74 protein-coding genes and 2 tRNA genes are annotated in these 85,091 nt (G+C 33.9%); 48 read left to right on the forward strand and 28 right to left on the reverse strand.

The window, feature by feature from the left end:
• The 19 genes from NU08_RS19260 to NU08_RS19350 all read left to right on the forward strand — a co-directional run.
• Positions 1–2,534: gliding motility-associated C-terminal domain-containing protein (locus tag NU08_RS19260; protein WP_129748707.1), on the forward strand; the 2,534-nt coding region annotated here is incomplete at its 5' end.
• A 47-nt stretch (positions 2,535–2,581) separates the two neighbouring features.
• The gene (locus NU08_RS19265; protein ID WP_129748708.1) at positions 2,582–3,493 is read left to right on the forward strand and encodes a type IX secretion system membrane protein PorP/SprF; all 912 of its coding nucleotides are present in this window, start codon (positions 2,582–2,584) and stop codon (positions 3,491–3,493) included.
• An 8-nt stretch (positions 3,494–3,501) separates the two neighbouring features.
• On the forward strand, positions 3,502–5,514 hold the full coding sequence (locus NU08_RS19270) for an OmpA family protein (protein WP_129748709.1): 2,013 nt from the start codon (positions 3,502–3,504) through the stop codon (positions 5,512–5,514).
• Positions 5,515–5,996: 482 nt separating this feature from the next.
• The gene (locus NU08_RS19275; protein WP_111364849.1) at positions 5,997–6,422 is read left to right on the forward strand and encodes a CBS domain-containing protein; all 426 of its coding nucleotides are present in this window, start codon (positions 5,997–5,999) and stop codon (positions 6,420–6,422) included.
• Between the two features lie 154 nt (positions 6,423–6,576).
• The gene (locus NU08_RS19280) at positions 6,577–8,868 is read left to right on the forward strand and encodes an NADP-dependent malic enzyme (protein WP_129748710.1); all 2,292 of its coding nucleotides are present in this window, start codon (positions 6,577–6,579) and stop codon (positions 8,866–8,868) included.
• A gap of 79 nt (positions 8,869–8,947) precedes the next feature.
• Entirely contained in the window at positions 8,948–9,529 is a 582-nt protein-coding gene (ruvA, locus tag NU08_RS19285; protein ID WP_111364852.1) for a Holliday junction branch migration protein RuvA, read from the forward strand.
• Between the two features lie 25 nt (positions 9,530–9,554).
• On the forward strand, positions 9,555–16,805 hold the full coding sequence (gene sprA / locus NU08_RS19290) for a cell surface protein SprA (protein ID WP_129748711.1): 7,251 nt from the start codon (positions 9,555–9,557) through the stop codon (positions 16,803–16,805).
• Between the two features lie 86 nt (positions 16,806–16,891).
• Entirely contained in the window at positions 16,892–17,272 is a 381-nt protein-coding gene (gene gcvH, locus NU08_RS19295; RefSeq protein WP_129748712.1) for a glycine cleavage system protein GcvH, read from the forward strand.
• Positions 17,265–17,648: a VanZ family protein gene (locus NU08_RS19300; protein ID WP_129748713.1), complete on the forward strand. Its 384-nt coding sequence runs from the start codon at positions 17,265–17,267 to the stop codon at positions 17,646–17,648. Before gcvH ends, NU08_RS19300 begins: the two co-directional genes overlap by 8 nt.
• A gap of 114 nt (positions 17,649–17,762) precedes the next feature.
• Positions 17,763–18,506, forward strand: a complete 744-nt coding sequence (deoC, locus tag NU08_RS19305; RefSeq protein ID WP_129748714.1) for a deoxyribose-phosphate aldolase — start codon at positions 17,763–17,765, stop codon at positions 18,504–18,506.
• Between the two features lie 19 nt (positions 18,507–18,525).
• Positions 18,526–20,649, forward strand: coding sequence for a gliding motility protein RemB (locus NU08_RS19310; protein ID WP_129748715.1), 2,124 nt, complete (start codon positions 18,526–18,528; stop codon positions 20,647–20,649).
• Between the two features lie 159 nt (positions 20,650–20,808).
• Positions 20,809–21,711, forward strand: coding sequence for a heme o synthase (gene cyoE / locus NU08_RS19315; protein ID WP_129748716.1), 903 nt, complete (start codon positions 20,809–20,811; stop codon positions 21,709–21,711).
• A 2-nt stretch (positions 21,712–21,713) separates the two neighbouring features.
• Entirely contained in the window at positions 21,714–22,301 is a 588-nt protein-coding gene (locus tag NU08_RS19320; protein WP_129748717.1) for a heme-copper oxidase subunit III, read from the forward strand.
• A 42-nt stretch (positions 22,302–22,343) separates the two neighbouring features.
• Positions 22,344–23,327 (forward strand): cytochrome c oxidase subunit 3, encoded by a 984-nt coding sequence (locus NU08_RS19325; RefSeq protein WP_066032786.1) that lies wholly within the window; start codon positions 22,344–22,346, stop codon positions 23,325–23,327.
• An 18-nt stretch (positions 23,328–23,345) separates the two neighbouring features.
• The gene (locus NU08_RS19330; protein ID WP_008467363.1) at positions 23,346–23,696 is read left to right on the forward strand and encodes a cytochrome C oxidase subunit IV family protein; all 351 of its coding nucleotides are present in this window, start codon (positions 23,346–23,348) and stop codon (positions 23,694–23,696) included.
• A 79-nt stretch (positions 23,697–23,775) separates the two neighbouring features.
• Positions 23,776–24,417, forward strand: a complete 642-nt coding sequence (locus NU08_RS19335; RefSeq protein WP_129748718.1) for a hypothetical protein — start codon at positions 23,776–23,778, stop codon at positions 24,415–24,417.
• 11 nt (positions 24,418–24,428) lie between these two features.
• Positions 24,429–25,115, forward strand: a complete 687-nt coding sequence (locus tag NU08_RS19340) for an SCO family protein (RefSeq protein ID WP_129748719.1) — start codon at positions 24,429–24,431, stop codon at positions 25,113–25,115.
• A gap of 2 nt (positions 25,116–25,117) precedes the next feature.
• Positions 25,118–25,660 carry a DUF420 domain-containing protein gene (locus NU08_RS19345; protein WP_008467360.1) on the forward strand — a complete coding sequence of 181 codons (543 nt, stop codon included), beginning with the start codon at positions 25,118–25,120 and terminating at the stop codon, positions 25,658–25,660.
• On the forward strand, positions 25,650–25,910 hold the full coding sequence (locus NU08_RS19350) for a hypothetical protein (RefSeq protein WP_129748720.1): 261 nt from the start codon (positions 25,650–25,652) through the stop codon (positions 25,908–25,910). The genes NU08_RS19345 and NU08_RS19350 overlap by 11 nt, the downstream gene beginning before the upstream one ends.
• Positions 25,911–25,927: 17 nt before the next feature.
• On the opposite strand, the gene NU08_RS19355 is transcribed toward NU08_RS19350, so the two are convergent.
• On the reverse strand, positions 25,928–27,334 hold the full coding sequence (locus NU08_RS19355; RefSeq protein WP_129748721.1) for a DUF4403 family protein: 1,407 nt from the start codon (positions 27,332–27,334) through the stop codon (positions 25,928–25,930).
• A gap of 177 nt (positions 27,335–27,511) precedes the next feature.
• Between NU08_RS19355 and NU08_RS19360 the strand changes: the two genes are divergently transcribed.
• From NU08_RS19360 to tsaB, 7 genes are all read left to right on the forward strand, one after another.
• Positions 27,512–28,213, forward strand: coding sequence for an ABC transporter ATP-binding protein (locus tag NU08_RS19360; protein WP_129748722.1), 702 nt, complete (start codon positions 27,512–27,514; stop codon positions 28,211–28,213).
• Positions 28,206–29,450 carry an ABC transporter permease gene (locus NU08_RS19365; RefSeq protein WP_129748723.1) on the forward strand — a complete coding sequence of 415 codons (1,245 nt, stop codon included), beginning with the start codon at positions 28,206–28,208 and terminating at the stop codon, positions 29,448–29,450. The genes NU08_RS19360 and NU08_RS19365 overlap by 8 nt, the downstream gene beginning before the upstream one ends.
• Positions 29,451–29,452: 2 nt before the next feature.
• A complete protein-coding gene (locus NU08_RS19370) occupies positions 29,453–30,718 on the forward strand; it encodes an ABC transporter permease (RefSeq protein WP_129748724.1) in 1,266 nt (421 codons plus the stop codon).
• Between the two features lie 37 nt (positions 30,719–30,755).
• Positions 30,756–31,877, forward strand: a complete 1,122-nt coding sequence (locus NU08_RS19375; protein WP_129748725.1) for an efflux RND transporter periplasmic adaptor subunit — start codon at positions 30,756–30,758, stop codon at positions 31,875–31,877.
• An 85-nt stretch (positions 31,878–31,962) separates the two neighbouring features.
• Positions 31,963–33,414: a TolC family protein gene (locus NU08_RS19380; RefSeq protein ID WP_129748726.1), complete on the forward strand. Its 1,452-nt coding sequence runs from the start codon at positions 31,963–31,965 to the stop codon at positions 33,412–33,414.
• A gap of 6 nt (positions 33,415–33,420) precedes the next feature.
• Complete coding sequence (locus NU08_RS19385) at positions 33,421–34,713, forward strand: efflux RND transporter periplasmic adaptor subunit (RefSeq protein ID WP_129748727.1); 1,293 nt, start codon at positions 33,421–33,423, stop codon at positions 34,711–34,713.
• 32 nt (positions 34,714–34,745) lie between these two features.
• The gene (gene tsaB / locus NU08_RS19390) at positions 34,746–35,420 is read left to right on the forward strand and encodes a tRNA (adenosine(37)-N6)-threonylcarbamoyltransferase complex dimerization subunit type 1 TsaB (RefSeq protein WP_129748728.1); all 675 of its coding nucleotides are present in this window, start codon (positions 34,746–34,748) and stop codon (positions 35,418–35,420) included.
• Between the two features lie 6 nt (positions 35,421–35,426).
• Here tsaB and NU08_RS19395 read toward each other — a convergent pair whose 3' ends face one another.
• The 3 genes from NU08_RS19395 to NU08_RS19405 all read right to left on the reverse strand — a co-directional run bounded on the left by NU08_RS19395 (position 35,427) and on the right by NU08_RS19405 (position 37,778).
• The gene (locus tag NU08_RS19395) at positions 35,427–36,239 is read right to left on the reverse strand and encodes a mechanosensitive ion channel family protein (RefSeq protein WP_091136593.1); all 813 of its coding nucleotides are present in this window, start codon (positions 36,237–36,239) and stop codon (positions 35,427–35,429) included.
• Between the two features lie 85 nt (positions 36,240–36,324).
• On the reverse strand, positions 36,325–36,732 hold the full coding sequence (locus tag NU08_RS19400) for a YtxH domain-containing protein (protein ID WP_129748729.1): 408 nt from the start codon (positions 36,730–36,732) through the stop codon (positions 36,325–36,327).
• Positions 36,733–36,878: 146 nt separating this feature from the next.
• Positions 36,879–37,778 (reverse strand): NifU family protein, encoded by a 900-nt coding sequence (locus NU08_RS19405; protein WP_129748730.1) that lies wholly within the window; start codon positions 37,776–37,778, stop codon positions 36,879–36,881.
• A gap of 143 nt (positions 37,779–37,921) precedes the next feature.
• On the opposite strand from NU08_RS19405, the gene NU08_RS19410 reads away from it, so the two are divergent.
• Together NU08_RS19410 and NU08_RS19415 are read left to right on the forward strand one after the other, a co-directional pair.
• On the forward strand, positions 37,922–38,911 hold the full coding sequence (locus NU08_RS19410) for a type IX secretion system membrane protein PorP/SprF (RefSeq protein ID WP_129748731.1): 990 nt from the start codon (positions 37,922–37,924) through the stop codon (positions 38,909–38,911).
• Between the two features lie 10 nt (positions 38,912–38,921).
• Positions 38,922–39,440 carry a gamma carbonic anhydrase family protein gene (locus NU08_RS19415; protein ID WP_129748732.1) on the forward strand — a complete coding sequence of 173 codons (519 nt, stop codon included), beginning with the start codon at positions 38,922–38,924 and terminating at the stop codon, positions 39,438–39,440.
• A gap of 69 nt (positions 39,441–39,509) precedes the next feature.
• Here the strand turns inward: NU08_RS19415 and NU08_RS19420 are convergent, their stop codons facing one another.
• The 6 genes from NU08_RS19420 to NU08_RS19445 all read right to left on the reverse strand — a co-directional run bounded on the left by NU08_RS19420 (position 39,510) and on the right by NU08_RS19445 (position 44,318).
• Positions 39,510–40,259, reverse strand: coding sequence for a LytR/AlgR family response regulator transcription factor (locus NU08_RS19420; RefSeq protein ID WP_242502603.1), 750 nt, complete (start codon positions 40,257–40,259; stop codon positions 39,510–39,512).
• Positions 40,260–40,330: 71 nt separating this feature from the next.
• The gene (locus NU08_RS19425) at positions 40,331–41,041 is read right to left on the reverse strand and encodes an intradiol ring-cleavage dioxygenase (RefSeq protein ID WP_129748733.1); all 711 of its coding nucleotides are present in this window, start codon (positions 41,039–41,041) and stop codon (positions 40,331–40,333) included.
• Positions 41,042–41,053: 12 nt separating this feature from the next.
• Positions 41,054–42,169, reverse strand: a complete 1,116-nt coding sequence (locus NU08_RS19430) for a sensor histidine kinase (protein ID WP_129748734.1) — start codon at positions 42,167–42,169, stop codon at positions 41,054–41,056.
• Complete coding sequence (locus NU08_RS19435; RefSeq protein WP_129748735.1) at positions 42,170–42,502, reverse strand: DUF4907 domain-containing protein; 333 nt, start codon at positions 42,500–42,502, stop codon at positions 42,170–42,172.
• Positions 42,489–43,496, reverse strand: coding sequence for a Kelch repeat-containing protein (locus NU08_RS19440; RefSeq protein WP_129748736.1), 1,008 nt, complete (start codon positions 43,494–43,496; stop codon positions 42,489–42,491). Before NU08_RS19440 ends, NU08_RS19435 begins: the two co-directional genes overlap by 14 nt.
• A gap of 12 nt (positions 43,497–43,508) precedes the next feature.
• The gene (locus tag NU08_RS19445; RefSeq protein WP_242502604.1) at positions 43,509–44,318 is read right to left on the reverse strand and encodes a DUF6268 family outer membrane beta-barrel protein; all 810 of its coding nucleotides are present in this window, start codon (positions 44,316–44,318) and stop codon (positions 43,509–43,511) included.
• A gap of 265 nt (positions 44,319–44,583) precedes the next feature.
• Between NU08_RS19445 and NU08_RS19450 the strand changes: the two genes are divergently transcribed.
• Positions 44,584–45,909, forward strand: a complete 1,326-nt coding sequence (locus NU08_RS19450) for a DUF4270 family protein (RefSeq protein WP_129748737.1) — start codon at positions 44,584–44,586, stop codon at positions 45,907–45,909.
• Positions 45,910–47,145, forward strand: coding sequence for an aromatic hydrocarbon degradation protein (locus NU08_RS19455; RefSeq protein ID WP_129748738.1), 1,236 nt, complete (start codon positions 45,910–45,912; stop codon positions 47,143–47,145). It abuts the gene before it with no gap.
• 4 nt (positions 47,146–47,149) lie between these two features.
• Here the strand turns inward: NU08_RS19455 and murI are convergent, their stop codons facing one another.
• The 8 genes from murI to NU08_RS19495 form a co-directional block, all read right to left on the reverse strand.
• Complete coding sequence (gene murI, locus NU08_RS19460) at positions 47,150–47,926, reverse strand: glutamate racemase (protein ID WP_129748739.1); 777 nt, start codon at positions 47,924–47,926, stop codon at positions 47,150–47,152.
• 149 nt (positions 47,927–48,075) lie between these two features.
• Positions 48,076–48,579 carry an OmpH family outer membrane protein gene (locus NU08_RS19465; RefSeq protein WP_170830271.1) on the reverse strand — a complete coding sequence of 168 codons (504 nt, stop codon included), beginning with the start codon at positions 48,577–48,579 and terminating at the stop codon, positions 48,076–48,078.
• A 14-nt stretch (positions 48,580–48,593) separates the two neighbouring features.
• Complete coding sequence (locus NU08_RS19470) at positions 48,594–49,616, reverse strand: OmpH family outer membrane protein (protein ID WP_129748740.1); 1,023 nt, start codon at positions 49,614–49,616, stop codon at positions 48,594–48,596.
• Positions 49,617–49,658: 42 nt separating this feature from the next.
• Entirely contained in the window at positions 49,659–52,397 is a 2,739-nt protein-coding gene (gene bamA / locus NU08_RS19475) for an outer membrane protein assembly factor BamA (RefSeq protein ID WP_129748741.1), read from the reverse strand.
• Complete coding sequence (locus NU08_RS19480; protein ID WP_129748742.1) at positions 52,330–53,070, reverse strand: isoprenyl transferase; 741 nt, start codon at positions 53,068–53,070, stop codon at positions 52,330–52,332. The genes bamA and NU08_RS19480 overlap by 68 nt, the downstream gene beginning before the upstream one ends.
• A 2-nt stretch (positions 53,071–53,072) precedes the next feature.
• Positions 53,073–53,765: a DUF6089 family protein gene (locus tag NU08_RS19485; protein ID WP_129748743.1), complete on the reverse strand. Its 693-nt coding sequence runs from the start codon at positions 53,763–53,765 to the stop codon at positions 53,073–53,075.
• Positions 53,766–53,938: 173 nt separating this feature from the next.
• Positions 53,939–54,823, reverse strand: coding sequence for an NAD kinase (locus NU08_RS19490; protein WP_008467317.1), 885 nt, complete (start codon positions 54,821–54,823; stop codon positions 53,939–53,941).
• Between the two features lie 99 nt (positions 54,824–54,922).
• On the reverse strand, positions 54,923–55,582 hold the full coding sequence (locus NU08_RS19495; protein ID WP_129748744.1) for a CBS domain-containing protein: 660 nt from the start codon (positions 55,580–55,582) through the stop codon (positions 54,923–54,925).
• A gap of 115 nt (positions 55,583–55,697) precedes the next feature.
• On the opposite strand from NU08_RS19495, the gene NU08_RS19500 reads away from it, so the two are divergent.
• The 6 genes from NU08_RS19500 (at position 55,698) to clpX (ending at position 61,474) form a co-directional block, all read left to right on the forward strand.
• Positions 55,698–56,411 (forward strand): pyridoxine 5'-phosphate synthase, encoded by a 714-nt coding sequence (locus NU08_RS19500; protein WP_129748745.1) that lies wholly within the window; start codon positions 55,698–55,700, stop codon positions 56,409–56,411.
• Between the two features lie 26 nt (positions 56,412–56,437).
• The gene (locus tag NU08_RS19505; protein ID WP_129748746.1) at positions 56,438–57,202 is read left to right on the forward strand and encodes an alpha/beta fold hydrolase; all 765 of its coding nucleotides are present in this window, start codon (positions 56,438–56,440) and stop codon (positions 57,200–57,202) included.
• A 53-nt stretch (positions 57,203–57,255) separates the two neighbouring features.
• Positions 57,256–57,600, forward strand: a complete 345-nt coding sequence (locus tag NU08_RS19510) for a phage holin family protein (RefSeq protein ID WP_008467309.1) — start codon at positions 57,256–57,258, stop codon at positions 57,598–57,600.
• Positions 57,601–57,715: 115 nt separating this feature from the next.
• Complete coding sequence (locus NU08_RS19515) at positions 57,716–59,038, forward strand: trigger factor (RefSeq protein WP_129748747.1); 1,323 nt, start codon at positions 57,716–57,718, stop codon at positions 59,036–59,038.
• Positions 59,039–59,369: 331 nt separating this feature from the next.
• Positions 59,370–60,044, forward strand: coding sequence for an ATP-dependent Clp endopeptidase proteolytic subunit ClpP (gene clpP / locus NU08_RS19520; protein WP_129748748.1), 675 nt, complete (start codon positions 59,370–59,372; stop codon positions 60,042–60,044).
• A 197-nt stretch (positions 60,045–60,241) separates the two neighbouring features.
• A complete protein-coding gene (gene clpX, locus NU08_RS19525) occupies positions 60,242–61,474 on the forward strand; it encodes an ATP-dependent Clp protease ATP-binding subunit ClpX (protein WP_129748749.1) in 1,233 nt (410 codons plus the stop codon).
• Positions 61,475–61,540: 66 nt separating this feature from the next.
• On the opposite strand, the gene NU08_RS19530 is transcribed toward clpX, so the two are convergent.
• Entirely contained in the window at positions 61,541–62,506 is a 966-nt protein-coding gene (locus NU08_RS19530; protein ID WP_129748750.1) for a GlxA family transcriptional regulator, read from the reverse strand.
• Between the two features lie 140 nt (positions 62,507–62,646).
• On the opposite strand from NU08_RS19530, the gene NU08_RS19535 reads away from it, so the two are divergent.
• The 6 genes from NU08_RS19535 to serB all read left to right on the forward strand — a co-directional run bounded on the left by NU08_RS19535 (position 62,647) and on the right by serB (position 66,405).
• Positions 62,647–63,057 carry a VOC family protein gene (locus NU08_RS19535; protein ID WP_129748751.1) on the forward strand — a complete coding sequence of 137 codons (411 nt, stop codon included), beginning with the start codon at positions 62,647–62,649 and terminating at the stop codon, positions 63,055–63,057.
• Between the two features lie 51 nt (positions 63,058–63,108).
• Entirely contained in the window at positions 63,109–63,513 is a 405-nt protein-coding gene (locus NU08_RS19540; protein WP_008467303.1) for an SRPBCC family protein, read from the forward strand.
• Positions 63,514–63,637: 124 nt separating this feature from the next.
• Positions 63,638–64,048, forward strand: a complete 411-nt coding sequence (locus NU08_RS19545) for a VOC family protein (RefSeq protein ID WP_066032758.1) — start codon at positions 63,638–63,640, stop codon at positions 64,046–64,048.
• A gap of 1 nt (position 64,049) precedes the next feature.
• Complete coding sequence (locus NU08_RS19550) at positions 64,050–64,487, forward strand: SRPBCC domain-containing protein (RefSeq protein WP_129748752.1); 438 nt, start codon at positions 64,050–64,052, stop codon at positions 64,485–64,487.
• 94 nt (positions 64,488–64,581) lie between these two features.
• A complete protein-coding gene (locus tag NU08_RS19555; protein WP_129748753.1) occupies positions 64,582–65,019 on the forward strand; it encodes a VOC family protein in 438 nt (145 codons plus the stop codon).
• 156 nt (positions 65,020–65,175) lie between these two features.
• A complete protein-coding gene (gene serB / locus NU08_RS19560; RefSeq protein ID WP_129748754.1) occupies positions 65,176–66,405 on the forward strand; it encodes a phosphoserine phosphatase SerB in 1,230 nt (409 codons plus the stop codon).
• 820 nt (positions 66,406–67,225) lie between these two features.
• Here serB and NU08_RS19570 read toward each other — a convergent pair.
• Both NU08_RS19570 and NU08_RS19575 read right to left on the reverse strand, forming a co-directional pair.
• Positions 67,226–67,468, reverse strand: coding sequence for a redox-active disulfide protein 2 (locus NU08_RS19570; RefSeq protein ID WP_129748756.1), 243 nt, complete (start codon positions 67,466–67,468; stop codon positions 67,226–67,228).
• Between the two features lie 13 nt (positions 67,469–67,481).
• A complete protein-coding gene (locus NU08_RS19575; protein ID WP_129748757.1) occupies positions 67,482–68,993 on the reverse strand; it encodes a GH3 auxin-responsive promoter family protein in 1,512 nt (503 codons plus the stop codon).
• Positions 68,994–69,234: 241 nt separating this feature from the next.
• Between NU08_RS19575 and NU08_RS19580 the strand changes: the two genes are divergently transcribed.
• The gene (locus tag NU08_RS19580) at positions 69,235–70,029 is read left to right on the forward strand and encodes a DUF2797 domain-containing protein (protein WP_129748758.1); all 795 of its coding nucleotides are present in this window, start codon (positions 69,235–69,237) and stop codon (positions 70,027–70,029) included.
• A gap of 244 nt (positions 70,030–70,273) precedes the next feature.
• Entirely contained in the window at positions 70,274–71,356 is a 1,083-nt protein-coding gene (locus NU08_RS19585; protein WP_129748759.1) for a glycosyltransferase family 9 protein, read from the forward strand.
• Positions 71,357–71,479: 123 nt separating this feature from the next.
• On the opposite strand, the gene NU08_RS19590 is transcribed toward NU08_RS19585, so the two are convergent.
• The 3 genes from NU08_RS19590 to sppA form a co-directional block, all read right to left on the reverse strand.
• On the reverse strand, positions 71,480–74,083 hold the full coding sequence (locus NU08_RS19590) for an AsmA-like C-terminal region-containing protein (RefSeq protein WP_129748760.1): 2,604 nt from the start codon (positions 74,081–74,083) through the stop codon (positions 71,480–71,482).
• A gap of 174 nt (positions 74,084–74,257) precedes the next feature.
• Complete coding sequence (locus tag NU08_RS19595) at positions 74,258–75,205, reverse strand: alpha/beta hydrolase family protein (protein ID WP_129748761.1); 948 nt, start codon at positions 75,203–75,205, stop codon at positions 74,258–74,260.
• Between the two features lie 12 nt (positions 75,206–75,217).
• Positions 75,218–76,975: a signal peptide peptidase SppA gene (gene sppA, locus NU08_RS19600; protein ID WP_129748762.1), complete on the reverse strand. Its 1,758-nt coding sequence runs from the start codon at positions 76,973–76,975 to the stop codon at positions 75,218–75,220.
• A gap of 138 nt (positions 76,976–77,113) precedes the next feature.
• On the opposite strand from sppA, the gene folK reads away from it, so the two are divergent.
• On the forward strand, positions 77,114–78,250 hold the full coding sequence (gene folK, locus NU08_RS19605) for a 2-amino-4-hydroxy-6-hydroxymethyldihydropteridine diphosphokinase (protein ID WP_129748763.1): 1,137 nt from the start codon (positions 77,114–77,116) through the stop codon (positions 78,248–78,250).
• 3 nt (positions 78,251–78,253) lie between these two features.
• On the opposite strand, the gene NU08_RS19610 is transcribed toward folK, so the two are convergent.
• The 4 genes from NU08_RS19610 to NU08_RS19625 form a co-directional block, all read right to left on the reverse strand.
• The gene (locus NU08_RS19610; protein WP_129748764.1) at positions 78,254–78,604 is read right to left on the reverse strand and encodes an MmcQ/YjbR family DNA-binding protein; all 351 of its coding nucleotides are present in this window, start codon (positions 78,602–78,604) and stop codon (positions 78,254–78,256) included.
• A gap of 2 nt (positions 78,605–78,606) precedes the next feature.
• On the reverse strand, positions 78,607–80,787 hold the full coding sequence (locus NU08_RS19615; RefSeq protein ID WP_129748765.1) for a T9SS type B sorting domain-containing protein: 2,181 nt from the start codon (positions 80,785–80,787) through the stop codon (positions 78,607–78,609).
• A gap of 42 nt (positions 80,788–80,829) precedes the next feature.
• Positions 80,830–81,366: an RNA methyltransferase gene (locus NU08_RS19620; RefSeq protein ID WP_129748766.1), complete on the reverse strand. Its 537-nt coding sequence runs from the start codon at positions 81,364–81,366 to the stop codon at positions 80,830–80,832.
• 73 nt (positions 81,367–81,439) lie between these two features.
• The gene (locus tag NU08_RS19625) at positions 81,440–81,871 is read right to left on the reverse strand and encodes a DUF1573 domain-containing protein (protein ID WP_129748767.1); all 432 of its coding nucleotides are present in this window, start codon (positions 81,869–81,871) and stop codon (positions 81,440–81,442) included.
• Positions 81,872–82,029: 158 nt separating this feature from the next.
• Here NU08_RS19625 and mutS point away from each other — a divergent pair, with 158 nt between their 5' ends.
• The 3 genes from mutS to NU08_RS19640 all read left to right on the forward strand — a co-directional run bounded on the left by mutS (position 82,030) and on the right by NU08_RS19640 (position 84,972).
• Positions 82,030–84,636, forward strand: coding sequence for a DNA mismatch repair protein MutS (gene mutS, locus NU08_RS19630; protein ID WP_165352489.1), 2,607 nt, complete (start codon positions 82,030–82,032; stop codon positions 84,634–84,636).
• A gap of 162 nt (positions 84,637–84,798) precedes the next feature.
• Positions 84,799–84,871 (forward strand) — tRNA-Gly (locus NU08_RS19635).
• Positions 84,872–84,886: 15 nt separating this feature from the next.
• Positions 84,887–84,972: transfer RNA gene (locus NU08_RS19640), tRNA-Leu, on the forward strand.
• The last annotated feature ends 119 nt before the right edge of the window (positions 84,973–85,091 follow it).

The following is an 85,091-nucleotide window of genomic DNA, read 5'->3' on the forward strand; positions in this document are numbered from 1 at the left end:
TTCCAGCAGTTTTAGGATCGAATGCTCCTCAGACATTAGGCAAAAATGTTTTTGACAATGACACTAAAAATGCTCAGCCGTTAAATCCTTCAGATGTAACGCTGAAAACGACAGTTGCAGATCCAAAAGGATATCTGACTGTAGATACAGACGGAAACATTGTTTTAGGCGCCAATCCTCCAGCGGGAACTTATGAATTGACTTATGAAATCTGCGAGAAATTGAACCCGGACAACTGCAGTTCAAATACTGTGAAAGTAACGGTAGGCACGCCAGTAATCGATGCGGTTGAAGATGTGATAGCTTCGATAAACGGAAATATCGGAGGAACTACGATTTCATTAATTGCAAATGACAAATTAAACGGAAATCCGATTGTGGTTGGAACAGCAGCGGGGGAAGTTAAGTTTGAAATTATCGGAATGCTTCCGACAGGTTTAACTTTAAATTCAGATTACACAATCACTGTTGCGCCAAATACGCCAGCTGGAGATTATAATGTAGAATATAAAATCTGTGAAAATACAAATCCAACAAATTGTGATTCTGTAATTACAGTGGTGAAAGTTACAGGTGGAAATCTTGTAGCAAATGAAGATTTAGTGCCATCGGCAGTTGGAGTAAACGTTCCGCAGAAAGTAATCAACGTTTTTGAGAATGATACTAAAGATGGAAATAAATTAGTGCCATCTGATGTAGATCTTAAAGTAACTCAAGCAGATCCAAAAGGATATTTAACTGTAGATGCAGACGGAAATGTTGTATTAGTACCTAATGCGCCTGCAGGAGAATATGAATTGACGTACACAATATGCGAGAAACTAAATCCAAATAACTGTGATTCAAATGTTGTAAAAGTTACCGTAACAGAACCAAAAATGACAGTAGTTGCAAATAGCTATTGTTCAAATAACGTTCCTTATGTTAATTATACTGTTACGCCAGACAATTTCACGACAAATAACTTATTAACAGTTAAATGGATTGACAGCAATAATAATGTTGTGGCAACTCAAACCAATCTGCCATTAAGCGGAAACATTTTATGGCCAGGAGCTGAGATTGATAGCAACCAAAATGGAACAGATTGGCCAGGATGGATTTTAAATAACGGAATTTGGGCAGAAGGAGCAGACGGATTTGAAGCTACCAGAAATGGTGTAAAAATTCAGTTTTCATTAAATCCGACAGTTACAGTTTCTGTGGCTTATCCGCCACCAACGCCAGATTGTAATGCGCATCCAACATTTAGCATTAAAGCAAATAATGATGAAGCAGGACCTATAAATGTGAAAAAAGGAGCAAATGCTACGATTAATATTTTTGAAAATGACTTATTAAACGGAGCAAAATTGAAAGCTTCAGATGTTATTTTATCAGTTCCGGTTGTGCATCCAAATATTTCATTGAATGCAGACGGTTCAATCAACATCGCTGCAAATACAGCAGATGGAGTTTACGAATTGACTTATCAGATTTGTGAAGCTGCAAATACATCAAATTGCAGTCAGGCAGTAGTTAAGATTACAGTTGATAATGTTGTAGATCCGACTGTGCCAACAAATAATCAAATTACATTAAATAACGATAATGATGTTAGTGCCGATGGAATCAATGGTTCATTAGAGTTTGTAAATGTTTTAGATAATGATTTGATAAACGGTAAGCCAATAAATCCAGCAGATGTTATAGTTAAGCCTGTAACAGAAAGTCCATATTTTGAATGGAATGCTGACGGAACGGTAAATGTTAAGCCAAACACGCCAGGAGGAAATTATCCGTTGACTTATCAGGTTTGTGAAAAAGCTAATGGTACAAATTGTTCAACAGCCGTATTAAATGTTTTTGTTGAAGTTCCAGCTATTTCGGTTATCAAAACAGCGGTTTTCAATGACGAAAATAAAAGCGGTTTTGCAAATGCAGGAGAAACAATTACATACAAATTTACTGTAACCAATACAGGAAATGTCCCTCTTGTTGGAATCACAATAAACGATCCATTACCAGGAGTTGTAGTTTCAGGGCAAGCAATTAATTTGGGAGTAAACGAATCTAACGAAACGAATTTTACAGCGGTTTACAAAATCACTCAAGAAGATATTAATCGAGGCAGTGTGAGTAATCAGGCAACTGTAAAAGGAAGCAGCGTAAGAGGAGTAGTGGTAGAAGATCAGTCAGACGATGCAAGCAACAGCGGAGATAGTCCAACAGTTTTAGACTTAAATGGATGTTCTATTAAAGTTATGAATGCTTTTTCTCCAAATGGAGACAGCAAGAATGCAAGGTTTTATATCAGAGGAATTGAATGTTACCCAGACAATACAGTTGAAATTTATAATCGTTGGGGAGTTTTGGTTTTCAATATAGATCAGTATAACAATAATGATAGAGTTTTTGTCGGATATTCTAACGGACGTTCTACAATCAAACAAACAGATGGTCTTCCGGTTGGAACGTATTTCTATATCTTAAAATACAAAGACAGCGCTCAGAAGTCTCACCAAGAATCTGGTTACTTATACCTTAATAAATAAAATGGAATACGGCTTAGTTTAGGCTAAGCCGTTTTAAAGCTTAATAAATGAAAAAATTAATTTTAGTTTTTATGTTTTTTTCGATTGTGTCCAATGCGCAGCAAGACGCGCAGTACACGCAATACATGTATAACACAATCGAAGTCAATCCAGCGTATGCAGGTTCACGTGGAGCTTTAAGCGTTTTTGGTTTGTATCGTACACAATGGATTGGGTTAGATGGAGCGCCAGAAACGAGTACTTTTTCGGTTAATACACCTTTAAAAAATAGTGATTTAGGACTTGGGGTTTCTTTGGTAAATGATAAAATCGGACCAACGGTAGAAAATACTTTATCTGCAGATTTGTCTTATACGATTCCAACATCAGAATCATGGAATTTATCTTTTGGTATCAAAGGAACAGCCAATCTTTTCAATATCGATATTAATAAATTGAGCTATGAAGATCAAGATGATCCGCAATTTCAGAATCTAAAAAATAAATTTTCGCCAAATGTTGGAGCCGGAATTTATTATCATTCAGATAGAGCTTACATCGGATTATCGGTTCCTAATTTTATAGAAACAAATCGTTATGATTCAGATGATGTCGCTATTTTCAAAGAGAAAATCAATTATTATTTAATAGCAGGTTATGTGTTTAATCTGGATCGTTTAGAATACATAAAATTCAAACCAGCTTTAATGACCAAAATGGTAGAAGGAGCGCCTTTGCAAGTTGATGTTTCAGGAAACTTCATGTTCAATGATAAATTCGTTTTAGGACTTGCTTACCGTTGGAGTGCATCTGTTAGTGCAATGGCAGGGTTTCAAGTAACAAAAGGAATGTATATAGGTTATGGTTACGATCATGAAACTACGCAGTTAAGAAAATACAATTCTGGATCTCACGAGATTTTCCTAAGATTCGAATTCTTCAATAATTACAATAAAATGATATCCCCAAGATTCTTTTAATACAACCTATGAAAGCTATAAAATTAATTTTGATCTTTTTACTGTCTAGTTTTATTTCAAATGTGAATGCACAAAACCCATTCACAAACATGAACATAAAATATGCAGATAAAAAATACGAAGAGTACGCTTACGCGGATGCAATAAAAGTTTACGAGAGTTTGGTAACTGAGCAGACTACCGACCAAGGAATAATTCAGCGTTTGGCAAATTCATATTATTTTAATGGAGAATTAAAAAGCGCATTAAAATGGTACGAGCAATTATTTGTAATAAACGAAAACCAAGATGCCGAATATTTATATCGATATGCACAATCATTAAAATCAGCGGGAGATTATCGCAAGTCTGATGAGATTTTGCAGAAATTCAATCAAAAGGCAACTGCAGAAAAAAGAGCAGATTTAATCAGAAGTGATAAAAACTATTTAGAAGAAATTAAAGAAAACTCAGGCCGATTCCAAATTGCCGATGCCGGAGTCAATTCTAGATACTCAGATTACGGAAGCGTTGTTTACAACAACAAAATTGTTTTTACTTCTGCACGCGATACGGGCGGAGTTGTGAAAGCCAATTTTCAATGGACAAACAGATCGTTTTCTAGATTGTACACAGCCGATTTGATGCCAGACGGAAGCGTTGGAAAACCAGAGCTTTTAGTAAAAAGAAAAAAAGACAACTTCAATGAGTCAAGTCCGATTTTTACAAAAGACGGACGTACGATGTATTTCACGCGAAATAATTTTACAGACGGTAAAAGAAGAAGCAACGATAAAAACGTAACTCTTCTTAAATTATACAAAGCAGAGCTTATCGATAACACTTGGCAAAATATAAAAGAACTTCCGTTCAATAGCGACCAATATAGTACGGCGCATCCAGCTTTAAGTGTGGACGAAAAAACGTTGTATTTCGCATCAGATATGCCGGGAACGTTAGGGCAGTCTGATATTTATAAAGTTGCAATCAATCAAGATGGAACTTTTGGCACGCCAGAAAATTTAGGGCCAGTAATTAATACAGAAGGAAGAGAAACTTTTCCGTTCATTTCTGGAGATAACGAATTGTATTTTGCTTCTGACGGACGTCCAGGTTTAGGCGGATTGGATATTTTTGCTTCTCGTATAAAAGCAAACGGAACTTTTGATGACGTTTTAAATGTTGGAGAACCTGTAAACAGTAAACAAGACGATTTTGCTTTTAGCATTGACAGTAAAAGCAGAAGCGGTTATTTTTCTTCAAACAGAGAAAACGGACTAGGTTTAGATGATATTTATAGATTTACAGAAACAAGAAGATTAATCTGCGAACAAAATTTATCTGGAACGGTTACCGATGCAGAAACAAATGAGATATTGGCAAATACTTCTCTGACTTTGTTTAACGAAAAATTTGATCCAGTTGGAACAATCTCTACAGACGAAAAAGGAAATTATATTTTTCCTGATTTAAGATGTGGCAAAAAATATACTATTAGAACTGCTAAAAACGATTACAATGCCAAAGAAGTTGCGGTAACAATTCTTAAAGAAAAAGGAGAAACTATTCAAATGATTGCATTAAATAAAGTATTTAAGCCACTTGCAGCAAAAACTGTAGCAATCAAAAAAACGACAATCAGTCCAGTAAAAGTGGGTTCTATAAGAGTAGGAGTAGATATTGCAAAACTGTTAAATCTGCCTATGAATTTCTTTGATTTGGGTAAAGCAACAATTAAGAAAACATCAGAACCGCAATTAATGAAAGTGGTAAATCTTTTAAATGAATATCCAGCTATGAAACTTGATATTCGCTCGCATACAGATAGCCGTTCTTCTTCAGAAAGCAATCAGATTCTTTCGGAGAAAAGAGCACAATCAACTAAAAATTGGTTGATTCAAAAAGGAATCAGCGAAGACAGACTAACTGCAAAAGGTTATGGCGAAACACAATTAGTAAACAAATGTGCTGACGGAGTAAAATGTTCAGAAAAAGAACACATGAAAAATAGACGAAGCGAGTTTATTATTGTTGCGATGTAATAAAAATCATTTCTTTATAAATTACAAAAAGCCTTTTCTAAAATTTAGAAAAGGCTTTTTTGTTTAGAAATAATCCCTACGGGATAATGGATGGGTGGTGTGATTTTTTTTTCTACCAATCAGTCACTCCTAGCGGAGTGGGTTTCGAATTATATATAATGTGTGAAAAAAACACTCCGCTAGGAGTGACTGATTGGTAGAACGCAAATGTTTATCCGTATTTATAATGTCCCGTAGGGACATTTGATAGATCAATAAAAATGAAAAAACTCCGCTAGGAGTTTCTGGTCGGTAAACGTTAAAAAATCTAATTTTCCTCAAAAAACAATTCTAAACAATTTCATTCTTTACACTATAATTTTGAAAATCTAAATTTTGATGTATTATGTTTAAAATGAATTGGTTATGATTTTAAAAAATCGATTTCGTTGCAGATTGTGTTGGTTTTTGTTTTAACTTTATAAAATCAAAAATTTTTCATTATGACTGTAGATCAAATACTTAAAGCAAAAGGAAGAAATGTTTATTCGATTTTCTCCAATTTAACGGTTTATGATGCGTTAAAAGTTATGGGAGAAAAAAACATTGGGGCAATTTTAGTGATGGATGATAATATTTTAAAAGGAATATTATCTGAAAGAGATTATGCTAGGAAAATTGTACTGAAAGATAAATCTTCAAAAGAAACTTTTGTTCATGAGATTATGGAAAGTCATGTTTTTACAGTAAAACTTTCAGATAATCTTGAAGATTGTATGGAACTTATGAGCGAAAAAAGAATAAGACACCTGCCTGTTTTAGAAGACGGAAATGTGGTTGGAGTCATTTCAATCAGCGATGTAGTGAAGGCAATTATAGAAATTCAGAAAGACACCATCAACCATTTGAATTCTTATATTTCTCAATAAAGCACACCTAAAAACGATAAAAATTCAAACGAGTCCAATTTCTATTGGACTTTTTTTATTTATTCGAATAGATTTTAGGAAAAGAAAACGCTAAAAAGACGCCATTTTAAAACAAGACTTATATCTTTGTAAGCTAGAATAAAAGCTAAAAACAATGAACAAAGAGAGTAAAAGAAGAGAAGCGTTACTGTATCACGCAGAGCCAACTCCAGGAAAAATTCAGGTAGTTCCAACAAAAAAATATGCAACACAAAGAGATTTATCATTGGCCTATTCGCCAGGAGTTGCAGAACCATGCTTAGAAATCGCAGCAAACAAAGAAGACGTTTATAAATATACAGCAAAAGGTAATTTAGTAGCCGTAATTTCAAACGGTACAGCTGTTTTAGGACTTGGAAATATTGGTCCAGAAGCAGGAAAACCTGTAATGGAAGGAAAAGGTTTATTGTTTAAAATTTTCTCTGACATTGATGTTTTTGATATCGAAATTGATACAGAAAATGTTGAAGAATTTATTCAGACTGTAAAAAATATTGCTCCAACTTTTGGAGGTATCAATCTGGAAGATATTAAAGCTCCAGAATCTTTTGAAATCGAAAGAAGACTGATCGAAGAATTGGACATTCCAGTAATGCACGACGACCAGCACGGAACCGCAATTATATCTTCTGCAGCTTTAATTAATGCTCTTGAATTGGCAGGAAAAAAAGCTGAAGATGTAAAAATGGTGGTTTCTGGTGCAGGATCTGCTGCAATTGCTTGTACAGATTTATATGTTTCACTTGGAGTAAAAGTGGAGAATATTTTAATGTACAACAGTAAAGGACTTTTAACAAAAGACAATCCATCTTTATCAGATTTACAATTAAAATATGCTATCGACGGAGCTAAAATTCCTTTAGACGAAGCCGTAAAAGGTGCTGACGTTTTCATCGGATTATCTTCAGGAGATATTTTATCACCAGAAATGTTATTGACAATGTCAAACAATCCGATTGTATTTGCAATGGCAAATCCAAATCCGGAAATCGACTATAATTTGGCTGTAGAAACTCGTAAAGATGTTATTATGGCTACAGGGCGTTCAGATTTTCCTAATCAGGTAAATAACGTATTAGGTTTCCCTTATATTTTTAGAGGAGCATTAGACGTAAGAGCGACAAAAATCAACGAAGAAATGAAAATGGCGGCTGTAAAAGCCTTAGCTATTTTGGCAAAAGAACCAGTTCCAGAGCAGGTAAACGTAGCTTATGGAGCAACAAAACTTGGTTTTGGTCAAGAATATATCATTCCTAAACCATTCGATCCTAGATTGATTACGGTTGTAGCACCTGCAGTTGCAAGAGCAGCAATGGAATCTGGAGTGGCAAAAAATCCTATTACAGACTGGGCAGCTTACGAAGATGTTCTTCGCGAACGTATGGGTAACGATAACAAAATGGTGCGTTTGATTACAAACCGTGCTAAATTAGATCCGAAAAGAATTGTTTTTGCAGAAGCAGATCAATTAAACGTTTTAAAAGCAGCTCAAATTGTTTACGAAGACGGAATCGGATTCCCAATTTTGTTAGGAAACAAAGAAGTGATTTTAGAATTGAAAAAAGAATTAGGTTTTGATGCTGATCTTGAAATCATTGATCCTAAAACAGATGAAGAAGCAGAAAGACGTAACAAATTTGCAAAATCATTCTGGGAAACAAGAGGAAGAAGAGGTGTTTCTAAACTGGATGCAGAAAAATTCATGCGCGAAAGAAACTACTTTGCAGCCATGATGGTTAATGAAGGAGAGGCAGATGCATTGGTAACAGGGCACTCAAGAAGCTATCCTTCTGTTGTAAAACCGATGATGCAGTTAATTCCAAAAGCACAAAATGCTTCACTTATTGCTACTGCAAATATGATGCTTACGTCTCGCGGACCAATGTTCTTGTCAGACACAGCAATCAACATTAATCCATCTGCACAAGATTTGATTAATATTGCGATTATGACGGCAAAAACAGCAAAAATGTTTGGAATCGAGCCGGTTATAGCAATGGTATCGTTCTCAAACTTTGGTTCTTCAACAAGTGAGAGCGCTTCAAAAGTTAGAGAAGCTGTAGCTTACTTGCATAAAAACCATCCAGAATTAATTGTTGATGGAGAAATTCAAGCAGATTTTGCTTTGAATCCAGAAATGCTTCAAGAGAAATTCCCATTCTCTAAATTAGCTGGAAAGAAAGTAAATACATTAGTTTTCCCTAATTTAGAATCAGCAAATATTACGTACAAATTATTAAAAGAATTGTACAAAGTGAACTCAATCGGACCTATCATGATGGGTATGGGCAAACCAGTTCACATTTTCCAATTAGGTGCAAGTGTTGAAGAAATGGTCAACATGGCGGCAATTGCTGTTATTGATGCACAGGAAAAAGAAAGCAAAAAGAATAAAGTAACACAATAAACGTTCTTACAAAGGATTGAACAAATTTGTCGTAGTTTTATGGCATTTTTGTTATATTTGATACTAATAAACTATATTTATGATAGCACAGTTGCAGGGGAGATTAGTAGAAAAGAATCCTACAGAGGTTGTAATTGATTGTGGAGGAGTTGGTTATCAGGTGAATATATCGCTGCATACCTTCTCCTTAATTCCAAATTCTGAAAATATAAAATTGTATACGCATCTTCAAATTAAAGAAGATGCGCATACTTTATATGGTTTTGTTGAAAAATCAGAACGTGAAATTTTTAGAATGCTCATTTCTGTTTCAGGAATTGGAGCCGGAATCGCAAGAACAATGCTTTCGTCTATAGAGCCAAAGCAAATTATAAATGCCATTGCATCTGGAGATGTGGGCATAATCCAGTCGATAAAAGGGATTGGAAACAAAACAGCACAAAGAGTTATACTGGATTTAAAGGAAAAAGTTGTTAAATTGTATAATATTGATGAAGTTTTTGCTGTTCAAAACAATAGAAACCGAGATGAAGCGTTATCTGCTCTAGAAGTTCTAGGTTTTGTGCGAAAAGCTTCTGAAAAAGTGGTAGACAGAATTGTAAAAGAAGATCCTGAAGCTACTGCTGAAACAATTATCAAAAAGGCTTTAAAAAGCTTATAAATTTCATTTTATATAAAAGAATTCTATGCGTAAAATTTGTATTTTGTTGCTGGTATTACTCTGCGGTAATGTTTTGCGCGCACAGGTTACACCGGTAACTCAAGATACAACTAAAACTCAGTTTTCAGTAGGAAAGATAGATATAGAAGACCCTCCAAGTGTACTTTCTGCATATAGGTATGATCCTATTACAGATCGTTATATTTACACTACTTCGGTAGATGGTTTCTCTATCAATTACCCTTTAATTTTAACTCCAAAAGAATACGAAGATTTAGTTCTAAAAGAATCGAGACGAAATTATTTTAGAAAAAAATCGGATGCCATTGATGGCAAAAAAGCTGGTGCCGAAGCTGCCAAAAAAGATTTATTGCCAAGATATTACATTAATTCGAGTTTGTTCGAAAGTATCTTTGGAAGTAATACTATAGATGTAAAGCCCACAGGATCAGTAGAAATGGATTTGGGTTTACGGTATACTAAACAAGATAATCCTTCATTTTCTCCAAGAAACAGATCTTCCCTCACTTTTGATTTTGACCAAAGGATCAGTATGAGTTTAATGGGGAAAATTGGAACCCGTCTTGAAGTAAATGCCAACTACGATACACAATCAACCTTTGCTTTTCAGAATTTGTTTAAACTGGCTTATACGCCTTCAGAAGACGATATCGTTCAGAAAGTTGAGGTAGGTAATGTAAGCATGCCTTTAAACAGCACACTTATTCGCGGTGCTCAAAGTTTGTTTGGGGTCAAAGCGCAGTTACAATTTGGTAAGACAACGGTTACAGGAGTTTTCTCAGAACAAAAGTCTCAAACCAAAAGTATAGTCGCAGAAGGTGGAGGAACTGTCCAAAACTTTGATTTATTTGCTTTAGATTACGATAATGACCGACATTTCTTCTTATCGCAATACTTTAGGAATAAGTATGATGCTTCACTAAAAAATTATCCATTAATAGACAGCCGAGTTCAAGTTACAAGGATTGAAGTTTGGGTAACCAATAAGCAGAATAGAATAACGACAGGAAATAATAACTTAAGAAATATTATTGCGCTTCAGGATTTAGGAGAAGGTCAGGTTTCTGGTGTGCCAGACAACCAAGTGGTTGTAATTACAGATCCAACAGGTTTCTTTAATAATCCTATTGATTCTCCAACTGACAACACGAATAATAAATATGATCCAGGAGCAATTGGAAAAGCAGGAAGTTATTTAAATTCAAATATTAGAGAAATTGTAACAGCAAAATCAGGATTTAATAATGCTAATACAAATGAAGGTACAGATTATTCTGTTCTAGAAAATGCAAGAAAATTAACTACGCAAGAATATACTTTTAATCCGCAGTTAGGTTATATTTCGTTACAACAGCGTTTGGCTAATGACGAGATTTTGGCGGTAGCATTTGAATATACGGTTGGAGGAAAAGTGTACCAAGTTGGAGAATTTGGAAGTGATGGTGTAGACGGAACTGTAGTTACAGGAAATAATAACGGAAATCAGGCAATCGTAACACAGAGTTTGGTGTTGAAAATGCTGAAAAGCAGTTTGACAAACGTTCAGAATCCAGTTTGGAACTTGATGATGAAAAACGTGTATCAAATTCCACAAGCTTATCAAATCAAACAAGAAGATTTCAGACTTAATATTCTTTATACAGATCCTTCGCCAATCAATTATATTACACCAGTTGACGGAACTCGTTTCCCAGATGATGATCCTGTAAATCCTGATCCAAACAATTATTATATTACAAAGACACCATTGTTAAATGTATTTAACTTAGATCAGTTAAACTATAACAATGATCCGCAAAAAGGTGGAGATGGTTTCTTTGATTACGTTCCGGGTGTAACGGTAGATGTGCAGAATGCACGAATTATCTTCACCACAAAAGAGCCTTTTGGAGAGCTTTTATTTAGAAAATTAAATACTAATTCTGGAGAAAGCTATAATGATCCATCTACTTATAACCCGAACCAGAAGAAATATGTGTTTAGAAACATGTATAGAAATACTCAAGCGGGTGCTTTGCAGGATAGCGATAAAAACAAATTTTTATTAAGAGGAAAATATAAATCTTCAGGTAGTAACGGTATTCCAATTGGTGCCTTCAACGTTCCGCAAGGATCTGTGGTTGTAACGGCTGCAGGACGAGTGTTGGTAGAAGGTATAGATTATAGTGTAGATTATCAATTAGGAAGAGTGCAGATATTAGACCCTTCGCTTCAAGCTTCTAATACCCCGATCGAAGTTTCATTAGAAAACAATTCGATCTTTGGACAGCAGACAAGACGATTCATGGGATTCAATATTGAACATAAAATTTCTGAAAAGTTTGTTGTTGGCGGTACTTTCTTAAAAATGACGGAACGTCCTTTTACTCAAAAATCAAGCTATGGACAAGAATCTGTAAATAACACTATTTTTGGATTTAACGGAAATTACTCAACAGAAGTTCCATTTTTAACAAGATTAGCCAATAAGTTACCAAATATAGATACAGATGTTCCTTCTAATCTTTCGATTCGTGGGGAAGTGGCATTTTTGAAACCAGATGCTCCTAAAGCAAGTGATTTTGAGGGCGAGGCTACTATTTATATCGACGATTTTGAAGGTACTCAGACCACAATCGATATGAGATCTGCTTATGCATGGAGTTTGGCTTCGACGCCATTTATTAATTCGGCTAACGATAATACTTTTAACGCTAATTCAAATACGCTAGAGTACGGTTACAAACGTGCGAAATTGTCTTGGTATACGATTGACCCGATTTTCTATACTTCAAAACCATCTGGAATCTCAAATGATGATTTATCATTAAATACAACAAGAAGAATATATAGTAAAGAGCTCTACCCAAATACAGATATTGCGCAAGGGCAGATTCAAGTGGTAAATACTTTAGATTTGACGTATTATCCATCAGATAGAGGGCCATATAATAATAACCCTAATTTTGCTTCGAGTAATCCTGCAACAAATTTTGGAGGTATTATGCGCGCACTGAACTCTACTAACTTTGAGCAGGGTAATGTCGAATATATTCAATTTTGGGTATTGGATCCTTATGTTGGTAATGGACAGGCTCAAGGTACTAACAGCGGAAAAATTTATTTCAATTTAGGTGAAGTTTCGGAAGACGTTTTAAAAGACGGAAGAAAACAATACGAAAATGGTTTAGGTCCAGATCAGGTTATGGTAAACCCACGACCAATTTGGGGAGACGTTCCTGCATCTCAATCCTTGATTTATGCATTTGATACCAATCCGGATAATCGTAAGAATCAGGATGTCGGTTTAGATGGTTTGCCAGATGCAAAAGAAGGATCGGTTTATAACAACTATGCAGGAGAGTCGGATCCTGCAGCAGATAATTATACGTACTTTTTAAATACAGAAGGAGACGTTTTACAGCGTTATAAAAAATACAACGGAACAGAAGGAAACTCAGCTGTAAGCGTTGATGATCCAAACCGTGGTTCTACAACTCTTCCAGACGTTGAAGATATCAATCGTGACAATACCATGAGTACAATCAATGCATATTATGAATATAGTATTGATGTGAGACCAGGCATGCAGGTTGGAGAAAATTATATCACAGATATTAGAGAAGTTCAGAACGTAGAACTTCCGAATGGAGGTTCAACCAATGCAAGATGGATTCAATTTAAAATTCCAGTTTCTAAACCTCAAAATACCATCGGAAATATTACCGACTTTAGATCGATTCGTTTCATGCGTATGTTTATGACTGGATTTAATGATCAAATGACAGTTCGTTTTGGAGCTTTAGATTTAGTTAGAGGAGAATGGAGAAAATACACAGGGACGTTAGATGCAAACGATACAAATCCTGATGATGACGGGACTCAATTTGATGTCGCAGCGGTAAATATTCAAGAAAACGGTACAAAATGTCCTGTAAACTATGTTATTCCGCCAGGAGTTCAAAGAGAACAATTGTACAATAACAATACAATCATTAACCAAAATGAGCAGTCTTTGGCAATTCGAATTGGAGGTTCAGGATTAGAATATCAAGATTCTAGAGCAGTTTTCAAAAATGTAAGTGTTGATATGCGTCAGTACAAAAAATTGAAAATGTTCCTTCATGCGGAATCGCTTCCAAATGAAAATCAGCTTTTGGATGATGAGATGATCGGATTTATTCGTTTCGGTAATGATTTTACGCAAAACTTTTATCAAGTAGAGATTCCGTTAAAAGTAACAAGAACAGGCGGATCTTGTACCATCAGCGCAGATCAGGTTTGGATGGACGAAAATAGTATTGATGTCGCGTTAGAGTTGTTGACAAGAATGAAAATCTTAGCAATGAAGATTGATCCCAATGATCCAATTAGGGATGTTAATGGAATTTATTATCCAGATCGAGATCCATCTGTTAAAGGAGGTGACCAAGACAGTAAATTAACTTTAGGTATTAAAGGAAATCCGAATTTTGGTTTAGTTCGAAATCTAATGGTCGGAGTAAAAAGTGCGGCAAACCATAAAGATATTATGGGAGAAGTTTGGTTTAACGAACTTCGTATGTCTGATTTGGAAAACAAGGGTGGTATGGCTGCATTACTGAATGTAGATACCAATATGGCCGATTTAATGACATTGTCTGCTTCTGGTAAAAAGAGCACTATTGGTTTTGGTTCTCTTGAACAAGGTGCCAACGAGAGAGATCGTGAAGATATTCAGCAGTATAACATTGTAACGAACATAAATTTAGGAAAGTTGCTGCCTCCAAAATGGGGTATTAATCTTCCGTTCAATTATGCTATCGGAGAAGAGGTTATTACGCCAGAATACGATCCGTTTAATCAGGATATCAAGTTAGATCAATTGATTAAAGAGACTACAGATCCAGCAGAAAAAGAAAATATTAGAACGCGTGCAGTTGATTATACTAAGCGTAGAAGCATCAATTTTATTGGAGTAAGAAAAGATAGAGCGCCAGAGAAGAAACCTCATGTTTATGATGTAGAAAACTTTACTTTTTCTCAATCATACAATCAGGTAGAAAGGCACGATTATGAAGTGGAGAATTATAATGATGAACAGTCTAATACAGCCGTAAATTATGCTTATACTTTCCAGCCAAAAGAAGTAGTTCCGTTTAAGCAAACCCAATTCATGAAAAAGAGCGATTATTGGAAAATGCTAAGCGACTTTAACTTTAATTATCTTCCTTCAAATATTTCGTTTAATACTAACATTTTAAGACAAAGCAACCGTCAACAGTACAGACAGGTTGAAAACGTAGAAGGTATTGGGCTTGATCCGCTTTACAGAAGAAATTTTGCATTCAATTACCAATATGGTTTCGGATTTAATTTGACAAAATCATTAAAACTGAACTATACAGCAGCGTCTAATAATATTGTTAGAAACTTCTTGAATGATGATAATACGCCAAAAGCAGATTTTAATATTTGGGATGATTATTTTGATATCGGTATACCAAATCAGCATTTGCAGCAATTGGTTCTGAATTATGATATTCCAATTAATAAAATTCCAATATTTAGTTTTGTAAAAGCGACTTATTCGTATACAGCCGATTATAATTGGCAGAGATCGTCAACTGCTATGTCTCAGTATATTGATGAAAATGGAATGTCTTGGGATTTAGGAAATACGGTTCAAAATGCTAATTCAAACACGTTTTCAACAACGTTGAATATGAATACGCTTTATAAATATTTGGGTCTGACACCGGGGGCAAAACCAGCAAAAGCAAAACCTGCAGCACCGCCAAAACCAGGTGAGAAAATTGTAAATACAGCTAAACCTGTTACAAGCAGTAGTCCTTTTTATGATGGTTTGATTGGAGTGTTGACAAGTATTAAAAACGTTCAGATAAACTATACCAAAAACAGCGGAACGGTTTTACCGGGTTATATTCCTGGTGTAGGTTTCTTTGGAACTTCTAAACCTTCGTTAGGATTCGTATTTGGTAGTCAGGATGATGTGCGTTATGAAGCGGCGAAAAACGGATGGCTAACCAGTTACCAGAATTTCAATCAGAACTTCACGCAGGTAAGCAACAAACTTTTGAAAGTGACAGCAAATATAGATCTACTGCCAGATTTAAAAATTGATTTGGCTATGGATCGCGCTTATTCTGAAAATTCATCAGAGCAATATAGTGTGGATCCTGCAACAAATCAATATGTGCCACTATCTCCATATACGTATGGAATGTTCTCTATTTCGACGGTATTGATTAAGACAGCTTTTTCAACCAGTACAGAAACTCAATCGTCTGCATTTGATGATTTTAGAAATAACCGTTTGATTATTGCAAATCGTTTAGCAGAAGATCATTATGGGCCAGGAGCAGCGATTCCTAGATATGATGCGAGTACGTTACCTCCAGAAAATCCAAACGCACCTTTGGAGGATCTTTCAAATCCAAAAAACAGTGAGCGTATAATAATCCAGTCAAACGATGGCTATCCAGTGGGTTATAGTAAAAGTAATCAAGCAGTTTTGCTTCCTTCATTTATGGCAGCTTATACAGGTGCAGATGCTTCAAAGAGCTCGACAGGTATTTTTAGAAATTTTCCTATCCCGAACTGGAGTGTGAAGTATAATGGTTTAATGCGTTATAAATATTTTAAAGATCATTTTAGACGTTTTTCATTACAGCACAATTATAGAGCATCTTATACGATTAGCCAGTTTAGGTCTAATTTTGATTATTATGAAAATCCAGATGGGAAGGATGTAAACTCAAACTTCTTCAATAAAACGATTATGTCTAATGCCAACTTAGTGGAACAGTTTAGTCCGCTTCTTAGAGTTGATTTTGAGCTGAAAAATTCGTTCCGTTTATTGACAGAGGTTAAAAAAGATCGTGCTTTGTCTATGAGTTTTGATAATAATTTGTTGACAGAAGTTAGAGGAGTAGAGTACGTTGTAGGAGTAGGATATCGTTTTAAAGACGTAATTATTTCATCAAGATTGGCAGATAATCCAACTGGAATTATTAAAAGTGATATCAACATAAAAGCCGATTTTTCATATAGAAATAATGAAACTCTGGTTCGCTATTTAGATTACGATAATAATCAGCTGGCAGCAGGACAGAATATCTGGACGTTGAAATTGACAGCAGATTATGCTTTCAGTAAAAACTTAACAGCAATATTCTATTATGACCATTCGTTCTCGAAAGCAGTTATTTCGACTTCTTTCCCTTTAACGAATATCAGATCAGGTTTCACACTTCGTTATAATTTCGGAAATTAAATTTGAGTTTCTAAACTAAATTTTATTAGAAGATTATTACATTTGTGGCTTAAATTTTAAACAATCAATTTTCAAACACAACTATTATGAGCATACCAGCAAATTTAAAGTACACAAAAGATCACGAATGGGTTAGCATCGAAGGTGATGTTGCAACAGTGGGAATTACTCATTTTGCACAAAAAGAGTTAGGAGATATCGTGTATGTTGAAGTAGAAACTTTAGATCAGACACTTTCAAAAGATGAGGTTTTTGGAACTGTTGAAGCTGTAAAAACAGTTTCTGATTTATTCTTACCATTATCAGGAGAAATCATTGCGTTTAATGATGATTTAGAAAGTGCTCCTGAAACAGTAAACTCAGATCCTTACGGAGCTGGATGGATGATTAAAATAAAAATTGCTGATGCATCAGAAATCGATTCTTTATTGTCTGATGAAGCTTATAAAAATTTAATCGGTGCCTAAACAACTCTTATTAATTTGGGCAATTATCTGCTCTGGAATCATTACTTATTTTTGCTTGACAGATTCTAGTAATATACCAGCGGTTAATTTTCCAAGTATTGATAAAATTGTACATTTCTGTTTTCATTTTGGATTCACCATTTCTTGGATTTTATTTTTCAAGAAAGAATTAAAAGGAAAAGATGCGGATGATTATAAAGCTTATTTGATTTCGTTTATATTTTCTGTTTTTTTTGGAATTACAATCGAAATTCTTCAAAGTGCCCTTACGCTAACAAGAGCTTCAGATGTTACAGACGTTTTGGCAAATGCGCTTGGAGCAGTTGTGGCAGTTTTCTCAGCAATAGGATTTAAAAAGCAAATCGATAAAATATAATTTTAGAAACCCACTTCGGTGGGTTTTTTATTACAAGAAAATCAAGCGTTTAAAAGCTATGTTTTTTCAATATAAAATGTACTTTTGTGCTGGTTTCCTGCAACTTCTATCAAAATGAATGTAAAGCAATATTTGGACTCAACGTATTTAAAAACTGCATCGCAAGCTGGTCTTTCGGAAGCAGAAAATACTATTGTAGTCAAAAATGCAATTGCCGAAGCAATTCAAGAAGGTTTCAAACTAATTATGATTCGCCCAGAATATGTAGCTTTGGCCAAACAAATGATAGCAGAAGCCAATTCTGTCCTATTAGTCGGAACAGTGATTGATTTTCCGGAAGGGAAGTCAAGTTTGGAAGATAAGATTAAAGAAGCAAATGAAGCCATAGCCAACGGAGCTGACGATCTAGACTTTGTCTGCAACTATGAAGCATTCAAAAATGGCGATCTCGATTTAGTAAAAAAAGAAATCCTGATCGGAACACAAATTGGATTGGCAAACGATAAAACAGTAAAATGGATTATTGAAGTTGCAGCTTTAACAGATAAAGAAATTATTCAGCTATCTGCCTTAATAAAACATGTTGTAGTATCTAATTTTAAAGAAGATGATTTTGAATCTGTTTTTGTGAAATCGTCTACTGGTTTTTATAAAACAGAAAATGATCTTCCAAATGGAGCAACGGTTCCATCAATAATTATGATGCTCGAAAATGCTTCACCGCTATCGATAAAAGCAGCCGGCGGAGTCCGTTCATTTGAAGAAGCAGCTGAGATGATTCGTTTAGGAGTAAAACGTATCGGAACTTCAGCAGCAAAAGCAATTGCAAACGGAGAAATATCCCCAAATCAATATTAAATAAATACCCAAATTTTAAGTGAATAAGTTTTTTTTGTCCCTTGTCTTAATTTTTTCATTCTCTATTGTTTTTTCTCAACAAAATGGTAATTCTTCGGTTCAGCCTGGTTTTACAGCAGAAATGTTTCCAGTTTTTCCTAACTGCAAAAATTTAGATAGTAAAAAATTAGAAACCTGTTTTTATAAAGAAGTTCAAGATTTTGTTTTTAGCAATTTTCAAGTGCCAGAAAAATTAAAACAGAGCAATTATAAAGGGGCAGTAAAATTACTTTTTGAAGTAAATGGCGAAGGAGAATTTAAAGTAATTTATGTTTCTGCTGAAACAGAAGAATTGTCTGAAGAAGCAAAAAGAGTTTTCGGGACATTTCCAAAAATAAAACCTTCAACTTACAACGGAAAACCAACGTATTCTAAATACACGATTTCTATTGATATACCGCTAAAAAGTTCTGCACAACTTGCGGCAGAAGCTCAGGCAGCAGCAGAAATAGAAAAGCAGACGGCAAAACCAATGACAGAATTAGATAGTATCGTGTATAAAAAATACCGAAATCCAGAATTCGATAGTCATTTAAATATTCCTTTTTCGCATAGTTATTATGCTCAGTTTGATGCAGAGATGAATCAAGTTGGAAGCAATAACCATACAGCTTCTAAGCCGTATACGTATGCTGAGGTTTCAAAGTATTATAATTTGAGAGCGGTGAATGAATCGTTGCAGAAAAAAACTTCAACTTGGCTAGGAAGAAAGTGGTGGAATGAAAACCTAGTGCAGATTCAAGGAGAAGATTATTGGTTTTCTTTAAACCCAATTGTAGATTTACAAATGGGTAAAGCTTCAGATCTGGATGCTTCTTACACTTACGTGAATACTAGAGCTCTTAATTTTAGAGGAGGTTTAGGAAAACAGATCAACTTTACAACTACATTTTTTGAAAGTCAAGGAAGATTTGCAGGATATTTTAATGATTATGCTGAGTCTATTAAACCATCAGGAGGAAATCCAGCGATCATTCCTGGAGTTGGAATTGCAAAAAGATTCAAAACAGATGCTTACGATTTCCCTTTAGCGGAAGCGAATATTACTTTCGCACCAGGAAAAATATTTGATTTTCAATTAGGTTACGGAAGAAATTTTATTGGGGATGGTTATCGTTCTTTGTTAGAAAGCGATGGAGCAAGTCCGTACCCATATTTTAAATTGAACACCAAATTCTGGAAAATCAAATATACTAATACGTACATGTGGATGAAAGATGTTCGTCCAGAAGTAACGGCTGAAAAAACTTACGCGACAAAATTTATGGCCAATCACTATTTGAGCTGGAATGTTTCGAATAGAGTAAACTTAGGTTTTTTTGAATCTGTAGTTTGGACAAATACCAATAACAGAGGTTTTGATGCTAATTTTGTGAATCCAATTATTTTTTACAGAGCAGTAGAATTTGGTTCTTCATCTAAAAGCGGAAATGCGCTTTTAGGAATTACAGGAAAATACAAATGGAATAATAGTATAAATCTGTATTCGCAATTTTTGATTGATGAGTTTTCTGTTTCTGATGTTGGGGCAGGAAATCAAAGCTGGAAAAACAAATTTGGATTTCAGTTTGGAGCAAAATATTTCAATGCATTTAATGTAAAAGATTTATTAGTACAGGTTGAGTATAATCGTGTGCGTCCTTATGTTTACTCGCACAGCGCTGTTATTACAAACTACGGACATAATAATCAAAGTGTTGGTCACCAATGGGGCGGGAATTTTAAAGAACTTATTGCAATTGCGAGATACCATAAAGGGCGCTGGCTTGCAGATGCTAAGCTGACAGTTGGAACAAGAGGATTAGATTTTGATACTGCACAAGACTCTTATAACTATGGTGGAAATATCTATAAAAGCTACGATGTAAAACGTCCGTACGATACAGGTGTCAAAATTGGACAAGGAAATAAAACAAATGTTTTTATTGCCGATGTTCAAGGAGGTTATTTAATTAATCCAATGACAAATTTGAAACTGTTTGGAAGTTTAATCTACAGAAATTTTGATCCGACTCAAGAAACAGCAACAACTTTTAAACAAAGTACGACTTGGTTTAGTATTGGTTTACGTTCAGATATTTTTAACTGGTATTTTGATTACTAGTCTTTTTAATAAGATTTTTCGAAATAATAGTGTTAAAGAATGCTGAGATCTTAATTTGTAAAGGTTTTATTGAAAAAAATCTATTTTTATAGGTTAATATTCTACAATCTAATTTGTACATTTGCACCACTCAAAAAAAATACACAAAATACAACGGTATTGAACGCTGCAAAAAATACATTATCAATCAAATCAATATTTCTAGATTTCAAAGAGATTACTAAAGCTGGTTTGGCTATTAGTGTATTGTTCTCTTCAATTGCTGGATATTTATTAGGAGTAGATTCTGATCATCCTTTTGAATGGAGTGTTTTGGCTGTTTTGGCAGTTGGCGGTTACTGTATGGTTGGGGCTTCAAACGCTTTCAATCAAGTAATCGAAAAAGATATCGATTCTCTAATGGATCGTACCAAAAATCGTCCGGTTCCTTCAGGACGTATGTCTCCTAAAGTAGCTTTATTGGTAGCGAGTCTGCTTACTATTATTGGTATTGCGCTTCTTTATACAATAAACGCGAAGTCTGCAATGTTTGCTGCGATTTCTATATTCTTATACACAAGTGTTTATACGCCATTAAAAACAGTAACTTCGTTGTCTGTTTTTGTTGGAGCTTTTCCTGGTGCGATTCCATTCATGCTAGGTTGGGTAGCAGCGACAGGCGAATTTGGTATTGAGGCAGGAACTTTATTTTTGATTCAATTTTTTTGGCAGTTTCCACACTTTTGGTCTATCGGATGGTTTTTGTATGAAGACTATGAGAAAGCAGGAATCTTTATGCTTCCGACAGGTAAAAAAGATAAAGGAACAGCTTTGCAAATCATATTGTATACAATTTGGCTTATCATAGCATCGTTATTACCAGTATTGGGTTTTACGGGGCAATTGTTTATTTCTCCAATTGCAGCAGTTTTAGTGTTTCTGTTGGGGATTTGGATGCTTTTTTATGCAGTTCGTTTGTATAAGTTAAGAACTCCAAAAGCAGCGAGAACATTAATGCTGGTGAGTGTTTCTTATATCTCACTTTTGCAGATTGTATTTATAGTAGATAAATTTTTAAGATAGTTATGGAAATGACATTAAAAACAAATGAAGAACAAGTAAGAAAATCAAAATCGGCAAAACTGATTCTGCTTTTCGCAATGGTTAGTATGGCCATGATGTTTGCTGGTTTGACAAGTGCATTTGTAGTAAGTAAATCAAGAGCAGACTGGTTGAAGAATTTCGAACTTCCTTCGGCCTTCTATTGGAGTACAGCAGTAATTATTGCTTGTAGCGTTACTTTTCATTTGGCAAAAAAAGCCATTCAGAAAGACAATAGAAGTGCGGTTACAGGATTGCTTCTTGGAACTTTAGCTTTAGGAGTTTTATTTGTGGTATTGCAATTCAAAGGATTTGGACAAATCGTTGCTGAAGGGTATTACTTTACAGGAGAAGGTAGTTCAATTACTACAACTTTCCTTTATGTGGTGACAGTTACACACTTGTTGCACTTAGCTGGCGGATTAATTTCACTTTTAATTATAATTTATAATCATTTTAAACAAAAATACAATTCGACTCAAACTCTTGGCATAGAGCTAGGTGCGATGTATTGGCACTTTTTGGATTTATTATGGGTATATTTATTTTTATTTTTATATTTCTTTAAATAAGAAAAAAACGTAAATTTGGGAACTTTTTAACGAATATCTTTTATGGGAGCGACAGTTACTACTGCAAACAACGACGAAAAAACTTGGGGAGGCGGTCACAATGAGCCTTTAGGAGCAAGTTATGGTAAAATGATGATGTGGTTTTTTATCGTATCAGATGCCTTAACATTCTCTGGATTTCTAGGAGCTTATGGTTTTTCTAGATTTAAATTTATCGAAACTTGGCCTTTGGCTGATGAAGTGTTCACTCACTTCCCATTTATGCATGGTGTTGCGGCTCCAATGTATTATGTAGCTTTAATGACTTTTATTTTGATCTTTTCTTCTGTAACAATGGTATTAGCTGTTGATGCAGGACACCAATTGAAAAAGACAAAAGTTGCTATTTACATGTTCTTAACTATTATTGGAGGTTTAATCTTCGTTGGTTCTCAAGCTTGGGAATGGAAAAACTTCATTAAAGGAGAATATGGTGCAGTTGAAACAGTTGGAGGAAGTTTACTTCAATTTGTGGATAAAGATGGTAAAAGAGTAGCTTTAGCTGATTTTGCTGTTAAATTGCCAGAGCAAAGAGAAGCTTTAACAAGAAGCAAATCAACTTGGTTTATGGAAGATGCTCAGACTCTTCCTACTTACACAGTTGCTGAAGTTCAGGCTGGTTTTAAAGCTCATCCTGAAATTTTAATTAGAACAGAAAAACTTACAGATAAAAAGAAAAAGACAATCTTATCAAGAGAAGAATCTGAAAAACATTTAGCTAGTGCTAAATATGTAGTAGAAGGTGCTAACTTGATTAGAAACGAGTACGGTAATAAATTATTTGCTGATTTCTTCTTCTTTATTACAGGTTTCCACGGATTCCACGTATTCTCTGGAGTTATCATCAATATCATTATTTTCTTTAATGTATTATTAGGTACTTACGAGAAGAGAAGAAGCTACGAGATGGTAGAAAAAGTTGGATTATACTGGCACTTCGTAGATTTAGTTTGGGTATTTGTATTTACAGTTTTCTACCTAGTTTAATTTTAGAATTTAATTATTATGTCACACGAGCACGTATCAAATACAAAAAGAATCTGGTTTGTTTTCGGATTGCTTTCAGTAGTAACTACAATTGAAGTTATCTTAGGTATCTACAAACCTGCATCATTAGAATTTACTCATTTTATTGGTTTGAATTTGTTAAACTGGATTTTCTATATCCTTACAATTTTCAAAGCATATTATATTGTATGGGCATTTATGCACATGGAAGGTGAAAAAAGCAGCCTTAGATGGTCTGTAGTTTCTCCTGTTATCTTCCTAGTTTTATATTTATTGTTTATTCTGTTAACAGAAGGACATTATATTTATGGGGTTTTTAAAGATTCTACTATTAAATGGAATTTTTAACATGATATTAATTCGAAAAGAGTCCCGATAACATCGGGATTTTTTTATTTTTGTACCTCAATAATTCTTCGTTAATACAATGAAAAAAAATATAGTTCTCTTTGTACTTTTTGTATTGCCAATTGTAGCGTATTTATTTTTTGCTTCTGGTGTAAATAGTTTTACGACACTTCCTGTAATAACACCTAAAGTGGCTGATTTTGGAAATTGGAATTCATTAAACGGAAAAAAAATCTCCCTTGATAAAAAAATTACTGTATTAGGTTTTTCTGGTACAAACATTCTTGAAAATAGAGGTAATTATTTCAACTTAAACGAAAAAATCTACAAACGTTATAATGGTTTTGAAGATCTTCAGTTTGTAGTGCTGTGTCCAACTGGAACTGAAGCGGAAGCTCAAAAAATTGTTGATGCTTTGTCTCCTTTTACAGATGTTAAAAACTGGAACTTTGTTTTTGCTCCAAAAGAAGAAATACAGAAGTTCTACGACGGATTGCATTTAAAAGAAAAACTGAATGAGAATCTTGGAACTTCCAATGTTTATATTATCGATAAAGAACGTAATCTAAGAGGAAGAAAAGATCCAAAAGAGTATAAAGAAGGATACGATACTTTTCACCCATCAGAGTTAAGCAATGAAATGCTGGACGACTTCAAGATTATCCTTTACGAATACCGCGCAGCTTTAAAGAAAAATCATAACGCCACAAAGCAACTTTAATATCATTTATAATGTTTAAGAACAAATCATATATTGGAATCTCTTTTATCATTCTGATTTTTGGGATTTATGCCATTCCTAAAATTGTTGATCGAGTTAAAAACGGTGACGTTGTAAAAGGAAATCGTTTGGATAATGTTGGAGTAAAATCTTCAAAAGAAGCTAAACTTTTGACAATTGGACCAGCGCCAAAGTTCGAATTGACAAACCAAGACAATGTAAAAGTTTCAAATGAAACGTATAAAGGAAAAGTATATGTTCTGGAATTTTTCTTTACAACTTGTCCTTCAATTTGTCCAAAGATGAACATGAGTATGCTGGAGATAGAAAAGACCTTTTTTGGAAATCCAAACTTCGGAATTGTTTCCATTACAATTGATCCAAAACATGATACGCCTGAGGTTTTAAAAGATCACGCAAAATTGCTTGGAGTGAAGTCTTCTAATTGGAATTTCTTGACTGGGGACAGAAACGTAATTATGGATTTGTCTAATAAAGGATTTAATCTTTATGCAGGAGAAAATGATAAAGTAAGTGGTGGATTTGAACATTCTGGTTTGTTTGCTTTAATTGATAAAGATGGAAACATTCGCTGCAGAAAAGATGAATACGGAAATCCGAATATTTATTATGATGGTCTAGATAAAAAAGGAGTAAGAGATATTCAAGAAGACATTAAAATTTTATTAGCAGAATAAAAATGGAAGATAATACTTTAGAGAAAAAATTTAGCAAATTTATTATTGCGGTTTCAATAATAATCCCTGTTGTTGTAGCAATTTTGTTTGGAGTTAAATTAAAAGATTTTGGAGTTAATGTAGAGCCCCTATCTTTTTTACCTCCTATTTATGCAACTACAAATGGTATTACAGCTGTAGTACTGGTTTGGGCTGTTTTAGCAATTAAAAAGGGAAACCAAAAATTACACGAAAGATTAATGACTTTTGCAATTGCATTGTCGGTTGCGTTTTTGGTTATGTATGTAGCGTATCATATGACTTCGGATTCTACAAAGTATGGAGGAGAAGGGGCGTTGCGTTACATTTATTTCTTTATTCTTATAACGCATATTTTACTGTCAATTGCCATTATTCCTCTTGTTTTAATTACGTATGTAAGAGCGCTTGCGCAACGTTTTGACCGACATAGAAAAATTGCTAAAATCACTTTTCCGCTTTGGTTATATGTGGCAGTAACGGGAGTGATTGTTTATTTAATGATTTCGCCTTATTATGTACACTAAAAATAAAATCCAAAAATCAAATTACAAATTCCAAAGTTTCATTTTTGGGATTTGTATTTTTTTAATTGGAATTTCAGTTAATGCTCAATGTGCGATGTGTCGTGCTGCGTTAGGTGGAGATTCTAATATTAAAAAAGCTGAAGCAGTAAATGATGGGATTGTTTACCTAATGGTGATTCCATATTTACTCGTATTGATAATAGGATATTTGATTTATCGAATGTATTCTAAAAAGAAAAAAGCAGTGTAATTTTACACTGCTTTTTTTTATTTAAGTCCGTTAACTGAGACATTCACTGTTCCGTTTATTTTGATGAAAGCTATAATGGCCTGATTGGTTAGCTGAATTTTATCAAACTGGATATCTTCCATTTTTCCATTTACAAATACGCCCGGCATTGGCGAATAATTCTTCAGGTAGCTCGCCATGCTTTTTTTGCCTTCATCCAAATTCGGCTGAATAGAATATCGGCAGCTTTCTTCCATTTTTCTCAAAATGTAGCCTTGTGCAAGCCAGTTTGCTGTGCGCATCAATTTGCTTTTGGTGTCCAAAACATAATCTAATTTTTCAAAGTAAATTTCTTTTGCCTGAGCATTATATGAAGGGAAGCCATTCAGATAAAGTGTTCCATTGATAGAGCCTAAAACGTCTAGAGCAATTACCATTTTGCCATCTTTATGCCAGATAGAAACATTTTTTACAGTCACTTTTTTACTGCCAGAACCAAATTCCTGACCTGCAAAATTCTTGGTCATAATTTTAGAGGCATCTACATAACTTGAAATTGCGGCAATATTGGCAGAAATCTGATTTGGGATTTTGGCAACAGGTTTCAGAACAATTTTACTTGCGCTATATTTTGATTCTGGCTGTTTGCCAACGATAGTTTCCATGTTGCATTTCATGCCCATGTCAAGCAAGAATGAATCGTTTTTAAGTTTGGCGTTTGTCGAATATATTTCGATCGGAACAATTCGAAGCCAGCTTTCGTAAGTGTCACTCATTTGAAAAGGGGTACAGATTTTTTCAACCGCTTGAAGAACATTAGGCTTAAAATCCATTGATTTTTCGATCGCTTCGTCTATTTTCTTTTCCAACTTGCTTTTAAAAATAGAAATAGCAGGATTGATCAAATACGTAATCGGCATATTTTTGCCAAATATTGTCATAGTAGGGCTTTCGTTCCAATCAAGAGATTTAAACTCTGTTTTTGTAGTCAGTTTCCAATTGGTTAGAGCAGTTTCGCTAGAAAGTGTTATAACTCCGTTTAAGTTAAATTCTCTAACATCGTACAATTCTACTCCCAGTTTTTTTGTGCCAATTCGGTACTTGATATTCGCTTTAAGCGGTAAAATGGTCTTGATTCTTTTGTCAAGATTTGAAGGGTCATTTTGAATCTTAATTGGAGCCTGTTTCCAGATTTTCATTTCGATATCATCGTCTTCGATGTTGTTGTCTTCATAAATTAAACCGTTAAGCAAAGAGTTGGTCTGATTTTCAATATCGCTTAATTTGATGGTTATAGGAAGGTTGATAAAAGAAGGATTGCTGTCATAAATTAACGGACTGGCATCGTCTGGTTCAGGTTTTAATGTTTCTAATTTTTGAGCCGATGAACAGCTCGTTAGTACCGCAAGTACTATAAACATTGAAATAATAGAACTAAGCTTCATTTAAGATGATTTTTATTATGAGGTAAAATTACGAAAACAATCATATTTTATGTAAAAAGTGTAACAATAACAAAAAAATGCAGTCTAATACAAAATAGGTAACAAAAGTATTAACTTTTTATTATCATAAATTACTTAATAAAAACGTTATTATTGTCTAAAAAAAATAACAAAACCATGATCGAAATTAAAGATTTACATAAATCCTATAAGATGGGAAGTTCAGAATTACATGTATTAAAAGGCATTAATTTTAATATAGAAGAAGGAGAATTGGTTGCGATCATGGGGTCATCTGGTTCTGGTAAATCAACACTTCTTAATATTTTAGGAATTTTGGATGAAGCCGATTCTGGAAGTTATATTTTGGACAAAACTCCAATAAAAAAATTAAACGAAACCCTTGCGTCAAAATACCGTAATAAGTTTTTAGGTTTTGTTTTTCAGTCTTTTAATTTGATTAATTATAAAACAGCATTGGATAATGTTGCAATGCCTTTGTATTATCAAGGAGTTAAAAGAAAAGAGCGTTATGATATTGCAATGAAATATCTTGAAAAAGTAGGTTTGGGTTCTCACGCTCACCACTTGCCAAACGAACTTTCTGGAGGTCAGAAACAGCGTGTGGCTATAGCAAGAGCATTGGCATCAAATCCGAAAGTTTTGCTTGCAGATGAGCCGACAGGAGCCTTAGATACTAAAACTTCGTATGAAGTTATGGAACTTATTCAAGGAATTAATGATGAAGGAAAAACAATTTTGATTGTTACTCACGAGCCGGATATTGCAGCAATGTGCAAAAGAAATGTAGTCCTAAAAGATGGATTAATTATCGATGATAAAAAAGTAGAACAAGTTAGAGCTTCGTCTTATGTTTAATATTGAACGCTGGCAAGAAATATTTGAAGCCATTTCTAAAAACCGTTTAAGAACATTCTTAACAGGTGTTTCTGTGGCTTCGGGGATTTTTATTTTGGTAATCCTGCTTGGTGCAGGTAAAGGTCTTCAAAACGGAATTGAAAAACAATTTGAACGTGATGCGGCTGGAATCATTGAGGTTTGGTCGGGAACAACGACTAAAGAGTACAAAGGATTGAATCCAGGGAGACAGATTCAATTTCGCAATAGCGATTACAATCAATCGGTTCAGAAATTTGAAGATAAGTTGGATCTTAGAGCTTCGACAAATAATTACTGGGGACAGGCTTTTGCTTACGGAAAAGAATCTGGAAGTTATCAGTTTAGAGGAGTAAATCCAGATTATGGCGGAATTGAAAATTTAACCATAGTGCAAGGCCGTTATATCAATGCTAAGGATTTGGAAAGCAACGCAAAAGTGGCTGTTATCGGGATGAAATTGAAAACCGATCTGCTTAAAGATAAAGAGGCAATAGGAGAAGAAATCCTGATTAACAATATCAACTTCAAAGTAGTGGGAGTTTTTACAGATCCAGGAGGAGAAAGAGAAGAAACTCGAGCTTATTTGCCATTGACTACAGTTCAGAAAACATTTGGCGGAGGCGATAAAATCAGCAACTTGTTTTTTACCTTAAAAAAGACGCAAGATTATGATGAAGCCTTGGCTCAATCAGAAAAATTCACACAAGATTTAAAAGATTTATTAAAGAGTAAAAATGTTGTTGCGCCAGAAGATGATGGTGGTGTAGGGGTTTACAATTCGGTTAAAGATGCCAAACAGTTTTACGATTTAAATTTATATATCAGGCTTTTTTTCTGGTGGGTTGGTATATGTACAATTATCGCTGGTGTTGTTGGGGTAAGTAATATCATGCTTATTATTGTAAAAGAACGTACAAAAGAAATTGGAATTAGAAAAGCGCTTGGAGCTTCTCCTTTTTCAATTATTACCATGATTCTTCACGAATCCATTTTTATCACGACCATCGCAGGTTTTGTCGGATTATTGGCCAGCCTTGCATTATTGGAATTTGTTGGGCCGATGGTCCAGAGTGAATATTTCAGAAATCCTGAAGTAGATTTTAGTGTAGCTTTAACTACTTTGGTATTACTTGTTTTTGCAGGAGCAATGGCAGGATTTTTCCCAGCCTACAGAGCAGCCAAAATTAAACCTATTGTAGCACTTAGAGACGAATAATTATGTTTAAAAAAGATAATTGGGACGAGATTTTACAGGCCTTAACCGCCAACCCTTTCAGGACTATCCTGACGGCTTTTGGTGTTTTTTGGGGTATTTTTATCTTGGTAATTTTACTTGCTGCGGGTAATGGCTTGGAAAATGGTATTAAAAAAGGTTTTGATGGAATTGCAACCAATACCATGTTCATGTGGAGTCAGACTACTTCAAAAGCTTATAAAGGTCTGCCCAAAACAAGACGTTATGACTTTAGAAATAGTGATGTAACCGCTTTAAAAGCAGCATTGCCAGATTTGTTATATGTATCGCCAAGAAATCAATTAGGTGATTTTAACGGAACCAATAACGTGGTAAGAGGTACTAAAACTTCGGCTTTCACAATTTATGGAGATTATCCAGAGCTGATCAAACAGCAGCCAATGGATATCATTAAAGGAAGATTTGTAAATCAGCAGGATATTGAACAAAGAAGAAAAGTCTGTGTGATTGGAAAAGGGGTTATTAGCGAACTTTACGGTAAAGAAGAGGAAGCTGTTGGAACTTATATAAAAATTAATAGCATCAATTTTATGGTTGTTGGGGTTTATAAATCTAAACAGCAAGGAGGAAATGCAGAACAGGAGCAAAAGAATATTTTTATTCCTTTTACAACCTTTCAGCAAGCCTTTAATTATGGTGATAAAGTAGGATGGATGGCGCTTACCGCGAAAGATGAAACTTCTATAACCGATTTAAAGCCTAAAATTTTAGAGATTATAAAATCATTACATTCTATAAATCCGACAGATGACAGAGCAGTTGGAAATTTTGATTTGTACGAGCAGTTTAACAAAGTGCAAAGCTTATTCAATATTTTGAAAGTAATTGCCTATTTCGTAGGAACATTAGTTTTGATTTCTGGTGTAATCGGAATTTCGAATATCATGTTGATTGTGGTTAAAGAGCGTACCAAAGAAATCGGAATTAGAAGAGCTTTAGGGGCAACACCTGGAGCAATTAGAAGTCAAATATTAACGGAGTCTATATTTTTAACCATTATTTCAGGTATGCTCGGAATTGCTGTTGCCACAGGAATTATAGCAGTCTTAAATATGGCATTAGACTCGATGCCTGCAGATCAAAATACGATGTTTGCCAATCCGACAGTAGATTTGGGAGTTGTATTTGTGGCATTAATTATATTGGTCGGATCAGGTTTGCTGGCCGGATTTATCCCAGCACAGACCGCCATCAATGTTAAACCTGTAGATGCATTAAGAACAGAATAAATTATCAATCAAAATAAATCGATTAAACCCTAGACAAATGAAAAAAGGAGTAACCGTAACCATTTTAATATTTATCGCAGTTGTTTTTTTTGGAGCGCTATACTATTTATATGCTAAAAACCAAGAATCACCGATTGTATTTAAAACGGAAAAAGCAGAAATTAAAACTATCGTAAAAAATACTATTGCGACAGGTAATATTCAGCCTGATGAAGAGGTTCTAATCAAGCCAAATATCTCAGGTATTATTGAAGAAGTGTACATTAAAGCGGGTGAAAAAATCAAAGCTGGCGATATGATTGCCAAAATTAGAGTTGTGGCAAATGTTTCGAATGTAAGCAACTCTCAGAATCAGGTGCAGACCGCTAAAATAGCATTAGACAATCAGGAAAAAATCTATAAAAGACAGAAAACATTATTTGAGAAAGATGTTATTTCTGCAAATGATTATGATGCTGCTTTGCTAGCTTACAATCAGGCAAAACAAAATTATTTGGCTGCAAAACAAGGTTTAGACATCGTTAAAACAGGAACAACTTCTTCTTTGGGAAGTTATGCTAATACATTAATTCGTTCTACAGTAAACGGAATGGTATTGGATGTTCCAGTAAAAGTCGGTAACCAAGTTATCGAAAGTAATAACTTCAATGAAGGAACTACAATTGCAAGTGTTGCCGATGTTGGAAGAATGATTTTCATTGGAAAAATTGATGAATCTGAGGTTGGAAAAATTAAAGAGAAAATGCCAATTGAAATTACAATTGGTGCAATCGAAAATAAAAAATTTGATGCAGTTTTAAATTATATTGCTCCCAAAGGAGTTACAGAAAACGGAGCAATCCAGTTTGAAATTAAAGCTCAAATGGTTAACAGAGATGATACTTTTATTAGAGCAGGTTTAAGTGCCAATGCTTCAATTATTTTAGAAAAAGCAGAGAAAGTTTTGGCAATTAAAGAGTCTTTAGTTCAATTTGACAAAAAAACACAAAAGCCTTATGTAGAAATTGAAACTGCTCCACAGAAATTTCAAAGAAGAGATTTGGTTCTTGGGGTGAGCGATGGAATCTACGTTCAAGTTAAAAGCGGCGTTAATGATACAGATAAAATTAAAATCTGGAATCAGGGCTTAATTAACGAAGGAGACAAAGAAAAAAAATAAGCTAATTTAAAAGGTTAAGGATCTTTTTGGTTTTAAAAATGTTAAATTTGCGTAGTTCGGTTTACTGCGCCTTCATTAAAAGTATATGAAAATAAATAAATATAATAGTCTGGTTATAGCATTGTTATTTGGTTTTGGACTAACTGGACAGGCGCAATCAAAAAAATGGACTTTAGAAGAGTGTGTGAGATACGCACTTGAAAATAATATTACGATCAAGCAATCTGAACTGGATTTGAAAAATGCCGATATTGATAAAAAAGTGGCGTTTGGTAATTATCTTCCATCTGTAAACGGGAGTGCTTCTCACTCTTGGAACATTGGTTTGAACCAAGATGTTACAACAGGTATTTTACGTAACCAAACTACACAATATTCTTCAATAGGATTAAATGCGGGAGTAGATATTTACAAGGGTTTGCAAAATCAAAATACTCTTAGAAAATCGAAATTATCAATAATTGCATCGCAATACCAATTGTTAAAAATGCAAGAAGATATTTCTTTGAATGTTGCTAGTGCATTTTTACAGATTTTATCTAACAAAGAAGATTTGAAAGTTAAAAAAGAACAGTTGTCAATCGATGAGAAAAGATATGCTCGTTCAGAAGAAATGGTAAATGCTGGAACCATTCCACGTGGAGATTTGTTCGATTTGAAAGCTACTGTCGCAACAGATAAGCAAAACATAGCAGTTTCTGAAAACAACTTATTGATTTCTAAATTGAGTTTAGCTCAGCTTTTACAATTAAAAGAATTTGCAGATTTTGATGTTGTCGACGATACAAATGCGATGGATGAAAACAATATTTTGGCTCAAAGCCCTATTGAAATCTACAATAAAGCAAAAGAAACAAGAACAGAGCTAAAATTAGCTCAGACAAATTTGGAAATTGCAGAAAAAAATGTTGCTATTGCCAAAGGAGCTTATCAGCCAACCTTGAGTGCTTTCTACAGTTTTAATACTAGAGCAAGTTATTCTGATATTGTAGTGGGTTCTACACCAAATACGGCAAATCCTACTTCTCAAATTGGATATGTTCAGGGAACCAATCAGGCAGTTTTGCAGGATAATTATATACCGGTTGTGGGCAAAGCGGATCCAATTTTAGATCAGTTTAAAGATAATAAAGGACAATCTTTCGGATTCCAGCTCTCTGTGCCTATTTTTAATGGTTTCTCAGTAAGAAATAATGTAGAGCGCAATAAAGTAAGTTTAGAAAAATCTAAAATAGATTTAGAGCAAAAAAGTTTAGATTTGCAACGTAATGTTTATACAGCGTTTACAGATGCAAGAGGAGCTTTAAATACTTATGAATCGGCTACTGTAACTTTAGAGGCAAGACAGCAAGCTTACAATTATGCAAAAGAAAAATATGATGTAGGTTTAATGAATTCGTTCGATTTCACACAAGCTCAAACATTATTGACTAATGCACAGTCTGATGTTATTAGAACAAAATACGATTACATGTTTAAAATTAAAATATTAGAGTTCTATTTCGGGATTCCAATTGTTCCAATTATTACAAAATAATTTATTATGCAGAAAAAAACAGTTTATTCTTTATTAGGAGTTGCGGTTGTTATTATCGTGGCTTTGGTTGGTCTTTCTAAGGCTGGGGTAATAGGGAATAAGGACGAAGGAAAAGAAGTAGAAACTGCAAAAGTTACGGCATCAACAATTGTTGAAACAGTTTCTGCAACAGGAAAAATCCAACCCGAAATTGAAGTTAAAATTGCCTCGATGGTTTCGGGCGAGATTATTTCACTTAATGTAAAAGAGGGGCAGGTGGTTAAAAAAGGCGATTTATTGGTAAAAATAAATCCAGATTTATATACCTCAGGATTAGAAAGATCTGTTGCAAATTTAGCTGGAACAAAAGCAAGTCTTACTCAATCTGACGCAAGTTTTAAAGAAGCAAAAGCAAATTATGAGCGTAATAAAATATTATATGACAAAGGTGTAATCTCAAAATCAGATTGGGATAAAGCCATTTCTACTTTTGAAGTTGCCAAAGCAACAAAACAAAGCGCTTATTATAATGTTCAAAGCGCTTCGGCATCTGTTACAGAAGCTAGAGATAACTTAGGAAGAACAACAATTTATTCTCCTGCTGACGGAACTATTTCTGTATTAAATGTAGAACTGGGAGAAAGAGTTTTAGGAACGCAGCAAATGGCAGGAACTGAGCTTTTGCGTGTTGCCAACCTAAACAATATGGAGGTCGAAGTTGATGTGAATGAAAATGATATTGTAAAAATTAAAATCGGGGATGAAGCAAATGTTGAAGTTGATGCTTACTTGAAAAAGAAATTTAAGGGAGTTGTAACCAGCATTTCTAATTCTGCAAGTACAACATTAACTTCAGATCAGGTGACGAATTTTAAAGTTAAAGTTCGAATCCTGAAAGAGTCCTATCAAGATTTGTTAGAAGGAAAACCAAGCACATATTCTCCTTTCAGACCAGGAATGACAGCTACGGTTGATATTGTTACAACTACAAAAACAAATGTTTTGGCAGTGCCAATTAGTTCTGTTGTAGTAAAATCAGACACTACAGCGGTAAAAGATTTTAAGGTTGAAGATCCAAATGAAGATAAAAAAGCGGCTCCAAAAAGCGATAAAAAATTCGAATGCGTTTTTGTAAAAGTTGGAGATAAAGCTAAGATTAGAATCATTAAAACAGGAATTCAGGACGATACTAATATTGAAGTAATGTCTGGATTAAAACCTGGTGATGTTGTTATCACAGGGCCGTACACAACAGTTTCTAAAGAACTAAATTCTGGAGATAAGGTAAAGCTTAAAAAAGCAGAAGCTCCAAAGAAATAATATAATACCACAATAATTTAAAATTTAATATTTTGTCTTTTATTCTCAATATCGAAACGGCTACTAAAAATTGTTCAGTATCTATTGCAAAAGATGGTCAAACTATTGTTTGCAGCGAATTGGCTGATGAAGGATATTCGCATGCCGAAAAACTTCATGTTTTTATTGAAGAAGTTATTGCAAAAGCAGGAATCTCAGCTCAGGATTTAAAAGCTGTTGCGGTTAGTCAGGGACCAGGCTCTTATACAGGTTTGAGAATTGGTGTTTCGGCAGCTAAAGGCTTGTGTTATGCTTTAAATATTCCGTTGATTGCTGTTGATACGATGCAGACTTTGGCGTCGCAAGCTGGAGTTGCAGACGGAAAAATTATACCTATGTTAGATGCACGCCGTATGGAAGTTTACAGCGCCATTTTTAATTCTGATTTGACTATTGAAAGAGGTATTAAAGCCGAAATTATAGATGAAAATTCATTTCAGGAATATACAGACAAACTTTACTTTGTTGGTGATTGTGCTGATAAGTGCAAAACTGTTTTAACAAAAAACAATTTTGTGTTTTTAGAAAACATTAAATACCCTTCGGCGCAAGCCATGAGTAAAATCAGTTTTGATAAGTATCAAATAAGCGACATTGTAGATGTCGCTTATTTTGAACCTTATTATTTAAAAGATTTTATTATTACTGCTCCTTCAAAAAAGGAATAATATTTTTTATTTCTGTATTGTGTAAGGCTGAATAGCAATTCCTGCTTCATCCAAAGCTGTTTTGCAATTTTCTAATGTTTCAGAAAAAACCGCTCCATAATTGGCATTTTTTGCCCAAGGACGAACAGCAAAATCTATTGAACTTGCAGAAAGGTTTTTTACAAAAACTTCTGGTGCAGGCGTTTTCAATACTTTTGGATTATTGTTCAACACTGCTAAAAGTACTTCTTTAGCCTTTCTGATGTCAGAATCATACGAAATAGAGAAAGTCAAATCGGCTCTTCTTTCTCCTTGCATAGAGTAATTAATAATGTTTCCATTAGATAAAGCTCCATTCGGAACAAATACCGTCTGGTTATTTCCAGTTAGCATCTTAGTTACAAAAATCTGAATTTCAAGAACAGTTGCAATAACTCCTTGAGCTTCTATAGTGTCTCCAACTTTAAACGGTTTGAAAACGATAATAAGCATTCCGCCGGCAAAATTTGAAAGAGATCCCTGCAATGATAAACCAACAGCAAGACCCATTGCTCCTAAAATAGCTACGAACGAAGAGGTTTCAATTCCTAATTTAGAAATAAAGGTTACAAATAATAAAATCCGTAGCGCCCACAATAAAATATCGGCTAAGAATTTTGTTAATGTAGGATCTAGATTTCGCTGAATCATTACTTTTCGAATGATTCTGTTGATTAATCTGATGGCATATAAACCAACAAATAGAATTAAAAACGCAGAAATAAGTTTTGGCGAATAATCAACTAAAATGTCAATAAATCGACTGATGTATTTACTGACTTGTTCTGGACTAAGATTCATGATTTTAAAATAAAAAACCTTCTCAAAAGAGAAGGCATATTAACAGTGCAAATATAAAAATATTTACATTATCAGAAAAGCGCGTTTAAGCTTTGTCAGCGGCTTCATCTGCTTTTTCTTCTGCTTCTGCAGCAGATTTTTCGCTTACATCGGCAACTGTTTCAGAAACATTTTCTGAGGTTTCAGAAGTCAAAGATGCTGTTTTTTCTTTGACAGTATCTACAACGTCATTTATGGCTTCAGATGCTTTATCTGCATACTCGCTTACAGTTTCTTTTGCTTTTTCAGCATATTCTGAAGCGCGGTCAATAATTGGCTCCGAAACTTCTTTTACTTTTTCTATTGTTTCTTCCGCAAAAGCTTCAGCTTTTTCAATATACGGTGCAGCAGCTTCTTTTGCTTGTTCAAAAGTCTCTTCGGCATTATTTGCCAATTCAGTTACAGACTCTTTGGTTGAGCCAAATAAATTTTTAAAAAATGAAGATAATCCCATGGTTTTTAATTGATTGGTTAAGAATACAATATTAATTAATTTTATAGAACTACTCGTTTTTTTAATGATAAATAATTGAAAGCTAGAGATTAATAATAAAAAAAGCGTCTCATTGAGACGCTTTGAACATAATGTATTTTATGAGATTAAGCATTTACCGCTTCTACTTTTATAGCGTCATCATTCAGCATGCTTTTCAGCATATTCTCGATACCGCTTTTTAAAGTAAATGTAGAAGAAGGGCATCCGCTACAAGCACCTTGCAACAATACTTTTACCGTTTTGTCATCTTCATTATAAGACTCAAAAGCAATATTTCCTCCATCGGCAGCTACCGCTGGTTTTACATATTCTTCTAAGATGTTAATGATTTGCTGTGATGTAACATCCAGTTTATCAAAAGCTTCATCTTTTGTTGCTTCAGTTTTTGCTTTAGTTTCGATTAGGCTTTCATCTAAAACAGTTCCTCCGTTTTCGATAAATTGTTTAATGAAAGTTCTTAATTCTAAAGTGATTTCGTCCCAGTTATTGATTTCATATTTTGTTACTGAAATATAATTTTCGTCAATAAAAATTTCTTTCACATATGGGAATTTGAACAATTCCTGAGCTAATGGAGAAGAAGCAGTCTGGTCAATATTTTTATATTCTACAGCATTGCGAGTAAGCATTCTGCTCACAACAAATTTCAGTGCAGACGGGTTTGGAGTTGTTTCTCCATATACTGTAATTGGCTGTTTTTTTGGTTTTGTTTCATCAATTTTAATGATAACGCCACCTTTGTCAACAAAAGTGCTGATTTGTTCAGCGACAGCATCTTTCACATCATCCCAATCTACAATGCTGTATCTTTCGATAGCGATAAAATTTCCAGAAATATAAACTGTTTTAACAAATGGCAGATAGAATAATTGCTGTGCAAGAGGAGAAGCTTGCGCTTCATCGATATTTTTGAACTCAAAGTTTTGATTCTGAGTGATGAAATCTTCAAATTCAAACTTTAAAATAGTTGGATTTTGAGTTTCTTTTATAGTGATTTTAGTCATGATAATATATTTTTTGCAAATTTACTAAAGTTATTTTCTACTAATGGCTATATTTGATTTTTTAATAAAATAATTAAGACTCTTTTCAAATAAATCGTGTTAAATTGCAAGAGTGAAAATTATCTGGATACAATATTGTCTTTATGAAATTAAAAATCAAGGTTTTATTAATTTTTCTCATTACTGCTTTCCACTCTTATTCCCAGGAGGGAATACCTGTTTATTCTGATTATTTGTCTGATAATTATTATCTTATTCACCCTTCTATGGCAGGTGCAGCCAATTGCGCCAAAATAAGATTAACAGCTAGAAAACAATGGTTTGGAGAAGAAGATTCTCCTTCATTGCAAACTTTGAGTTTTAACGGAAGAATTGGCGAACGTTCTGGAGCTGGGATTATTGTTTTTAATGATAAAAACGGATATCATTCTGAAAAAGGTGTAAAATTGACTTATGCGCATCATATTATGTTTTCGAGAGATGAACTGGATTTAAATCAGCTGTCTTTTGGAATTAGCGGAGGTTTGATTCAAAACCAATTAGACGAAACAAAATTTGGAAACACATTTGATCCAATAGTTTTTGGTTCCATTCAGAAAGATTCGTATTTCAATATTGATGTTGGAGCTTCTTATAATTATTTGAATTTCTATGCACACGCAACAGTTCAAGGATTATTAGAAACAAGAAGAGAATTATATTCAGATTACGAAAGCGATAATCTTAGAAAGTTTTTATTGAGTGCTGGTTATGTATTTGGTAAAAACGACAATTGGACTTGGGAGCCTTCGATTCTTTTTCAGCTATTTGATCAGACAAAAGAAAAAACACTCGACATAAATATGAAAGCCTACAAAAACATGGATTTTGGAAGTCTATGGGCTGCATTATCTTATAGAAGAGGTTTTGATGGCGCACAATATGTTTCAGGAAGTGGCGTAGCATCTCAGAAATTACAATACTTTACACCAATTATTGGAGTTAACTTTAAGAATTTTATGTTTGCTTATACGTATTCTCAAGTAATGGGAGATGTTAAGTTTGACACTGGCGGATATCATCAAATTACTTTAGGAATTAATTTGTTCTGTAAAAAAGAGCGTTACGATTGTAACTGTCCTGCCATTAACTAAATTTATTTTTATGCTGATTAAATCTGTAAACGGAAAATCACCTCTTATTCCAGAGGATTGTTATGTGGCCGAAAATGCTACTATTGTTGGAGATGTTACTTTTGGAGAATCTTGCAGCGTTTGGTTTAATGCTGTTGTAAGGGGAGATGTTCATTTTATTAAAATTGGAAACAAGGTAAACATTCAAGATGGAGCTGTAATTCATTGTACGTATCAAAAACACCCAACGATTATAGGAAATAACGTTTCAATTGGCCATAATGCAATTGTTCACGGTTGTACGATTCATGATAATGTTTTAATCGGAATGGGAGCAATTGTAATGGATAATTGCGTGGTAGAAAGCAATGCTATAATTGCTGCAGGGGCTGTAGTTACTCAAAACACGGTTGTAACTTCTGGAAGTATTTATGCAGGTGTTCCTGCCAAAAAAGTAAAAGACATTGATCAGTCTGATTTTGCAGGCGAAATAGAACGTATTTCGAATAATTACGTAATGTATTCGAGTTGGTTCAAAAACGAAGAATAGAAATTCCAAATTCCAAGAGTCTAGGCTTTTTGGAATTTGGAATTTTCTTTTTTTTGAATTTCAAAGAAATTAGAGGTTGATTTTCTCGAAGAAAGTATTTTTGTAGCTTTCACTGATTGGAATTCTTTTATCGCTTATTAACACCTTATTTTTCTGAATCGATTTTACATGTTTGATATTAATAATGTAAGATCTGTGAATTCTGGCAAAACCTTTGCTTGAAAGCAAATTTTCAAGTTTTATTAGACTAATTAATGTCAATGTAAATTTATTATCTGTAGTGTAAATTTTGACATAATCTTTAAGGCCTTCAATAAAAAGGATATCGGCAAAATTCAATTTTACGTTTTCATATTCAGCTCGAACAAACATAAAATCTTGTTCTATTTCAGGCGTATTACTGCTTTCTGTAAGAGTTTGAGTTGCCGTGGGATGTAAAACTTGTTGTGCTCTAACAACTGCTTTTAGAAATCGGTGAAACGGAATTGGTTTTACCAAATAATCGACGGCACCGAGATTAAATCCTTCTACGGCATAATCAGAATAAGCAGTTGTGAAAATGACTAGAGGTTTTTTCTCGATAGTATTTAAAAAGTCAATTCCAGAAAAATGCGGCATCTGAATATCCAGAAAAATCAAATCGACATTATTCTGGTTAATAAATGAAACGGCATCGATAGCATTATTGAAAGTGCTGATCAGTTCAAGAGTATCTACTTTTTTGACAAAATCCTCTAATAGTTCTACCGCTAAAGGTTCGTCATCAATAATTACACATTTCATCTTTTCTGGATTAGTTTTTAAAATTTCATTTCGCATTCAAAAGTAGTTTGAAACCAGTAAATTAAGTTTTAAAATTTTCATAAAATACTGGTTTTTACAAATCAAAATTATGCGTTAACGGTTATCGTTTTTGTAAGTGTATATCCATCTGTTAGGTTGCCAGTCATTGTAGCCAATTCCTCAGCTAAACTATCGGCAAAAATATTGTCCCTTGCATTTGTAGTATCTGCCTGTCCATGTGCAGCATAATTTGTGCTTGAATATACTTGACTAGAAATTGTTTCCGGAAAGGCAATCTGTGTTACCAATAATGAATTTCCTGCGTTGGATAAAACTTCTACATGAATATGCGGAGCTCTTCCTTGATACCAGCCAGGATAAATAGAGATAAAAGAAACTTCTCCATTAGCGTTTGAAGTTTGTCTTCCTCTCAAGAAATGGACAGAAGTATAATCGGTCTGCTGCATTTGAGTGCCTCCGTATTCAGAATAATTTCCGTCTTTGTCACAATGCCAGACGTCGACCAAAACTCCCGAAAGAGGTTCGCAATTGTTATTCTTGTTTTCAATTTTTAAATTGATCAATAGCGCAATTCCAACCCGGTCAGATTTGATGTTTTCTAAAACCAGCTGACTTGGCGTTTTGATAGGGAACGGGCCTTTTGTCTCTGAAGGAGAAACAGTACAACTTCCGTCTCCAGAATTGCTAGAGTCGCTATCATCATTGTCACTTTTTGAACATGATTCTAAAAATTTTGAAGCGGTTGCCAATGAAGCAATGCCCAAAATACCATTTCGGATAAATTTTTTTCTGTCCATAATCAGTTGTCTTTAATCTATTGCGGTTTTAATTTCGTCTAACTTTAAATTTAGATGAACTCGGTAATATTTATTATTCTGAGTAATGGTTAGTGTGTGTGCATTTGGATAAAGAAGATCAAGGCGGCTTTGAATATTTACTAATCCAATTCCTGAGTTTTCGGGATCCTTTACATAATTTTCAATTGCATTTTCGATCCAAAAATCAAGATTGTGATCTGTAATAAGAATTTTGATTTTTACGTGGGCTGCGCCTTTATAATCGGTTCCGTATTTAAAAGCATTTTCTACAAAAGAAATCAATAACAAAGGCTCAATAAATTTGTTTTTGGTATCTCCATGTACATTAATCACAATGTCTTCAATATTATTTAATCGCAGTTTTTGCAATTCGATATAATTCTGAATATAATTGACCTCTTTTTCTAAAGCCACCGTTTTGTTATCTGTTTCATACAGCATATAGCGCATTAGTTCAGACAAGGTCACGATGGCATCAGGGACCAAATCAGATTTTTTGTGTGCCAAAGAATAAATACTGTTTAAAGAATTAAATAAAAAATGCGGGTTGGTTTGTTTACGCAAATAGATTAATTCAGTATTTGTTCTATGTGTTTCGGCGATTAGTTTATTTTGCTGATTGTTATAAAATTCAGTTAATGTTCTAATAATTGCAGAAATCGTAATAATCAGGATATAGAAAAATGATGGAGCAATCTTGAAAAAAAATGGCTGTCTCATTTCTATTCTGTGACGCATTCTACCATCTCTTGGAAAAAAATGCGGATCACGAATAATGGTGTCAGCATGCATCATGTTTTCGGGCCTTAAATGTCTAAATTCAGGAATAAAATAATTTAATCGTATTACCAGAAATAGCGCAATCAGACCAATGGCACATGCGCCGTACAGCCAATATTTTTTTTGCAGCAGATAATTTGGAACCAAATAAAAATAGTTCAGATAAAACAAGAAAATCCCTGAAAGCCATTGGGCATAAAAATCATTGTCGAGCTTAAACGGACTTTCATAAAACTGAATTAATGAAGTCAGAATAAAGAAAATCCAAATCATGAAATGGAATAATATTTTGTTATAGCCTGTATTTTTAATGGTATCGATCTGCATTTACAATTTTATTTTTAATAAAATTAGTTCATTTTTGTTTACCGTTGGGGATAAGTTTTGTTTGAGTTTCTGTTTTACAAGACCAGCAACTTTTAGAGCATCGCTTTCTGTTTCAAAACTTTTAGTGTCACTTATTACAGGAATAATGGATTGTTTAATTATGATTTTTTCTTTGTAGGCAATTGTATAACCCCATCCAGAATTTGTTTTGAAAGATGCAGATGTTAAAGCTTCTTTTTTTGTGCATGCACTGAAAAGTAAAAGGACTGTAAAAACCATTAAATTCTTCTGGATATTACTCCAGAAGAATTGTTTAATATTAGTTATCGTCATCGCTTTGTTCGTCTAATGGCTTAAATTCCCAGGCATCATCAAAGTAAGTAGAACCAATTCGTCCTAACATATAGAATCCGCGGTTATTGATGGCAAAACCAACAGCATCGGTTCTTGTTGCGCCTTCCATTGGAGTTCTTTCTGTCCATAAATCAGTTGACGGATTGTACTCCCAAACTGTTTTGATGTTTTCACCTCCTACAACATATCCTAAACCATTCATAGAAAAACTTGAAGCATTAGAACGTACAATCGCATAATCGTCGTTGTAGCTGTAATCGTCATCAGTATCTTTATCAATATCACGTTTTCTTGTCCAAACATCTGTTGATGGATCAAACTCCCAGAAATCTTCTTGATAAACACCATTATTTACACCTGTTACCAAATATGCTTTGTCTGCAATTGTAAATACAGTTGCATTACGTCTTTTGTTACCGCTAAAACCATTTACTAGAGTCCAAGTATTGGCTTGATCATCGTATTGATAAAAATCCTTTAGATAGTTTCCGTCATAACCCGTTCCAAAATAGGCTTTACCGCCAACTTGAAAACCTACAGCTGCATAACGTGCCGTTCCTGCAAAATCTGTTTTTTGTGTCCAGCTGTTTGCAGTAGGGTCGTATTGATAAAAGTCTTTCAGCTTGTTTGTTCCGTCATAACCAAGACCTACATAACCTTTTTCGTTTAATGCAAAACTAGAAGCAGAACTTCTTCCAACACCACCAAAATCAGCTTTTTGTTCCCAATAATCTCCATTTGAATTGTAAACCCAAAGATCTTTTAAATAAACGTCGCCAGTATAACCACCTACTACGTAAGCATAATCTCCGATAACAAAGCTTGTAGCACTAGATCTTGCAGGGCCATCAAAGGCTGATTTTTTAATCCAGTTTCCTACCAAATCATCATCGTCATCATCATTGCTGCAGCTTATAAAAAAGAGGCTTGAAAAAAGCGCTGTGAATAAAATTCCTTTTTTTAGATTAATCATAGTGTATTTAATTTATTGTTTGTATTTGATCCCTATTCCTAAAACATAGCCATTTCCGGTATTATAGTCGTAAACCTTATGGTCATTGCTATCTAGTAAATTGTATTTTTTGTTGAAATCATAACCAGCTTTAAAATTTAAAAACCAATTGCCGGCAACATTTCTTTCGTATTCTAAAGCCGAAGTCATTTGTGATAAAATGGTTTTTTCGGCATTGTTTTCTGTACTGGATGTTTCGTCCAAATGATAAAAATTTCCATTAAAGCTATTCGTCAGACTAAATTTGTTTCGGTCATTATTAGAATAAGAAATTTTGGAATCAGGAAATCCGATTCTAAAATTGATTTTCTCATTCATTTTATAATCAAAAGCAGCAATCGGCGTAATCTTTGGCGCTCCAAAAATGGATGTTCGACCTGCTCCGACAATTACATTTAGTTTTGAACCAATCTTCTGACTGATTTCTAAACTTCCTAAAACAGTAACATCTGAAAAATCCAATTTGATTTGAAAATTTGCCGTTGGAATAACAGAAAGCTTCCATTTTGTTTTTTCTGCTATTTCAGACGAATACTCAAACTTGTTTTGAACTTGGTTGAATTTTTCCTGATCTGCGTAAAAATTGTATGGATTCAATTCGTAATTCACTTTCAAATTAGAATATTCCAACGTGTTCGCTATTTTGCTTTTTGTTCCTAGTTTCTTCTGATAAAAAACAGCAATGTTTGTTTCGTTAAAATTTATCTTTTCTGTTGGCTCAGTTTTGAAATTAACAGCAGCACTAAAATTTTCCTGAGCTTTTAAACCTAAAAATGAAATCAAAAAAAACAGAACAAACTAAAAACCTTACTTTCATTATTTATTTTATTGGTTCAAAATTAGACGGATGAAGCCCTTAAAAAAAAGAAGATATATATATGACGTGTTTTGATAGACAAAATCACCGTTTTTAAGGTCGAATTAAAATTTAAGAACAAGATTCAGGTTATAGATCAATTTGTACAGTCTGTAGCTTAAAAAAGTGCGATAGTATATGTTATAGTGTGTCGCCAAAGTGTGCAATTTATATTTGCTCAAAAATTAAATTATGCACAAGTTTATTTTGATACTGCTTTTTGTACTAAGCTTATTTTCATGTGGTACAGATACAGATACTGGAGAATTTACTGTTGGGTCAGATTATTTGGCTTTAAGCAACAAAGTGATTTTAATTGACACGGTCACAGTTAATATGTCAACGATTAATTTTGATTCACTGGCAACTTCCAGCCGAGGTAGAATTCTGATAGGAAATTACGATGATCCTATTTTCGGAAAAGTAAAATCGGATAGTTACTTTCAGCTTTCTACTAGCAATTATGTTTTGTCTAGTGTGGGGTCAGATACAGAGTCTGTGAATTATGTGTTTGATTCCATTTCTATGATTCTTAAGTATGACAGGTATTATTATGGAGATACTACAAAAGTCCAGACGTTTAATATCCATAGACTAACTCAAAAAGTGAAACCAAACAAAGAGGATAATAATTTCTATAATAATTCGACGCTGACTTATAGTTCGGAAAGTTTGGGTACAATATCTTATAAGCCGCGACCGAAGGAAAAAGATTCGATTAATATTCAAATGAGTAAAGAATTTGGGGAAGCTCTTTTTCAAAAAATAAAGAAAAGAGAAGTTACAGATTTTGACAGTTTTACAGAATATTTGAAAGGGTTTGTATTGGTTCCAGAAAATTCAAGTTCTTCCAATGTTATCGGATTTAGTGTTTCGGAAAGCAAGGTTCGGTTGTATTATTCAAAGTATAAAACAGATAGTGAAACTCCATATATAATCGATTTTTCGATTTTAGACACTTCGAAACAGTTTAACTCTATTTCGCTCGACAAAACAGGAACCATCCTGCAAAATCTCCCTGTATCTACTGGTACATTATCAAGTACACTAGTCAATAACCAAGGATTTATACAATCTGGAACAGGTGTTGCATGTCGGGTCGATTTTCCAAACATAAAACAGTTTAAGAATATTTCGGCAAACGGTGCTATTGTCGATGCAGAATTGATTCTTAAACCGATTAATAATACTTATTCAGAAAAATATCCTCTAGCTGATTCGCTAACTGTTTATGTGGGAGATAATTTAAACAGAATAAGCGGAACTCTTGTGAATGCCGCTGGCTCTTCAGTTTACGGAAAACTGAGTAAAAGCACTGATGAATTTAACGAAAATGTTGGGTACTCAATTTCGGTTGGAAACTTTCTTCAAAAGGAAATGCTGAAACAATCTGATTCAAGATCATCGCTTATTTTGACATTGCCAGGAATTGCACAGTCTGTTAACCGAATAGTTTTAGGTGATCAGAAGCACTTGAACAATAAAATTCAGTTGAAAATTTATTACATCTCTTACTAAATGAAAAATAGAATTTTTTTATGGAGTTGCTTCCTTTTGATGTCGCTGACTTCATTTTCTCAAAGTATTTCGAGTTCTCCATATTCGCTTTACGGTGTTGGAAGTTTGTATGATTCAGATTTTGGCTATTTGCCTTCAATTGGTGGTTCTGGAATTGCTTTGCCTTCAGATACTTTTATTAATAATTTAAATCCAGCTTCTTTAGGATCCATGTATCAAAATCATTTTCTTTTTGATATTGGAGGAAAAGCGATTGCCACAACTTATCAGAGCAGTAATCGAGAAGAAAAGCGAAATAATTTTCAGTTTTCTCATTTGGCATTTGCTTTTCCAGTTACAAAAAACTCTGGTTTTAGTTTGGCACTTCGTCCATATTCTAGTTCGGTATTCAAAATTTCTAATTTAAAACTTCCAATTACTGACAGCCAAGAATATTATTATGTTACAGCACAAGGATCTGGAGGTTTGAATAATTTGGATTTTTCATACGGATATAGATTTGGAAAAAAGTTGGCAGTAGGAGCGACAGGAACATTCCTTTTTGGAAATACGGTTGATGATCGTGCTTTTTTAATTTCAAATACAATCACAACTGTACATAAGAAAACAGATTATAGAGGAGTTCGTGCAACTTTGGGAGCTCAGTTTAAAGTAGATTCTACATTTACAATTGGAATGACTGTTAAAGTTCCTTCCAGAATCAATGCTTCCAAAGTGCAATCGGTAACAAGTATTACAGATGAAGTAGAATCTTCTATAGAAACCGATAAAGCCTCAGACGTAGATGATTATTACATTCCTTTAGAAATAGGTTTTGGAGCTAGTAAGCGATTTAGAAATAATCTGAATGTAACTTTAGATTACGAAAGGAGTTTATGGAAAGATACCAATCAGTCTGAGCTTTATGGAAAGTTTGTAAATCAAGATCGTTTTGCGCTGGGGTTTACTTACAGTGCCAAAAAGAATGTTAGAAGATATTGGGATAGAGTAGGATATGCGGCTGGTGTAAATTTTGATAATGGTTATCTCGAAGTTGACAAACAGCGTGTTAACAGTGCGTCTATTTCTATCGGACTAAATCTTCCAATTGAAAACACATTTTCATCACTTAATGTCTCTTATTCTTACGGACAGAAAGGTAGAATTGCAAATGATTTAATAAAAGAAAACTACCATAAAATATCATTAAACTTATCATTGGACGGAATTTGGTTTGTCAAGCGAAAGTTTGAATAATAATCTAAAAATCTTTTTTGATTACAGGATATTTATACTCTAAAATTGATTCTAAAACTTTAGGGTCAGAATTTACATAAAATACTGGATCAATATCTGCACTTTCAGAAAAGCCAACTTTATCTTTAAGCAGATTTTTAGTTTGACGTGCAACGGCTTCTCCTGAATCTATTATTTTAATATGACCTGGGAGAATTTTTTTTATCTGAGGAATTAGATAAGGATAGTGGCTGCATCCTAAAACTAAGTAATCGATATTAGCTTCAATCATTGGCTGAAGATATGATTCTAGCAATTGTGTCATTTCTGGTGAGTACAAATTGCCGTCTTCAATCAGCTGTACAAGTCCGTGTCCAACCTGCTCAATGATTTTGGTGTTATGAAACATCTCGGCAGTTTTATTAAACAGCTCACTGTTAAGCGTTCCTTTTGTAGCTAGAATCCCAATAACCTGAGTTTGAGAATTGTTTGCAGCAGGTTTAATGGCAGGTTCAATTCCAACAAATGGAACATCATAATCTGCACGTAATTCTACTATCGCATTTGTTGTAGCAGTATTGCAAGCAACAACGATTAGCTTGCAATTGTTCTTAAGCAAGAACTCTACATTTTTTTTGCTTAATGCAACAATCTCATCTTTGCTTCTTTGGCCATAAGGCGCATTTTTACTGTCAGCCAGATAAATGGTTTTTTCATTTGGAAGAAGGTCATGAATGGCGCTCCAGATGGAAGTTCCGCCAATGCCAGAATCAAAGACGCCTATAGGATTATTGTTTATCATAAAGCAAATTTAATATTTTTTAATAAAAATTAGTTATTCTAAGTTAAGCGAAATCTTGAAATAATACCAAAGGTTAAGTTTAATTTTTTGTAAAAAAAAACTGCTCAAATTATATAAATTGAGCAGTTTAATTATCGGAATTTAATTTCTTAGAATCCTAAATCTTTTTTAACGTCAGCAGTGATGTTTGGACCATCAGCTAATAATAAAGTAGAACCGTCTAAAACGTATTGGAAACCTTTAGCTTTTCCAACTTTTTGGATAGAAGCTCTTACTTTTTCCATTAAAGGTTTTACGATATCTGTTTCTTTTTGTTGTAATTCTTTTTGAGCATTGTCTCTGTAGTCAACAATTCTCTTTTGCATATCTTGAACTTCTTTAGAACGCTCACCGTTTACAGCATCTGTTACAGTTGCAGCTTCAGCTTCGTACTTTTTAATTTTCACTTGATATTCGTCAACCATTTTTTTGTATTCAGCATCATATGTACCACTTAATTTTTGCAGTTGATTTTGAGCATCTAGCATAGCAGGCATTTTCGACATGATCTCGCTTACATCAACATGAGCTACCTTCGCTTGTGCGTTCATTGTGTTACTTGCTCCTAAAATAAGAATTGCAGCAATTAGTAAAGTTTTGATTTGTTTCATCATTTTTAAAATATTAATTAATTATTGGTCGTATTTGTTTTTTGTGATTCGGCTTCTTTTGCTTTTTTAGCCGCTTCTCTTTCTTCTAAAATTTTCTTTCTTCTTTCTTCCAGTTCTTTTTTACGCTGTTCGTAAAGCAATTGTCTTTCTTCTGCTTTTGTCATTGTAGGCTGTTCACCAGCGGGTGTTGTTCCAGTTGCTGTTGGTGTTACAGTTTTAGCAGTCGAACTTGTTTTAGCAGCTTCTGTCACTGCTGCTGCTGGAGCTGTTCCAGAAACCGTGCCATTTTTTTTAGCTTCTCTCTCTTCTTGTAAAGCTTTTCTTCTATCTTCATATTCTTTTCTCTTGGCTTCCTGTTCTAATTTTCTGTCTTGAATTAGTTTTTCTCTCGCTGCTTTTTTCTCGTCAAGTGCTTTTTGACGATCGGCCATTGCTGGATTCTCATCAATCGCATTTTCAATATTTTCTTTAGCCTCTTGCTCTTTCAATTGTTTTTTAGTCAGCTGTTCACGTTTTTCAGTACGGTTTAAGATTCTTAAAACCTGATCGCTGATATCAAATCTTTTATTGCTAAAAAGCATAGTAAGATCTGATGATTTATCAAAAACAAAATCATAATTTTTTGCCTCTGCTATATCTTGCACAGCAGTAAAAACCTGATCTTGTATAGGTTTAGCTAAAGCTGCTTTCTGTCTCATTAGATTTCCATCAGAACCAAATTGTTTCTGCTGATAATCCATCATTTCCTGTTCAAGAAACTTAATTTCTGTTTCTCTTTCTTCTATTAATTCCTTTGTAAGTAAAGCTTTTTCTGTTTTTAAGCTTTCCTTCAAGTTATTTATATTTAACTTTTTAGCCTCAACTTCTTGTTTCCACTTTTGAGCTTTTTGCTCTAATTGTGATTTAGCTTCTTTATAATCGGAAACATTTTCTAAAATATATTCCATGTCGATGTAGCCAATTCGAGTAGTCTTACCTTGTGCCTGACTTGTATTTGCTACAATCAAGGCTAAAAATATAAATAAAAATTGTTTTCTCATAACATAACTTTATTTGATGATTTTTAACCAAACGTTATTTCTCTAAAATTGTTGTCCAATGATAAAGTGTGTTTCCCATCCATTAGGTTTTGATTGTCCTGGAAGAGCGTCAAATCCATAACCAAAATCAATACCCAATAATCCAAATGCAGGCATAAATACACGTAAACCCGCACCAGCAGAACGGCTTAAGTCAAATGGGTTGTAATCTTTGAACGTTGGATAGGATGAGCCTGCTTCTAAGAACGTTAAGGCAAAAATAGATGCAGATGCTTTTAATGTAATTGGGTAACGTAATTCCATAGAGAACTTGTTGTAAATCGTTGCTCCAATTGCATCTCCATTTGCATTTACAGGAGTTAAAGAGTTGTTTGGATAACCTCTCAACTGAATGGTCTCTCTACCATCCATTGAGTAGTTGGCCATACCATCACCTCCTAAGTAAAAACGCTCAAACGGAATTACTCCTCTTTCTTGATTATAAGCTCCTAAGAAACCAAACTCTGTCAGTGTTCTTAATACTAATTTTCCATATACTTTAGTATACCAGTCTCCTTTAAATTTAACTTTATAATATTCTAACCAGTTATATTTTTTCTGATCAACTTTTGCTACATCTGTATCGGCGCTTGCGTAATCAGATCCAACACTCATAATTTTTCCTGAACTATCAGTTTTATAGTAATCTCCTTTATTAAGAGGTTGTTGGTAATCATCTGATCTGTTTTCACCAGTATATTGCGTTTTATATTCTTTTTGGTTTTTCAAATCGCCATAATCAATACCATTAAATAATGAATATGGAGGTGTAACTTTTGCAGTAATACTAAATTCAGAACCATAAGTTGGGAATATCGGGTTTACCCCTTTATTGCTTCTTGAAAGTCCAATAGTATAAGCTAAGTTTCTAGATGCACCATTACCAAAAGTAAACAAACCAGTGTTGTAATTGTTTAGGTCGTAGTGCTGATAACTTAAAGATTGTGATAATACAAAGTAGTCATCTGGCACTGTTAATCTTTTTGCTAAACCAACTTGTACTGTAAAAATATTAAAACTTTTGCTTTTATCAACAGTTCTAGTGATATAATTGTTAAGAAATTGCTTACTGTATGAAATAGATGAGCTAAATTGTACAGGTTTCTTTCCTCCAAACCAAGGTTCTGAGAAAGATAAACTATAAGTTTGGAAATAGGTGCTTCCTTGTAAACGAAGAGCAACCTTTTGTCCATCTCCCATTGGTAAAGGTTTATAAGCTTCTTTGTCGAACATTTTACGGGCAGAGAAGTTGTTAAATGAAAGCCCTAATGTACCAATGAAGCCTCCACCGCCATAACCTCCTTGAAGCTCAACCTGGCTAGATCCTTTTTCTACTACATTATATTCAATATCAACTGTTCCAGCTCCAGCATCTACGTTTTTAAATTTAGGATCGATTGCCTCAGGATCAAAGAACCCTAATTGTCCAATCTCGCGAATTGTTCTGACTAATTGTTCTTTACTATATTTTTCACCTGGTTTTGTTCTTAGCTCACGGTATATAACATGGTCGTTTGTCTTGTCATTTCCAACAACCGTAATTTTGTTGAAATAAGCGATAGGGCCTTCAGTTACTCTAATCTCAAAATCGATTGTATCGTTAACTGTTTTTACCTCTACAGCATTAATATTTGAAAACAGATAACCATTGTTTTGATATAAGTTGGTAATGTCTTCTGCGTCTGGTTTTGTCTTATCTGCAATTCTTTTTTCTAGTAAAACCCCATTATAAGTTTCACCTTTTTTGATTCCTAAATAACGGCTTAATAGCTGATCTGAATAAACGGTATTACCTAAGAATTTAATATTTCCGAAGTAATATTTGTTTCCTTCTTCAACATTAATTTTAATTGCAAGCGTATTTTTTTTCTTGTTATATTGTACTGAATCGTAAATAATACGGGCGTCACGATACCCTTTTTCTTTGTAGGCAGCGATTACTTTTTCTAAGTCAGTTTTATATTTCTCGGGAATAAATTTAGATGCTTTAAATACGCGAATAAAATTTTTCTGTTTCGTGTCTTTCATTGCAGCACGCAATTGGCTGTCTGATAGCTGTTTGTTTCCTGTAAAATCAATACTGCTGATTTTGACTTTGTCTCCCTTGTCAATTCTAATAAGCATATTGACTTGATGCCCATTAATAGTATCTGGAGTATTTGTTATATTGACTTTTGTGTTATAAAAACCTTCTTTTTTATATTTGTTTTCAATGTAATTTTTTGTTGTAGTGATTAAGTTTTCGTTTACAATTTTGTTCTTAGTCAAATTGTTGTCTTTAATTAAGCCTTCTACTTTGCTTTTCTTAACACCAACGATTTTAACTTCATTTAATTTAGGAAGCTCAACAATATCTAAATCTAAATAGATGCTATCATTTTCTACTTTATTTACGTAGAAAGCAATCTCATCAAAAAGTCCAAGTTTGCCTAATTTTTTAATTGCACTACTGATTTCTTCACCAGGAACAGTGATTTCCTGACCTTTTTGAAGTCCTGAAAAGGTAACAACAGTCTGTTCATTGAAGCTTATTTTACCAACAACAGAAACTTTAGCTAGAATATATTTTTTCCCTTGATCGAAAGGGACTCTTTCTTGTGCTTTAATTTGTGAAAAACTACCCAAAAGTAAAAGGGTAAAGACTATTTGTATTTTTTTTTGCAACACTAAAAAATTATTTAATTTGTTCACTGGTTTTTCCAAATCTACGTTCTCTTTTTTGATAACTAATAATAGCCTCATATAAATCTTGGTCTTTAAAGTCTGGCCACAAGACATTAGTAAAATACAATTCTGCATAGGCGATTTGCCATAGCAAAAAATTACTTATTCTATGTTCTCCACTTGTTCGTATTAATAAATCTACGTCAGGTAAATTTTGCGTGTAAAGATGCTCATTTATAATTGAATCGTCAATAGTGTCTATTGAAATTATATTATTTTTAACTTTATCACTAATTGCCTTTACAGCATTTACCAGTTCCTCTCTGGAGCCATAACTTAAAGCGAGGGTAAGAGTTAAGCGGGTATTGTTTTTGGTTTTTTCCATAACATCCAAAAGTTCTTTTTGGGCTGTTTTTGGTAATTTGTCAAGATTTCCAATTGCATTAAGTCTGATATTGTTTTCTTGAAGGGTAACAAGTTCTTTTTTTAATGAATTGATCAATATTTTCATTAATGCCTGAACCTCTAATTTAGGGCGATTCCAGTTTTCTGTAGAAAAAGCATAAAGGGTCAAGTACTCAATTCCAAGTTTGGCTGAGGTTTTGATGATTTCTTTTACAGATTTTGTTCCATTTTCATGTCCAAACGCACGTAAGTAGCCTTGTTGTTTTGCCCAGCGTCCGTTCCCGTCCATAATAATGGCAAGGTGTTTAGGTAGGTTTGTGTGATCTATTGATTCTATTAAATTCATTTTTAGTATGCGCAATAGCATGGTTTTTTTCCAAAGGTATACGTCAAAGTAAGACCTGAAAAAACGTACCAGTCATTATTATTTAAATTTCCAAATTTTAGAATATTTGGATTGCTTGTATTGGGATTACTTCCGTCAATATTGTCTGTAAAAGTATAACGTGCACCAACTTCGGCAGCTAGCACAAAGCGAGGCGTTATGTTTGATTTTACACCTAATGTTATAGGTATAGCTACTGAACCACGGTTTTTTTGAGAATATATTACATTTGGACTTGTGGTGTATCTATACAAGTTGTCGTAAAGAATGTAGTTTAAACCAGTGAAAACATAAGGGGTTATTTTGGTATGATCATCATGCAGATTGAAGTCGAAGAAGTTGAATTCTAGGCCTGCAGAAAACTCTTTAATATCATTGTCAAAACGATAACCTCTTTGGTTTCTTCCTGTTTCATCAGATTTGAAGTCATTTCCGCTTACGTTAGATTGAGTATAAGAAAATCTCCAAGAGTGTCTTGGGCTTCTATTCCATTTGTAAAGAACACCAAAAGCTAGTTTTTCTGGAGCGATATAAGTTGTTTTCCCAACATCTCCCACAAAGTTACTTCCGCCAAGAAAAACACCAATCTCATTTATCTGAGCATTTAGTGTAATAAGAGGGAAAAAACATAACAATAAATTAAAAATTTTCTTCATTTAATTCAAAATTGCGTGCAAATATAATAATTATCGATACGAATCAAAGTTCCTTTAGTTAAATGTGCTTTTTTTTCAATTTACGTTATGATTTTGAGCCATTTAATGATGATTCACTACATGCAGAACGAGAAAATGTGGTATTATCGTATAGTGAAGAATCAGAAAAGAGTTTAATTTCTTTTATCTTCTCCCCAAAGCAATTTATTTCTTAAGGTTTTCAAGAAAGTTTCGCCTGGTATTTCAACCATTTTAATTTTGTAATCTGTTTTTTTTATTTTTAAAATAGACTCGTTTTTTACAGAAGAAATCCTCGAGTCTAAAGAAACCAAATATTGGTCTTCTCTTCCTGTAACACGCAATGTAATTTCGGTATCGTCAGGAATAACAAGCGGTCTGGCGGTTAAATTATGTGGGGCAATTGGTGTAATAACTAAACTCTTTACATCTGGTGTTAAAATTGGCCCCCCACAGCTTAGAGAATACCCAGTTGATCCGGTTGGCGTTGAAATGATTAGTCCGTCGGCCCAATAAGAATTTAAATATTCATTGTTCAAATAAGTTTCAACTGTAATCATCGAAGTCGTGTCTTTTCTACTCACTGTAACTTCGTTCATAGCGAAATTAAGTTCCTTAAAAGCTTCGTTATACGGTTCACATGTTATTCCTAATAAAGTTCTTTCAGAAGTTGTGTAGTTTTGGCTAATAACATATTGAAGTAAAATATCGATGTTTTCTTTCTGAACTTTTGCCAGAAAGCCTAGTCTTCCAGCGTTGATTCCTAATAAAGGAACGCCAGAATTACGAACGAAAGCAGCGGCTCTTAAAATTGTTCCATCGCCACCAATACTGATAAGCATTTCGAAACTATTGTCTAAAGCAGTACTTGGAGAAAAAGTTTTGTATTCTTTTTTTACAAGCTGTTTTTCATAAAGCATGTTCAGAAAATTTTCTTCAATTACCATCTCGATATTGTTGGTATTAAAGAAGTTGAAAATGTCTTTTATAATAGGTTCGGTACTGTTCTGATAATATTGTCCGTAAATGGCTATTTTCATTAGTTGTTAAATTAGAGAATTGGTCAATGTTTCAATTAGATAATTGGGAAATGCGAAAATCATCTAATTAACTAATTTTCCCATTGGCACATTCATAACTTATATATTAAGGTATTTGTCTAAATAATCTGATCGTTCTTTTAAACTGTTAATATAGGTGTCTTCTTGATGTTCTGAAATGATTTCATAACCATATCTTCTGTAGGTTTGAATGATTTCATTAATCGCTCCTAAACCAATTTTTATAGTAATCTGAACATTTTCTGTGTCAGCTTCAGAAACAAAACACCCTAGAACTTTACCATTATTACTTTCTACAATCTGTGTTACTTCGCTCATAGAATAATCCAAAAGGCCTTTTTGGACAATGATAATCGCTCCTGGCTCTTTCAAAAATGGAGTTTCCTGAAAAAATTTCATGATGTCTTCCATTTCATAATAACCTATATAATTATTATTCTCATCAAGAATTGGAAGAAGATTGGTGTGGTTTTTTGCAAAAACTTCTAGAACATCTAACCAGATCATTGATTTTCTGGCAAAAAAACGTTCTAAAGTATATTTGTAATCAATTGCTTTTTTTTCAATGTCAAATGTTTCAACATCGTCAGAAGAGATGCTTCCAATAAAAACACCATCTTCTAAAATCGGAAAATGAGAAAAATTTACATCGACAAAAAAGTCCTGAATCGACGCTATTGTTTCCTGACTGTCAATTGCCCTGAAATCGTTTGTGATATAGTTTGTAATTTCTGTCATAAATCAATTGAGGATATTTGATGCAAAATAATCAAAAAATACCGAAAACCGCTCTGTTTTACTTTGTATTTTTGTCGTGACAAATATAATGTTACTAGAATTAATATCTATTTATATGACAAAATTAAGTGTAAATATCAATAAAATAGCAACGCTTAGAAATGCTCGAGGCGGAAATGTTCCCGATTTATTAAAAGTAGCGACAGATATTCAGCGTTTTGGAGGGCAGGGAATTACAATTCATCCTCGTCCAGACGAGCGTCATATTCGTTATCAGGATGCACGCGATTTAAAAGCTATTGTTACAACAGAATATAATATTGAAGGAAATCCGCAGCATAATTTTATTGATTTGGTTTTAGAATGCAAACCAGATCAAGTGACATTGGTTCCAGATGCAATTGGCGCAATAACTTCTTCTGCAGGTTGGGATACCATTAAAAATCAAGATTATTTAACTGAAGTTATTCAGGAATTTCAAAGAAACGGAATCAGAACTTCGATTTTTGTTGATCCGATTTTAGAAATGATTGAAGGTGCAAAGAAAACAGGAACAGATAGAATTGAATTGTATACAGAATCTTTTGCACATCAATATAGTTTAGGAAACGAGAAAGGAATTGAACCGTACATTAAAGCGGCAGAATTGGCAAATGAATTGGGCTTAGGAATCAATGCTGGACACGATTTAAGTTTAGATAATATCAAGTTTTTCAAGCAAAATATTCCAGGATTATTGGAAGTTTCTATTGGACATGCCTTGATTTCGGAGGCACTTTATCTTGGCTTAGATAATACTGTAAATATGTATCTGAATAAATTGAAATAATTCTTTAAAAGGAAAAAAATAAAAATATGCTTTATTCAAAAATAGAAGGCGAGGGCAAGCCATTTATCATAATGCACGGATTTCTTGGAATGTCTGATAACTGGAAAACTCTTGCCGGACAATATGTAGAAGCCGGATTTCAAGTTCATATTTTAGATCTAAGAAACCACGGTCGCAGTTTTCATTCAGACGAATGGAGTTACGAGGCTATGGTTCAGGATGTTTATGAATACTGTCAGGCAAATAATCTAACGCGAATTGATATTCTAGGCCATTCAATGGGAGGAAAAGTAGCAATGCTTTTTGCAACGACTCATCCTGAAATTGTAGACAAATTGATTGTGGCAGATATTGGTCCGAGATTCTACAAACAGCATCACCAAGATATTTTGGCAGGATTAAATGCTGTTGATTTTTCGGTAAAACCAAGCCGAAATGATGTGGAGGCAATTTTATCACAATATGTAACAGATTTTGGAACGCGCCAGTTTTTGCTAAAGAATTTATATTGGAAAGAACCTGGACAATTGGCTTTCCGATTTAATTTAGAGGCTTTCAATAATAATCTAGATGCGATTGGGAAACCTTTGGCAGATAATCTTGTTTTTAAAAATCCGACATTATTTATTAGAGGTGGGAGTTCAGGCTACATTCAAGATCAGGATATTGACGGAATTCGTCAGCATTTTCCAAATTTAAAGCTAGAGACTATTCCAAATGCAGGGCATTGGCTTCATGCTGAAAATCCGCAGATGTTTTTCGAATTGACCACTACGTTTTTAAAAGAGTAGTCTTTTTTGATGAAATTTTATTACTTTTAAATAAATTTTAAACCTCAAGAACCATGAAATTATTACTTAGACTCCTTGTTACTGCTGCTTTAGTTTTGTTGTTGTCTAATATTTTGACGGGAGTGCATGTGGCTAGTTTTGGTACAGCTCTAATTGTTGCGGTAGTTTTAGGATTGCTGAATGTTTTTATAAAACCAATTTTAGTGATTTTGACTTTACCGGTTACTTTGGTCACATTAGGTTTGTTTTTACTGGTGATCAACGCGGTGATTATTTTGCTTTGCACTAATATTGTAGGCGGTTTTGCGGTAAATTCATTTTGGACAGCACTAATATTCAGTATTATTTTGTCTATACTTCAATCTCTTACTTATAAAATACTGGGAGACGACAAATAAAAAACAAATCGGGCAGATTAAAACTGCTTCAAATACAATAGATTAAAAACTTGGTTGGGTTGCAAAAATTTTATAATTTTGCAACCCAATTTTATTACGTAAATTAAAGAAGAAGATGGATATTAAAAGAGTAGCAATAGACGCTGTAAACGAGACGATTGTTATGAACGTTGTTCATATGGATTATAAAGGTCAAGTAGCAAAAAGAATCAACGAAAAAATGCCTTTAGCGCAAGTAAAAGGATTCAGAAAAGGACAAGTTCCTAAAGATCTTGTTGAAAAACAATACGGAAAAGCTATTAAGCAAGAAGAGATCAAAAAAGTAGTTGATTTGGCTTTAGAGCGTTATATTCAATCTGAAAGATTAAATCTTTTAGGAACTCCGCTTCCAAAAGTAAACGAAGATTTTAACTGGGATGCAGAAGAATTAACTTTCGAGTACGAAATTGGTTTAGTGCCAAACTTCGAAATTGATCTTGAAGCTAAAAATAATATCGTAAAATACGTTGTTACTGCTGACGATAAATTAATCGACGGACAAGTGGAACGTATCCAAAAACAATTTGGAAAAGCAGTTCCACAAGAAGTATCTGATGCAAAATCTGACTTAACTGGAACTTTCGCAAGCGAAGCAAACGGAATCAATAATACTACTACAATTTCTGTTGATACATTCAGCAAAAAAGCTCAAAAACAATTCATAGGTAAAAAAGTTGGAGATGTTGTTACAGTAAGCACAAAAGGTTTATTTGATGACGATCACCAATTAATGGATTACTTAAAAGTAGGTCACGAAGGTGTTCACGGTTTAGATGTTGAAGTAAACTTCACAATCGAAGCAATCAATGGTTCTGAGCCAGCTGAATTAAACCAAGAATTATTCGATAAACTTTTTGGAGAAGGAAAAGTAGCTTCTTTAGAAGATTTGAAAGCTAAAATTAAAGAAGATGCTGAAGCACAATTCGCACAGCAAGCAGAACAAAAATTATTATTAGATGTTCAGGATTTCTTAATCGAAAATACAAAATTCGATTTACCAGCTGAATTCTTGAAAAAATGGTTGCAAACTGTTGGAGAGAAGAAATTAACTCCAGAAGAAGCTGAAGTAGAATACGCAAGATCTGAAAAAGGTTTACGTTTCCAATTAATTGAAGGAAAAGCATTAGCTCAAAGCAATATCCAAATTACATTTGAAGATTTGAAAGAGTTTACATCAAACGCAATCAGACAGCAGATGGCTCAATTTGGTCAAACAAACCCAACTGACGAAGAAGTTCAAGGAATCGTGGCTAGAGTTTTATCTAACCAAGACGAAGTGAAAAGACTTTCTGAGCAAGTTGTAGCATCTAAAATGTTAGATATTTTCAAAGAAAAAGCTAACCCAACTACTAAAGAGGTTACTTACGAAGAATTTATCGCGGCTTCTTACGGAGAATAAATCTAAGTCTGAAAGTCAAAAGTTTTAAAGTCGAAAGTTAAGAAGTATACTTTTTAAAAATTAAGATTTTATTACAGAAACTGAAAGATAAAAATAATTATATTTGAACGTCAATGGAATTTTTATTCTGTTGACGTTCTTTTTTTGTTTCAGATTTCAAGTTGGTAAATGTTCCTTAGTAAAAAAAAACTTTAGAACCTTAGCACCTTAGAATCTTAGCATCTTTAAAAAGAAGACAAATTGGCATCTCTTATAAAAAGGTATGAACTTTGTTTAATTCGTTTTAGTCATTTTCTGACTTTAGATTTTCAAAACTTTATAAACTAAAAATATGAACTACGGTAAAGAATTCAAAAAATTTGCTACAAAGCACCAAGGAGTAAACGCAATGTATTACGATAAAATCGTAGCTGCAATGACACCAACAAACATGACTCCATATATTATCGAAGAGCGTCAGTTGAATATTTCTCAATTAGATGTGTTCTCAAGATTAATGATGGATAGAATTATCTTTTTAGGAACAGGTATCGACGATCAAATCGCTAATATCGTTCAGGCTCAGTTGCTATTTTTAGAAAGCGCTGATGCTTCAAAAGATATTCAAATTTACTTAAACTCTCCAGGAGGAAGTGTTTATGCAGGTTTAGGAATTTACGATACTATGCAATACATCAAGCCTGATGTAGCGACAATCTGTACGGGAATGGCAGCTTCTATGGGAGCGGTATTATTATGTGCAGGAGCAGCAGGAAAACGTTCTGCGTTACCTCACTCAAGAGTAATGATTCACCAGCCATCTGGAGGAGCACAAGGAGTTGCAACAGATATGGAAATCAACTTACGTGAGATGCTGAAATTAAAAGACGAATTATACAACATTATTTCGCACCATTCAGGACAAACTTTTGACAAAGTGCACAAAGACAGTGAGCGTGATTACTGGATGAAAGCAGATGAAGCAAAAGAGTACGGAATGATTGACGAAGTATTAAGAAGAGGATAATTTTTTGTAAGGTTCAAAGTTGCAAAGGAACTAAGGTTCAAAGATTAACTTGTTCCGATAGCTATCGGGATGAAGCAAAATTAAACTTGAAACAAAAAAATAAATATTAAGCTGCAAAGAATTAAGTTTTTAAGTTTTAATTAAATCAAAAAGCTTAGAAACTTAGTATCTTTGCAGCTTAGTAACTTAAATAAAGAATGGCAAAAGTAGTATTAGAATGTTCGTTTTGTGGAAGAAAAAAGCCAGAAACTAATTTATTAATTGCCGGGATTAATGCACATATCTGTGATAAGTGTATTGAGCAAGCGCACGGAATCGTATTAGAAGAGTTAAAATCCAGCGGAAATGCTAAACTGGTTGGGGACTTAATTTTAAAGAAACCAAAAGAAATCAGAGCTTTCTTGGATCAATATGTTATTGGACAAGATCAGACTAAAAAAGTAATGTCGGTTGCGGTTTACAATCACTACAAACGTTTAATGCAACAGCAATTGGACGATGAAGTTGAGATTGAAAAAAGCAACATCATTATGGTTGGCCAGACAGGAACAGGAAAAACATTAGTGGCAAAAACTATTGCTAAAATGTTAGACGTTCCTTTGGCTATTGTTGATGCGACAGTATTGACAGAAGCTGGTTATGTTGGAGAAGACGTTGAAAGTATTTTGACTCGTTTGCTTCAAGCGGCAGATTACGACGTAGCGAAAGCAGAAAGAGGAATCGTATTTATTGACGAAATTGATAAAATCGCTCGTAAAAGTGATAATCCATCTATAACTCGTGACGTTTCTGGAGAAGGTGTTCAACAGGCATTATTGAAGTTATTGGAAGGAACAGTCGTAAACGTACCGCCAAAAGGAGGACGTAAACACCCAGACCAGAAATTTGTTGAGGTGAATACTCAAAATATCTTATTTATTGCTGGTGGAGCTTTTGATGGTGTAGAGCGTATTATTTCAAAACGTTTAAACCGTCAGGCAGTTGGTTACTCAACTTCTAAAAACACTGACAATATTGATAAAGATAATCTGTTGCAATACATCATTCCAAAAGATATTAAAGACTTTGGTTTGATTCCTGAGATTATTGGACGTTTGCCAGTTTTAACGCACATGGATCCTTTGGATAAAGCAACGCTTCGTGCGATTTTAACACAACCTAAAAATGCATTGATCAAACAATATCAGAAATTATTCTTAATGGATGATGTTGAATTTACGATTACAGACGAGGCTTTAGATTTTATTGTAGATAAAGCTTTAGAGTATAAACTAGGAGCTCGTGGATTGCGTTCATTATGTGAAGCTATCTTGACAGATGCCATGTACGAACTGCCAACATCAGATGATATAAGTTTAACAATCGACAAAGAATATGCAGAACATACGCTAAGCAAAAACTTATTGAAGCGTATGGAAATTGCTTCTTAAAGTAAAAAATAACTTTGACAAAGTTCAATTATAGAACCTGCTCATTTATTTGAGCAGGTTTTTTTATTATTGCACTCTAAATTTTTCGCGATATTCAATAGGTTTCATGCCGACCATTTTATAAAACACTTTTCTAAAAGCTTTTGGATCGTTATAACCTGTTTTTTCAATAATCTCAGAGATTGAAAGTTGGGTTTGTTCTAAATATTTCTTCGAACTTTCGACTCTAATATTCTGTAAATATTCAATTGGCGGAATTCCTGTCACTTGTTTGAAACGGCGTGTCATGTTTCGAGCACTTGTCGGAATATCTTTTGTGATTTCTTCCAGTTTTTCGATGGAATGGTACTGACTTTCAATTTTTTGCTGTAGCATAGCTACTAAAGAATCATTATGTAAATGATTGGGTCTAAAAGTACTGAAATAACTTTGTTTGTATCGGTTCAAATCGATAGAGAATATTTTGGCGATTTTAACCGCCATTTCGTTTCCGCAGAACTTCTGAACCAAAAGAATCAGCAAGTGAAAAGTTGAAGTTGATCCTCCGCTGGTGTATAAACTTCCGTCTGCAGTTAGCGTTTCTTCAGGTTTTAGTTTTACCATCGGAAAAGCTTTTGTAAAAGCACTGCAGGCATCAACATGTGTGGTGGCTAATTTTTCATTTAACAAACCAGAAGCAGCAAACAAAAAAGCTCCAGTACAAAAACTCGCTAATTCAGCTCCTGCCTGGTGCTGTTTTTGCAGCCACGGAATAAAACTTTTATTCTTTTTAATCATTTCGCTCATATTATCTGTCGTAAAAGCGGGAATTAAAATTAAGTCTAGAATACTATCCGAAGTTTCAATGGCATTGCTTTTATATCCAAATACATTTCCTTGATCGGACTGCTCTTGAGATTGAAAAATCATAATTTCGAATGGTTTCTCATCTCCAGACGTAAGTTTATTTGTGGTTTCGAATACTTCTAATATTGCAGCAATGCTCAGTAATTTATAGTCGTGAGGTACGATTAATCCTAGTTTCTTGCTCATGATTTTTGGCCTTTTGAAATTTCAGTATCTTACAAAAATAAGCAAATTGTCTCAAATGCCCCTAAAAATGACTTTTATTGGCATTTTTAAGTAATCTTAAAAAATTAAATTTGTTTTAATTAATTCGTAATTTTATAAAGATGAAAACAAAAATCTTCTTAAATCTTGCTGTAAAAGATTTAAATCGCGCAATATCTTTTTTTAACGAACTCGGCTTTCCAACTAATCCGAAATTTACTAATGACAAAGGAGCTTGTATCGTTATAAGCGAAAGCATCTTTGTGATGCTTTTGGTAAAAGAGTTTTATCAAACATTTACAAAGAAGCAAATTTGTGATTCTACAACAACCAGCGAAGCGCTCATGGCACTTTCTGTAGAAACTCGAGAACAGGTAGATGAAATGATTGAGAAGGCAGTTAAGGCTGGAGGAACAGATTACCAGCAATCTCAAGATTATGGCTGGATGTATCAAAGAACTTTTCTAGATGTAGACGGACATCATTGGGAAGTTTTCTTTATGGATGAAAGTCAGATTCCAGAAAACATGTAATTAAGTAAGAACAAAATCAAACGGAAAATAAATTATTAAAAAACTTAAAAAATGATCACAATTAAAAAGACCGTTAATGCATCTCTTGACAAAGTTTGGAATTTTTGGAACACTCCAGAACATATTACAAAATGGAGCTTTGCTTCTCCTGATTGGCACACGCCTTATGCAGAAGCCGATGTGAGAGAAGGAGGAAGATTCAAATCGACTATGGCTGCAAAAGACGGAAGTATGAGTTTTGACTTTGAAGGCGAATTTACTTTAGTAAAACCAAACCAAGCGCTTTCGTATGTTATGGGAGACGGAAGAAAGGTTGAAATTACTTTTACAGAAACAGCAGAAGGTGTTGAAATAATTGAAAGTTTTGATCCAGAAACACAAAATCCAGAAGAGATGCAGCGCGCTGGTTGGCAGGCAATTTTGGATAATTTTAAAAGTTACATTGAAGCAAATTAGTTTTTAGACTCTAAAGTCTCAAAGTGACAAAGGTTCAAAGATTACAAACTTAAATTAGCTTGCATTACTTATATGGTTTTAAAAAAGAAGAAATAAATATCTAACCCAACAAAAAAAACAAAAAATGACAAAACAAATATGGTTGAATCTTCCTGTAAAGGATGTGGCAAAAGCGAAAGACTTTTTCTGGAAAATTGGTTTTTCGTTTAATGAACAGCATGATACGCCAAGTTCGACGTGCATGGTTGTAGGTGAAGGACATTTTGTGATAATGCTTTTTGAAGAAATGCTTTTTTCAAGTTTTTCCAAGAACAACATTACCGATACGAATTCAAGTTCGGAAGTCTTGATTTCAATCGACGCAGAAAGCAGGGAAGAAGTTGATGAATTAGCTGAAAAAGTCAAAGAAGCTGGCGGAACCATTTTTGCTCCTCCTGCAGAAAACCAAGGTTGGATGTATGGCTGTGGTTTTGCCGATTTGGATGGTCATCGTTGGAATATTCTATTTATGGATTTTAGTAAATTACCAGGTTAAGATGGAAAAATTAATATTTAATACTGAGATAAAGGCTTCTAAAGAAAAAATTTGGAAAGTCTTATGGGATGATGAAACTTACCGAAAGTGGACAAGCGCTTTTTGTGAAGGAAGTTACGCTGAATCGAATTGGAACGAAGGGGATAAAATTTATTTTCTAGGACCTGGAGGAACAGGGATGAATAGCCTTATTGAGACTAAAATTCCAAACGAATATATGGCTTTTAAGCATCTTGGCGAAATCAAAGATTTTAAAGAAGTGCCGCCAAATGAGGAAACGGAAAAATGGAGTGGTTCTATGGAAACATACAGACTGACTCAAAAAGGAGATGTTGTAGATCTTTATGTTGAGGTAGATGTGATTGAAAAACATATTGATTATTTCAAGGATGCCTTTCCAAAAGCGGTAGAATTGATTAAAGAATTGTCAGAGAAGTAAAGCTAGAAGAGAGAGAAAAAAAAAGAGAAAAGAGAATAGAAGAAAGAGAATTTACAATTTACAACTGATAATTAACAATTAAAAACAAAATATCATGGCAACAGCAGTAAATCCATATTTAATGTTTAACGGAACTTGCGAAGCAGCATTTCTGTTTTACAAATCAGTTTTTGGCGGAGATTTTCCGTATATCGGAAAATTTAAAGATGCTCCAGCAGAAGAAGGGGAAGTGCTTTCTGAAGAAGCTCAAAATCGAATCATGCACGTATCGCTTCCAATCGGAAGCAGTATTTTAATGGGAAGCGACACGCATCCAAGATACGGCGATGTCGGTTTTGGCGATAATTTTTCGGTTTCTGTTAATGCAGAAAGCAGAGAAGAAGCAGATAAAATCTTCAACGGACTTTCAGCAGGAGGAAAAGTAGAAATGCCGATGAATGACACTTTCTGGGGATCTTATTTTGGAATGTTTAAAGATAAATTCGGCATCAACTGGATGGTGAGTTTTGATAAAAACGAAGGAATGAAATAACATAAAAGTTACGTTATTTTAATAGCGGGACATAATTGTTAAATTACTTTAAAAAGCACATGAAAATGTGCTTTTTTGTTTCAAAAAAACAAAGATTATTCTTTTTTATCAACAAGAGATTGCCGATTTTTGTCGCTTCATAATCAAGAAAGAAAAATGGCAGCAGAAGACAAAGAAATAATCTTATTAAAAGTTTCTGGACACGATAAAATTGGAGTTACAGCAGGATTAACAGCTGTATTGGCAGCATACGACGCTAATATTTTAGATATCGGGCAAGCTGATATTCATGACACGCTTTCTTTAGGAATTTTGTTCGAAATTGCTGCAGGTTCTTCATCCGCACCCGTTTTAAAAGATCTTTTGTTTAAAGCATACGAATTGGAAATCAAAGTAAAATTTATTCCGATTTCTATTGAAGATTATGAAACGTGGGTAAAATCACAATCAAAACAGCGTTATATCATCAATATTTTGGGCGAAAAACTGGCGGCTTCACAATTGTCTGCGGTGACTCAAATATTGTCAGATCAAAATTTAAATATCGATTCTATTATCCGATTAACAGGAAGAACTTCTGTTGTAGAAAAAGAAGAATATCCGCGTTCTTGTATTCAATTGTCTGTTACAGGCGAAATCGTAAACAAGATCATCATGACGGCAAGTTTTATGGAAATTTCCAGAACACTAAACGTTGACATCTCATTCCAAGAAGATAATATTTACAGAAGAAACCGCCGTTTGGTTTGCTTCGATATGGATTCGACTTTAATTCAAACCGAAGTAATCGATGAGCTTGCAGAATTAAATGGAGTAGGAGATCAAGTGCGAGCTATTACAGAGTCGGCTATGAACGGTGAAATTGATTTCAACGAAAGTTTCAAAAAGCGTATGGCGCTTCTGGAAGGTTTAAGCGAAGAGGTTTTGCAAAATGTTGCTGTCAATTTGCCTATAACACAAGGAGCACATCGTTTGATGAAAGCTTTAAAATACTATGGTTATAAAACTGCAATTCTTTCTGGAGGATTTACTTATTTTGGAGAATATCTTCAAAAAGAATTAGGAATAGACTACGTTCACGCCAATCAATTAGAGATAAAAGATGGCAAACTAACCGGTAAATATATTGGTGATATCGTAGACGGTCAGAAAAAAGCAGAATATTTAAAAGCAATCGCCGAAAAAGAAGGGATTCACATTAACCAAACCATCGCAGTTGGAGACGGAGCAAACGATTTGCCAATGCTAAACTTAGCTGGTCTAGGAATTGCTTTCCATGCCAAACCAAAAGTAAAAGAAAGCGCCTCAACTTCAATTTCAAGTTTAGGTCTTGATGGTGTTTTATACTTATTAGGATATCACGATAGATATATCGATATGATGTAATTCACAATCTGTCACCCTGAGCGAAGTCGAAGGGCTTTCATATAGAAAAGGTCTTCGACTTCGCTCAGCCTGACAAAGTAAATTTATCTATTTTATGTTATTTCGACAAAGGAGAAATAGCATCCGGAATTCGACAATCAAAATAAAAAAAAACAAACCTCAGTCTTTGTAATAAAGAAGCTGAGGTTTTTTATATGGACATGTCCCGCATGCCGAATAGGATTATCCGTTGCAATCTTTTTATTTTTAAAGAAAAAATAAAAAGGATTTCCATCTCTATCCCTCATGTTAGTGGAATTAATATTTTTAAAAATTATAGAGTTTATTAGATTCTCTAAATTTACAAATGGAAGTGTAAATATCTTCGTTTTTTCCTTTAACTAAACTTAGTTCTGTTTTTGTAGAGATTTCCTCAGGACCTGGTAGTTTAAATAAAATTTTAGCGAGAAATCCGTCAAGCTGTGCGGCATATTCATTTTTATCTTTCAAAATAAAGTTTACATACGTATTCCCTCTAATTGAAATTATGCCTAATTTGTCAATATTACGCCAATAGATTTTAATGTCGTTTATGTGATCAAAGAAATATTCTTCGGTTAACTCAATTGCAGATTCCTTTTTTAAGTTTCGGTATAAATTTTTAACTGTTTTTTTATGTTATTCCTTGCTAAAAAAAACAGGAAAAAAGCTAAGATAATTCCGAAAGGTTGGTTATTGCTAAATAAAGTTAGTAGAATCAGTGAAATGCAACTAATTAAAAAAATAATTGAATCAAGCCATAATTTAATAGAATAATATGGATAGAGAAGATTTCTCATAATTACTCCCTCGATTCCAACTCTCTCTTTATTTCCTTCAAATTCTTCAAATTCAAGAAAAGAATAGGCAATAAAGCAATTGGAACAACACTCATGGCGCTAAAACCTTTCATAAAAATGATAAATATATTAAGGATGAATAGCATAAAAAGCACAACGCAAAATACGGTATTCACGGTTTTTAGTGTTTTCTGATTTTTAATCAGTTCTTCAGTGGTCATTTCGCTGAATTTTGTTTCTTTCATTTTATAAGTTGTTTTAGCACATTTCTTTCAATTGTTCCAAATAATCTCTCTGATTCGAAAGTCTCGGAATCTTATGCTGACCGCCCAATTTATCTCTTTCCTTTAGCCAGTCATAAAATAGGTTCTCTCTGGCAACATTAACCACCAAAGGATTTAAAGTCATATTGTTGTAGCGTTTCGCTTCGTAGTCAGAATTTAGGGTTTGCAAGGTTTCGTCCAGAACTTTTTGGAAAAGACCTACATCAGCAGGATTTTTCTTGAATTCGATCATCCATTCATGTGCACCTTTTTCTTTGTCATGCATAAAAATCGGAGCAACAGTATAATCAATAACTTCTGTTTGAGTAATCTGACACGCTTTTGCAATGGCCTGATCGGTATTTTCAACCATTAATTCCTCGCCAAAAACATTAATATGATGTTTGGTTCTTCCCGTTACTCTAATTCTGTACGGATTTAATGAAGTAAAACGAACTGTATCGCCAATTAAATAACGCCACAAACCAGAATTTGTAGTAATAACAATAGCATAATTTTTATTCAATTCAACATCTGCCAGACGAACCACCTTTTGATTTGGGGTTCCAAAAGTATCCATTGGAATAAATTCGTAGAAAATCCCATAATCCAGCATCAATAATAAGTCACTTGAATTATTCAAATCCTGAATCGCAAAGAAGCCTTCAGAGGCATTGTATATTTCGTAATATCTAAAATCTTTGCTTGGCAATAGTTTTTTGTATTGTTCCCTATATGGAGAAAAACTTACGCCTCCGTGAAAATAAACTTCCAGATTTGGCCAAAGCTCTAATAAGCTTTGTTTGCCTGTATTTTCAAGAACTTTATTCATTAAAACCAACATCCAAGATGGAACTCCTGCAAAACTGGTTACATTTTCATTTTTAGTTTCGTTGATAATAGCTGCAATTTTCGTTTCCCATTCGCTCATTAACGAAGTTTTGCTACTTGGCGTACTGCTGAACTCTGCCCAAATAGGCATGTTTTCAATCAAAATTGCCGATAAATCTCCAAAGAAAGTATTGTTGTTTTCATAAATTTGAGAACTTCCGCCCAAGCGAAGACTTTTTCCCAAAAACAATTCAGAATCTTCATTATTGTTCAAATAAAGACACAAAAGATCTTTGCTGCCTTTATAATGGCAATCTTCTAGAGCTTCGTTACTTACTGGAATAAATTTGCTTTTGGCATTTGTAGTTCCACTTGATTTGGCAAACCATTTAATAGGTGTTTCCCAAAAAACATTTTGTTCGCCCAAACGTGTGCGCTCAATAAGCGGCTGCAATTCTTCGTAAGTTGCAATTGGAACCCTTTCTGCAAAAGTTTGATAGGAATTTATAGACGAGAATTCATATTTTTTTCCAATAACTGTATTTTCAGATGCCGTCAATAAGTTGTGCAATAATTCTTCCTGAACTTCATTAGGGTATTTTAAAAAAAGCTCTATTTGGTGAATCCTTTGTTTTAGGACCCAAGATGCAAACGAATTGATAATAGATAAAGGCATGAATCTGTTTTTTAGTTAACTGATTTTAGGTTTTAAATCTCACAATCTTTGTAAAACAAAAAACTTAAAATTTGAATATCGAGAGACAAATAGTAACTTTGTCTTCATATCAAAAATAGTATTTTTTTGTAAAAAACAATTCGATTTGTAGCAAAGATTCTATCTAAAAAGTCGAATTTTAACACAAAAAACTTTAAATCTTTTGATGGATCTAAATCAGCAATTATAAATAAAAATACGAATGCAATATCAAGGCGTACTGACAAAAATGCAAACTGAACTTGGAAGTCCAATTCAATATTATTTGGTTTTCGAAGATAGTTTCTTAAATGTGAATCAATTATTAGACAAAGAAATTGAAATCAATTTTGTAGGCTGTCAATGCTTGAATTGCGGTAAAGAGAAAAAAATATACCGACAAGGTTTTTGTTACGAATGTTTTTATTCGAGTCCGGCTGTAGGAGATTGGATTATGAGGCCAGAATTGAGTACAGCGCATTTAGGAATTGCAGACCGAGATTTAGAGTACGAATCAAAAGCACAGCTACAGCCTCACATTGTTTATCTAGCTTCGGCTTGTGAAATAAAAGTTGGTGTAACCCGTAAGTCTCAGGTTCCAACCCGTTGGATTGATCAAGGTGCTTCTCAAGCCATTGCCATTGTTGAGGTTCCGAACCGATATTTGGCTGGAATAACAGAGGTGGCGCTAAAAGATCATTATACAGACAAAACCAATTGGAGAAAAATGCTCCAGAATTCTGTTGAAACTTTTGATCTAATTGCAGAAAAAGCTAAAATAGAAAGTTTAATTCCAGCTGAAGTTAAAGATTATTTTTATGCTCAAAAAAATGATGTGTACGAACTTCAATATCCAGTTTTGAGCTATCCTGCAAAAGTGAATAGTTTAAACTTAGATAAGACACCTTCTTTCAGTGGAAAATTAACTGGAATTAAAGGCCAGTACTTATTATTTGAAAATGGAACAGTTTTTAATGTTCGAGGTTCCGAAGGTTATGTGGTTACTATAGACGTCTAGGTTTATTGGGAATATGTCGATATTTTTTACGTAACTATCTATTAATTTGTTGGTTAAGTTAATATTTGTTGTAATTTTAACTTAATTCCAAAAACAAAAAATGTAAATATTGATACATTTGATTACAATTTTGTAACAAATGCTTATTGGAAGAATTTATTTTTAGAAAATAAAAGAGGGTAGCTTTGATGTTGCTCTATTTCTAAAATTAATTAAGATTTATAATTCGTAAATTATTCCACAAATGAGTGTTCTAAATAAATTAAATGTGCACAGACGTAGCATAATGCGGAGTCTCACAAAGAATGTTGGGAAGGCAAATATGCAGGACGATTTTATTTTGGTCGATAAGAACGAAATAAAAAAAGTTCTTATTTGCAGACCAAACGGAAGGTTAGGAAACCTCTTATTGATTACGCCACTCGTTCAGGAAGTGTCTGAAATGTTTCCAAATTGTAAAATTGATTTATTTGTAAAGGGTACATTAGCTCCCATTATTTTTGAAAAATATGATAGCGTCGATAAAATAATTCATTTGCCCAAAAAGCCTTTCAAAAGTTTAGTGGAATACTCAAAAGTTTGGATTTCATTAAAAAAAGCACACTACGATCTCGCAATTAATGTAGATCAAAACTCCTCTTCGGGCCGATTGGCGGTTCAATTTTCAAATGCAAAATATAAGTTTTTTGGAGATTCCATCGATGAGCCTGCAGAACAAAAGAATGATTTTGAACACATTGCAAAATATCCAGTTTATAATTTTCGAAATTTTTTATCAAAACTTAGGTTGCCAACAAACAGCAATAAAATAATTGCGCCTATAGATCTCAAATTATCAGCTTCTGAAATTACAGAAGGTAGAAAAAAACTAAAAGAAATTACAGACAACGATAAAAAAACAATCTGCATTTTTACTTACGCGACAGGAGCAAAATGTCTTTCGGAAGAGTGGTGGGAAAAATTTTATTCTCAGCTTACTGCAGAATATAAAGATTATAATATTATTGAAATTCTGCCGGTAGAAAACGTATCGCAAATCGGGTTTAAGGCACCATCATTTTATAGTAAAGATATTCGCGAAATAGGATCTGTTATTGCAAATACGGAGTTGTTTATTGGTGCAGACAGTGGCATTATGCACTTGTCGAGTGCGGTACATACACCAACTATTGGGCTGTTTTCCGTATCAAATTTGAAAAAATATGAGCCGTACGATAATTGCAGCATTGGGATAGATGTAAATCTCTACACCAAAAAGAAATACATAAAAACGATAAATACTATTTTGAATAACGGCAGATTGAATGGTTTATCAAAAGCAATATAAAAACAAAAAATCCTGTTCAAAATGAACAGGATTTTTTTTTAAGATTCTAAGATTCTAAGGTGCTAAGTTTTTTTAGCTTTGAGAAACTCAGAAACTTAGAACCTTAGCATCTCAGCAGCTCAATTAAGGATTTTTCTTCTTAAACAATCCATTCAATAAATCACTTGCTTTTTTGGTTACTTCCTGAGTTTTTTGCTCTTTTTCAGTTTTAGCAGCCTGAGTTGTATCTTTTGCTTTAGTGTTTTTGTTGATTAAATCAGTAAGTGCAGAAGTTCCTTTTTGAGTCAGTTTATCTTTCTGCTGATTTACCAATTGTGTAGTCAAATTGCTCACCGCAGCTTTCATGTCTGTACTGATTTTAGGATTTGAAAAGTTACCCGTTAAAGAAGCGTTGATTGGAATATTATCCAGTTTTGCAGCATCTGCAGGAGACATTTTTGCAATTAAGTTGTTGGCTTCTGTTCCTAAATATTTTGCGGGTACATCAAACTTGATCGTATAATTCATCGTTTGGTCAAAACCATGAGTTCCTCCAATAGTCGCTTTTATGTCTTGATATTTTATGTCAAATGGTTTTACATTTACTTTTCCATTATCAAAAGTCAATGCCATTTTCAAATCATTCAGATTCAATTTGTTTAAATCAAGAAACTTCACATTTGAAGTAAGCGAATTTAAAACAGTTGAGTTTTTAGCATTTACAGTAGTCGATAACAACTGGCCTAATAAATCTCCAGAAATCGATTTAAGATCTGGAGTCAATTCTTTGGCATCTAAATTACCATTTAATTTAATGGTCGAATTCAGTTTTCCGTTAATGATTCCGGCAATTGGCGCAATTTTTTTCATCATATCCAACTGTGTAAAAGTCTGTGCAATATCAACTTGATTGAAACCTAAATTCATGTCAAAAGTAGGTACTTTTTCTTTTGTAGAAACTGCTCCATTAAGACCAATTTGTCCTCCGAAAATGTTTGTTTTAAAGTTTTCAAGAGTTGCTTTTTCATCTTTAATAAGCAATCTTCCAGAAACATCTTTTAGTTTCAAATTGTCATATAAAACCGTTGTTGCTTTTGCGTTCAATGTACAGTTTAAGAAAGCAGGAATCTTCATTGCATCAGCTGGTTTTGCTGGAGTTTTGGTTTCTTCTTTTGCAGGTTCGCCAGCAGTCATGAAATCATCAACAGCCAATTGGTTCGAACTCATATTGAAGTTTCCTTTCAGTTCTTGTTTTTTAAACATAAAACCATAGAAATTCTCTAAAACTCCGTTAATGCTGATGTCACTTTTTCCAGTTGTAGCATCAAACTGTTTTAAATTAATTCTGCTCGGATTGAATTCAACCATCGCCGTGCTGATGTTCATTGATTTGTTGTTTTCATCAGTATATTTAAATCCTGACAAACTCATTGTACCAGCATTTTTGATATTTTGGTACTGGCTTTTTTCTACAGAAGCCATATCGAAATTAGTGGTAACATCTGCTTTTAAAATACCTGCTAATGGTTTATCCATTTTAATTGGATACGCTTTTGAAAGATTAGCCAAGTTGATTGTTCCCTTTAAAGCCGCATCGATAATAGGATTAACGGTGATGTTTTTAATATTCGCTTTAGCGTTAAAAACATCTTGATCGATTCTAAAAGATAGCTTATCTAGGTTTACATAAGTATCATTCAAAATTCCAGTTTCGTTGATGATTTTCGTATCAATTACAATATTTTGAACTGATTTTGGAAGGTTTGGATATTGGAAGGAAGCATTGTTTGATGCAATTTCAATATTAAATTTAGGTACAGTTGTATCTGTAAGTTCTCCTTTTGCAAAACCGTTTACTGTAAAATCTCCAGTTGTTTTTACGCCATCTAAACCAGCAGCGTAAGCCGAAGGAATTAAACCTAAGAAATTGGTAAAAGAAGAAGTAGGAGTTTTAAACTTTAAGTCGTAAATCTGAGCTTTCTCAGCCATTTGAATGAATCCGTCAAATTCTAATGGCAATTGATTGATTAAAGCTTTGTTTTCTTTGAAAGTATATTTGCTTTTTTCTAAATCAATTCCAAGAACAGCGTCTAAAGTTAGTTTCACATTTTTCATGTAATTTATTTTATCCATGTCCAATGAAACTTTTGCTGTAGATTTTGTAGTTAAATCTAATTTTGAATTGGTGAAATCTCCAGTTCCTTCGTGGTTTAAACTGTCAATTACCATTTTAATTTTAGAACCTTGATCGATATATCTAAAAGTAAAATTCTCGATTTTATAGTTTTGAATTTTCAATGCAAGTGGTTTGCTTGCTTCGTCTTTCTTATCTTCTTTTTTGTCTTTTAGAGCAATATCGAAGTTTCCGACACCATCTTTATTGAAGATAATATTTACTAATCCGTTTGTAGAGCTAATTCCCTGAATGCTTAAAGGCTCTTCTTTTCCTTTGAAAAGTTCTTTAATGCTCATTTTTAAATTCAATTCTCCTAGCGAAACCAAAGTATCGCCTTCAAAAGGAGCTTTATTGATGATAACTAATTTCTCGATTCCAACCGTTGCGTTTGGAAAGTTTTTGAATAAACTTAAATCGGCATCTGTAAAACTTACTTTAGCATCAACACTTTCGTTGATGGCTTCGACAATTTTAGCCTTAATCTGGTCTTTAAACAAAAATGGAATGGCAAATAATGCGGCAACAAATACCACAAGGACTATGGCACTTATTTTTAAAACTTTTTTTAGCATATAAATAGATTTGAGGGTTTACATTTTTAAAATCGACTCCTGCAAAAATAGTTTTTTTTACTAGAGTTTGAAGATAAAGTTTTCTTAATTTTGTAAGAAATTTATTAAAATTGTTAAATAAAAAAATCCGTTGAGAACTATTTTCAAAACGGATTTTTTAGGGTGTTTATTTTATCACTTCTCAATAAAAGAGACAATCTTCTCAACTAAGACTTCTGAAATTGGAAGTGTTTCATTATTGTAGCTAGCCATATTGTCTTCCTGATTGCCATCAATAATTTTCATAATATGGTTCATCTTGTCAATAATTTGCAAATCTGCATTTTTGTTGGCTTGCTTTAAATTCTCGGCATCTTTTACCGCAATCTGAATATCATTGTTTCCTTGCACGATTAAAACAGGAATAGTAAGCTTTTGTATTTCGGTTTGCGGATTGTATTTAAACCACGAAATCAGATAAGGCTGAACACTTGGTCTGAAAAGAGAATTCAGCATTGGATCAACTTTCTTGACTTCAAATCCGTTTTTTAAGCTATCGATAATCGGAAAAGTCATGTCATTAAGCTGTTTCATTGACTTTGCTCCAATCTGTGTTTTTAGAATTTGATCTGCAGGTTCGCCTGCGCCTGCAATCGAAACAAACTTATCCGCTTTTGGACTGGCAACCATTCCTATTAACGAACCTTCACTGTGACCGATTATAATTATTTTAGAAAAACGTTTGTCTTGTTTTAAATAATTAATCCAGCTTTTGGCATCTTGAATGTAATTTTCAAAAACCAAACTGCTTTCAGATCCTCCTGCTGCTTTACTTTCTCCAATTGCCCTTTTATCGTAACGTAAAGATGCAATTCCGTTTTTTGCCAGAGCTTCTGCCAGCATTTTTAACGAATTGTTTTTCATCATCGGATTATTTCCGTTTCTGTCCGTTGGGCCAGAACCAGCAATGATCAAAGCAACCGGAAACTTTTTGGTTAAATCTGGAGTTGTCAGCGTACCAAAAATCTGATCGTTATTTATTTTTAAAATCGCTGGCGTTTCCTTAAACGTGATTTCTTTTTTGGTTTGGGCGTTTAAGAAACTCCAAAACAAAACCGTTAGAAAAAGAATTACTTTGTTCATCTTTTAATCCAATTAATAAATATTGATTCCGTAAGGCAATATGGCTTGTATTCCTTTTTGTTTTTGGAATTTTTTCACCTGTTCAATAAGAAGATAATTCTCTTCTCCAATTTCTTCTTTTATAAAAGCTTCTTTAGATTTTGCAAAAGGAAGATTACCCAACAGATCGTTTAGCGTTTTTTCGTATTCAGGATAATTCTGAGTGCTGTATTTTTTCACTTTAGCGATTTTTGCAGCTTCAGCAATCGCATCATTCAAGCCACCGATTTTATCCACTAAACCAATTTTTAAAGCTTCAGTTCCAGACCAAACTCTACCTTGAGCAATAGAATCAACTTGTGCAAAAGACATTTTACGGCCTTCAGCAACATGGCTTACAAATGTGTTATAAATTTTTTCAACTCCTTCTAAAGTAAACGCTTTGAATTTTTCATCAACTGGTAAAAACGGACTGTAGTTTGCAGAATTCTCATGCGTTTTAACCTGTTCAGAATTGATTCCTAATTTATTAGCCAATGGGCTAAAGTTTGGCAACATTCCGAAAACTCCAATAGAACCTGTGATGGTATTGTTTTCTGCAAATATTTTATTAGCGTTACAAGCAATATAATAACCACCCGAAGCGGCATAATTCCCCATAGAAACTACGACTGGTTTTACTTTTTTAGTAATTTCGATTTCTCTCCAAATTAAATCAGAAGTTAGAGCGCTTCCTCCTGGGCTGTCAATTCTAAGAACGATCGCTTTTACATCGTCATTTTTTCTTGCTTCCTGTAGAGAACGTCTCATCGAACCTTCTCCAATAGTATTTACATCTCCTTCGCCGCTTCCAATTTCGCCTTGAGCGTAAATAATAGCGATCTGATCTGTTGCAGTATTAGCTAAAGCTGTTGTTACGTGATTTTGAGTATAATCTGTGATCGAGATTTTATTGTAATCTTCATCTTTGTCTACCTTTAAGGCTTTTCTAATCGCATCATGGTAAACGTCTTCATAAGCAACAATATCAACTAAATGCTGTTGTTTGGCCATTTCTGGAGTTCTTGCCAGAAGCCCGTTTGCAATTTCGTTTAGTTTAGGAAGTGGAATATTTCTGCTTTTTGAAATATCAGCCGAAACGGTAGCCCAAATAGAGTTCAAAAGTGCAGTAATCTGTTCTCTGTTGGCATCGCTCATTTTATTTTCTAAGAAAGGTTCAACGGCACTTTTATATTTTCCGTGGCGAATCACTTCCATGTGGATGCCTGATTTATCCTGAAAATCTTTGAAAAACATAACTTCAGAAGAAAGACCTTTAAAATCTAAATCTCCTGCTGGATTTATATAAATCGTATTAGCAACAGAATTTAAATAATATTCTTTTTGAGAATAAGTATTGGCATAAGCCCAGACAAATTTTCCAGATTTTTTAAAGCTCTCTAAGGCGTTTCTTAAATCTTTATATTGTGCAAGACCAAGAGAAGATTCGTCATTTAAAATCGAAATTCCTTTGATGTTATCATCTGTTTTTGCCGCTTCGATAGCATTAATAACATCGGTCAGACCAATGCCTTTTTTGTCTGAAAAAACAGTTACCCACGGATCTTTGTATTTTCCTGCGTAATCGTTTTTAATTTCTTTTAAGTTCAATTCGATAACCGAATCAGATTTGACAGAAACTGTGTCGTCTCCACCAAAAATGGCTCCGATAAAGATTACTCCAAAAAAGAAGAGCATAATAAAAACAAAAATACCAATTACTGTGGCAATTACATTTCCTAAAAACTTCATATGTATATTTTTTTAATAAGTAGCGAAAAAGGGCAAAATGTTACAAATTAGACATCTAAATTTAGGATTGGATTTGAGACGTCGTTTCACAAATATATTGGTTAATTCTAAAATAGTTTTAGTTAATTTGCATTAATTATGAAATTACAGCATCAAGTCGTTTTATCGATAGGCAGCAACCAAGGCAGCAGACTAGAAAACATTCAGAATTGTATTGATTTAATACATCAAAATGTGGGAACTGTCATTCAGGTTTCAAAACTTTACGAAACTCCTGCGTGGGGTTTTGAGAGTGATGCTTTTTATAATTGCGCACTCCTTTTGCATACCTATTCATCTGCACAAAAAATACTCAATCAGATTTTAAAAGTCGAAAAAGAATTGGGAAGAATTCGTTTGAATCAAGAAGGATATCAATCTAGAATTATTGATGTTGATTTAATTGCTTTTGATGCAGAAATAATTGATACAGAAAAACTTCAGGTTCCGCATCCATTAATGCAGAACAGAAATTTTGTTTTACTGCCAATGCAAGATTTAAAGTTAAATTGGGAACATCCAATTTTGCAGAAAACAGTTTCAGAATTGATTGCCATTACTCCAGACGATAGTGTGTGTACAGTTGTTCAGGATTTGAAAAGTCCGATAGGAGAAATTCCGTTAAACCAATTTAATTATGTTGCGTTTGAAGGCAATATTGGAGCAGGAAAAACTACTCTTGTGCATAAAATTGCAGAAGATTTTAATGGAAAAACGGTTTTAGAAAGATTTGCAGATAATCCGTTTCTTCCAAAGTTTTACAAAGATCAGAATCGATATGCATTTCCTTTAGAAATGTCTTTTTTAGCAGATCGCTATCAGCAGTTAGCCGATGATTTGGCGCAATTTGATTTGTTTAAGGATTTTATAGTCGCCGATTATCATATTTTTAAATCGCTAATTTTTGCAAAAATAACGCTTGCTGAAGACGAATATCGTTTGTACAGAAATCTATTCGATATCATTTACAAAGAAATGCCAAAGCCAGATTTGTACATTTATCTCTATCAAAATACAGATCGTCTTCTTCAAAATATCAAAAAACGCGGACGGGTTTATGAACAGAATATTGAAGCTGCATATTTAGAAAAAATCAACAACGGTTATTTGGAATACATAAAATCCCAAACCGATTTGAATGTTTTAATTATTGATGTTTCTGACCGTGATTTTGTAAAAAAACACGAAGATTATCTTTATATCTTAAATGAAATTAAGAATAAAACGGCTTCTTAAAATTTATATTATTCCGAGTTGTTTTCTAAGTTTTGCAGATAATTTTTCCTGAACAAGACGATAAGATTGCTGAATGTATTTTTCCCATTCTGATTTTTTCATTCGTGTAATGTCATCAATTAAAACCCATTTGTATTTGGCAACATACGGTGCAGGTTTAAATCCAGGTTTATTGCTCATTTCTTCAAATTCTTCATCCAAAACTTTAAATGAAGCCGAGGTGGGATTTTGGCCAAGTCCAACAACACAATACATTTTTGAGCCTACAGAAAATACTAGGTCATGTTCCCATTTTATATCTTCGGTTGTACCCGTTAGTTTTTGACAGATTTCTCGAATGGTTTCTATATTCATAATTATCTTTTTAATGTAAAATGCCCTCTTAAAACCGGCATTGAATCGTCTACTTTTAAGGCGTACCAATAATCTGATGCAGGAAGCGGAACTTGGTTAAAAGTGCCATCCCAGCTCATTTTGAAACGGCTTAACTGCGCTATTAGTTTTCCGTAGCGATCAAAAATTGTAACGACAGCTTGAGGGTAATTTTCCATTCCAGTAACTTCCCAAACATCATTGTAAGAATCATTGTTTGGAGTAAAAAATGCAGGAAAAACAAGTACTACAAATTGTTTAATAGTTCCGCCGCATCCTTTTGCTCTTGCGTAAGCGGTTTGCAATCCACCAGGGACATCGTAAAAAACTGTTGAATCTTGGTAGTGGACACCATCAACAGAATACTCAAAGTAATCTTCTTCTTTTACAGGATAAATAATGGCTCTTGTTCCTTCAACATCAACGCGTGCAATTTGAGGAATCATATGTTCTTCAACCGTAATTGTTTTTGTGCTAGAACAGCCTTCCGGACTTGTTACAAGTACAGTATATTTACCTCCTTTGCTAACGGTAATTTGCTGAGTAGTTTCATTAGCATTTGACCATAAATAACTCATTCCAGAAACTCCCGCATCTAATGTTATCGATTGAAACTGGCATAGAGTCAAGGTTTCGTCTGTAACGGCTGGAGGGGTATAAATTACAATATTTACTGGAGTTCTGGTCGGATTATTACATCCGTTATTTGAAGCTTCGGCATAATAAGTAGTATTGGATGAAATTGTGGGAGTTGTAAAGGTTGTTCCTTGAAAAACGCTTGTTCCTCCAGTTGCCGAAGTAAACCAATTTATGATCCCAACATTTGAAGTTGCTTTAATCGTTAGAGTTCCTGGACCGCAATTTGTATAAGTGTCTTTTTCTGTTACTGGAATTGTAGGAGTGGCATATACATTTGCTTTTACTGATTTTCGGTTAGATTCGCAGCCAGCATCAACATAATAAGTTGTAGTTGCATTTATTGTTGGCGTAGTATAAGTCGGGCCTGTTGCCAATAAATTTCCTCCAACAGCAGCATCAAACCATCTAATTGTTGATCCGGCAGTTGCAGTTGCATTAAAGGTAAAGCTTCCAGAATCGCAAACCGGTGTTGGATCAATAGCTGGAGTTGCTACAGGAATAGTGATTTTGGTGCTTGCAGCAATTTGTAACGTGGGCTCTCCTGGCATTCCACCATATTCCACCACATAGCCTTTTGGCTGATAATTACCACTGGTGTCTCCTGTATTTGATAAATCATTCCAAGACCCCCTTATTCCAACACCAGGCTGAGTGATGTGGGCGTAATCTTCATCGCCTTGTTGGTTAGGTTCGCCTGTATTCCAAAACGCATAATTTGGTGTCGAGCCATTTGCATTTCCGTTCCAAAAAATAGTTCCAGCTTCAGGGCCAGTAACCCATTTCCAGACACCTTCAGTTTCAGCATCGCTACCTCCAATCCATCCAGTTCCAGAAGCTTGCTCACCAATTAGTTTTGCTTCATCAGCAGATAAAATTGTCGCTAAATAACCTTGAAGACCATAGTAAGTACTAGTTGCTGCTAAATCTCGAGCGCTTGTCCAAGTTACACCCACATTTGGTATAAAGAGATAGTAATGTCCAGTAGATGCCAAATAATTAGCTTGTCCTATTGTAATAGAAAAAGTTCTTGTGCCACTAGCTGTTGCAGAAGAGTTGGTAAATACAACATCCTTTACTGCTGAAACAAAATCATCATAAGGAGTGTCAGAAGTAGTTGTTCCAGACAATCTTAGCTTTCCGGAAGTAGCGTCCCAACTGGTTACAATATTAGGATGCAAGGTCGGATTTTTTAGCTCTAATCGGTCAAAGCCATTTGAATATCCAGAGGAAATCTGAATGTAAAGCACCTGTGCTCCATTTTCAGCAACATCGTGATCAATTCTAAAATCTGTTACAATATTAATTGATGTTTGAGGACAGTAAAGTTGATCTCCTTGTGCAATAAGTTTTGGAGGATCAATTACGAAATTGCTTTTCTTTTGTTTTCTTATTTTTAAATTTACGCTAGGTTTTGAGAAGTGTGCGTTCTTTTTGTTAAAAGTTTTTATATTTTCGTTTGCATTGGAAAAATTAAAACTTAAAACAGAAAATAAAAGAGAAATGGTTACTAATTTGATATTCTTCATTTGCTAAAAATATCAATTAATTGAGAATAAAAAAATAAATTTTTATTCAGGCCAGTTTATTTTTTGAAATAAATCCCAGACAACAATTCCGGCACTTACAGAAATATTAAGAGAGTGTTTTGTTCCCAGTTGAGGAATTTCAATGCATCCATCACAGATCGCAACAGCTTGTTGTGATACGCCATAAACCTCATTGCCAAAAACCAAAGCATATTTTTGACCTTTTTCGATTTTGAAATCTTGAAGAAAAATCGCACTTTCAACTTGCTCAATAGCCATAGTCAAAACATTTTCTTTTTTTAGATTTTCAATCACTTCCAAAACATTCTCATGATGTTCCCAAGCAACAGTTTCGGTTGCGCCAAGAGCGGTTTTATGAATTTCTTTGTTTGGAGGAGTTGCAGTAATACCGCATAAAATGATCTTTTCAATCAAAAACGCATCAGCTGTTCTAAAAACAGAACCAATATTGTGCAGACTTCGAATATCGTCTAAAACTAATATTAAAGGGGTTTTCTCCGATTTTTTAAAATCTTCAATTGATTTACGGTCTAGTTCGCTGTTTTCGAGTTTTCTCATTGTTTTAAATTCAAGCATAAAAAAAGCTTCCAAAGATAAGGAAGCTTTTTGATTATTTTAAATGTTTTTCAGATTAGCTTTTTACTGGATCTGGTAAAACAGTACCTTTAATAGTAAGGATTTTTGTTGGTTGTCCTTCTGCGTTAGAAGTAACAGTTACAGTTTTTGTAAAAGCACCAACTCTGTCAGTAGCATATTTTACACCAATAACACCTTTAGCTCCTGGCGCGATTGGTTCTTTTGGAGTAGTTGGAACAGTACATCCGCAAGATCCTTGAGTGTTTGTAATGATTAATGGTTTAGTTCCGTTGTTAACAAAAACAAACTCACGTTTTCCATCAGCATTGTGTGCGATAGTTCCGTAGTCAATAGTTTCAGTTTCAAAAAGCATTCCTGCTCCTTCTACTTTAGCAACTTTAGCTGCTTTAGCTTTTTTAGTTGTTTGTGCATTTGTAACTGTGATACCAGCAACAGCCAACATAGCGAATAAAATTATTTTTTTCATCTTTAAGGGTCTTTTTTTAAATGATAAACAAAGCTATGTAAAATTCTTAAATCAGTAACTAAAAATATCTTAAAATATTTTAATTTTTGAAGCTTTCGATATGCCACCAAAAAATCATAAATTCGCTGTCTTAATTTTTCATTTAAAAATATAATAATTTGGCAGCTAAAGAGAAAGTGGTGAAGGAAACACCTTTAATGAAACAGTACAACGAGATCAAGGCTAAATATCCTGATGCATGTCTGCTTTTCAGAGTAGGAGATTTTTATGAGACCTTTGGAGAAGACGCCATTAGAGCTTCAAAAATTTTAGGGATAACCTTAACTAAAAGAGGAGCAGGGTCTGATACCGAAACAGCATTGGCTGGGTTTCCGCATCATTCTGTAAATACTTATTTGCCAAAATTGGTAAAGGCTGGACTTCGCGTGGCAATCTGCGATCAGCTGGAAGATCCGAAAATGACTAAAACTATTGTAAAAAGAGGTGTAACGGAGCTTGTGACTCCAGGAGTTTCTCTGAACGACGAGGTTTTACAGTCAAAGTCAAACAATTTCTTAGCATCGGTTTATTTTGCTAATAAAAATATCGGAATTTCATTTTTAGATGTTTCTACAGGAGAGTTTTTAACGGCTCAGGGAAATGCAGAATATATTGATAAGTTATTGCAGAACTTCAATCCGAGTGAGGTTTTGGTTCCAAAGAATAATAAAAATGATTTCAAAACTGCTTTTGGAGAAGATTTTCATAGTTTTTTCTTAGAAGATTGGATTTATAAAGAAGACTATGCCTTAGAAACCTTGACAAAGCATTTTCAGACAAATTCCTTAAAAGGATTTGGTGTTGAAGAATTAAAAGAAGGAATTATCGCTTCTGGGGCGATTCTGTATTATCTGTCAGAGACACAGCATAATCGTGTGCAACATATAACGGCAATTCAGCGTATTGCAGAAGATGCCTACGTTTGGATGGATCGTTTTACGATAAGAAACTTAGAATTATATCACAGCTATAATCCAAATGCAGTTACGCTTTTAGATGTTATCGATAAAACGCTTTCTCCAATGGGAGGACGTTTGTTAAAGCGTTGGTTGGCATTGCCTTTAAAAGATGCTAATAAAGTAAAGAGTCGTCATGAAGTCGTGGCGTATTTAAAGTCAAATCCTGAAATTCTGCACAATATCCAATATCAGATTAAACAGATTTCAGATTTAGAGCGTTTGATTTCTAAAATTGCTGCAGGAAAAGTTTCTCCTCGTGAAATTGTTTATCTAAAGGAATCTTTAGATGCTATTATTCCGATCAAAACATTGGCGCTTGAAAGTCCACAAGAAGCTGTAAAAGTAATTGGAGACAGTTTGCATGCTTGTGATTTGCTTCGTGAAAAAATTAAAACAACTTTAAATCAAGATGCTCCTGTTGCCATTTCAAAAGGAAATGCTATTGCGAGCGGAATAAATGAAGAGCTGGACGAACTTCGTGCGATTTCGACTTCAGGAAAAGAATTTTTAGAAGGAATTGAAAAAAGAGAATCTGAAAGAACTGGAATTTCGTCATTGAAAATTTCTTTTAATAATGTTTTTGGATATTATATCGAAGTTAGAAATACGCATAAAGATAAAGTTCCAGAAGAATGGATTCGTAAACAAACTTTGGTAAATGCAGAACGTTACATTACAGAAGAATTAAAAGAATACGAAACCAAAATTTTAGGAGCAGAAGAAAAAATCTATAAAATAGAAAGTGAACTTTTTGAGCAATTAGTAGCTTGGATTTCAACTTATATCAAACCAGTTCAAATGAACGCGTATTTGGTTGCGCAATTGGATTGTTTGTGCTCTTTTACGCAAATGGCTGTAGAAAACCAATATGTGCAGCCTGAAATCGATGATACATTTGAATTAGATATTAAAAACGGAAGACATCCTGTAATTGAAAAACAATTGCCTGTTGGAACTCCATATATTGCAAATGATGTTTTCTTAGATAGAGAAACGCAGCAGATTATTATGATTACGGGGCCTAACATGTCGGGTAAGTCGGCAATTTTAAGACAAACAGCTTTAATTGTGCTTCTGGCTCAAATGGGAAGTTTTGTTCCTGCTGATAGTGTCAGAATGGGAATTGTAGATAAGATTTTTACCAGAGTCGGAGCTTCAGATAATATTTCGATGGGCGAATCTACTTTTATGGTCGAAATGAACGAAACGGCTTCTATTTTGAATAATATTTCAGACAGAAGTTTAGTGTTGTTGGATGAGATTGGAAGAGGGACAAGCACTTATGATGGAATCTCGATTGCTTGGGCAATTGCGGAATTCTTGCACGAACATCCTGGAAGGGCTAAAACGCTTTTTGCAACGCATTATCATGAATTGAATGAAATGACAGAATCGATGCCTAGAATTCAGAATTTCAATGTAGCAGTAAAAGAGCTAAAAGACACTGTTCTTTTTGTTAGAAAGCTGGTGAAAGGAGGAAGTGCGCATAGTTTTGGAATTCACGTGGCAAAAATGGCTGGAATGCCACAATTGGTAATTTCAAAAGCGCAAAAACTTTTAAAGAAATTAGAGAAGAATCATTCTAGCGATGCTTTGAACGGAATAAAATCGGCTAATGAAGAAATGCAGATGAGTTTCTTTAATCTGGATGATCCTTTGCTAGAAGAGATAAAAGAAGAGATTCTGAATCTCGATATTAATGCCATTACACCAGTAGAAGCATTGATGAAACTGAATGAGATCAAAAGAATGCTGGTTAAAAAATAAAATTCAAAATTTTTTCAATTTTAAACTTTAGGTTATCAGAACGTTATAAAATAAGTCGATTTTTTTTTGAAAAAACGCTTGTGTAATTGAATAAATGTCCTAAATTTGCACTCGCAATACGAAACAAATCAAGTGTTGCAGTTCTTAATAAAATTTGAAAATGCGAAAATAGCTCAGTTGGTAGAGCGCGACCTTGCCAAGGTCGAGGTCGCGGGTTCGAGCCCCGTTTTTCGCTCTAAAACCATACAATGCTCGGATGGTGAAATTGGTAGACACGCTGGACTTAAAATCCAGTGAACAGCAATGTTCGTGCGGGTTCAAGTCCCGCTCTGAGTACTAAAGCCTCTTCTTTTGAAGAGGCTTTTTTTATTTGCAGACTTGCAGATAATAAATTTACGCAGTAAATTTATTAGAATCTCAGAATCTCAGAATCTCAGAATCTCAGAATCTCAGAA

It is taken from the genome of Flavobacterium anhuiense (assembly GCF_004151235.1).
Classification (GTDB): domain Bacteria; phylum Bacteroidota; class Bacteroidia; order Flavobacteriales; family Flavobacteriaceae; genus Flavobacterium; species Flavobacterium anhuiense_A.

Excerpts from the sequence above, each read along its gene's own strand:
- ruvA (WP_111364852.1), top strand. The coding sequence starts at position 8,948 with ATGATAGCACAGTTGCAGGGGAGATTAGTAGAAAAGAATCCTACAGAG.
- NU08_RS19615 (WP_129748765.1), bottom strand. The coding sequence starts at position 80,787 with ATGAAGAATATCAAATTAGTAACCATTTCTCTTTTATTTTCTGTTTTA.
- NU08_RS19345 (WP_008467360.1), top strand. The coding sequence starts at position 25,118 with ATGGAAGATAATACTTTAGAGAAAAAATTTAGCAAATTTATTATTGCG.
- NU08_RS19360 (WP_129748722.1), top strand. The coding sequence starts at position 27,512 with ATGATCGAAATTAAAGATTTACATAAATCCTATAAGATGGGAAGTTCA.
- deoC (WP_129748714.1), top strand. The coding sequence starts at position 17,763 with ATGAATGTAAAGCAATATTTGGACTCAACGTATTTAAAAACTGCATCG.
- NU08_RS19495 (WP_129748744.1), bottom strand. The coding sequence starts at position 55,582 with ATGACAGAAATTACAAACTATATCACAAACGATTTCAGGGCAATTGAC.
- NU08_RS19545 (WP_066032758.1), top strand. The coding sequence starts at position 63,638 with ATGACAAAACAAATATGGTTGAATCTTCCTGTAAAGGATGTGGCAAAA.
- NU08_RS19625 (WP_129748767.1), bottom strand. The coding sequence starts at position 81,871 with ATGAAAAAAATAATTTTATTCGCTATGTTGGCTGTTGCTGGTATCACA.
- NU08_RS19550 (WP_129748752.1), top strand. The coding sequence starts at position 64,050 with ATGGAAAAATTAATATTTAATACTGAGATAAAGGCTTCTAAAGAAAAA.
- NU08_RS19415 (WP_129748732.1), top strand. The coding sequence starts at position 38,922 with ATGCTGATTAAATCTGTAAACGGAAAATCACCTCTTATTCCAGAGGAT.
- NU08_RS19555 (WP_129748753.1), top strand. The coding sequence starts at position 64,582 with ATGGCAACAGCAGTAAATCCATATTTAATGTTTAACGGAACTTGCGAA.
- NU08_RS19430 (WP_129748734.1), bottom strand. The coding sequence starts at position 42,169 with ATGCAGATCGATACCATTAAAAATACAGGCTATAACAAAATATTATTC.
- NU08_RS19480 (WP_129748742.1), bottom strand. The coding sequence starts at position 53,070 with ATGAATTTAATAGAATCAATAGATCACACAAACCTACCTAAACACCTT.
- NU08_RS19325 (WP_066032786.1), top strand. The coding sequence starts at position 22,344 with ATGGGAGCGACAGTTACTACTGCAAACAACGACGAAAAAACTTGGGGA.
- NU08_RS19320 (WP_129748717.1), top strand. The coding sequence starts at position 21,714 with ATGGAAATGACATTAAAAACAAATGAAGAACAAGTAAGAAAATCAAAA.
- NU08_RS19515 (WP_129748747.1), top strand. The coding sequence starts at position 57,716 with ATGGATATTAAAAGAGTAGCAATAGACGCTGTAAACGAGACGATTGTT.
- NU08_RS19275 (WP_111364849.1), top strand. The coding sequence starts at position 5,997 with ATGACTGTAGATCAAATACTTAAAGCAAAAGGAAGAAATGTTTATTCG.
- NU08_RS19405 (WP_129748730.1), bottom strand. The coding sequence starts at position 37,778 with ATGACTAAAATCACTATAAAAGAAACTCAAAATCCAACTATTTTAAAG.
- NU08_RS19585 (WP_129748759.1), top strand. The coding sequence starts at position 70,274 with ATGAGTGTTCTAAATAAATTAAATGTGCACAGACGTAGCATAATGCGG.
- clpP (WP_129748748.1), top strand. The coding sequence starts at position 59,370 with ATGAACTACGGTAAAGAATTCAAAAAATTTGCTACAAAGCACCAAGGA.
- gcvH (WP_129748712.1), top strand. The coding sequence starts at position 16,892 with ATGAGCATACCAGCAAATTTAAAGTACACAAAAGATCACGAATGGGTT.
- NU08_RS19570 (WP_129748756.1), bottom strand. The coding sequence starts at position 67,468 with ATGAAAGAAACAAAATTCAGCGAAATGACCACTGAAGAACTGATTAAA.
- NU08_RS19620 (WP_129748766.1), bottom strand. The coding sequence starts at position 81,366 with ATGAGAAAACTCGAAAACAGCGAACTAGACCGTAAATCAATTGAAGAT.
- NU08_RS19340 (WP_129748719.1), top strand. The coding sequence starts at position 24,429 with ATGTTTAAGAACAAATCATATATTGGAATCTCTTTTATCATTCTGATT.
- NU08_RS19490 (WP_008467317.1), bottom strand. The coding sequence starts at position 54,823 with ATGAAAATAGCCATTTACGGACAATATTATCAGAACAGTACCGAACCT.
- NU08_RS19425 (WP_129748733.1), bottom strand. The coding sequence starts at position 41,041 with ATGGACAGAAAAAAATTTATCCGAAATGGTATTTTGGGCATTGCTTCA.
- NU08_RS19485 (WP_129748743.1), bottom strand. The coding sequence starts at position 53,765 with ATGAAGAAAATTTTTAATTTATTGTTATGTTTTTTCCCTCTTATTACA.
- NU08_RS19440 (WP_129748736.1), bottom strand. The coding sequence starts at position 43,496 with ATGATTAATCTAAAAAAAGGAATTTTATTCACAGCGCTTTTTTCAAGC.
- bamA (WP_129748741.1), bottom strand. The coding sequence starts at position 52,397 with ATGAGGCTATTATTAGTTATCAAAAAAGAGAACGTAGATTTGGAAAAA.
- NU08_RS19330 (WP_008467363.1), top strand. The coding sequence starts at position 23,346 with ATGTCACACGAGCACGTATCAAATACAAAAAGAATCTGGTTTGTTTTC.
- NU08_RS19535 (WP_129748751.1), top strand. The coding sequence starts at position 62,647 with ATGAAAACAAAAATCTTCTTAAATCTTGCTGTAAAAGATTTAAATCGC.
- serB (WP_129748754.1), top strand. The coding sequence starts at position 65,176 with ATGGCAGCAGAAGACAAAGAAATAATCTTATTAAAAGTTTCTGGACAC.
- NU08_RS19265 (WP_129748708.1), top strand. The coding sequence starts at position 2,582 with ATGAAAAAATTAATTTTAGTTTTTATGTTTTTTTCGATTGTGTCCAAT.
- NU08_RS19395 (WP_091136593.1), bottom strand. The coding sequence starts at position 36,239 with ATGAATCTTAGTCCAGAACAAGTCAGTAAATACATCAGTCGATTTATT.
- sprA (WP_129748711.1), top strand. The coding sequence starts at position 9,555 with ATGCGTAAAATTTGTATTTTGTTGCTGGTATTACTCTGCGGTAATGTT.
- folK (WP_129748763.1), top strand. The coding sequence starts at position 77,114 with ATGAAATTACAGCATCAAGTCGTTTTATCGATAGGCAGCAACCAAGGC.
- NU08_RS19375 (WP_129748725.1), top strand. The coding sequence starts at position 30,756 with ATGAAAAAAGGAGTAACCGTAACCATTTTAATATTTATCGCAGTTGTT.
- NU08_RS19355 (WP_129748721.1), bottom strand. The coding sequence starts at position 27,334 with ATGAAGCTTAGTTCTATTATTTCAATGTTTATAGTACTTGCGGTACTA.
- NU08_RS19505 (WP_129748746.1), top strand. The coding sequence starts at position 56,438 with ATGCTTTATTCAAAAATAGAAGGCGAGGGCAAGCCATTTATCATAATG.
- NU08_RS19365 (WP_129748723.1), top strand. The coding sequence starts at position 28,206 with ATGTTTAATATTGAACGCTGGCAAGAAATATTTGAAGCCATTTCTAAA.
- NU08_RS19450 (WP_129748737.1), top strand. The coding sequence starts at position 44,584 with ATGCACAAGTTTATTTTGATACTGCTTTTTGTACTAAGCTTATTTTCA.
- NU08_RS19435 (WP_129748735.1), bottom strand. The coding sequence starts at position 42,502 with ATGACGATAACTAATATTAAACAATTCTTCTGGAGTAATATCCAGAAG.
- NU08_RS19420 (WP_242502603.1), bottom strand. The coding sequence starts at position 40,259 with ATGCGAAATGAAATTTTAAAAACTAATCCAGAAAAGATGAAATGTGTA.
- clpX (WP_129748749.1), top strand. The coding sequence starts at position 60,242 with ATGGCAAAAGTAGTATTAGAATGTTCGTTTTGTGGAAGAAAAAAGCCA.
- NU08_RS19350 (WP_129748720.1), top strand. The coding sequence starts at position 25,650 with ATGTACACTAAAAATAAAATCCAAAAATCAAATTACAAATTCCAAAGT.
- NU08_RS19510 (WP_008467309.1), top strand. The coding sequence starts at position 57,256 with ATGAAATTATTACTTAGACTCCTTGTTACTGCTGCTTTAGTTTTGTTG.
- NU08_RS19575 (WP_129748757.1), bottom strand. The coding sequence starts at position 68,993 with ATGCCTTTATCTATTATCAATTCGTTTGCATCTTGGGTCCTAAAACAA.
- NU08_RS19280 (WP_129748710.1), top strand. The coding sequence starts at position 6,577 with ATGAACAAAGAGAGTAAAAGAAGAGAAGCGTTACTGTATCACGCAGAG.
- NU08_RS19500 (WP_129748745.1), top strand. The coding sequence starts at position 55,698 with ATGACAAAATTAAGTGTAAATATCAATAAAATAGCAACGCTTAGAAAT.
- NU08_RS19380 (WP_129748726.1), top strand. The coding sequence starts at position 31,963 with ATGAAAATAAATAAATATAATAGTCTGGTTATAGCATTGTTATTTGGT.
- NU08_RS19455 (WP_129748738.1), top strand. The coding sequence starts at position 45,910 with ATGAAAAATAGAATTTTTTTATGGAGTTGCTTCCTTTTGATGTCGCTG.
- NU08_RS19595 (WP_129748761.1), bottom strand. The coding sequence starts at position 75,205 with ATGAACAAAGTAATTCTTTTTCTAACGGTTTTGTTTTGGAGTTTCTTA.
- NU08_RS19385 (WP_129748727.1), top strand. The coding sequence starts at position 33,421 with ATGCAGAAAAAAACAGTTTATTCTTTATTAGGAGTTGCGGTTGTTATT.
- NU08_RS19335 (WP_129748718.1), top strand. The coding sequence starts at position 23,776 with ATGAAAAAAAATATAGTTCTCTTTGTACTTTTTGTATTGCCAATTGTA.
- NU08_RS19580 (WP_129748758.1), top strand. The coding sequence starts at position 69,235 with ATGCAATATCAAGGCGTACTGACAAAAATGCAAACTGAACTTGGAAGT.
- murI (WP_129748739.1), bottom strand. The coding sequence starts at position 47,926 with ATGATAAACAATAATCCTATAGGCGTCTTTGATTCTGGCATTGGCGGA.
- NU08_RS19370 (WP_129748724.1), top strand. The coding sequence starts at position 29,453 with ATGTTTAAAAAAGATAATTGGGACGAGATTTTACAGGCCTTAACCGCC.
- NU08_RS19465 (WP_170830271.1), bottom strand. The coding sequence starts at position 48,579 with ATGATGAAACAAATCAAAACTTTACTAATTGCTGCAATTCTTATTTTA.
- NU08_RS19530 (WP_129748750.1), bottom strand. The coding sequence starts at position 62,506 with ATGAGCAAGAAACTAGGATTAATCGTACCTCACGACTATAAATTACTG.
- NU08_RS19540 (WP_008467303.1), top strand. The coding sequence starts at position 63,109 with ATGATCACAATTAAAAAGACCGTTAATGCATCTCTTGACAAAGTTTGG.
- NU08_RS19590 (WP_129748760.1), bottom strand. The coding sequence starts at position 74,083 with ATGCTAAAAAAAGTTTTAAAAATAAGTGCCATAGTCCTTGTGGTATTT.
- sppA (WP_129748762.1), bottom strand. The coding sequence starts at position 76,975 with ATGAAGTTTTTAGGAAATGTAATTGCCACAGTAATTGGTATTTTTGTT.
- NU08_RS19400 (WP_129748729.1), bottom strand. The coding sequence starts at position 36,732 with ATGGGATTATCTTCATTTTTTAAAAATTTATTTGGCTCAACCAAAGAG.
- NU08_RS19470 (WP_129748740.1), bottom strand. The coding sequence starts at position 49,616 with ATGAGAAAACAATTTTTATTTATATTTTTAGCCTTGATTGTAGCAAAT.
- NU08_RS19270 (WP_129748709.1), top strand. The coding sequence starts at position 3,502 with ATGAAAGCTATAAAATTAATTTTGATCTTTTTACTGTCTAGTTTTATT.
- NU08_RS19410 (WP_129748731.1), top strand. The coding sequence starts at position 37,922 with ATGAAATTAAAAATCAAGGTTTTATTAATTTTTCTCATTACTGCTTTC.
- NU08_RS19610 (WP_129748764.1), bottom strand. The coding sequence starts at position 78,604 with ATGAATATAGAAACCATTCGAGAAATCTGTCAAAAACTAACGGGTACA.